Here is a 115,343-nt window from a genome sequence, read left to right on the forward strand (position 1 = left end):
TGCAGCTTGGCGATCTCCACGCGCATCGATACGCGCAGCTCGGCATCCAGGTTCGACAGTGGTTCGTCAAACAGGAACACATCCGGATCGCGCACGATGGCGCGCCCGATCGCGACGCGCTGGCGCTGGCCGCCCGACAGTTGTGCCGGCTTGCGCTTGAGCAGGCTGTCCAGCTGCAGGATCTCGGCAGCCTCGGCCACGCGACGGGTCGTGGTGGCCTTGTCGGTGCCCTGCATGCGCAGCGGAAAGCCGATGTTGTCTTCAACCGTCATATGCGGATAGAGCGCATAATTCTGGAACACCATGGCGATGCCACGCGCGACCGGGTCGGCGTCGGTCATGTCCGTGCCGCCGATGCGCACCGTGCCGTCGCTGACGTCTTCGAGCCCCGCAATCAGCCGCAGCAGCGTCGATTTTCCGCAGCCCGAGGGGCCGACGAAAACGGTGAACGATCCCTCCTCGATTTCGAGGTTCAGCTCCTCAATCACCGCGAAATTGCCAAAAGACTTTGACACCCCGGCCAGTTCCACGCTTGCCACCAGTTCCTCCCACGGCATGCTTCGTGAATGTTCACGGTATTGATCGCCACAAGGGTCGTCAAGCAAGGACGCAGTGCCGGCTACCCCGACGTGGCGTCGGCAAACTTCGAAAAAGCCCGTTGCTTGCATCGCCTGGATAGCTTGTCAGGCGAGGGCGATATGATAACGTTTCATTCTATTTGCGTTTCGGCATGCCGGGCTCGCATGGGGATCTGATTGGTCCGTAGCGGGCTGGCGACCGGCGCCCAATTGCCCTGGTGCCGGTCCGGCACAAGCGGCCCCCACGATGGAAAGTTCGATGACAGCAGCCGGCCGCCGCCCCAATCCCTATCGCGACGCGACAGACCCGATTGCCGAGGGACCATTTGAGCCCAATTGGGAGAGCCTGATCGCCCAATACACGGCGCCGGACTGGTTTCGCGACGCCAAGTTCGGCCTGTGGGCGCATTGGGGGCCGCAGTGTCAGCCAGAGGCCGGCGACTGGTATGCCCGCCACATGTATGCCCAGGGCCAGAAGCAGTATGATCAGCATCTCGAGCGCTATGGTCACCCGGCCGACACCGGTTTTATCGACATCATCGGCCAGTGGAAGGCGGAGAACTGGAACCCCGACGAACTGCTCGACCTCTACCAGCGGGCCGGTGCGAAATATTTCGTCGCAATGGCCAATCACCACGACAATTTCGACAACTATGCCTCCAAATGGCACGACTGGAACGCCACCCGCGTCGGCCCGGGCAAGGACATTGTCGGCATCTGGGCCGAGAAGGCGCGCGCCCGTGGTCTGAAGTTCGGCGTTACCAACCACTCCGCCCATGTCTGGCACTGGTATCAGACGGCCTATGGCTATGACCCCGAGGGGCCGCGTGCCGGCGAACGCTATGACGCCTGGAAGCTGACCCGGCACGATGGCGCCGGCAAGTATTGGGACGGGCTTGACCCACAGGAGCTCTATGGCGGCGCCACCATGCCCATGCCCGATGGTTTGACAAGCGCCGCCGAAGCCTGGGCCTGGCATGAGGCCAATGACCGCGTGTGGGAAGAGGCCCCGCCGCTGACCAACCCGATCTTCGTGCGCAACTGGTTCCGCCGCTGCAAGGATCTGATCGACAGCTACAAGCCGGACCTGCTGTATTTCGACAATTTCGACCTGCCCCTGGGCCAGGCCGGGCTCGACATCGCCGCCCATTTCTACAATGCCTCGCTGCAGTGGCATGGCGGCAAGATGGAGGCCGTGCTCAACACCAAGGAACTGCCCGCCGAACGCTTCGGCGCCCTGGTGGAGGATGTCGAGCGCGGCTATCGCGCCGATATCGAGCCACATCCCTGGCAGACCGATACCTGTATCGGTGAGTGGCACTACAAGCGCGAGATCTTCGAGACCAACAGCTATATGAGCGCCGCCGCGGTGATCCACCGGCTCTGCGATGTAGTGGCCAAGAATGGCAATCTGCTGCTGTCCATCCCCCTTCGGGGCGACGGCACGCTCGACAGCATCGAGCGGCAGATCCTGGAAGATGTCGGTGCCTGGAATGCGCGCTTTGGCGACGCCATCTTTGCCAGCCGCCCCTGGCGCGTGGCCGGCGAGGGGCCTACGCAAGTGCAGTCGGGTCAGTTCGGCGAGGCCGCCGCCAAGCCCTTTACCGCCGAGGATATTCGTTTCACCACACGCGATGCCGCCCTGCATGCCATTACGCTCGGGCCAAAGTCGGGTCGGCTGACCATTCAATCCATGGCCGAAGGCACCAATCTGGGGCAGGGCAGTGTCGAGCGGGTCGAGGTGGTTGGACACACCTCGCCGCTCGAATTCACCCGCGATGCCATGGGGCTCCATGTCAGCGTACCCGAGGGCGCCAGCCATGATTTCGGTGTGGCCCTGCGCCTGATTGGCAAGGGTCTGGTCGACTAGGGCGCCGGCCCGGCCCGAGGGTCAGTCGTCGAGCCGGGCAATCATCCGCGCGGCATGCGCGCCATAGTCGAAGGCCTGGCCAGTGCCATCGGTGGCACTGGCGCCAAGGCCTGCCATCACCAGGCCCCAGCTGGCCTCGAAGTAGCGGGCCACCCATTTCATCGCCGAGAGCCAGTCGTGGTCGCCGCTAGGGCGGCCCGCCTGGACCAGCATGGCGCGCTCCTCGTCTGGGTCGAGGCCGGCCGAAACGGCGATGCAGGCCAGATCATAGACCCCGTCGCCGCACCCAGAGAACTCCCAGTCGACCAGCCAGAGCCGCTCGCCATCATCGAGCACATTGTTGGGCCAGAGGTCGTGGTGCGTCGGCCGTTGCGATGACTGTGCGCTCGCCTTTAGCCGCGTCAGCTTCTGGCGATGCCGCTCGGGCATCCCGGCGCGGCCCGCGGCCAAGGCGCTGGCCTCCAATGCGGCAATGCGTTCGAAGATGCTGCGCGCGGGCCCTGGACCAGATGGCAGGTCCAGCTCGTGCAGCCGCCGCACCAGATCGATGACGGCGCGACGCCGCAGCGCGTCGGCAAATCCGTCCGCGGCCAGGGGGCGGGCACCGTTGATCCATTCGGTTACCAGCAACCCATCGGTTCCGGCATGAACAACCCGCGGTCCGATACCCGCGACGCCGGCCAAGCTCGCAATCGCGCCCTCCTCAAGGGGGTCGACGCCAAGGTGGTTCCGGCCGCGCGCGCTGGCCAAACGCACGGCAAGGCGCTGGCCGTCCGCCGTCACCAACAGGCGGACATCATTGTTCAGGCTCTGCACCCCGCCGACGCGAAAGCAGTCAAACTGCCGGTGGCCAAGGACTTTTGACATCCTGGCCCGGACGTCGTCATCGAGGGGGGCCGGGGCATCGGATTCTGGCAGGTTTCCTATTGTCATTCTCAATCTAGATGATAACGTTACGACATACTTGACGATGACGGCCGACAAGTGCCGGGTCAAGCAGGAGGAGAAAGCAATGATCAAGTTCAAAGGCGTCCTTGGACGCCGTGCCTTGCTGTCCGGCATTGCCGCAACGGCCATGCTGGTTATGGGTGGAGCTGCCATCGCGCAGGACATCAGCGGCGAACTCGCCATCCTGCAGTGGCAGGGCGGCGTCGATGCCGAGATGTGGAAGAAGCTGGAAGCCGACTTCGTCGCCCAGCATCCCGGCGTGTCCGTGCGCGAACTGACCATCACCGCGCAGGGCGATGCCCGTGGCGGCATCCGCACCGCCATTCTGGGCGGCGAGAAGGTCGATATCATCATCAATACCTGGCCGGCTTTCCGCAAGGAACTGGCTGACGCCGGTATCCTGCGTGGGCTTGACGATCAGTGGGCCGGCCTCGGCCTGGAGTCCACGCTCAGCCAGTCCTGGCGTGACCTGGGCGTGAGCGACGGCGTCAGCTATGGCGTCCCCTATACCTACGGCGATCGCTCCGGCATCTGGTACAAGACCAGCCAGCTCAAGGACGCAGGCGTCGAAGTGCCCAAGACCTGGGAAGACTTCATTGCCGCCATCAAGACCCTGAAGGCCGCCGGCTACGACACGCCAATCCCCATGCCGGGCAAATACTGGGCGCACGGCGAATGGTTTGAATCGCTGCTGCTGCGCACCGGCGGCGTCGAGGCGGCTGCCAAGCTGGCCGCTCACGAAATCCCCTGGACCGACGAGGTGGTCAAGACCGCCCTGCGCAAATATGCCGAAATGCTCGAGGCTGGCTGCTGCGGTACGCCCGAACAGATGTTCGCCGGCGACTGGGATCTGTCGGCTGACCAGATCTTCAAGGCCGATGCCGGCAACTTCCTGCTGCTGGGCATGTGGGTCAATGCCCGCGCCAAGGGTGACTATGGTCTGACTGAGGGCGTGGACTATTCCCTGTTCCAGTTCCCGGCGCTCGGTATGGGTCACGATGACACCTCCAGCGTTGACGCCAAGGAACTGCTGGTGACGGCAAACGGGGAAAACCCCGAAGCAGCCGATGCCTTCCTGACCTATATCGTCTCGCCCGAGGCCACCAAGATCCTGGCCGAATATGGCTATGCCTCGCCCAGCTCCAATGCTGATACCTCCCTGCTCGGGCCGGTGCAGCAGCAGGCGACTGCAGCCGTGGCGGCCTCCAAGGTGCAGTTCGTTCTCGGCGATCTGCTGCCGGGCGACCTCGTGGACGAATACCGGGTCCAGCTGCAGAAATTCCTGCAGGATCCGTCCGACGCCAATATCGATGCTGTCACGGCAGCCATCGAAGCCAAGGCTGCGGAATCCTACTGATGAGCATGTCCGCTGCAGACGCAGCGGCGCGCTCGTCCCAAGTGTCCTCCCCCGTGGGCGGTGGCCGGCGCAAGCCGGTCGCCGTCCGCAGGAGGCGCCTCGGTGAGACGCCGGCTGCCTGGCTATTGATCATTCCAGTGCTGATCCTGTTCTCGATCACGGTGATCTATCCGCTGGTCGAAACCATCCGCCTGAGCTTTTTCGACATCAAGGGTCTGGGCAAGCCGAAGTTCATCGGCACCGGCAACTATATCAAGCTCTTTACCGACCCGGCCTTCCGCAACACCTTGTGGACCACACTGGTCTTTACCCTGGGCACCACCACCATCACGGTGAGCCTGGGTTGGTTCCTGGCCATGTTGTGCTCGTTTGCACCCCAGCGCACGCTGCCCTTCCGCGTCATGATCTTTGCCGCCTTCGGCATTTCCGAAGCGGTGAGCGGCTATATGTGGATTTCCATGCTGCGCCCCGACCAGGCGGGTCTGCTCAATTCGGTCATCGGCCTGTTCTCGCCCGGCTTTGCCCATCCCTGGCTGGGTGATCCCAATACCGCGCTATGGATGATCATTGTTGCCGCCTCCTGGAGTGGCGTGGGCCTGCCGCTGATGCTGTGCTTTGCCGCCGTGCAGGCCATTCCCAAGACGGTGCTGGAAGCCGCCTACATGGACGGGGCCAAGCCCTTTGCCATCATGCGCTTCATCATGGTGCCGCTCTCCATGCCCGGCGTGCGCGTGGCCATCTTCATCAATCTGCTCGGCGCCCTGCGGGCCTTTGACATCATCTATGTGCTCACCGGTGGCGGCCCTGTCCGCTCCACCGAGACCGTGGGCTACTTCATGTACCGGGAGTCCATGACCCAGTTCAAACTCGGCTATGGCGCCGCTGCCACGGTGATCCTGCTGGTTGCCGTCATGGTGATCTCCATTCCCGCCATCATCCAGCGCACGGCAGGTGCCAAATGATCGGTCGCGTTCCCAACTGGATCGTCTGGGTTGTGGGCGTCATCGCCTGCATCTGGGTCATCCCCATCATCGGCATTGTCGTCACCTCGGTGCGCCCGCCTGCGGACGTCACCCTGGGCTGGTGGCGGCTGGACAATATCCGCTTCACGCTGGATGCCTGGATGCGTGTCTGGGATGAGTACCCCCTGGCCAACGCCTTCTGGACCACGCTCTGGATCACCCTGATCGGCACCGGCGCCACCATGCTGCTCACCCCGGCGGCGGCCTATGCCTTCCACTTTCTCAAGTTCCCGTTCCGCCGCACCATCCTGGTCATCATCATCAATGCCTTCGTGCTGCCGGTGCAGGTGGTGGTCATCCCGCTGTTCCAGCTCTGGCGCGACACCGGGCTGATCGACAACATCCTGGCCGTGCTGATCCCCTATGTCGGCCTCAGCTTTGCCTGGTCGATCTTCCTGGTCAAAAACTTCATGGAGGATTTTCCCAAGGAGCTGATCGAGGCCGGCAAGATTGACGGCTGCGGGCCGCTTGCCACCTTTTGGTTCGTGGTGCTGCCCAATTCGCTCTCGGCCATTTTCGCAGTCGGCATCCTGCAGTTCCTCTGGTGCTGGAACAGCCTGCTGCTGCCAATGCTTTACCTGCGGACCACCATTCCGCTGCCGGTGCTGCTGACCCGCGTGTCGGGCACCTACGACCTCAACTGGGATCTTCGGAGCGTGGCGGCCATCGTCACCACCATCGTTCCCCTCTTTGTCTTCCTCATCTTCCAGCGACAGTTCGCCGCCGGGTCGCAGACCCGAACCGGCGCCAAGGAATAGATCTATGCCCGCTACCAACAAGCCGATCCGCTACCGGCAGATCCATCTCGACTTCCACACCTCCGAGCACATCCCCGGCATCGGCGCGCAATTCGATCCCGATCAGTTCGTCGGCACGCTCAAGGCGGCCAATGTCGACAGCATCACTATCTTCGCCAAATGCCATCATGGCTGGTCCTACTATCCCACCAAGGTGGGCGCGCCGCACCCCAATCTGGCGCGGCCCGACCTGATGGGCGACATGATCAAGGCGCTGTCGGCTGCCGATATCGAGGCCCCGATCTACATCTCGGTGCAGTGGGACGAGCGCAATGCCCGCCTGCATCCGGAGTGGCGCGTGCGCGCAGCCAGCAAGAGCCGTTTCGACCCCGCCCAGTTGCAGGCCGGCTGGCACACGCTCTGCCTCAACCACAAGGCCTATCGCGACGAGCTGCTCGAACATGCCCGCGAAGTGGTGCGCAACTATGATACGCCCGGCCTGTTCTTCGACATCGTGCTGGCCACCGACTGTGTGTGCCAGGAGTGCCTGGACTCCATGGCCTCCCATGGCCTCGACCCCACCAAGGCCGAGGATCGCCTGACCAATGACGAATGGGTCAACGAGGTGTTCCGCACCGAGATGACCGCGGCGCTGCATGCCGAATTCCCGGGCCTTCGCATCTTCTACAATTGCGGTCACATCCATAAACAGGGCCGCAAGCGTTTCGCGCCTTATACCCATCTCGAACTCGAAAGCCTGCCCACCGGCGGCTGGGGCTATGACCATTTCCCGTCCAGCGCCCGCTATGCGGCCACGCTCGGCCTCGATTTCCTTGCCCACACCGGCAAGTTCCACCTCTCCTGGGGCGAGTTCGGCGGCTTCAAGCATCCCGATGCGCTCGAATATGAGGCGGCCCAGATGGCGGCGCTGGGCTCGAAATGCCTGGTGGGTGACCAGCTCCATCCCAATGGCGCCATCAACCCCGACACCTATGCATCCATCGCGCCGGCCTATGCCCGCATTGCCAAGCTCGAGCCCTTCCTCGATGGCGCGCGCCAGCATTCGCAGGTGGCGATCCTGTCGTCGGAATATTTCCACCACGCCGGCGACCGCAACAGCGCTGCCGACAATGGCGCGGCCCAGATGCTGCTCGAGCTCAAGGTGCCTTATGACGTCATCGACGGCACCTCCGACTTCAGCCCCTATGAGGTGATCATCCTCCCTGACGACATTCCGGCCGATGCGGCCACAGCTGCCCAGCTCAAGGCCTTCGTCGCCAAGGGGGGCAGCCTGATCCTGTCCGGCAATTCCATGCTGGGCAGCGATGGCCGCTTTGCGCTGGACACCGGGGTGCGCAGCACGGGTCCGGTCAGCTTCACCCCCAGCTATATCGGCGCAGCCAAGGGGCTCGACCCGGCCATGACGGCTTCACCCTTCGTGGTCTATGGCACGGCCCAGCAGATCGTGGCCGAGGGTGCCGAGGTGCTGGCAGACGTCGTGCCACCCTATTTCAACCGGACCTATGCGCATTTCTCGTCGCACGCGCATGCGCCGGACGACACCGATGCAGCTCCGCTCGGCGCCGCGGTCACCCTGTCCGGACGGATTGGCTACATCGCCTATCCGCTCTTTACGATCTACCACAATGTCGGCCAGCCGCTCTATCGTCAGGTCTTCCGCGGCCTGCTCAACCGCCTGCTGCCCAAGCCGATGCTGAGCACGGACCTGCCCTCGTCGGGTCGTGCCACCATGACCCATCAGGCCGAGCGCAACCGCCATATCGTGCATCTGCTCTATGGCCCGCCACAGGTGCGCGGAAAGTCCGTGCCGCAGGGCGAAAGCACGCGCGTGATGGAAATGATCGAGGATATTCCGGCAATTGGTCCGGTCAGTGCCTCGGTGCGCCTACCCTCGCCGCCAAAGCGGGCGTATGAAGCGGTTTCCGGCAAGGACCTTGAGGTTCGTGATCTTGGGGACGGAACCTATGGTGTGACGCTCGATCGCCTGCGCATCCACGCAGCGATTGTCTTTGAACACGCCTAGCATGACCGTTCTCCCACGCACGGTGCCCTTGTGGGGCCATGCTGGCTTGACACAGCAGCGGCGCGCCGGCCTTGGCCGGCCGCCGGCCAGGGCAATTGGGAAGACAACGGTGCACAGCAGGAACGCGGACGGTCGCTCACGCAAGCAGGCAACAATCGTGGATGTGGCGGAGGCTGCCGGTGTCGCCATCGGTACCGTCTCGCGCTATCTCAACGGCCTGCCCGTGCGCGGTTCCAACCGTGCCCCGATCGAAAGGGCCATCAGCGAGCTGGGCTATCGCCGCAACATGGTGGCCGTTTCGATGAAACGGCAGACCACCCATATCGTTGGCTTCATGGTGCCGGCGCTGAGCGAGTTCCACTCGGGCCTGCTCGACCAGTTGACCCGCCGCATGCGCCGCACAGGTCGCGCCGTGCTCTGCTATTCGCACGACATGGAGGCCCGCTCCATCGAGGAAGGTCTGGAGTTCTTCGCCTCGCACCGTGTCGATGCGGTGGTGATGGACGGCGTCATCCAGGCCCAGCCCGCCCTGGAGCGCTATATCGAGGATGGCCTCACCGTCGTGCTCTATGACAATGACGTGCCCGGCCTGTCGGCGGACCGCGTCTTCTCCAACAATCGCAAAGCCAGCGAGCGGATGGTCAACCATCTGATCGACCTCGGTCACACCCGCATCGCCACCATTCACGGTAGTGAGGACAATTCCGCCGGTCAGGAGCGCCTGCAGGGCTATACTGACGCCATGGAGCGGCACGGCCTGGCCATGCCCGACGCCTATGTCACCTCCGGCTACTGGAGCGAAGAAGGTGGTCACGCCGCCATTCGCGACCTCATGGCGCTCGCCGAGCCGCCCACGGCGGTGTTCAGCGCCAACTACAACATGACGATCGGCGCCCTGCGCTGGCTGCGCGAACACGACCTGGACGTGCCCAATGACCTGTCCCTGGTCAGCTTCGACGATGTGCCGGCCTTCGCCGTGCACCGCACCGGCATTACTGCCGTTGGACAGTCTATCGACCAGCTGGCGGACTCTATCGCAACTGTATTGCTGGAGCGCCTGGAGGCCGGACCACAGTCCGGACGGCGCACCCTGCGCATCGACGCCAACATCATACTCAGGGGCTCGGCCCGAAGCCCCAAGAAATAATGTCCGGGAGGAGAGAACATGGCCACCGTTACGCTGAACAACGTGAGCAAGTCCTATGGCAGCCTTGAGGTCATCGAGAACCTGAACCTGTCTGTCGAGGACGGCAGCTTCACCGTTTTTGTTGGTCCTTCGGGCTGTGGCAAATCCACCCTGTTGCGCATGATTGCCGGGCTGGAGCCCATCACCAAGGGCGATCTCGTCATTGACGGTCGCCGCGTCAACGAGGCCGACCCCATCGAGCGCGGCGTCGCCATGGTGTTCCAGAACTATGCGCTCTATCCGCACATGACGGTGGAGCAGAACATCGGCTTTTCCCTGCGCATGGCCGGGCTCGAAAAGGCCGATATCGATGCCCGCGTGGCCGTCGCCGCCCAGACGCTGCAGATCGAACCGCTGCTCAAGCGCAAGCCGGCCCAGCTTTCGGGCGGCCAGCGCCAGCGTGTCGCCATCGGCCGTGCCATTGTCCGCGATCCCGAGGTGTTCCTGTTCGACGAGCCGCTGAGCAATCTCGATGCCGAACTGCGCGTCTCCATGCGCGTCGAAATCGCCAAGCTGCACAACAAGCTGGGCTCCACCATGATCTATGTGACCCATGACCAGACCGAGGCCATGACCCTGGCCGACAAGATCGTGGTGATGCGGGATGGCAAGATCGAACAGGCAGGCTCGCCCGACGAGCTTTACGAGAACCCGGACAATCTGTTCGTGGCCGGCTTCATCGGCTCGCCGCGCATGAATTTCCTGCGCGCCAGCCTCGAGCCCACTGGTCCGCGCCTCGCCGCTGGCCCCAGCCTCGCCATGGCCGGTCTGGCCGGATCGGGCGATGTGCTGGTCGGCGTACGGCCCGAGCACTTTCTGCTTGGCGGCGGCGACGCCGTGCTCGCCGTCAAGGTCGATGTGGTCGAGAACCTGGGCGGCACGCGCTATCTCTATGGCTCCGCCGCCTCGGGCGAGAGCCTGGTCGTCGAAGTGCGGGACCGTCCGGGCATCAAGGCCGGCGACACCATCCATGTCGGCGTCGATCCGTCCCGCTCCATGATCTTCCGCGAAACCGGCGAACGGCTGCGCCAGGGACACTGAACTGCATGACCAACACGACACTATGGTACCGGTCCCCCGCCGTGGAGTGGACCCAGGCCCTGCCATTGGGCAATGGCCGTCTGGGCGGCATGCTGCATGGCGGCGTGGGGCGTGAGGAAATCCAGCTCAACGAATCCACCCTGTGGTCCGGCGGGCCCTATCAGCCCACCAATGCCGAGGCCCTGCCCAATCTGGCGGCGGTCCGTGAGCTGATCTTTGCCGGCCGGTATGCCGAGGCGCAGGCGCTGGCCAACCAGCATCTGCTGGCCAAGCCGCATATGCAGATGAGCTATCAGCCGGCGGGCAATCTGTTTGTCGAATTCATCCACGAGCCCGTACCGGACAGCTATCGGCGTGAACTCGATCTGACCACGGCCATCGCCACCACGAGCTACCGCTTGCTGGGTACCGGCATCAGCGATGATGCCGCGACGTTTACCCGCGAGTGCTTCATTTCCAGCGTGGACGACGTTCTGGTGCTGCGGCTCGAAAGTTCGCGGCCCGGCGCCCTGTCCTTCGAAGTCTGGCTCGACAGCCCGCAACCAGGCGACATCCAGCCCGGCGATGCCGCCACGCTCGACTATCGCGGCACCAATTTCGACAAGCATGGCATCAAGGGTCAGCTCCGTTTCGGAATCGGGCTCGACATGCGTCTCGAGGGCGGCTCGGCCGAGCGGCGCGGGCGCCGACTTGTGGTGCGCGGCGCGACTGCTGCCGTCTTTGTGCTCGATATTGCCACCTCGTTCCGCCGCTTCGACAATGTCTCGGGCGATCCAGAGGCGCTATTGGCGGCGCGGCGCAAAGCCGTGGCCGGCAAGAGCTATGCGCAGCTGCGCGCCGACCATGTGGCGGCGCATCAGGCGCAGTTTGAACGCCTCGCCATCGACCTTGGCCCTGGCCGCCAGGACCTGCCGACCGATGAGCGCATCGCCCGCTTTGCCGATGGCGAGGACCCGGCACTGGCCGCGCTCTATGTGCAATATGGCCGCTACCTCATGCTGGCCTCCAGCCAACCCGGTACGCAGCCAACGACGCTGCAGGGCATCTGGAACAAGGAAACCCGGCCACCCTGGGGCAGCAAATACACTGCCAATATCAATATCCAGATGAACTACTGGCTGCCCGATCCGGCCAACCTGGGCGAATGCGTCGAGCCCCTGTTGGCCATGGTCGAGGACCTCACCATCACCGGCGCCGAAATGGCGCGCCAGCACTATGGCGCGCGCGGCTGGGTGCTGCATCACAACACTGACCTCTGGCGTGCCACGGGGCCCGTGGATGGGGCGCAATGGGGGCTTTGGCCGAGCGGCGGCGCCTGGTTCTGCGCCCAGCTCTGGGACCATGCCGTCTATGCCGGCCGACCCGAGGCGCTGGTGCGTCGCCTGCTGCCGGTGATTGCGGGCAGCGTGCGCTTCTTCCTCGATACGCTGCAACCGCTGCCGGGAACGGATCTCCTGGTTACCGTGCCCTCGATCTCGCCGGAAAACCTGCATCCCCATGGGGCCGCAGTCTGTGCCGGGCCGACCATGGACAACCAGATCCTGCGCGATCTGTTCGATGCCTATCTGGCGGCGGCAGAGCAGCTGGGCAGCGACGACCCGATGCAGGCCGACGTCCGCGCCGCGCGCGCCCGGCTCCCGGAGCACCGCATTGGCAAGCAGGGGCAGTTGCAGGAATGGCTGGAGGATTGGGACATGGATGTCCCCGAAATCCACCACCGCCACGTGTCGCATCTATATGGGCTCTATCCGAGCCTGCAGATCGATCCCGATGGCACGCCGGACCTGGCTGAGGCGGCGCGCAAATCGCTCGAAATCCGCGGCGATGACGCCACCGGCTGGGGCATCGGCTGGCGCATCAACCTCTGGGCGCGGCTGCGCCAGGGCAGCCATGCCCATGATGTGCTTGCGCTTCTGCTCAGCCCGTCACGCAGCTATCCCAATCTGTTCGATGCCCATCCGCCGTTCCAGATCGATGGCAATTTCGGTGGCGCCGCCGGCATTCTCGAAATGCTGGTGCAGTCTACCGCGGAAAAGGTGCTGCTGCTGCCGGCGCTGCCGCCGCAATGGCCCATGGGCAAGCTTCGCGGCGTCCGGGCCCGCGGTGGGCTCGAGCTTGACCTGCAATGGACAAGCAGGGGCCCCACACAGGTTCGCCTGCGCTCCGTCAATCAGCGGAGCATCGTGCTGGAGTGCCGCGGCGCCACCCAGACGGTGACGCTTGCGGCGGGTGAAACGGTTGAATTGGTATTCTGAGCCTAGCCGGGCTGCGCTGGCTCGTGCAGCGAGCCACGCAGCACCACCGGCATGGTAATGAGCTCTTCCTGGGCAGTCTTGCCGTCGAGCAGCATCTGCACCGCACGCCGCCCCATGGCCTCGTGCGGCAGGCTGATGGTGGTCAGGCCCGGACGGAGATAGGAGGCCAGCTCGTCATTGTCGAACGAGACCAGCGAGACATCGTCGGGGATGCGCAGCCCCGCCTCGCCCAGCGCCTGATAGGCGCCGAAGGCGAGCCGGTCATTCAGGCACAGCATGGCCTTTGGCCGCCGCCGGCGCAGCAGCGCCTTGGTGAGGTCATAGCCATGATTGGGTTCCCAGTTCCAGCAACTGAGCTCGGCGGCAAAGTCCAGCCCGTGCTCGGCCATGGCGTCGCGGATGCCGGCAAGCCGCCGCGAGATCGAATGCGACCGAAAGAGCCCCTTCTCATCGGCCGGATTGTGTCCGAGCAGGACAATGTCCTCTGTGACCCCAGTCTGCGCCAGCAGGCGCACCGCCGTGCGGCCGCCCTCATATTCATCGGGCAGTACGGCCGCAGGAAAGCGCGCGCTGGTGCCGTTGAGCATGACCACGGGCACATTGCCCGAGAGCGGCGGCACAAAGACCTCGCGCGCCCGCATGGCGGCAAAGATCAGCCCGTCGACCTGGCGGTCCAGCGCCGCCTCGACCGCCTGCAGCTCGCGCGCCGGCTCGCCCCCGGTTTCGAGCAGCAGCATCACGTGCTTGGCCTCTTCCGCGGCGGCCAGGGCGCCGCGGATCAACCCGCTGGCAAAGCGGGTGGTGGCGACATAGTCCGAAATGAAGGCAATCGAGCGCGACCGATCGGTGCGCAAAGCGCGGGCTGCGACATTGGGGCGATAACCCAGGCTTGTGGCGGCCGCGTGCACCTTGGCATGGGCTTCCGCCGAAAGGCGCGTATCATGCTTGCCAGTCAGGATCATCGAGGCTGCCGTAGGCGACAGGCCGGCCAGGCGTGCCACGTCCGCCAGTGTTACGCGCTTCTTCTGCAAGCGTTGTTGCCCCTCATCCCCAAGCCACCCTTGTGCCGCACTGGATAGCTACGCTGCCGATGCTTGACAACCTTTGCGCGACACGGCAATTGCTAAATGGTTTTAGCAGGGGATGACGATGGGATTCAATCTGCCCGATCACTGGGTGTGGGATTTCTGGCTGGCCGACGATGGCGACCAGTATCACCTGTTCTATCTGCACGCGCCCAAGTCGCTCGGCAATCCCGACCTGCGCCATCGCAATGCCCGCATCGGCCACGCGACCTCGTCTGACCTGCGGAGCTGGAGCAACCACGGCCAGGCCTTCGACGCCGGCGCGCCCGGCAGCTTTGACGGCAGCGCCACCTGGACCGGCAGCGTGGTCCGCGGCCCCGACGGGCAGTGGCGCATGTTCTATACCGGCTCGCGCTTCCTCTATCCCGACCAGCTCGCCAATATCGAGACGGTGGGTCTGGCCACCTCTCCGGACCTGTTCACCTGGACCAAACAGCCGGGCCCCATCGTCACCGCCGATGCCAGTCTCTATGAAACCCTGGGCACCTCGAGCTGGCCGGAAGAATGCTGGCGCGACCCCTGGGTGTTCTTCCAGCCAACAGACCAGCAATGGCACATGCTGATGACGGCGCGCGCCAAGACCGGCACCGAGCCCGATCGCGGCGTGCTGGGCCATGTGACCTCGCCCGACCTCAAGACCTGGACGCAGCAGCCCGCGCTGAGCGAGCCGGGCGCCGGCTTTGCCCATCTTGAAGTGTTCCAGCTCGTCGAGATCGACGGGCGCAACCAGCTCATCTTCTGCTGCGATACGGCCAAGCTGGTCGGCCCGCGCGCCGGCCAGACCGGCGGCGTCTGGTCGCTGCCGGTGGGCCACATGCCCGGCGCGGTCGATTTCAGCAAGGCACGCCTGCTGGTAGATGAATCTCTTTACGCTGGGCGTATCGCCATTGATCGCGCCGGTACGCCCTGGTTGCTCGCCTTTCACAACCAGCGCCCCGGCGAAGCGTTCCAGGGCGGCATCAGCGACCCCATTGCCCTGGTCACCGGCGCCGACGGCTATCTGATTGCGGAGCGCGGCCTATGAGCATTGTCGTCAACGGCATCGTTGCCCCCGGTTTCGAGCCGGTCGCCCGGGCCTTCGAGCAGGCTTTTGACGGTCGCCCCGCCATGGGCGCGGCCCTGCATGTGCGTCAGCACGGCGAGACCATCGTCAATCTCTGGGCCGGCGTCGCCGATGCGCGCGACGACCGCGCCTGGACCGAGCGCACGCCTTCGGTGATTTTTTCCTGCACCAAGGGGCTGGTCTCCATCCTGGCCGCGCGGCTGGTCGAGGAGGGACGCCTCGACTACGCCGCGCCGGTGGCGCGCTACTGGCCCGAATTCGCCGTCGCCGGCAAGGACCGGGTGACGGTCGGCCAGGCGCTGGCGCATCAGGCGGGCCTGTCGGCGACACGCGCCGACCTGAGCGAGGACGACATCGTCGACTGGGACCGCGTCGTCGCCATTCTGGCCGCGCAGGAACCGCTATGGCCCCTGGGCACAGGCTACGCCTACCACGCCATCACCCATGGCTGGGTGGCTGGCGAAATCATCCGCCGTGTCACCGGACAGTCCGTGGGAACCTACTTCCGCGAACTGATCACGGCGCCATTGGGCGTGGACGCCTGGATCGGCCTGCCCGAGGCCAAGGCGGACAGCTGCGCCCATCTCGAAGTCAGCCCGCCGCTGATCCAGCTCTGGGCCGATGAGGCCGCCAAGCCGGCGCCCAACTGGCCCTACAAGGCCATGACGCTGGGCAGCGCCTTGCCCGCAGACCTTGTGACCGACGAGGGTGGCTTCAACAGCCAGCGCATCCGGGCGGCCGAGATCCCCGGCGCTGGTGGCGTCGCTTCGGCGCGGGCGCTGGCGACCATCTGGTCGGCGACTGTGGCCCCCACCCAGGGCGTCCGCCTGCTGGGCGATGACGTGATTGCCAAGGCAACGCAGACCCAGAGCCAGGGCGCCCCGGTGTTTGGCGGCGAGCCGCCATTTTCGCGCTGGGGCTTTGGCTTCCAGCTTGATTCCGAAGCGCGGCGCTATCTCGGCGAGGGCTGCTTCGGACATGACGGCGCAGGCGGGCAGGTCGGCTTTGCCGATCCCCAGCGCCGGATCGGTTTCGGCTTTGTCACCAACTGGATGATGGGGCCGGAAGACACGCGGGCAACGCAGATTATCGACGCGCTGCGCCCGCTGGTCTAGTCACCGCGCGGGGACAAAGGGCTCTATTGACAGAGCCCGGTGTCCATGCGCTAAATCCATTTAGCAGGCGGAAACATCCGCTGCACATTGACCCTGGAGGAGGTTGTCGTGAGAGCCCATTCTCGCCATGCGCTTCGCATTGCCCTGTCCCTGACCGTTGCATCCACGGCTGGCGTCGCCCTGGCCGCACCGAGCTGTGGCACGGACCCTGTCGTGCTCAATTCCTATTTCGAAACCGGCTTCCCGCTGCCCAGCAAGCTGGCCGAGGAATTCACCAAGCAGTTCCCCAATGTCACCTTCGACATCAAGGAAGACCAGTTCGCCAATATGATGGAGAACTCGCCGCGCATCCTGTCGGAAGCCAATGCGCCCGACCTGGTGCGTCTGCCGTCGCTGACCGACCTCGTTGCCAACGACCTGCTGCTCAACCTCGATGGCTATTTCACCGAATTCGGCTGGGACAAGTTCCCCGCTGGCCAGCTGGTGCAGCTGCGCGTTGAGCCCGGCGGGCGCCCGCGCGGCACCGGCTCGCTCTATGCCATGGGCCTGAACTATTCCATGACCGGCGTGTTCTATAACAAGGAACTGGCTGCCGAGCTGGGCATGACCGAGCCCCCCAAGACCGTTGCCGAACTCGATGCCCTTCTGGCCAAGGCCAAGGAAGCCGGCATGCAGCCGATCATGCAGTGGAACAAGGGCACGGCAGGCCTGGCCTTCCCGCTGCAGAACCTGATGGGCGCCTATGGTGCGCCTGAGCCGATCAACGACTGGATCTTCCAGAAGGACGGCGCCACCATCAATACGCCGGAAAACCTCAAGGCTGCCGAGCATCTCGATGGCTGGATCAAGGCCGGCTATTTCCCCTCTGACGCCAATGCCATTGAATACTTCCAGATGATGAGCCGCTTCATCGGTGGCGAGGGCGTGTTCATGTTCAACGGCGACTGGGAATCGGGCAATCTCGACACCAATGCCGCCGGCAAGTTCGGCTTCTTCATCATGCCGACCGCTGAAGAGGGTGGCCGCCACGCCACCATGTCCGCCCCGCTGACCTTCGGCATTTCGGCCAATGCCGCCCATGCCGACTGCGCCGCCTTCTTCCTGAACTGGGTGGCCACCAATGAGGAAGCCCGCAAGATCAACGTCGCCGTGGGTGGCTCCAACCCCGGTGGTCCGGCAGACCTGGCCATCCCGGCTGTGACGCCCGGATCGGTGACCGAAGCCTCGCTGGCCGCTGGCCAGACCCTGGCCCAGGATAACGGCGCCATGGACTTCATCGCCAATGCCACCGGCGCCATCTTTGCCGCCGGCTGGACACCTGAACTGCAGAAAATGGTTGGCGACCAGCAGACGCCCGCGGGCCTGCTCGAAGCTGTCCAGGAGGAATACGAGACTCAGCTGTCGCGCTAAGGCTGGTTGCGTAAGGCCTGCCCAGGCTCTATCGCCCTCCTACCCCAAGGGGAGGGCTGGCAAGCGGGTCTTTCGGGAAACTAACCCGAAGGCCCGTCCCGACCCCACCCCGTGTGGGGCGGGACGCCCGCAAGCCCGGACAGGCCCACAAGCCAAGCGACTGTATCCTCCAAGCCTGATCGGCCGGAATGACCCATGAGTGAAAACACAGTGTCCGCTCCGGACGTCAGCCAAACCGCCCTGCGCCGCCCCTCCTCCAGCGGGCGGCGCAAGGCGCGCCTGATTGCCTGGGCCTTCGTTGCCCCCGCGGCCATAGCCTATGCCGCCTTCGTGCTCGTGCCGCTGTGCATGAGCGTCTATTACTCGTTCCTGCGCTGGGACGGCATCGGCAAGGCCCGCTTCCACGGCCTGACCAATTACATCACCGTGCTCACCGATTCCGATCTGCTGCAGATCATCGGCAATGCCTTCCAGCTGGTCATCTATTTCTCCCTGATCCCGGTGGCGCTTGGCCTGGCCGTGGCCTCGGCCATCCGCAGCCACATGGCCGGCCGCTTTGGCACCATGACGCGCACCGTTTTGTTCCTGCCCCAGGTTATCCCCCTGGTGGCCGCCGGCATTGCCTGGAGCTGGATGTTCGCCTCCTCGGGCCTGGTCAACCAGACGCTCAAGGCCATTGGCCTCAGTGACTGGGCACGCGGCTGGCTGGGCGACTTCGTCTGGGCCCTGCCGGCCGTCGGCATGATCGGCGCCTGGGTCCAGCTGGGTCTGTGCACCATGCTGCTGGTGACTGGCATCACCAAGATCGACCCAAGCCTCTATGAAGCTGCGCGCCTCGATGGCGCCCGCGCCTGGCATGAGTTCCGCTACATCACCCTGCCCGGACTGCGCCAGGAGATCGGCGTCTGCATCACCGTCACTGTGATCGCCGCGCTGGCCAGCTTCGACATCGTCTACATCTCCACCCAGGGCGGTCCGGGCATCACCACCACCGTGCCGGGGCTTGAGATCTATCGTCTGGCCTTTGCCCATCGGCAGGTGGGCCTCGCCTCCGCGCTGGCCATCGTGCTGATGCTGCTGGTGCTGATCTCCATCGCGCCCGTGCAGTGGCTGACCCGGGACAAGAAATGAAGACCGCAACGCCCAATACCCTGCTGGCCCGCGGGTTGATCATCCTGTTGATGGTGGTGACGCTGCTGCCGTTCCTGAGCATGCTTTCGGCCGCGCTGGCGCCGCAAGGCACCTATCCCAACGGTCTGCAATGGCCCGAGGATCCGCAATGGGGCAACTTCATCAGGGCGTTTGAAGTCGCCAAGATGGACCAGTTGCTGCTCTCGAGCGTGCTGATCGTGCTGGGCGTGGTGCCGATCTCCGTGGCGATTGCCACCATGGCCGGCTATGGCCTCGCCAAGCTCACCAGCGCCAAATACAAATGGGTCTATCTGGTCTTTGTCTTCGGCCTGACACTGCCCTTTGAGGCTGTCATCACCCCGCTCTACTACGAAGTGCGGGCGCTTGGTCTGCTCAACACCCGCTTTGCGATCATCCTGCCGCTGATCGGGCTTTACATGCCCTTTGGCGTCTATTGGATGCGCGCCCATTTCCTCAATGTGCCGCAGGATCTCACCGAAGCCGCTCAGCTCGACGGCGCCACGCGCTGGAAGGAATTCCTGCTCGTGCAGGTGCCGCTGGCGCGCCCGGCCATCATGTCGCTGTCGATCCTGCTGTTCCTGTGGACCTGGAACCAGTTCCTGCTGCCGGTCGTCCTGGTGCAGGACCCCATGCAGCGCACCATGGCCGGCGCCCTGGGCGCCTTCCAGGGGCAATGGGGCACCGATATCCCGCTGCTCTGTGCTGGGTCGCTGTTGATCCTGGCGCCGACCATTCTGCTTTTCCTCATCTTCCAGCGCCAGTTCGTCGCTGCCCTCATGCAGGGCGCGGTGAAGGGCTAAACCGGAGACTTCCCATGGCGGGCCTGACCCTGCGATCCGTGATCAAGAACTATGGCGAGGTACCCGTCATCAAAGGCGTGGACCTCGATATTGCCCATGGTGAGTTCGTCGTCTTCGTCGGCCCCTCGGGCTGCGGCAAGTCCACGCTCCTGCGCATGATTGCGGGGCTGGAGGACATCACCGGCGGCGAGGTCAAGATCGGCGACCGCGTGGTCAATGACGTCGAGCCGCGCGACCGCGGCGTCGCCATGGTGTTCCAGAGCTATGCGCTCTATCCCCACATGACCGTCTACGACAATGTCGGTTTCGGGCTCAAGTTGGCCGGAACGCCCAAGGATGTGCGCGACAAGAAGATCCGCGATGCTGCCAAGGTGCTGCAGATGGAGCATCTGCTCGATCGCCGCCCGGCCCAGCTCTCGGGCGGCCAGCGTCAGCGCGTCGCCATTGGCCGCGCCATTGTACGCCAGCCCGACGTGTTCCTGTTCGATGAGCCGCTGAGCAACCTTGATGCCGCGCTGCGCGTCGACATGCGCATGGAGCTGGCGCGGCTGCATCACGACCTCAACGCCACCATGATCTATGTCACCCATGACCAGGTTGAGGCCATGACGCTGGCTGACAAGATCGTGGTCCTCAATGGCGGCGTGGTGCAGCAGGTTGGCTCTCCGCTCGACCTGTACAACACCCCGGCCAATCTCTTCGTTGCCGGCTTCATCGGCTCCCCGCGCATGAACCTGATTTCCGGCAGCGTTGCCGAAGTCACGCCCGAGCGGCTGCGCATCGTCTCGGGGCCGTCCTCCTTCTGGCTGGAAGCGCGCGGTCATGGCCTGGCCCCTGGCGCCGAGATCACCCTTGGCATTCGCCCCCATGCGCTGTCCGTCGATCCCAGCGGGACCCTGGCAGGCAAGGTGCAACTAGTCGAACAGCTGGGCAATGAAACCGTGATCCGCGTTCTGCTGGCCGTTGGCACCGAAGTCACCGCCGTGCTGGCCGGCCAGGGCGTCCATGCTGTTGGCGGGCCGATTGCTCTGGGATTTGATGCCGCCGCGGTGCACCTGTTCGGCGCCGATGGCAACCGCATCGCCCTCAGCGGCGACTGAAGCATCGAACGACCACGGCCGCGCAGGGCGGCCGTGGCCAACAGGTCGATCAGGCGATGAGCATGTCATCGCCCATGTTGGTGCCGAAATCGGCTGAGGCCAGCACATGGCCATTCAGCGTGCCGAATGCGATGAGAGCGCCGCCAACGGCTCCGGACATGATGGCCATGTCCTTGGTAGAGCCGTTGACGAACAGCAGGTCTGAGGCGCCGTCGCCGTCATAATCGCCGATGCTGCGCAGGGTGGTATTGGAGGGGGCAAAGCCAACGTTGACATTGGCGCCCGTATCGCCATCGAGATAGCTCATCCAGCCGCTGCTGCGGGCAAACAGCATGTCCGCGGCGCCGTCATCATTGAAATCGCCAACGCCGAGCAAGCTCTGACCCGTGCGATAGCCCAGGTTCACATTGGCCCCGGTGGCGCCTTCGGCATAGCTCATCCAGCCGCTCGAGGTGCTGCGGAACAGCAGATCGTCCTTGCCATCGCCGTCGAAGTCGCCGATCGCCAGCAGGTCCTGCCCGGAACGGAAGCCGACGTTCACATTGGCAAAGCTGCCGCCCTGAACAAAGGACAGCCAGCCGCTGCCGCTGCGGAACAGCATGTCATCCATGCCGTCGCCGTTGAAATCGCCTACGCCCACCAGCGTCTGGCCGGTGCGATAGCCCAGGTTCATGCCGGTGGTGGCGCCTTCCAGCAGGGAGTACCACCCCGAAGCGTCGGTGCGGAACAGCAGGTCATCCTTGCCATTGCCGTTGAAGTCGCCGACAGCCAGCAGGGTCTGGCCATTGCGGAAGCCGATATTGGTGTTCACCCCTTCAGAATCGAGGCGCCCGTACCAGCCGCTGGCCGTGCGATAGAGCACGTCATCGGTGAAATCGGCCGAAAAATTGCCGATGGCCACCTTGCTGAGCACGCCGACGCTGCCTAGCGTATCGACCGCGGCCACGCCGCCATCCATTTCCTGGCTGCGCAGGGCGCCATTGCTGGTGTTGAGCAGCAGCAGGTCATCGCCCGCCCATTGGCCCAGATTGACGTTTTCCTCCAGCGCAATCACCGTGTTCCCGAGTACGAGGAACTCAATGCCGCTGAAGCTATCGACGTCCCCCGTCATCAGATTGGTGATCTGACCGGCAGCATACTGCACGGAGAAATTCGACATCGACTCTGAATAGCGCAGATAGTCCAGGCCCTTGCCCATATCGACGGTGTCGTTGCCTGCACCGGGATTGAACTCGCTCCACTTGTCGTTGCCGATCAAGACATCATCGTGGATTGTGCCGACGACAACATCGATTCCCACCACAGTGTCCGTGTCGCCATAGGTATCGACAATGGTTCCGGTCGCCAGATTGGCCACAATGCCATTGGTGCCGCTTTCGGAGGCGTAGTAGGCGACATCAAGTGCTTCACCTGCGTCGCTGCCGATGAAATGGTCATTGCCACCCAGGCCGATATAGATGTTCTGACCCCAGCGTCCGGTCAGTTCGTCGTCATACATGCTGCCGACAAGAACGTCGTTGCCGTCGGGCGCCGAATAGCTGACGCCGCCGGTCGCCGAGTTGGCGTAGAAATCAACGTCAAAGCTCTGAATGAATTGGTTGAACAGCGTGAAATCGCCAGCCGATGCCTGTTGCAGTGCCGGTAACATGGACGAGAAGAGTATTGGCTCACTCAGCGATGCGGAGACAACGGCCTGATTGTTCTGCACCACATAGATGGTCGCCACATTGCCGTCCGGCATGCCGCCGGGACCTGAAGGCGCATAGTTCAGAACACGGACGGCTAGGGCTAGCCCCTGCGCATTGTTGAAGTAGATGTAGCCTTCGCCCCCGGTCGTACCGCTGGTGCTGGAATAGCTCAGCCCGGCCAGTACGGCGTCGACGATGTCGCTGGTGTCGCCGCCAATGGACTGTACGATAGTCATTCTGCTCATGTGGTCCCCCTGGCCATGACTAGAAATCACGCGGCCACAAACAACTGTTGTTGGTCAGCCTGACCAGTAACGTTGCCCGGTAATTGGCTCACGTCAACAATAGTTTGTTAACCATCGGATATGCGCAGCCGGAAGAGTGCCCGATCAAGGCGGGGGGAAGGGGGCGCCCGCAGCGTCTATTCGCCGGCCTCGTAATAGGTCCGGGCGAAACGCTCGATAGTAGGACTGGTCTGCTGTTGCACCAAGGCGCGCAGCACCACGTTTTCGGGGGGTGGAAGCTTGGCCTCTCGCCTCTGCCGCCGCAGCAACGACCACAACTTTCGCAACATAGTCTTCTCCGCCTGCAGATCCATTTTTGCAGACGATCTGGCGATGGGCAAGGGAAGCAAGACTATAGATCAGTATAGTTTGACAGTTGACTGAGCCTAAGTCGTTGATTGAAAATCATGAATCAAATCGACATGCAGTCGGGACTCGCGTTGATTCACGGAATATCATCCGAATCGGCATCAATAGACTCACCGGAATCCATGGCGTCGCAGAAGAATTGGGGCGCCGCCGCGATGACTGTGCTGACAACGGAATCCGGATACGAAACTGCCGGCCCCGAGGGGCCGGCAGATGCATATTGGTGGCAGGTCGGAAGGCAGGCCGATTGGCCCGACGAGCGTCAGGCGTCGGCCTGGTTTCGCGCAAGCGGATAGGCCGCGTCGGCATAGAGCTTGCGGATGTCGTCGCCATCGAAGCGCGCTTCGTTGACTTCGAGCACCGTGCCGGCGAGCCCGGCCTCAGGCAGCTCTTCCATGCAGAAGCGGATAGCCTCGGCGGCCTTGGGAAAGCGCCGGTACTGCGTCTGCTGTGACTTGGCATAACGGCGGCTGGGAAACAGCTCGGCGCTGGCGTTGTAGTTGAAGGCTGTCATGTCAGCTCCTATGCGGCATGGGCCCGAAGGCGGGCCGGGGACGGCTTGTGCAGCTTCTTGCGGGGCAACGGATAGTCCGGGCTGCGATAAAGCCAGATCATCTCGTCTTTGCGGAAACGCTGCCCTGCGATCTGAAGGCTTGCGCCTTTGAGGCTGACCGGTGCGGCTTCTTCAAGCGCGAAACGGATGGCCTGGGCGGCGGTGCGGAAGGCCTTGGGGCCTTGGGCGGCGGCGGTATGCCAGTCGCTGCCGAGATAGAGCTCGGCGGGCGCCTGGAAATCAAACTGTGTCATTGTCTCTCTGTCGGTCCGTCCTGGGACGGGACCATTCTGTGTTGGGGCCTCGACCGCATTGGCGGGAGGCGGCGGGGGTGGCGGCTGGCGTCACCCCGGCCTGGATAAGCCTAGAGCAGCGTCAGATTGGTGGCCGAGAGCTTGCCGTCGCGGCCAGTCTCGAGCTCGTAGGAAACCTTGTCGCCTTCATACAGGCCATTCAGGCCCGAACGCTCGACGGCGGAAATGTGGACGAATGCGTCCTTGTCACCGCCCTCGGGCGAGATGAAGCCGAAGCCCTTGGTGGTATTGAAGAATTTTACGGTGCCGTTGATCATGGCTGAAGTCTTTCCTTGGCGGACGCGTCATCGGCTTGGCCAATGGCGTCGCTTTCCGTCCAGCACCATGCTGGTCGGATCTAACACGCTCGCAAAAATCAGGAAGAAGCCAGAAATCCGGTAACCCGGCGATCGGACAGCTATCATGCGCTGAAACGTATGACGTCTATATAGGCTGTCCCACCGACAATAACAAGGCTTGGCCCCAAGGCGGGCCCAAGGGGCGACCGCAGCGCAGCGAAAGCGCAGCGGCCGCAAAGGGTTGAGTTTGACTGCCTAGAGCCGCTGGCCGGCCGTGTCGAAGGCCAGGCAGGCCGCCGGATCGATGCCGATGGTGATCGCCGAGCCCGCCGGAATGCGCGAATGGCCCTTCTGCTGGATGGTGATCTTGGCGTCGTTGCGGCCGGTGGCATAGACATAGGACACCCCGCCCAATTGCTCGACCACCTGGGCCGTTGCCGTCAGGCTGGTTGTGGTGTCATCAACGAAATGCTCGGGGCGAATGCCGATGGTGACGCTGTCGCCTGGCTTGGCCGCGCTGCCGCGCAGGCGCACCGCAATGGCGCTGCCGTCAAAGTCCTGTGCCTTTACCTGGGCTGTCTGCCCGGCGATGCTCTCGATGGTGCCGGAGAGGAAATTCATGCGCGGCGAGCCGATGAAGCCAGCCACAAACAGATTGTCCGGTTCGTCATAGAGCTCGATGGGGCTGCCCTGCTGCTCGATGCGGCCATCGCGCAGCACCACGATCTTGTCGGCCAGCGTCATGGCCTCGACCTGGTCATGGGTCACATAGACCATGGTGGCGCCCAGTTCCTGATGCAGCTTGGCAATCTCGATGCGCATCTGCACGCGCAGTTCGGCATCCAGGTTCGACAAGGGTTCGTCGAACAGGAAGGCCTTGGGCTGGCGCACGATGGCCCGGCCAATGGCCACGCGCTGGCGCTGCCCACCTGAGAGTTGGCGCGGCTTGCGATCCATCAGCGGTGCCAACTCAAGCACGCGGGCCGCGTCTGCAACGCGGGCGGCCACCTGGTCCTTGGGCATGCCGCCCATGCGCAGGCCAAAGCCCAGGTTCTGCTCCACGGTCATGTGTGGATAGAGCGCATAGCTCTGGAACACCATGGCCACGCCGCGCTCGGACGGGTCGAATTCGGTGACATCCTCGCCGCCGATCAGCACGCTGCCGGCGCTGGGCTCCTCAAGGCCCGAAATGGTGCGCAGGAGCGTAGACTTGCCGCAGCCCGAAGGCCCAACGAACACAACGAACGAGCCGTCCGGAATGTCCAGATTGATATCGTGCAGCACCGGCACGACGCCGAAGCTCTTGGATATGCCGCGCAGTTTGAGCTCAGCCATGACGTTCAGATCCTCCTCGTTTCGGCATGGGCACGGTCTCCGCCGCTGTCCACCCCGCCATGCCGATAGGGGCATGGTCAAAGCTATTTAGTTGGTCATCGGTATTTAAACGCAAGCCCTCAATCCGGCCCGTCGCGCCATCTCGCCTCCGAAATTGTAGCAAACAATTGCGGTAACACAAGATTTCCACAGAGCAGGTTCGGTCAGGCTTGCTGACCATTCGCTGAGGCACGTGCCTCTTGTATATCTTTTACGGAATGCGTAAAAAGTATCAAGCGGGGATTGTGCCAGAGGACGCATGGCCCCCGCGACAGCCGGGAAGGACCGTTCAAGGCGCCTCGGGAGCTGTCGAGAGGACATGAGGAGAATCCAATGAAGCGTTTTGCGCTCGCCGCAATGCTGGGGCTGGCCGCCATCCTGCCGGCCCAGGCCCAGACCGTTGTCAAACATCTGCACATCACGTCCATCCCGGCCGAGGTGGAACTGATGAACAGCATCGCTGCCGATTTCATGGCGGCCAATCCCGACATCAAGGTGGAACTGCCGTTCCTGGAAAACGAGGCCTTCAAGGCCAAGTTGACCACCCTGCTGCAATCGGCCGACGCGCCGGACGTGTTCCACTCCTGGGGTGGCGGCGTGTTCTACGAGCAGGCCGCAGCCGGCGTGCTGCGTCCGATCGAGGACGTGCTGAGCGATGAAGCCAAGGCCAATGTCGGCACCGCCGGCGTGTCCGCCTTCACCGCACCGGACGGTCACATGTATGGCGTCGCCCGCGACGTCAGCGAAGTGGTGCTGTGGTACAACAAGACCCTGTTCGAACAGGCTGGTGTCGACCCCGCCAGCATGGCCACCTGGGATGGTTTCCTGGCCGGCGTGCAGAAGTTCAAGGATGCCGGCATCACCCCGATCGCCATCGGCGCCAAGGACAAGTGGCCGGCCCACTTCTGGTGGTCCAAGCTCGTTGTTCGCCTGGCCGGCAAGGACGGCTTTGAAGCCGCTGCCCGCGGCGAAGGCGATGGCTTTGCCGGCGAGGACTTCGTCAAGGCTGGCGAGTACTTCCTGCAGCTGTCCGAACTCGAGCCCTGGCAGGAAGGCTTCCTGGCAGCCAGCTATGGCGATGCCTCGGGCCTGTTTGGCGACGGCAAGGCCGCGATGCACCTGATGGGCGACTGGGACTACGGCGCCATGAAGGACAATTCGGCCGACAAGGACGGCATCCCTGATGACGAGCTGGGCATCCTGCCCTTCCCGACCATCGAGGGCGGCAAGGGCGACCCCACCGATACGCTGGGTGGCCTGGGCGGCGTGCTGTTCTCCAAGAACGCCTCCGACGCGGCCGTCAAGTGGATCGAGTTCTTCAACTCGACCGAGAACCAGGCCAAATATGCCAAGGACGCCTATTACATCCCGATCGCCAAGGGCGCGGCCGATGTGATGACCAACCCCTTCAAGGTGCAGATCGGCCAGAACATCTCGGGCGCCCATTGGCACGCTCTGTTCTTCGATCAGGCTCTTGGCCCCAATGTCGGCGGCGTCGTCAATGACGTCTCGGCTGAGCTGGCTGGCAATTCGATCAGCGCCGAGGAAGCCGCCGAAATGATCAAGGAAGCCGTGGACGACTCGCTCTAGGTCGCCGCGACACCAGTCGGCGGGCGTTCCCTTTCGCCCGCCGGCTGCCTATTGGGGAGTATTTTGGCCATGGCCAGCATTGCCACCGGCGCCGACCTGGGCGTCGCCACACGATCACGCAAACGCCGCCTCATCGAGCGCAACAGCCTTCCGGCCCTGCTGCTCTTCCTGCCGCCCGCGCTGATCCTGTTCACCCTGTTTGTCGTGCTGCCCATGGTGGATGCGGCGACGTTCTCGTTCTTTGACTGGAACGGCTACGGCCCCATCACCGACTTCGTCGGCTTCGAGAATTATGCCGATGTGCTGACCCATCGCAATTTCGGCACCGCCGTGCGCAACAGCCTGATCGTGGTGGCTGTGTCGCTGGTTGTGCAGCTGCCGCTGGCCATGTGGTGCGCCATCGCGCTCTCCGAGCGCGGCGTGCATATCAACGTGCTGCGCACGCTGTTCTTTCTGCCCTTCATGCTGGCCGAAGTGGCCGCCGGCCTGATCTGGAACTTCGTCTATGACGGCAACTATGGCCTCTTGCCCGCTATTGGCGATGCCATCGGCGTCGACATGCCCTTCGTTCTCGGCGACAAATTCTGGGTCATCCCGGCCATCATGCTGGTGATCACCTGGAAGTATTTCGGCTTCCACATGATGATCTTCATCGCCGGGCTGCAGTCCATCCCGTCCGAGGTGATCGAGGCGGCACGGCTGGACGGCGTCAAGCGCTGGCAGATCGTGCGCCACATCAAGATCCCCATGATCCGCTCGGCCATCGTCATCTCGGTGTTCTTCGCCATCACCGGCGCGCTGCAGCTGTTCGACCTGATCATCCCGCTGTCCAATGGCGGGCCCAGCCACTCCAGCCACACCATCGTCACCTTCCTCTACCAGTTCGGCATCCTGCGCATGAAACTGGGCTTTGGCGGTGCGATCAGCGTGATCCTGTTCATCGCCTGCGTGATCGTGGCGCTGGCCTATCGTCGCATTCTCTTCAAGGTGGAGCAGAACTGATGGCCACTACATCAAGAAAACGCCAGTCCACCACCACGCCCATCCAGTGGCTGACCCTTTTGGTCGTGGCGCTGTTCGTCATCGTGCCCTTCTACACCACGGCGCTGGGCGGCTTCAAAGAGATCGGCGAACTGCGCGTCAATCCTTTCGGCCTGCCCGCCAGCTGGGACCCGGTGCGCTTTGTCGAGATCATGGGTGGGCCGCGCTACTTCGCCTCGCTGGGCAATTCTCTGCTGATCGCCGGCGGCACCGTGTTGCTGTCGACCCTGGTGGCCTCCATGACCGCCTTTGCCCTGGCCCATATCAAGTTCTTCGGGGGTAAGTTCATCCTGGGCTATCTCATGCTGGGCCTGCTGTTCCCCTCGGCCACCGGCATTCTGCCGCTGTTCATCAAGATGCGCGACCTGGGCATGCTCGACAGCCACTGGGGCATCATCGTGGTGCAGGTGGCATTCAGCGTGTCCTTCTCGGTGCTGCTGTTCCACAATTTCTTCAAGGAGCTGCCCAAGGAACTGATCGACGCCGCGCGCATGGACAACTGCGGCTACATCAAGATCTATTGGTACATCACCCTGCCGCTCAGCCTGCCCATTATCGCGACAGTCGGCGTGTTCAACTTCGTGGGCAGCTGGAACAGCTTCCTTTTGCCGCTGATCGTGCTGAATTCGGAGGCCAAGTATACCTGGCCGCTCGGCATCATGCAGTTCAAGGGCCAGTACGGCTCGGACTGGCCGCGCATCCTGGCCTTCCTCACGCTATCCATCCTGCCGGCCATCGGCTTTTTCCTCCTGGCCCAGCGCTACATCATCTCCGGCCTCACCGGCGGGGCGGTGAAGGGCTAGCCAGACGGTTGGAAAGCGCGCCGGTTCGGGGCACACTCCCGTCCAAAGCAAGATGGACGGGAGGATGCTTCATGACATTTCGCGCGCTGGTGACCCATCGCGATGCTGACGGCAAGGTCAGCTCGGCGGTCGAGACGCTGGACGATGATCGCCTGCCCAATGGCAATGTGACCGTCGACATCGCCTGGGCCGGACTCAACTACAAGGATGGGCTCTGCGTGACGGGCGCCGGCGGGCTGGTGCGCAATTACCCCCATGTCTGCGGCATCGATCTTGCCGGCACAGTGCGCGACAGCGCTGACCCGCGCTATACGGCCGGCCAGCCCGTGGTGTTGACCGGCTGGCGCGTCGGCGAAACCCACTGGGGCGGCTTTGCCGAACGCGCGCGTGTCGATGCCGACTGGCTGGTGCCGCTGCCGGAGGGGCTGAGCCTGCGTGACACCATGATCGTGGGCACCGCGGGGCTTACCGCCATGCTTGCCATCAATGCGCTCGAAGCCCATGGCGTGGCGCCAGCCTCTGGCGAGGTGCTGGTGACCGGCGCCGCTGGTGGTGTCGGCTCCATCGCCACGGCCATGCTGGCCAAGCTCGGCTACACTGTGGTGGCGCTGTCGGGGCGGCCACAGCAGGCCGATGCGCTCAAGGCACTGGGCGCCACCAGCGTGCTCGACCGCGGTGAGTTCCTCGCCCAGCCCGACAAGCCGCTGGAGTCGGCGCGCTGGGCCGGTGTCGTCGACTGCGTCGGCGGGCCGGTATTGGGCAAGCTCCTGCGCCAGGTCAGATATGGTGGCGCCGTCGCGGCCCTGGGCAATGCCGGCGGCATCGGCCTTGAGACCAATGTGCTGCCCTTCATCCTGCGCGGCGTAACCCTGATCGGCATCGACAGCGTCATGCAACCGTTTGCGGCGCGCGTTGCCGCCTGGGAGCGGCTGGCGGGGCTCTTCGATGTTGCCGCCTATGGCAACATGGTGCGCGAGATCGGGCTTGAGGACGTGCCGACTGCTGCCGCAGACATCCTGGCGGGGCAGGTCGCGGGGCGCACTTTGGTGCGCCCGCGCTAGCGATAGCCTGCGGCCTGCAGCTCGAAGAGTTCGGCATAGCGACCGCGCTGGGCCAGCAGTTCCTCGTGCGAGCCGGATTCCAGGATCCCGCCATGCTCGAGCACCAGGATGCGGTCAGCCATGCGCACGGTCGAGAAACGGTGCGAGATGATCACGGCCGTCTTGCCGGAGGCCAGGCTCTTGAAGCGGGCGAACACCTCTGCCTCGGCCTTGGCGTCGAGCGCGGCGGTGGGCTCGTCCAGGATGATCAGCCCGGCATCGCGCATATAGGCGCGGGCGATGGCCACCTTCTGCCACTCGCCGCCACTGAGGTCGCGCCCCTTGTTGAAGAGCCGTCCCAAGGGCTGGTCATAGCCCTTGGGCAATTTGGCAATGACGGCATCGGCAAGACTGCGCTCGGCGGCGTCGCCAATGCGCGCCATGTCATGCTGTTCATCGACACGGCCGACGCCGATATTCTCGCGCGCCGAGAGGCTGTAGCGGATGAAATCCTGAAAGATCACGCCGATATGGGCGTGGATATCGGCAACGGCGAAATCCTTGAGGTCGATGCCATCGATGGTGATGCGGCCCTCGTCGGGGTCATAAAGCCGGGTCAGCAGCTTGACGATCGTAGTCTTGCCCGCGCCATTCTCGCCCACCAGCGCCAGCGTTTCGCCGGCGGTGAGGGTAAAGCTCAGATGCCGCAGTGCCCAGCTGTCGGTGTCCGGATAGCGGAAGCCGACATCCTCGAACACGATGCCGTGGCGGATCGGCTCGGGGAAGGGGCGGGGCTGCGCCGGCGAGGTGATGTTGGGCGTGATCTCGAAGAACGAGAACAGATCATCGAGATACATCGACTGCCCGGCGATCTGGGTAAAGCCGAGGAGCAGCTTCTGGAACAATCCGTTGAGCCGCAGGAACGAGCCTGAGAGAAAGGCGAGATCGCCAATGGTGAAATCGCCGGTGATGGTGCGCCAGACGATAAAGCCATAGGCGCCATAATAGGTCAGCGTCGAAATGGCCGAGAACAGCGCACCCCAGAACGAGCGCTGCAGCGCAATGCGACGATTGTCCTGGAAGATGCGTTCAGCCAGCGTCTTGAAGCGGGTGATGAGGAAGTCGCCCAGGCCAAAGAGCTTGATCTCCTTGGCTGTCTCGGCGCTGGCGCCAACCTGGCGGATATACTCGAGTTCGCGCCGCTCCGGTGTGCGCCAGCGGCTGATCATATAGGCTAGCGTGTTGAAGCGCGCCTCGCCCCAGACAGCGGGCACAAAGCTCAGCGGCAGCAACAGGATCAGCCAGGGCGCATAGACGAACAGGCCCGCCGCCAGCGTTGCCACGGTGATGATGTCCTGCGCCTGGCCGAACATCTGGCTCAGGAGGGCATTGCGCCCCGCGGCCTGGCGCCGGGCGCGCTCCAGCCGGTCCTGGTATTCAGCCGATTCAAAATGGACGAGGTCGAGCCGCGCCGCATGGGCCATCAACTCCACGCTGACAGTATTGGAATGCAGCTCGGCCAACACCGAGTCGACCAGGCCGATGATGCGGTTAAGCAGATCCGATCCCAGCACCAGCGCCAGTTCGAGCCCCAACAGCAGCACGATGGTGGTGAGCGCGCCGCTGCCCCACCAGTCGGCAAACGTCGGGCCGGGGGCGGTGAGCCCGGTGAGCCGCACCACTTCGTCCACGATCAGCTTGCCGACATAGAGCATGGCGATCGGCTGCAGAGCCGCGACCAGGCGCAGGCCGATGCTGGCCGCGGTCAACGGCGCGCTGGTCCGCCAGATCTGCGCAATCAGCCGCCCCAGATGGCGGAGATTGTCCAGACGTTCGCGGAAACTGGGAGGCTTTTCGGCAGGGGGCGGACGGCGCCCGGGCAGGTCGGTCATGCCCCAATTGTAGCGTCGCCGGTGACGGCGCGGAACTAAATTCGGTGCAAGCTTGGCTTGGTTTCAAGCGGGGGCTGCGTTTGCAGGGCTGCCCGGCGACGCGGCGGGCAGCGCGCTCGACACAAGGCGTCTCCCTCCCCACCAGGAGGAGGGAGACAGCTCAGGATCAATAGCGGTCGAAGGGCTTGGGCTTGTTGCCCATGATCTCTTCGATTTTTGCAGTGACATCGGCGGTGAGTTTGTCCTTGGACTTGAGCGCCGAGAGATTGTCCACCAGCTGCGCCTTCTTGGACGCGCCCAGGATCACCGTCGAGACATGCGGGTTGCTCAGGCACCACAGCAGGGCCAAATGGTGGATCGGCAGGCCGACGTCCTTGGCCAGGCCTGCCAGCTGGCGGATCTTGTCCAGCTTGGCCTTGCCGGCTTCGCTGGTCCATTCCTTTTTCAGCCACTCATAGCCAGGCAGGTTGAAGCGGCTGTCCTCGGGGATGCCATCATTGTACTTGCCGGTCAGCGCGCCCGAGGCGAGCGGCGACCAGATGGTTGTGCCCAGGCCCATCAGGTCATAGAGCGGCAGATAGTCATGTTCGACCTTTTCGCGCACGAAGAGGTTGTACTGCGGCTGCTCCATCTGCGGGCCGATGAGATTGTTGGCGCGGGCGAAGCCCCAGGCTTCGGTGAGCTGTTGGGCATTCCACTCCGACGTGCCCCAATAGAGGATCTTCCCCTGGGTCACCAGATTGTGCATGGCCCAGACGGTTTCCTCGATGGGCGTGTCGATGTCGGGGCGATGGCAGAAATAGAGGTCGAGATAGTCCACCTGCAGGCGCTTGAGCGCGGCATGACAGGCCTCGGTGACATGCTTGCGGCTCAGGCCCTTCTGGGTCGGCTTGCTGCCGCCCCAGAACACCTTGGAGGAGACCGAAAAACTGTCGCGGCTCCAGCCGAGCTGCTTGAGGGCTGCCCCCATCAGCGCTTCGGATTCGCCGGCCTCATAGCCCTCGGCATTGTCGAAGAAATTGACGCCCTCGTCATAGGCCAGGCTCATCAGCGCCAGGGCCTCGTTCTGATCCACCTGCTTTGAGAAGGTGACCCAGCTGCCCAGCGATAGCTCGCTGACCTTGAGGCCGGATTTGCCCAAGCGACGATATTCCATGACACTGTTCCTGTTGTTTTTTGCGGCCGGGCCGCCAGACAAGCATCGGCATTCGCCGATGAATATTATCGTTCATACGATCGCTTTGTGGCGGTGTAAAGTCAGGCGCTGACCAGCGGCGGTGTGCACCGGCAGCGGCAGCGACAGGGAGGGACACATGCTGGGCGAAATCGACTCTCATGCCATTCTGGCAGTCAGCGATCTGACGCGGGCGCACCAGTTCTATGTTGACGTGCTGGGGCTGGAGCTTGTGCGCGGCGACGCCCATGTGCTGACCCTCAGGACCGGCACCAGCCAGGTGGTGATCTATGTGTCCGAATTTGCCGGCACCAATCGGGCCAACGCGCTGGTCTGGGGCGTCGGGGACAGGATCGCAACCATCGTCGCTGCGCTCGAGGCGAAAGGCGTCGTGTTCGAGCACTATGAGGGCATGGAGCGGGACGGCGATATCCATGTCGCGGGCGACTGGCGCGGCGCCTGGTTCAAGGACCCGGACGGCAATATCCTGCACCTGACCAATATCTAGCCGGCGGCGCGGCGCTCAGGGGCGTTCGCGCAGGAAGCAGGCCAGATCGTCGGTGACGTGGTGGACATGCGGGCCCGAGGCCCGGCCCAGTTCCCAGGCTTCCACCTGGTCATGCGCATAGTCTTCGCCGGCCACGACCTGCACGGTGGCCATGCCCGCCTCGTGCGGCACAACCAGGTTCTTTTCCAGATCGTCGAACATCACGGCCTTGGCCGGGTCGATGCCATGCAGGGCGAAGAACCCGTCATAGGCCGCCTTGTGCGGCTTGGGCACGAAGGTCATGGCGCGAATGTCATGCACATGCTCGAAAAGATCGCCGCCGCCCAGTTTCGCCAGCACGGAGCGCGCATGGCCGGTATCACCATTGGTAAGGATGAACTTGCGGCCCGGCAGGTCGCGGATGGCGTCGACGAGATCGGGATGGGGGATCACGGGCGAATAGTCGATGGCATGCACGGTGGACAGGAAATGGTCCGGATCGACCTTGTGCTGGCTCATCAGCCCGTTCAGCGTTGTGCCGAAATCGCGGTAATAGGTCTTCTGCAGGCTGCGCGCGTCCTCGAAGGTGAGCTGCGTCAGCTCCATCACATAATGGGTGATGCGCACGTCGATCTGCGCGAACAGGTTGCAGCTGCGCGGATAGAGCGTGTTGTCGAGGTCAAACACCCAGTCGGTGACGTGGCTGAGGCTGGGGCGCGCGGGCGAGAATGCGTTCATGCCGACACTCTAGCGCAGACTTGGTGAAAATTCACCCAACAAGGCAGTGAGGGAGCGGCGCCCGGCGCCGCTCCCTCGGGGATTACTCGGCAGCGGCGGTATTGGCCCCGACAGCCAGGCCCAGCGCGCTGATCAGTCCAGCCGGGTTCGCTGCGGCAGCTGCCAGCACCAGGATGGACGTCGGCTGCGGCGGCGCAACGCGCACTTCCAGGCTCTGCGGATCATCCAGGAACGCCGAGACCGGCGGCACCACCAGATCGGCCAGGGGCGGAATGCCGCTCTCGGCAATGATGCTGGGCAGCATGGACTTGAGGCCCGCAACGAAGGTGGCGCGGTCTGCGCCCGACTGCGACGCAAAGAAGTCCAGCAGCTTGCCGGCCAGCGACGCATCGTCGTAGCGCACCTTGGCGCTGACCACCGAGACGCCCTGCATGATGGCCATCGAGCTCATCATCTGCGCCTGAGCCAGTTCCTCGGCCGTCTGGCCTTCGGCTGGCATGGTGGCCTGCATGGCATAGATCTGGTCGAGCACGGCGGGCGTCAGGCCCGTCACGTCGGCAGAGATGTCCAGCGAACCAACGTCGGCAAAGTCGAGCAGGAAGGAGCTCAGCACCATATGGCCATCGGCCATCGACCAGGTCAGATCCTGCGTGATGTCACCCGCGATAGTGGTCAGACCCAGGGCCTCGATGACGGCGCCGGCCTGCGGATCTTCCTCGCTGACGGTGCTCAGATCCAGCGAAATGCCGGTGATGGCCATCGTGGAGGAAAGCTCGGTCAGCGCGCCGCTGCCCTGTTCGGGCGTGAAGGTCGAGCTCGCTTCCATGGACTCGATCGAGAACACTTCCTCGCCGTCGCGGGTCACCGAGACGGGGCCCGTGCTGATCGACTGCACCAGCTGAAGCAGCGCTTCGGCCGGCACGGTCTCGCCGCCCGGAATGTAGAGCCCGTCGATGCGCGCATCGGCCAGGGTCAGGTGGCCAACCGGATCGGACGCAAAATCGGTGTCGATGTCGGGAATGGTGACCGACTCGGCGGTGTAGCTGCCGTCGGCGCCTTCGGCGACGCCCGAGAACGTGATCTCGGTGTCAAAGGTCATCGGTTCCATGTCGGAGGGGGCCGCGATCAGGCCGATGGTGATGCCATCAACGGTCACGGTGTCGCCATCGAGCGTGGCGGGACCAAACTTCAGGTCGTAGCCAACGGTCTTGTAGACCTCGGCCACGCGGTCAACAAAGGCCTGGGCTTCCAGCGCCTGGGCCTGGCCCATGAGCACGGCAGTGGCCACGCCGCTCAGCAGCAGCAGGCTGGTCGTCTTGGTGATCCTCATCGTCATCTCCGGCGTGTTGTTGTCTATTGTTGTGTCGGGTTAGGCGGTGCATCCGCAGCGGACGGAGCCTGTTGGCGCAAGAAAGCCGCTTAGGCCCTGATATGCAACGGAAATTGGCCACATTGGGGCCGGTCCATCCTAGTGATCGTTTATTTCATCTTAACGACCCTTTTGGGCCGCCGCATCCCCCCCCGCAGCGGCGCCTCAAAGGAATTGGCGATAGGCCGGATTGTCGGTTTCCTCCCAATAGGGAAAGCCGATGGCATCGATATGCTCGATGAAGTCGGCACGGGTGCGCAGCGGCACCTGCACGCCCACCAGCACACGGCCATAGTCGGCACCATGGTTGCGATAGTGGAACAGCGAAATGTTCCACTCGTCCTTGAGCCCCTCGAGAAACTTGAGCAGCGCGCCTGGCCGTTCGGGGAACTGGAAGCGATAGACCACCTCGTCATCCAGATTGGCCACGCGCCCGCCCACCATGTAGCGGACATGCAATTTGGCCACCTCATTGTCGGTAAGGTCGATCACCTTGAGGCCATTGTCCTCGAGCAGGGCGATGATCTCGTGTTTCTCGGCGTCGCCGCGCGTCAGCTTGACGCCGACAAAGATCTTGGCGGTTTCGCCCGGCGCAAAGCGATAGTTGAACTCGGTGATCGAGCGCTGACCGAGCAGGCGGATAAAGGCGCGATAGCTGCCGGGACGCTCGGGGATTTCCACGGCCAGCAGAGCCTCGGCGCGTTCGCCGATCTCGGCCCGCTCGGCCACATAGCGCAGCCGGTCGAAATTGACATTGGCGCCTGAATTGATGGCGATCAGCGCGCCTTGCGGCGCCGCGCCCAGCTCAACCTGGCGGCGCAGCCCGGCCAGCGCCAAGGCCCCGGCCGGTTCGGCGATGGCGCGGTGATCGTCAAAGATGTCCTTGATGGCAGCACAGATCTCGTCGGCCGTGACGGTGACGATATCGTCGAGCAACTCGCGGCAGATGCGGAAGGTCTCGTCACCCACCTGGCGCACCGCCACGCCATCGGCAAACAGCCCCACCTGATCGAGCGCCACCGGATGGCCAGCAGCAATCGCGGCCTTCATGCTGGCCGCTTCCTCCGGTTCGACGCCGATCACTCGGATGTCGGGACGCAGGAATTTGACAAAGGCTGCAATGCCGGCGGCAAGTCCGCCGCCGCCGACAGGCACATAGATGGCGCCGATGGGCCCGGGATGCTGGCGCAGCAGCTCCATGCCGATGGTGCCCTGGCCGGCAATGACATCGGGATCGTCGAACGGATGCACCACCACATAGCCATGCTTGTCTGCCAGCGCCGCGGCATGGGCGCGGGCGGCGTCAAAGCCATCGCCGAACAGCACCACCTCGCCGCCGCGCTTGCGCACGGCATTGATCTTGATCACGGGCGTGGTGGTGGGCATCACCACGATGGCGCGAATGCCCAGGCGATGGGCCGACAGCGCCACGCCCTGGGCATGGTTGCCGGCCGAGGCGCAGATTACCCCACGCGCCCGTTCCTCGGGGTTGAGCTGGGCAATACGGTTGTGTGCGCCGCGAATCTTGAAGGAGAAGACCGGCTGCATGTCCTCGCGCTTGAGCAGCACCTCGACGCCCAGCCGGGCCGACAGCAGGGGCATGGCGTCAAGCGGGGTTTCCTCGGCAACTTCATAGACCGACGAGGTCAGGATGCGGCGAACATAATCCTGCATTTCAGGCACTCCATTTGCTCGCGGAGCAACGCCCTTGGCGCCGATTTGTCAACGGTGCCGACTGACCTCTGGCGTGCGCGCCGCCTGACTGCCCGGCGGCACTATCGTGCTGACAGCATGTGTCATTGGGCCAGTGCACATGGAGCGGGTGCGGCGGCAGGCATTGGGCGGCGTGACCACGACGCCCAGGAAGCCACCTCAAAAAACATGGCTGATCTTCCCAATCAAACGATTGATTGAGAATTGGGATGGGTGTAGATGCTCGATCAGGAGAGACAAGCATGCACCAGGATCAACCCTGTCCCTTTCCGGGCAAGCGGGAGAGTGGCGACGAACGTCGCCTGGCGATTGCCGCCGCCGCCCGCGCAATCATCTTTGAAGTGGGACTGGAAGGCCTGCGCACGCGCGACATTGCCGCGCGTGTGGGCATCAATATTGCGACGCTGCACTATCATGTGCCCACCAAGGAAGCCCTGGTTGCTCTTGTGGCTGACAGCCTGCGCCAAGAGTTCAAGGCCCAGGCACAGCGCAACACCCGTGCCGGCCGCTCTCCGCTCGAACAGCTGCGGCTCGAATTCGTCGATTTCCATGAATCCGTCCACGACACGCCCGAGCTCATCGTGGTGCTGAGCGCGCTGATCGAGAAAGGCCGGCGCGACCCGGCTATCGGCGCCATCATGACACCGCTCTACGATTATTGGCGGCTGCAGTTTGTCGACATTTTCCGCCGGGGCGTCAGTGATGGGACATTCCGACCCGACCTCGATCCCCATGCGGCGGCCCTGATCACCACCGGCGCGCTGTCGGACTATTCGCGCCAGTGGACCTCCTTCCGTGCATCCTATGAGCAGCTCACCGCTGAACTGGAGCGCGCCTTCATCGCCAATCCCTCCCTATCCAAGGACCCTTCGTGAATGTCTGCTTCCCACGCTCCCGATGCGGCGACGGCAGCACCTGATCCGCGCCGCTGGCCGGCCCTGTTCGTGCTGCTCATTGCCAATTTCATGAACCTGATCGACGTCACCATCGTCAATGTTGCGCTGCCGTCGATGCGCACCGGCCTGAACGCCACCGACAACCAGATCGAATGGGTGGTCGCGGCGTATATTCTGGCCTTCGCCCTGGGCCTGCTGCCCTTCGGGCGCTTGGGCGACATCCTGGGCCGCACGCGCCTGTTCCTGTGGGGCGTTGCCGGCTTCACCGCCGCGTCGGCGCTCTGTGGCCTCTCGCCCAATATCGAATTCCTGATCTTTGCCCGCGTGGTCCAGGGCCTGGCAGGCGCCATGATGACGCCGCAGGTGCTGGCGATCGCCACGGTGACCTTCCCGCCCCATGAGCGCGGCCAGGCCTTCTCGCTGTTCGGCCTCTCGGCCGGCCTGGCCTCGGTCTGCGGCCCCATCCTGGGCGGCATACTGGTCTCGGCCAATCTGTTCGGCATGCAGTGGCAGCCGATCTTTCTGGTCAATATCCCCATCGGCATCGCGGCCGTGGTGGCCGGCTGGTTCCTGATCCCGCGCCTGCCGGGCCATGCCGCACTGCGCAATGACTATGTCGGCATTCTGCTGTTCGGTGCCGGCATCCTGGCGGTGGTGTTCCCCATCATCGAAGGCCGCGCCTATGGCTGGCCGGCCTGGGCCTTCGCCATGATCGCGGCAGGCCTGGTGCTGCTGGGCCTGTTTGTGCTCTGGACGCGCCATCGCGCCCATCAGGGCCAGTCGCAGCTGCTCAACTTTGACCTCATCACCAATCGCCAGTTCATGTTCGGCGCCTTTGTCACCACCGTTTTTGCCTCGGGCATTCCCGGCATGTTCATGGTGATCTCGCTGCTGCTGCAGGGTGGCTTTGCCTTCACGCCGCTGGAATCGGGCCTGACCAACACGCCCTTCTCGGTCGGCGTTCTGGTCGCCTCGGCCATTGCCGGCCGCTTCGGCGCCCACTATCTGCGGGCGCGCCTGGCTACCTCCGGCGCGTTGCTGGTGATCGGCATTGGCTGGCTGAACCTTTATGTCTCCGGCGTCACCGACAGCATTGACCATTGGGCCTTCCTGCCGCCGCTGCTGATCGCTGGCGTGGGCCTGGGTCTGGGCTTTTCCTCGCTGTTCCAGCTGGTGTTGTCCAATGTGCCGCCGCGCGATGCGGGTGCCGGCTCGGGCTCGCTGCAGGCTTTCCAGCAGGTTGGCGGCGCCCTGGGCGTGGCCATCATCGGCGAGCTGTTCTTCGGCCATCTCGGCGCGGCCATGGCAACCGGCTCTGCCCCTCATGCCGCCTTCGCCGGCGCGGCCAGCACGGCACTGTGGTATGTCATCGGCAGCTTCACCGTGGTGTTCCTGCTCTCGCCGCTGTTCCGCCGCAACCCCGGCCATGGCCAGCGTCCAGCCGCTGCTGCCCCGGCCGTGGTGCTCGAACACTGATTGGTGCCAAAGGCAAGCGAAAGGGCCGCCAGCCATGGCGGCCCTTTTTGTTTGGCGCAACGACAGACACGAGCTGCAAAGAAAAAGGCCGCCCCGTGGGCGGCCTTTGATGGGGCTGGGGTATCGTCTTAGCGGACGATCAGCGTGCCAGCGCCGAATTCGGTGAACAGTTCCACCAGCACCACATGCGGCTGCTTGCCATTGAGGATCACCACGCCCTCAACGCCGCTGTCGAGCGCTTCCAGGCACGTTTCCACCTTGGGGATCATGCCGCCCGAAATGGTGCCATCGGCGATCAGCGCCTTGGCTTCGCGCACGCTGAGCTCGGGGATCAGCTTGCCGTCCTTGTCCAGCACGCCGGGCACGTCGGTGAGGAACAGCAGGCGCTTGGCGCCGAGCGAGCCGGCAATGGCGCCGGCAAAGGTATCGGCATTGATATTGTAGGTATTGCCGTCGCGGCCCGGGGCCACCGGCGCGATAACCGGGATCATCTCCGAGCGGGCCAACAGGTCGAGCAGCGTGCGATCGACTTCGACGGGTTCACCCACATAGCCCAGATCAAGCGCGCGCTCGATGTTGGACGAAGGGTCCTTGACGGTCTTTTCCGCCTTGCGGGCAAAGACCATGTTGCCGTCTTTGCCGCACAGGCCGATGGCCCATTCGCCCTCGGCATTGATCAGGGCGACGATTTCCTTGTTGATCGAGCCGGCCAGGACCATCTCGACCACTTCCATGGTCCGCTTGTCGGTGACGCGCAACCCGCCTTCGAACTTGGATTCGATGCCCAGGTTCTTGAGCATCAGGGCGATCTGCGGACCGCCGCCATGCACCACGATGGGATTGACCTTGGACTGCTTGAGCAGCGCGATGTCGCGCGCGAAGGCCTGGCCCAGCTTGGCATCGCCCATGGCGTGGCCGCCGTATTTCACCACGACCGTCTTGCCCTCGTAGCGCTGCATATAGGGCAGGGCCTGGGCGAGAATGCCGGCATCGTGGCTGAACCGGTCGGTCAAACTGCTTTCTTCGGACATCGGCGGACCCAATCGGTTGGTCGAACGGCACTAAAAACCCGCAACGGGCATAAAGCATCGGGGAGCAAAGGAAAAGGCGGTTGCGCCTGTTTCTCACTGATCCACCGCGCCCCCTGCTGCGTTCAAGCCATGGCTAATCCCAAGAACCGGGCAAGGGGCGGGATAGGCAGTCAGCAGGAGGTGCGCTACAGCTATGGCCATGACACAGACACCCTCGCAGGATATTGCCGAGTTGATATCCCGCTGCGCCCTGCGCGACCGTGCTGCATTTCGCTTGCTCTATGAACGCACCAGCGCGAAACTTTTCGGCGTTACCCTGCGTATCTTGAGAGACCGCTCGGAAGCGGAAGAAGCCGTGCAGGAAGTCTATGTGAAGATCTGGCAACGCGCCGATCGTTACGTCGCCGGCACCACCAGCCCCATCAGCTGGCTGGTCGCTGTGGCCCGCAACCATTCACTGGACGTTCTGCGCGCCCGCCGCCCGCCTTCCGACGACATCGACGAGGCTATTGATATTGCCGACAGCGGCCCCTCCCCGGAGCGGGCCACCCAGGACAATCAGCAACGCGGCCAGATCGAGAATTGCCTAGGCACGCTCGAGCCCGATCGTGCCGACGCGGTGCGCGGAGCCTACCTCGATGGCTATAGCTACGAGGAACTGGCCAGCCGCTACGCCGTGCCCTTGAACACGATGCGGACCTGGCTGCGCCGGAGTCTGATCAAATTGAAAGACTGCCTGAGCGCATGAGCACCGGTGAAGACAGCGACAGAGACATTGAAGGCCGCAACGCCTTGGTGGCCGAGTATGTGCTCGGTCTGCTGCCGTCTGGTCAGCATGAGCGCGTCGCGCGCCTGATCGAGAACGATCAGCGCCTGCGTGCCGAGCGTGATTTCTGGCAGTCCCGCTTCTCGGCCCTGGATGACCAGTTTGAGGAAGTGGTGCCGCCGCGCCACCTGCTCGGCGCCATCGAAGCGCGTGCCTTTGGCGAAACCGTGGCATCCGGCCCGGTCGCCCGCTTCTGGGACAATCTCAATCTTTGGCGCGGTATCGCCGCCGGTGCCCTTGCCGTGGCCGTGGCCGCTGTGGGCTTCAACCTGATGCAGCCCGCCGCCGATGTCTCGAGCCTGACGACCCAGCTTGTTGCCGCGCTTGAGGAAGAGGGCAGCAATGTCAAATTCGTCGCGCTCTACGATGGCGCCGGCAATGTGCGGCTGACCGCACTGTCTGGAGAGCCTGTGCCCGACAAGGATTTCGAGCTCTGGGCCATCCAGGGCGGTAACAATCCTGTGTCCATGGGCGTGATCCCGGTGGCTGAGCGCAGCTCCGTTGCCGTGACGCCTGATGTACTCGCCGGTTTGGGCGAAGGCTCGGTCTTGGCCATCACGCTCGAACAGGCTGGCGGCTCACCCGACGGCCTGCCGCATGGGCCCATCGTGGCCAAGGGCGCGGTGACCCGCATCTAGTCTATCGGACTGCTGGCGCAAGTCTAAAATCTTGTGGCGAAATTGTGTCCGCTATCCTTTGGGGTGGCGGGCGCCTCTGTGTTGATCGATGGCTGAACAGGCGTCGAAAAAGAAAATACTGCGTCAGCGTTCTTTTTGACGATTTTTCTGAAATCAGGTGAAACTAATCTGCGGGCCCTGCCGTTTCTCCCTATGTCCCAGACGAAAAATGGGAACCAAACACAGGAAGGACTACGTCAATGACCCTCTCGATCCGCGCTCTCTCGCTCGCTGCCATGCTCTCGGTTGCCTCTGTTGCCGGCGCAATGGCGCAGGACAATCCGATGGTTGGCGGCGCCGCCATGTATGCCGACAAGAACATTGTCGAAAATGCCGTGAACTCGGCTGACCACACCACTCTGGTTGCCGCCGTGCAGGCTGCTGGCCTGGTGGAAACCCTGTCCGGCCCCGGCCCGTTCACCGTTCTGGCCCCCGTCAACGCAGCCTTCGACGCTCTGCCGGCCGGCACTGTCGAAACCCTGCTGAAGCCCGAAAACAAGGAAATGCTGTCCACGATCCTGGCTTGCCATGTGATCCCGGCCAAGGCCCTGTCCACCGACATCGTCGGCATGGTTGAAGCCGATGGCGGCGAGCATGTTGTGGACACCGTTGGTGGCTGCAAGCTGACCCTCAAGGCCGCTGACGGCAAGGTCACCGTGACCGACGAGAATGGCACCGTTGCCAACGTGACCATCGCCGACGTGATCCAGTCCAATGGCGTGATCCACGTGATCGATGCCGTGCTGACCCCCAAGTCCGCCATGTAACCAAGCAATGCGCCAGACCGAATGGCGCATTGAGAGAAGCGGCATCCGGTTGCTTCTCACCATAACTTGACGTGGCATCGCCTTGCCCAAGGTTCTACGATGCCCGTCAACCAGCCCCGCGCCGCGCCCGCAGTCCCTCCTGCGCTGCCTGGTGCGGGGCAATCGCATTGAGGAGAACGCATATGATCATCGATCGTCGCAACCTGCTCGCCGGCGGCACTGCCCTGGCCGCCCTGGCCGGTGTGTTCGGCCTGCGCCTGACGGGCTCCGCCGATGCAGCCGAAGGCAACTTCCCCTTCAAGCTCAGCGATGCCGAGTGGAAGGCCAAGCTCACCCCCGAGGCCTATGACGTTCTGCGTCACGAGGCCACCGAGCGCCCCTACACGTCTCCGCTCAATGACGAGCACCGCCCGGGCACATTTGCCTGCGCCGGCTGCGACCAGCCGCTGTTTGCCAGCGAGACCAAGTTCGACAGCGGCACCGGCTGGCCGAGCTTTTACACCTTCATCGATGGCGCCATCGGCACCTCCGAGGACACGAGCCTGTTTATGACCCGCACCGAAGTGCACTGCTCCAATTGCGGCGGGCATCAGGGACACGTGTTCGAGGATGGCCCGGCCCCCACCGGCCTGCGCTATTGCATCAACGGCGTCGCCCTCAAGTTCCTGCCAGCCTGATCGCGGCTTACACCTGACGCCTGTGCATGCCCGCCCCTCCCGGCGGGCATTGCCTTGGGCCCGATGCCGGGGTTAAACCCCGACGCAGCCAGGAGCCCAAGCCCGATATGAAACTGACCATTGTCCAGACCGGTGAAGTCCCCCTGCCGCTGCGCGACCGCTTCGGCCCCTATCGCAAGATGTTCGAGGCGATGTTCGATCGGACCGGGCAGGGCTTCAGCTATGAGACGGTCAATGTCGCCGATGGCGAGCCCTTTCCGGATCTGGCGGGTGTCGAGGGCATTGTCATCACCGGCTCGGCTGCCGGTGTCTATGACGACCTGCCCTGGATGAACCCCCTGCGCAGTTTCATCCGCGATGCCTATGGCCGACGCACGCCCATGCTGGGCGTCTGCTTTGGCCACCAGATCATGGCCGATGCGCTGGGCGGGGATGTGCGCAAGTCAGAGAAAGGCTGGGGCCTGGGCCGGCACAGCTATCGCCTCATCGGCCAACCTGACCTGCTGCGCGGCGCGCCGTCGAGCGTGGCGGTGGCCTGTTCACACCAGGACCAGGTGATCGTGCCGCCATCGGAGGCCGAGGTGATCCTGGCCTCCGACTTCACCCCCAACGCGGGCCTGGCCTATCGCAACGGCGCCGCCCTCAGCTTCCAGCCCCATCCTGAATTCGAGGACGACTATACCCTGGCCCTTGCCGAGATGCGCCGTGGTAAGGCCCCCGACGCGGTGGTCGACAGGGCCGTGGATTCGATATCCACGCCATCCGACAGTGGGCTGGTCGCCAATGCCATTGCCCGTTTTTTGGCTCGATCAGGCATTTAAGTGCGCGCAAACGGCTTTGCCGCAACGATGAATTAACCCAAACGCGCCAAATTTCTTCGGATATATCTCGGAGGGCGCCCGTATGCTCAACATCAATCGCTGGTCAGTCATTCAGAAGCTTCTGGCCGTTTTTGCCGGTTTCGGCGCGGTTGTGAGCCTGTTGGGCGCTGTGGCGCTCTATGGCGCCTATGACCTGGCAGCGCGCGGCGACGCCATTGGCGCCCGGCTTGCGCCACTGGGCGATGCGGCCATGGAGATCAAGCTCAACGCCACCACCGGACACCTCTATTTTGAAGAGATCATGGGCGGCGACGAGTCCGAGAGCATTGACGCCTTCTGGGGCTATCTGGACGAAACCCAGTTCTACATCGACGCCATCGGCAAGGGTGCAAAGAACGAGGAAGGCACGTTCATTGCCACCGACAATCCCAAGGTGCTCGCTGAACTGGCCGATGTGCAGTCCGCGCTGGACGCGTTCCGCGTCTCGGCCGAACAGCGCTACGCCCAGCGCGGCGGCGACGCCGGCGCCGGGACGCCTGCCGACGCGGCCTTTGACGCCAGCTTCGATACGCTGATCACTGCCGCCGACCTGGTGGAGACTGAACTGCATACCGCCATGGAACAGGGGCTCGATGCCCTGGCCAATGCGCGGGTCTTTGCCATGATCTCGCTGATTCTGGCCGGCGTTGGCGCCGCGTCGGGCTGTACCATGGTGATCGTCTTCTTCATCCGCGTGGTCTCGAGCCGCCTGCGCAGCCTGGTGGCTATTTCCAAGGCGCTGGCCGCCGGCGACACCAGCGTCGACATTCCGGCCCAGAAGGCCCAGGACGAGCTGACGGTGATGTTCGACGCCTTCACCGGCTTCAAGGGCGCCCTGGCAGAAAAGGCCGCCTTCGAGCAGGCCGATCGCGCCCGCGGCGCCGAGAGCCTGCTGCGCCAGCAGGCCTCCGATCGCCTGGCCGGCGACCTCAGCACCACCGTCGATGCCGTCATGGACGGCGATCTCTCCCGCCGGGTCGACGACCGCTATGAACAGGCCGACCTCGCCAGTCTCGCCGGACAGGTCAATGCCCTGATCACGGCCATGGACACCGGCCTGAGCGAGACCGACCGCGTGCTGGCGGCCCTGGCTAATGCCGACCTGACCCAGCGCATGACCGGCAATTTCCGCGGCGCTTTCGCCGACCTGCGCGACAATACAAATGCGGTGGCCGACAAGCTCTCCGATGTCATGCAGGAGCTGCGCAGCACCTCCCGCGCCCTGCGCACGGCCACGGGCGAAATCCTGGCCGGTGCCAATGACCTGAGCGAACGCACCACCCGCCAGGCCGCCACGGTGGAACAGACCTCCGCCACGGTCGAACAGCTGGCCGCCACGGTGACCGAAAATGCGGCTCGCGCCGAAGACGCCAATGGCGCCGCCACCGCGGCCGCCCGCATCGCCATTGAAAGCGGTTCGGCCATGGAGAATGCTACCGCTGCGATGGAACGCATTTCGGCCGCCTCGGCCAAGATTTCCAACATCATTGGCCTGATCGACGACGTGGCCTTCCAGACCAATCTGTTGGCGCTCAATGCCTCGGTGGAAGCCGCCCGCGCTGGCGAGGCCGGCAAGGGCTTTGCCGTGGTCGCCATCGAAGTGCGGCGCCTGGCACAGTCGGCCGCCGAAGCCTCGCTGGAGATCAAGAAGCTGATCGAGCTGTCCGTCGGCGAAGTCCAGTCCGGCACCGACATCGTGATGGGCGTGGCCGATCGCGTCGGCGCGCTCAACGCCTCGGTCACCGAGAGCGGCAAGCTGATCAGCGAAATCGCCAAGGCCAGCCGCAGCCAGGCCGCTGCCATTGCCGAGGTCAGCGTCGCCGTGCGCCAGATGGACGAGATCACCCAGCACAATGCGGCGCTGGTGGAAGAGACCAATGCCGCCATTGAGCAGACCGAATCCCAGGCCAGCGAGCTTGATCGCATCGTCGCCGGATTCAACCTCACTGAAACCGCCCGCGCCCGCCGCGCCGCCTAGTCGGGGCAGGACGCAGGAATGCAAAAGCCAGGCGCGAGCCTGGCTTTTTTTGTTACCGGCGCTGCGTGCTCGACCAGTCTAGCTTTCGAGCAGCATGGCGATTTCGGTGCGCAGCTCCTTGAGGCCCTCGCCCTTGACCGATGAGGTCTCGATGACATGCGGATGGGCGGCTGGCCGCTTGGCGATGGCCGCCTGGGTGGCCGCAATCACCTTGGCCAGTTCCTCCTTGCCCGGCTTGTCAGCCTTGGTCAGCACCACCTGATAGCTGACCGCGGCCTTGTCCAGCTCGTTCATCACTGTCAGGTCATTGTCCTTGGGCCCATGGCGGCCATCGACCAGCACATAGACCCGGCGCAGCGTGGCCCGGCCGGTGAGATAGCGATGGATCAGCTTGGTCCAGGCGCGCACCTTGTCCTCGGGCGCCCTGGCATAGCCATAGCCCGGCATATCCACGATACGCAGCGGCTCGCTCTGGCTCTCGAAGATGTTGAGCTCCTGCGTGCGGCCCGGCGTATTGGAGGTGCGCGCCAGCCCAGAGGTGCCGCACAGGGCATTGATCAGGCTCGACTTGCCCACATTGGAGCGCCCGGCAAAGGCGATCTCGACCTGATCCATGGGCGGCAGGTCGGCAATGCTGACGCAGCCTTTGACGAACAGGAACGGCCGGGCGAACAGCAGCCGACCGCGCTCGATCATCTCGGGGGCATAGTCGATGGTGCTCATGAGGGCCTCGTCTTCAAACAATGAGCCCGCCGGGCAAGGCCGGCGGGCAGGAGGGTGGTCTGACCGGTGTGCGCGATCAGGGCTTGGTCGGTTCGCTGGCCTTGGGCTTGCGACGGAACGCGTCCAGGATATTGCCCAGCAGGTTCACCTCGGCGCCATGGCGCTTCATGATGAAATACTGCTGCGCCACCGACAGCGTGTTGTTCCAGGCCCAGTAGATCACCAGACCCGCCGGGAAGGTGCCCAGCATGAAGGTGAAGATCACCGGCATCCAGTTGAAGATCATCGCCTGGGTCGGATCCGGCGGTGGCGGGTTGAGCTTCATCTGCACCCACATGGTGATGCCCATGATGACAGGCCACACGCCCAGGTGCAGGAAGCTGCCAATGATCGGCAGCGCGGTCGGATCCCAGGGGATCAGGCCGAACAGGGTGAAGATATTGGTCGGATCGGGCGCTGCCAGATCCTGGATCCAGCCAAAGAACGGCGCATGGCGCATGTCGAGGCTGATGAAGATGACGGTATAGAGCGCAAAGAACACCGGAATCTGGATCAGCACCGGCCAGCAACCGCTGAGCGGATTGATCTTTTCCTTCTTGTAGAGCTCCATCATGGCCTGCTGCTGGGCAGCCCGGTCGTCCTTGAGACGCTCCTGGATGGCCTTCATTTCCGGCTGCACGCGGCGCATGGCGGCCATGGACGCATAGGAGCGGCTGGCCAGCGGGAAGAACAGCGCCTTGACGATCACGGTCACCGCCAGAACGGCCAGGCCGAAATTACCGATCAGCCCATTCAGGAACGTCAGCAGATAATACATCGGCTTGGTCAGGAAGCTGAACCAGCCCCAGTCGATCAGCAGGTCGATACGGTCAAAGCCGTAAGTCTGCTGATAGCTGTTGATCACCGATTCTTCCTTGGCGCCGGCAAACAGATAGCTCTGGTGGGTAACGGTGCTGCCGGCAGCGACCACGACCGGCGTGGTTTCCACAAAGCTGGTCTGGTAGTCGTCATAGCCGGCGTTGTTCTTCCAGGAGAACAGCGCATTGATATTGGTGTTGGGCTTGGGCAGCACGGCCGTGGCCCAGTATTTGTCCGAAAAGCCCAGCCAGCCGGTGGTGTTGTCGAAGCGCGCCTGCTGATCCTTCTGCAGGTCCGAGTACTTCTTGGACACCATGTTGTTCGAGCCCAGCACGCCATGGGGGCCTTCGTGCTGGATGAAGAAATTGGCGACCTTGGGCGTGCCGTGGCGGGCAACGCGGGCATAGGGGAAGAGCGCCACATCGCTGCTGCCGGTGTTCTCGATCGATTGATCGACCGTGAACAGGTAATAGTCGTCCACACTGAAGGTGCGACGGAAGATCAGGCCCTGGCCATTGTCCCAACGCAGCGTGACAGGCGTGGCCGCGGTCAGCGTGGTGGCGTCACCCTCGACGGTCCAGACGCTCTTGCTGTCGGGCACCACCACATCGGTGCCGCTGGCCGGCACCCAGCCCTGCTCGGCAAAATAGGCATTGGGCGCGCCCGCTGGGGTCAGAAGCGTGATGATGGGCGACGTCGGATCGACCGTTTCGCGATACTGCTTGAGCTCAAGGTCATCCAGACGCGCGCCGGTGAGGTTGATCGAGCCAGCCAGGTCGGGCGTATCGATGGCGATGCGATCGCTGGCCGCGATGGCCTGGGCGCGGTCGGCATAGACCGGCGCGCCATCGCTGCTCACGGCGCCCGGCGTGCCGGCTGCCGCAACGGCATCGGTCGAGCCGGCCGACGGAGTCGCCAGCGCGGCCTCGGACTGCGCCTGCTCGGCCGCCAGCTGCGCCTGCTGCTGGGCCTGTTCCATGCGGGGGCCGGCAATGAAGAACTGCCAGCCAAACAGCACGAGCATGCTCAGCACGATGGCCAGGATCACATTGCGATTATCGTTCATGGGTTCGGTTTCCGTGGGCCGCGGCCGGAAGAGTGTCGTTGGTCAGGCGATCTGGGGGCGTGCACACGCACAATCAAGGCCTCCAGATCGGCAACCAGTTTGGCAAAGGGTTCGCTCAGCGCTTCGCGCCGTCCGACCAGCACATAGTCGTGGGCGGGCACAAAGTCACGCGCGCATGCTGTCACAGCCGCGCGAAGACGACGTTTTATGCGATTGCGTTCGGGGGAATTGCCCGTCTTCTTGGTGACGGTAAAGCCGATCCCCGCCTCGGGCAGGGGAGCCGGCACGACCTGTAGCCCAAACGCAGAGCGCCCGGCGCGATTGCCCCGGGCAGCCCTCTGGAATTGGGAACGCTTGGTCAACCGACGCAGGGCGTCGGGCTTTGGCGCATTGGCCGTCATCCGGCCAGGCGGCCTTAGGCCGTGAGCTTCTTGCGGCCGTCGCGGCGGCGACGGTTGATGATCGCACGACCGTCCTTGGTGGCCATACGGGCACGGAAACCGTGGCGGCGGGCACGCACGAGCTGGGACGGCTGATAAGTACGTTTCATGTCATCAAACCGCGCGGGGCACGGTTCCTCTGGCTGGGCTGCTCATGAGCAAGAATATCGGACACACATCGAGCGCTGGGCGCCCACGGTGCGGGTTGGTGGCGTCTATAGGGAAAACTTGGCCCCAAGTCAACGCGCCACACCACAGTTCCGCACTGGCCATGCCCCGTTGTTTTCTGCGCGCGATCGCCGCATAAGTCCAGCTGTCGTTCCCTAGCCATTGGCCTGTCATGGCAGATCTCCTCAAGCCCGATCTCTGCATCATCGGCGCCGGCGCGCTGGGTCTGGGTCTGGCCGTGCGCGCCCGACAGGCCGGGCTGAGCGTGGCGCTGGTCGATACCGGCGTGCCCGTGCCGGGCGATGCGCCCCAGGCCGCGATGCAGCGTGCGGCGCTGATGGCGAGCGCCAATCGCGCCCACGCCATTCGCACCGCCGGGGCATTTGGCATGGCCAATGGCGAGCCCAAGCCCAATTATCGCACCATCGGCGAACGCGCCGCTGCGCTGGCAGCGGGCATGCAACCCGAGATGGCGCCCGAGCGCCTCGATGCGCTGGGTATCGAGCGGCTCGCCGGTGCCACGGCCTTCACCGGGCGCCGTGCGCTCAAGGTGGGCGATACGCCGGTCGCCGCTGGCCATTTCGTGCTTGCCACCGGCGCGCAGCCGCTATTGCCCGATCTGCCGGGAATTGATGCGGTGGCCTATTTCACCCCGCAATCGATCCTCGACAACATGCGCAAGCTCAGCCACCTGCTGGTGCTGGGCGGAACGCCCGTGGCTGTCGAGCTGGCGCAGGCCTATGCGCGCCTAGGCGCCGAGGTGACCCTTGTGCCGCAGGGGGCGCTCTTGCCCGGCTTTGATAGCGATCTGGTGGCCATGCTGCTGCGCAGCCTCGCCGACGAGGGCCTGCGCATCCTGCCCGAGACCAGTGTCACCGCCATTCAGCCGCGCAGCCAGGGCACCGGCATCAGTCTGCTCCACGGCGATGGCAGCGCGGGTTCGCTCGATATTTCGCACCTGCTGCTGGCTATGGGCGACATGCCTGCGCTCGACGCCGACATGCTGGCCCAGGCCCGGCTGCGCCCCGACCGTGCCCAGCCCGGGCGCATCCAGCTTGGTCCAGAGGGGCAGACCAGCAATCCGCACATATGGGCCGTCGGCGGCGCTGCCGGCATCTCCGACCCAGCGCAGGCACAGTTGCAGGTCGAGAGGCTGCTGCAGCGCCTATTGGGGCACCCGCTGCCGCCCACCCCGGCCCATCTCGGTCCCCGCCTGATCCGCACCGACCCGCCGCTGGCGCAGACCGGGCTGGTGCTGTCGACGGAGGCGTTGCGTCCCGGCCAGAGTGTCTTGCGCGCCAACCTGGCCGAATCCATTGCCGCCCGTGCGGGCGGCGCGCCACGGGGCAACACCAGCCTGATCGTCAATGCTGCCGGCTCCATTTTGGGCGGGGCCATGCTGGGGCAGGGCGCTGACAGCGTCGTCGCAGCCCTGGCCCTGGGCATGGCCCGCGGCCTGTCGGTGGCCGACCTTGCCGGCCTGGCCGTTCCACCTGAGAGCGCCGGTAGCCTGCTGGCCCAGATCGGCCGGCAATATAGCGCCAGCCATCCGCCTGGGCGGCTGGCGCGACTGCGTGCACGCCTGAGCCAGATCAGGCGCTGAATTCCTTCCCGCCGGGGACTTACGCAGGGCGCGAATTTGCCTGTATTGTCAGGCCATGCCAACCATTCGCCGCGTGCTGCCTAGCCTGTTCTCCGGTCTGTCGATCAAGCTCATCGCCACGATCAGCGCGGTGATTCTTCTTGTCGAAGTGGTGGTCTATCTGCCCTCCTTGGCCAGCTACCGCGCCAATTGGCTCGATGATCGCCTGCGCGTCGGCGTGGTGGGGGCTCGCGTGCTCGATGCCGTGCCCGACGTCATGGCCCTGCCGCGCAACCTGACAGACCGGCTGCTGACCTCTGCGGGCGCCTATGCCATCGTCTATCGCCGCGAGGGCCAGAGCCAGCTGATCGAGCTGGCCGATCCGGTGACGCCCGAGGAAGTGGTGACCGCCGACATGCGCAACCGCGACCTGCCCACACTGATCCTGGGCGCTTTCGATACGCTGTTTGCCAAGCCCGGCCGCACCCTGCGCATCGTTGGCCCCGGCGATCTCGACCAGACCATGGTCGAACTGTTGATGCCCGAGCGGCCGCTGCGCGAGGATCTGGTGCGCTATTCGGTGCAGATCGTGCTGGTCTCGCTGGTGCTGGCCATCCTGACCGCGCTGGCGCTCTACCTGTTGGCCAGCGTGCTGCTGATCCAGCCGGTGCGACGCCTGACGCAGAACATGCTGGCCTTTCGCCGCGCGCCCGAGAATGCCAGCCTGATCATCAACCCGTCCCAGCGCCGCGACGAGATCGGCATTGCCGAGCGCGAACTGGCCGCCATGGAGACCGATATCTTCTCCCTGCTGCGCCAGCGCCGCCATCTGGCCGATCTCGGCCTGGCCGTAGCCAAGATCAACCACGATCTGCGCAACACGCTCAGTTCTGCCCAATTGCTGTCCGATCAGGTGGCCACGCTCGATGATCCCAATGTGCAGCGCCTGGCGCCGCGCCTGGTGACGACCCTCGACCGCGCCATCGGTTTTGCCCAGTCCGTGCTCGACTACGGTCGGGAGACGGCGGTGCCACCCGAACTGGCGCCGGTGCTGCTGCGCGGCATGGTGGAGGAGGCGGCCTTTGATGCGCGTCTCTCTGGCCATCCTGCGATTGCCTTCGTCAATGACGTGCCGGGCGGCATGGTGCTCAATATCGACGCGGTCCAGATGGGTCGTGTCCTGCTCAACCTGCTCAAGAACGCGCGTGAGGCACTTGAGGCGGCCGGCAGCAAGGTCACCGATCCGGCAGTGCGGGTCACGGCCGACCAGACGCCGCTGGGCGTGACCATCTCGGTGTCCGACAACGGTCCCGGCCTGCCGCCGCGGGCGCGCGACAACCTGTTTGTCGCCTTTGAAGGCTCTGCCCGGGCCGGCGGCACGGGCCTGGGCCTGGCCATCGCCCGCGAGCTTACCCAGGCCCATGGCGGGCGCCTGAGCTTTGTCGATCCGCCGGTTGGCACCCAGTTCGATCTCTTCCTGCCGGCCAGCCTGCTGTTGAAAACCTGACGGCTGGAGAAAAACTGTCATCCACGCTTGCCAATCGGAAAACGCCCCTGTATGGGTGGCGCCGCTTCAGTCAGCAGGGCATTGCCCCGCCACTGAACACCGCCGTCCAAGACGGCCGTGCGCGCCCGTAGCTCAGCTGGATAGAGCACCAGACTACGAATCTGGGGGTCAGGAGTTCGAATCTCTTCGGGCGCGCCATTTCACTTTCCTTGATGTCGGACCGATGCGGACGCGGCAGGCGTGCCAGGATTTCTGGCGCGGTTTTGTGCGTCTGCCTGCGCTCGACGTTCGGGACTGTCCAATCAGCCCGGGCCGGAAAACAGCTGTCCGATCGGCGTTTACGGGTCGATGCGGCTAGTCTGCACCGCCAGTTTGTAGCCTCAGCCCGTTCGCTTGCGTGCCACGGGTGATCGGCGGCGTCCGGCTTTCAATGGCACTGCCCCGGCTGGGCTGAGGCAGTCCGCCCGTCTTGATCCCTCTCCGCGACACGATCGTGGCCCCGGTCTTGATGCCGCACCAGCAATCGGCGCAGGGCCAGGACGCCCGTGTTGCGCCGGGCATGGTCGGTTTGGAGCAGGCGCTGCACAGGTCTGCAACGACCGGGCAACGGGACCATTGCGCACGGCGGAATGTTATGCTTAGTTTGCGTTTGCATACGAATGCAAAACGATCATGCATACGTATGCGGAGGGTTGGAACGTGGAGTGTTGCGCAGCGGCATCCGCCGGACTGCGCAACGAGGGTGGGTGCAATAGAGTACCCGAAGTCAGGAGAACCAATATGAAGCCCATTCTTACGCTCGCCGTATCGGCGATCGCACTTGCCCTGGGGACGGGCGCCGCAATGGCCGATTGCGGCATCGAAGCCGGTTCCGTGCGCATTCTGAGCAACGACTTTGAAGCGCTGCGGACCATCAATGCCACGGCCGAGGAATGCGCCTCCGGCGCCGTCACCGTGACAGCCAACGCAACGGCCGAACACAAGAACATCCAGGTGCCGGCACTGACCATCAATCCCGCGGAATATTCCGTGGCGGTGGTTGCCAACAATTCTATCGTGCCCCTGCTTAACGATGACCTGATCCGCCCGCTCGATGATCTGGTTGCCAAGTATGGCCAGAATCTCCAGCCCAGCCAGCTGGTCAAGATCGACGGCAAGATCATGGCCGTCGCCTTCATGGGCAATGGCCAGCACATGTTCTACCGCAAGGACATTCTCGAAAAGGCCGGCGTGCAGCCCCCCACCAGCTATGACGACGTGCTCGCCGCCGCTGCCGCGATCAAGGCGGCTGGCCTGATGGAGCATCCGCTTGCCGCTTCGGTGAAGCCGGGTTGGGATCTGGCGGCCGAGTTCGTCAATTCCTACCTGGGCACGGGTGCCGAGTTCTTTGCGTCCGGCAGTGCCGAATTGACCATCGACAACGACAATGGTCGCGAAGTGCTGCGCGTCATGCGCGATATGATTGCCTATATGGATCCGGACTACCTGACCTTCGACGCCAACGAAATCCAGAAGGAATATGAGGCGGGCAATGTCGCCATCATGAACGAATGGGGCTCGCTGGGCGGCGCCATTCTGGATAGCGAAGGCGCCGTCGATGGCGTTGTCGAAAACACCGTGCTGGCCGCTGCGCCGACCATTGGTGGCGGCTCAATCCCCGCCGCTGCGCTGTGGTGGGACGGCTTCACCATTGCCAAGAACATTTCCGATGAAGACGCTGCGGCGTCCTTCCAGGCCATGGTCCATGGCATCAGCCCGGAAATGATGATGGCGCACAAGGATCAGGCCACCTGGCTCATCGCCGGTTTCGAGCCCGGTCCGGCAGCCGTCGGCGTCATCGCCAATGCCAATGGCGGCGCCCGCGCCTACCCGATGCAGCCCTATATGGGTCTGCTTCACACTGCCCTGTCGACTGAACTGGCTGAATATGTGGCCGGCTCGGAAGATGCCGAACAGGCTCTGGCCGACGTCAAGGCCGCCTATGACACGGCCGCGCGCGAAGCCGGCTTCCTGCAGTAAGTCCGGGTCGGACACACCGTCTTGCCTCCTCCCGTCATCGGGGGGAGGCACCTGGTCCCCTGAGCGGTCAAATGGCCCGCCGGACTATTGATGGCTTGGCTTTTTCCGCCTGGCTGTTCCACCATCATTTCGACTTGGCCGGACGCTTCCAGGGAGGCAGGCAATGCCACACAAGACATTCTTTGCGTTCATCCTGCCATCGCTGATTGCCATGGTGCTGTTCATTGCCCTGCCGATCGTCTCGGTCGTCGTGCAGTCTCTCTATGTCAGCCATGAGCAGGTCATGGTCGAAGTCGAGAACTGCCAGCCCTTTGGCGGCTGCTCCAAGGAATTGCGCGTCGACACCGAAGCCACCGCCGCCCTGCGCGAGGAACAACCCCTCGGCCGCTTCAATGGTCTGGCCACCTATGTGAACCGGGCCCACCTTGCCACCGACGAGCTCGGCGCGATCCTGGCCAGCGATCGCGACCTTGGTACCAAGATGGCGCAGATCCTCAACCTGCCCTTCTACAAGGCGCTGATCTTCACGCTGGTCTACTGCTTTGTCGTCACCCCGCTGGCCATGGCGCTGGGCTTTGCCATCGCCCTGGCCGTGAACGCCCTGCCGAAGGTGACCAAGGGGCCGATCATCTTCTTCTCCCTGCTCCCCATGATCATCACGCCCCTGATCGGCTCGCTGATCCTGTACTGGATGCTCAGCCCCAACGGCATATTGGGCGCGACGATCCAGCACATCTTCAACGACCCCACGCTGTCACTGCGCGCGTCGCCGGCGCTGACCTGGGGTGCGCTTCTGACCTATGGCGTCTGGACCAATGCGCCGTTCTCCTTCGTGGTCTTTTATGCAGGCCTGCAGACCGTGCCCGGGGACACGCTGGAATCGGCGATGATTGACGGCGCCTCGCGCTGGGAGCGCATTCGCTATGTCATCATTCCCCATCTTGCGCCGCTCGCCACCTTTGTCGCGCTGGTGCAGCTGATGGACAATTTCCGCGTCTTTGAGCCCATCGTCGGCTTCTCGGCCGAGGCGAATGCCACCTCGCTGAGCTGGCTGATCTATAATGACCTCTCCGGCGACTCCCAGCAATTTGGTTCTGCCGGCGCCACCTCGGTGCTGACCATTCTGGGCGTCGTCATCCTGCTTTCGCCGGTGCTGATACGCACCTGGCGCGAATTCAAACACAAGGCGGTGTGATCATGTCTGAAGCAATGTCCCACAAGCGCCCGATCCTGCTCAACACGCTGATCTATGTCTTCATCATCCTCTGGGTGATCCTGGCTGCCGTGCCCTTTCTGTGGACGGTCTGGGGATCGTTCAAGGTCGAGGCCGACTTCTTCTCGCGTGAGAGCTGGTGGAACGCAATTTTCGGCACGTCGACGGTCCGCCAGACCGGCGAGGCCTTCACCGGGTCGGGCTATTATGGCGCCTGGATCACGCGCGATTTCTGGCGCGCTGCGTTCAATACCGTCATTGTCACCATCTGCGTTACCGCCATTTCGCTGACCCTGGGAACCCTGGGCGGCTACGCGCTGGCGCGCTCGGGCCGCAACTATTCGTTCTGGATACTGATTGCCGCGCTGGTGTTCCGCGCCATGCCGCATATCACGCTCGTGTCGGGCTATCTGCTGCCGTTCTTCCAGCTCAATATCTGGGGCGTGCTGCCCACCTCGATCATCGTGCTGGTTGCCATCAACCAGCCCTTCACGCTCTGGATGCTGCATTCCTTCTTTCTCTCGATCCCCAAGGATCTCGATGAGAGCGCCATGGTCGATGGCTGCACGCGCTTCCAGGCCTTCCGCATGGTGATCATGCCGGTGATGTGGCCCGGGCTGGTGACGACGGGGCTGTTCAGCTTCTTGCTCGGCTACAATGACTTTGCCGTTACCGCGATGCTGCTCAGCGCCGACAACCAGACCATGGTTCCCAAGATTTCCAGCTTCCTGGGATCGATCCAGGAAAGCGGCAATGTGATGTTCGCCGTTGCCGCAGTGGTGTCGGCAACGCTGCCGCTGTTTATCCTCGTCCTCGTCTTCCAACGCCAGATCGTCAGCGGATTGACCGCCGGCGCAGTGAAAGGCTGATCGCAAATGGCTCAGATCCGTCTCAAGAATGTCTCCAAGCGCTGGAACAAGCTCGTCGGCGTAGACAATTTCAACCTCGACATTGCCGACCAGGAGTTCCTGGTGCTGCTGGGCCCCTCGGGCTGCGGCAAGACCACGACCATGCGGATGATTGCTGGCCTCGAAGAGATCACGGAGGGCGAGATCTGGATCGGGGACCGGCTCGTCAACAAGCTCGAGCCCAAGGATCGCGACATCTCCATGGTGTTCCAGAGCTATGGTCTGTATCCCAACATGACTGTCTACGAGAACATTCGCTTCCCGCTCAAGGTCCGCAAGATTCCCCAGGACCAGCACCATGACCGGGTGATGAAGGCGGCTGCGATGGTCGAGCTGGAACCCTTCCTGGAGCGCCGCCCGGCTGCCCTGTCGGGTGGTCAGCGTCAGCGCGTGGCGCTGGCCCGCGCCATCGTCCGCGAACCCAATGCCTTCCTGATGGATGAGCCCCTGTCCAACCTTGATGCCAAGCTGCGCGTGTCCACGCGCGCCCAGATCAAGAACCTGCATCATGCGCTCAAGACCACCACCATCTACGTCACCCATGACCAGATCGAGGCCATGACACTGGCCGACCGTGTCGTCGTCATGAACAAGGGCGTCGTACAGCAGGTCGGCACTCCGATGGAGATCTATGATCGCCCGGCAAACACCTTCGTGGCCAGTTTCATTGGTTCACCGGCGATGAACCTGGTCAGCGGCCAGATCGCCAATGGCATATTCACCAGCGAGGGCATTCGCATCGAAGGCTTGTCGCATGCCACCACCGGGCCGGTCACCCTTGGCTTCCGGGCTGAGGACGCGAGCCTCGCCGACAGCAAGGGGCAGATCGAAGCGCCAATCTACTCGGTCGAGCTGCTCGGGGAAGCCACGATGCTGTCCGTTCGGGTGGCCGGTGAACTGGTCTCCATCAAGGTCGGCAAGGAGTATCGGGCCGAAATCGGTGATCTGGCGCGGATTGCCATTCCGGCTGCCGCTTGCCATCTTTTCGATCAGTCAAACGGCGCGCGCATCGAGGCATGAACCATGGCACAGGGCGGCGCATTTGATGATCGCTTCAAGGCGGCGCTGCAGGCCAGTGGCCTGGACCTGAGCCAGGACGAGGCGGCGGGCGTCTCCAGATTGTCCCGCTGGCTGCACGAGGGCCTCTCCAGCCTGCCCGGGGCGCCGGACGCCGATCCATCTGCCGATCTGTGCGACCTCGACATTGCAGAGCTTGCCAGGCGTCTGCGGGCTGGAAGGCTGACCTCTCAGGCGCTGGTCCGCGCCACGCTGTCCCGGATCAAGCGCCGCGACCCGGCCTATCGGAGCTTCTACCTTGTGCTGGAAGACGCAGCGCTGGGCGATGCCGCGCGCGCTGACGAGGAGTTGGCCCAAGGCATCGACCGTGGCCCGCTCCACGGCATTCCCGTCGGCATCAAGGATCTGATCGATGTCGCGGGCTTGCCCACCAGCGCCAATGCGCCCGGCCGCGCCCAGGCCATTGCCGATCACGACGCGGAAGTGGTGCGCCGGCTGCGCACCGGCGGCGCGATTATCCTGGGCAAATTGGCCACCTATGAATGGGCGACCGTGGGCCCGGACAAGCGCGGACTGTTCCCGCCCGCCCGCAACCCCTGGAAGCTCGACCACATCACGGGCGGATCGTCGTCTGGCTGCGCGGCAGCAGTTGCTGGCGGTCTGCTGCGAACGAGCGTGGGGACCGATACCGGTGGGTCGGTGCGCGGTCCGTCGTTTTACTGTGGCACGGTAGGGCTCAAGCCAACCTATGGCCTGGTGCCCACGGTGGGGGTCCTGGACCTTGCGCCGAGCCTTGATTGCGTCGGGCCCGTCAGCGCCACGGTCGCTGAAGCTGCCATAACCCTTGATGTGCTGAGCGGGCGATCCGGCGGGCAGGGCGCATGCAGCCGTCTGGGCGAACCGATTTCGGGGCTGAGCATCGGCTATGCCCGCAACTGGTTTGCAGGTGACCCCCAGACGATGCCCGAAGTCACCGCCGCTATCGACGCCGCCGTATCGCTGCTGTCGGCCCAGGGGGCCCGCATCAGTGAAGTCGACATGCCGGACTACGAACAGATCGAAGTGGCAGTCGCGGCCATCCTGCATGCGGAGAGCTACGCTATCCATGCCGAGAGCCTACGCGCCCAACCCGAAGCCTATGGCCGGGGCGCTTTCCTCAGTCTGGCGGCCGGGATGACGCTGAGCGAGGCCGATGTCAGCAAGGCCCGGGCTGCCGGGGTGGCGTTTACGGCGTCTATCGATGAACTGCTCGACCAGCACGATGTGCTGGTCACCGTTGGCGCCCTGACCACGGCCCTGCCGGCAGCGCCTTTTGAAAAGGAAGTCGTCTGGACCCCGATGCGGACCATCGGATTCAACGTGTCCGGCCATCCCGTGCTGGCCATCCCTGTGGGGTTCCATGATGGCCTGCCGATCGGCATGCAGATTATCGGGCGTCATCACGCCGAGGCGCGGATTGTGCAGTTCGGTCACGCCTTCGAACAAGCCACCGATGTCAGCCTGCAAAAGGCGCCTGTCCCGCACTGATGCGGCGAAAGTTGTGTTTTCACGTGGTCGGGGTTTACGTTATTGCATACGTATGCATATTTGTCGAATGATCCAGTGAGGGGAGCCACAAATGCCAATCTGGCTGAAGCGCGGTAAGGATGTAGAAGAGCGGGCCGAGGCGGATCGCCAGGTGCGCGCGACGGTTGAGGCTATCCTTGCCGATATCAGCACGCGGGGCGACGCTGCGGTGCGCGACCTGTCCATCAAGTTTGACAACTGGGACCGCGCCGATTTCCGCCTCACCCAGGCCGAGATTGACGCCTGCATGGCGCAACTGACCGATCAGGATCTTGAGGACATCGCGTTTGCCCAGACGCAGGTGCGCAACTTTGCCCAGAAGCAGAAGGACACCATGCTCGACCTGTCGGTCGAGACGCTGCCCGGCGTCACCCTGGGACACAAGCATGTGCCGATCAACTCTGTTGGCTGCTACGTGCCGGGCGGCAAATATCCGCTGCTCGCGTCAGCCCATATGTCGGTGCTGACCGCAAAGGTGGCGGGCTGCCGGCGCGTCATCACCTGTGCCCCGCCCTTCAACGGCCGCCCAGCGCCGGCGATTGTAGCGGCGCAAGCCATGGCGGGCGCCGATGAGATCTATGTTCTGGGCGGTATCCAGGCGATCGGCGCCATGGCCATCGGCACCGAGACAATCCAGTCCGTCGACATGCTGGTGGGGCCGGGTAACGCCTTTGTGGCTGAAGCCAAGCGACAGCTCTATGGCCGTGTCGGCATCGATCTGTTCGCGGGCCCGACGGAAACGCTGGTGATCGCCGACGAGACAGTGGACGGCGAAATCTGCGCCACCGACCTTCTCGGCCAGGCCGAGCACGGCCCGACCAGCCCTGCCATTCTGCTGACCAATTCGGAGAAGCTGGCGCGCGATACACTGGCCGAAATCGAGCGCATCCTGGCCATCCTGCCCACCGCCGACATGGCGCGCCGGTCCTGGGCAGACTATGGCGAGGTGATTGTCTGCGAGAGCTACGCGGAAATGCTGGCCGAGGCCGACCGCATCGCCTCCGAGCATGTGCAGGTCATGACCGACCGGGACATGTGGTTCCGGGACAACATGACCAATTACGGCGCGCTGTTCCTGGGGCCGCGCACCAATGTCGCCTATGGCGACAAGGTCATCGGCACCAACCACACCCTACCCACCATGAAGGCGGCGCGTTACACCGGTGGCCTCTGGGTCGGCAAATTCATGAAGACCTGCACCTGGCAGACCGTGACCACGGACGAGGCCTCGGCCATGATCGGTGAATATGGCTCCCGGCTCTCCATGCTGGAAGGCTTCGTCGGCCACGCTGAACAGGCCAATATTCGTGTCCGCCGCTATGGTGGCCGCAACGTCCCCTATGGTACCGCTGCAACGCCGCCATCAAAGAGCACCAACTGAGATGATCCTGCCCAAGCCCCCCAGCTTTGACCTCGACGGCAAACGTGCGCTGGTCACGGGTGGAACGCGCGGCATCGGGCTGGGGGCTTCGGTCGCCCTGGCGCACGCGGGCGCGCATGTCACCGTGGCGGCTCGCACCGCCAGCGATGTCGAACAGGTGGTCAACGCGATGGCCGCCGATGGCTACAGGGTTGAGGGCGTCGCGCTCGATATCACCGATGTCGACGCCGTACGCGCCTTTGTCGCGGACAGCGCGCCCTTCCAGGTGCTGGTCAATTCAGCCGGCACCGGGCGGCACAGTGATCTGGCCGACATCACGCCGGAAAACTACAACGCCGTGATGCAGGTCAACCTGGGCGCCATCGTCTTTCTGACGCAGGCGGTGGTCGCCCGTCTCCAGGCCGCCGGACTGGCTGGCTCCATCATCAATGTGTCGTCCCAGATGGGCCATGTCGGCGGGCCCAAGCGCGCAATCTATTCAGCCAGCAAACATGCTGTTGAAGGGCTGACAAAATCCTTGGCCATTGAGCTCGGGGCCAGCAATATTCGCGTCAATACGATCTGCCCGACCTTTATCGAAACCGAGCTGACGGCCAAGAACCTGAGCGATCCCGATTTTCGCTCCTGGGTCCTGTCCAAGATCAAGCTGGGTCGGCTCGGGCGGGTGGAGGACATAATGGGGCCGATTGTCTTTTTGGCGTCGGACGCAGCGGCGCTGATCACAGGCACCGCGCTGTTGGTGGATGGTGGATGGACAGCGGAGTAAAGAAGCCCGGGGTGACATCCTCCGAAGTGGCGCGCCGTGCCGGCGTGTCGCAGTCGGCGGTATCCCGCACCTTTACGCCCGGCGCGTCCATCTCTCCCAAGACGCGCGAAAAGGTCATGGCGGCAGCCCAGGAGCTGGGGTATCGCCCCAATGCCATCGCCCGCTCGCTGATCACCAACCGCTCGCGCATCATAGCCGTGGTGATGGCCTATCTCGAAAACCTGTTCTACCCCGATGTGCTCGAAGAGCTGGGGCGGCTGCTGGTGAAGGAAAACTATCGCCTGCTGCTGTTCACCGGGCACATGGACCGCGACAGCGATCCGGTCTTTGACCAGGTCATGCAGTATCGTGTCGATGGCATCATTCTGGCGTCGACAACGCTGTCCTCGCATCTGTCCGAGGAATGCGCGACGGCGGGCATCCCCGTTGTGCTGTTCAACCGCACCACCGAGCGAGACGTGGTGTCGAGCGTGACCACGCGAAATCGGGAAGGCGGTCGCCGCATCGCCGAATTCCTGCTGGCCGGCGGCCACAAGCGTTTTGGCTATATCTCCGGCGTTGAAAGCTCCTCAACCAACCGCGATCGTTTTGCCGGCTATGTCGAAGGCCTGGCAGAGGCAGGCTATACCGACATTGCCGTGGGCATCGGCAATTATGATCGGGCCGAGGCAGAAGCGGCCGCGCGCATGCTGCTGTCGCGTCCCGATCGTCCCGATGCCCTGTTCGTCGCCAACGATCACATGGCGGTCGCGGTGATGGATGTGGCGCGCTACGAATTCGGTCTCTCGATCCCCCAGGACCTCTCCATCGTGGGCTATGACGATGTCGGTCCAGCGCGCTGGACCTCCTATGGCATCACCTCAATGAGCCAGCCGCTCAAGCGCATGGTTGAGGCGACCGTCAATATCCTGATGGGGCAGATCTCGAGCGGCGAGATTGAAGCCGAACACCGCATCCTGGGCGGTGAACTGATGGTCCGCACCTCTGCCCGCCTGCCCAAGACGGGTGTGGTGGAAGTGGACGGCCGCCGCATCTACAAGCCCGGCAAGCCCTGACAATCGTCACCGGTGACATCGGCCTGCCACATCTCCAAGCCATATTGCATACGAATGCAAAAATGCTATCCTCCCGCGTGAAAGGGGAAACACCATGACCCAGAAAACTTGGACCCAGGCTGAAATGGAAAAGCGCCTGGTGCGCTATGCCGACCTCAAGGGCCTGCGCAATGCCTTCATCGACGCCCGTACGCCCGGCTCCGATCGCAAGGAGAATTTCACCATCATCGGGCCGGGTGTTTCGGAAAACCCGGCCCAGGTGGTCCACATTCCCGAGGCCCACGGCTTCAACGTCGGTGCCGCGCGCCAGCCCTTCGGCTGCACCAATTCCCAGCATAGCCACCTGACTGCCGAGACCTTTGTCGTCCATACCGGCAAGTGGCGCTTCGTGTTCGGCCCGGACAAGAGCGACGGCTATATCGACGTCGAGCCCGGCGATGTGGCCACTGTGCCCACCCACATGTTCCGCGGCTTTGAGAAGCTCGACGAGGGCACGGGCTTTCTTTTTGTAGTGCTCGGTCACGACGATCCCGGCAAGGTGGTCTGGGCGCCCAGCGTGTTCAAGATGGCCGAGGACTACGGCCTCAAGCTGCTCAAGGGCGGCAAGCTGATCGACACCACCCTGGGTGAAAAAGTGCCCGAGGGCGCGGAATTGGAGCAGCCCCCCACCGCCGACAAGCTTCGGGAACTGGCGACGCCGCCACTGTCCGAGCTGGCCAAATACGCCATCAAGGGCGGCGACATCAAAGGCGATGCCAATTCTCCGCTTGCAGGTGAAGGCGTTGAGGAAGCCCCGGTGATCGGCGACGTGGACGGTCAGGACGGCATCAAGGCCGGCCCGATCAGCGGCCACTGGCAGCATGACTTCACTCTGCGCCGCCTCAAGCTGGAAACCGGCGCCGTCATCCCCAGCCACGCGCGGGCCGAGCAGGAGGTCATCTTCGTGCAGTCCGGGACGCTGGAGTTCATCTGGGACGGGGGCTCGCTGGTCATGGGCGCCGGCGACACGCTGACGGTACCGGTCGGGCTGATGCACGGCTACCGCAACCCTGCATCCGCAGATGCGATTGCCTTTGTCATCCGCGGTGCTGCCTCGCCGGCGGCTCCGGTTTTCGCCACCGCCCAGGCAGCGGAGTAACCCCATGGCCCACAAGATCCTCACAACCCACGTCGGCTCGCTGCCGCGCAGCAAGACGGTGGCCGATCTTGTGTTTGCCAAGGAGGCCGGTGTTCCCATTGAGGAGGCCGGCTTCAACCAGATCATTTCGGCGGCGGTGAAGGACATCGTCGCGCGCCAGAAGGCGGCGGGTATCGACCTGCCGTCTGATGGCGAAATGAGCAAGATCTCCTATGCCACCTACATCAAGGACCGGCTGACCGGCTTTGACGGGGACTCCGCGCGGCGTCCGCCGGCCGACCTGGAGCTCTTTCCCAATTTCCTCAAGCGCCAGGCATCCAGTGGCGGCACGCCAACCTATCGCCGCCCCAAATGCGTCGGCGAAATTACGGTGAAGAGCCTCGAACCACTCAATGACGACCTGGGGGCATTCCAGGCCGCGCTTGACGTCAATGGCTATGCCAAAGGCTTCATGAATTCTGCGACCCCCGGCGTTATCGCGCTGTTCCAGCCCAACGAGTACTACCCATCACAGGATGCCTATCTCGAAGCCGTCGCCGAGGGCATGCGTGTTGAATATGAAGGCATTGTCGCCGCCGGCTTCATTCTTCAGCTCGATGCGCCCGATCTCGGCCTGGGGCGGCACATGATGTACAAGGAGCTCGACGATGCCGGCTTCGTCAAGGCGGCGGAGCGGCATATCGAGGTGATGAACCACGCCTTGCGCAATGTGCCGGGCGACAAGGTGCGCATGCATGTCTGCTGGGGCAACTACGAGGGTCCGCATGTCTGCGACATCGCACTCAGGAAAATATTGCCCAGCCTGCTCAAGGCCAAGCCCCGCGCCCTGCTGTTTGAAGGCGCCAATCCGCGGCACGCGCATGAATGGATCGACTGGAAGTCTGTCGATCTGCCCGATGACTATGTGCTGATTCCCGGCGTGATCGACTCCACATCCAACTTCGTTGAACATCCCGAGCTGATCGCCCAGCGACTGCGCAACTTCATCGACATCGTCGGCGCTGAACGTGTGATAGCCGGCACCGATTGCGGTTTTTCGACCTTTGCCGGATTTGGTGCCGTGGACCCGGACATTGTCTGGGCCAAGTTCGAGGCCCTGAGCCAGGGTGCAGAACTCGCCAGCAAGGCGGCTTGAAGAACAGGGGGACTGTCGAGGGAGCAATCCCCTCACGCCCCAAGCGCGAATGCGAGGAGAAAGCATGCCCAAGATCAGTCCTGAAGCATTAGCGGCGCTGCGCAAGGCCGATACCCCCACAGTCTGCAACGCCCTCGAACATGTCATGGGTGGACGGACGGCAGAGGGTTTCACCAAGCACCCCGTCGTCTGCGCCGATCCGTCTTTGCCCCCCGTCGTGGGCTTTGCCCGCACCGCCCGGATAAGGGCATCTTCGCCAGCGCAGAAGCCCGCTGCCGAGGTGCGGGCGCTCAGGATGCAGTATTACGAATATGTCTCGGCAGGCGAGGGTCCCAACGTCGCCGTCATCGAGGACACCGACTGGCCGCATGTGATCGGCGGCTTCTGGGGCGAAATGCAGGTGGCCCAGCACAAGGGACTGGGCGTCGCCGGCACCCTGACCAACGGTGTGCTACGGGATTTGGGCATGCTCGACGAGGGCTATCAGGTGATCGCCGGTGCCGTTGGCCCGAGCCACGCCTTCGTGCATGTGACTGAGCTCGATTGCCCCGTCACGGTCTTTGGCATGAGCGTGCGCCCGGGTGATCTGGTCCATGCCGATCGCCATGGGGCGGTGGTCATTCCGGCCGAGCATATCGAGCGCATGCCTTGGGCCATCGACGTGGTCATGCGCAAGGAAGTGCCTGTGCTCAGCGCTGCCCGGGCGCCCGGGTTCACGGTCGAAAAGCTGCGCGCGGCCTGGGCCGAGGCGGACAAGATCAGCTGAAGCCTTTCTTGCAGCAGCCATGAAAAAGGGGCCGGTGTTTCCACCGGCCCCCCTTTTTTTGTCAGTTCGCCTTGGCCTGCATGCGATCGAGGCGCAACTGCGCGGCGCGACGATGCCCTTCCAGGCCCTCGCTGGCCGATTGACGCGCGGCCGGCGGCGCGACCTGGGCAACGCCACGCTCGTCGAGCCACTGGTGGGTGGCAATCTTGACATAGGCGCCAACCCACAGGCCGCCGGTATAGGCACCTGCGCCCATGGTGGGCAGGGTATGATTGGTGCCGCTGCACTTGTCGGAATAGACCACGCTGGCCAGCTCGCCGATGAACAGGCTGCCATAGTTCCGCAGCTTCTTGGCAAAAGCCTTGGCGTCAACCGTGTGAACCTGCAGGTGCTCCGCAGCGATCAGATCGGAATAGGCGATCATGGCTGCTTCATCGTCGCACACGGTGATCTCGCCATAGTTGATCCACGCCTCGCGCGCGGTATTGGCCGTCGAGAGCGTTTCGAGCTGGGCCTCCACCTCCCGCAGCGTCGCTTCGGCCAGGGCCCGGTCGGTGGTGATGAGGCCGACGCGTGTGCGGATGTCGTGCTCGGCCTGGGCCAGCATATCGGTGGCAATCATTTCGGCGTCGCCAGACGCGTCGGCGACAATGAAGATTTCCGAGGGGCCAGCCAGCTGGTCGATTCCGACCGGACCAAAAACCTGCCGCTTGGCCTCGTTGACGAAGGCATTGCCCGGGCCGACGATCTTGTTGACCGCAGGCACGCTCTCGGTGCCATAGGCCATGGCCGCGATGGCCTGGGCCCCGCCGATGCGGAAGATGCGATCGGCGCCCGAGAGGTGGCAGCCGGCGATCATGGCCTTGTGCGCATTGGGCGGCAGGCAGGCGATGACCTGGTCGACACCGGCCACCTTGGCGGGAACGATGGTCATGATGGGGGCGCTGAGCAGCGGGTAGCGACCGCCCGGAACATAGCAGCCGACCCGCTCGATCGGAATGACGCGGTGGCCCATGTGCACGCCGGGGAGTGTTTCCACTTCCAGGGGGAGGATGGTGGCAAGCTGCGCCTCGGCGAACTTGCGCACATTGCCGATGGCAAATTCGGTGTCCTTGCGGGTCTGCGGATTGAGCTCGGCCAGCGCTGCCTCGCGCTCCTCTGCCGTAACCTCGAACACCTCGAGCTCGGCCTTGTCGAACTTTGCCGAATAGTCCCGGACGGCCTTGTCGCCATGGGCGCGCACATTGGCGATGATCTCGGCAACCAGCGTTTCCACCGGCGCATTATCGCTCACCGACGAGCGTTCCGGCGCCTTGACATAGGTGACGCCGGGAAAGGGCGAAGTGACGGGCTCAGTCATTGCGAACTCCAAAGGCCATGTCCTGGCCGGCGGAACGAGCGACTGTATCGATCAACGGTCGTCTCCCGGCGGCTCTCAAAATCGATCTTGCATACGTATTCAAAATTTGCCAGAGTTTTTTGCGGAGCATGGCCATGATGACGCGGCATCGGTCATCGGGCGTTGGGAGTTGACGATGAAGTACCCGCATACCGATCTGTTCATTGCCGGCCAGTGGCGGCAATCCGGATCGGGCGATGTCGCAGACGTGCGCAACCCCGCGACCGGCGAGGTGATCGGGACGGTTGCCAAGGCAACGCCGGAAGACCTCGACGCGGCCGCCGCTGCCGCCGCCACCGGGTTCTCGGCCTGGCGCCGGGTATCGGGCTTTGAGCGCGCCACCATTCTGCGTCGGGCCGCCCAGCTGCTGCGTGATCGGGTCGACACGATGGCGCCGCTGATCACCCTGGAGCAGGGCAAGCCGCTGCGTGAAGCGCGGGCGGAAGTCCTGTTTGCGGCCGAGGTGACAGACTGGTTTGCCGATGAGGCGCGCCGCACCTATGGCCGCCTGATTCCTGCGCGTGGTTATGATGTCTCTGCTCAGGCCGTGATGGAGCCCCTGGGGGTGATCCTGGGCCTGACGCCCTGGAACTATCCCGTTGGCCAGGCCGTGCGCAAGATTGCCGTGGCTTTGGCCGCCGGATGCGCGATCATCGTCAAGGTAGCCGAAGAGACACCTGCTGCCGCCGCCGAAATGGTCCGTGCGTTCTGCGACGCCGGCCTGCCCGTGGGGGCATTGCAGCTTGTGTTCGGCGATCCGGCCATGGTCTCGGATCACCTTATTCGCCACCCCGACGTGCGTGGCGTCAGCTTCACCGGCTCAACGGCCGTCGGACGGGGCCTGACCGGTCTTGCGGGCAGCCATCTCAAACGCTGCGTCATGGAACTGGGTGGCCATGCGCCTGCGATCGTCTGCGCCGATGCCGACGTCGATGCGGCGCTGGACGGTCTTTTTGCCGACAAGTTCCACAATGCCGGCCAGGCCTGCATTTCCCCGACCCGCCTGATGGTCGAGGACAAGATCCATGATCGTTTCGTCGACGATTTTGCCGCCCGCGCACAGGCGATCGTCGTGGGCGACGGCTTTGATCCCGCGACCGCCATGGGCCCGCTGGCCAATGGCCGGCGCGTCGCCGCACTGACTGGATTGGTGGATGATGCCGTTTCGCGCGGGGCACGCTTGGTGGCGGGCGGCACTGGCGGCAGCAACCAGGGCTATTTCTTCAGGCCCACCGTTCTTGCCGACGTTCCGCTGGATGCCCGCATCATGCAAGAAGAGCCCTTTGGCCCGGTGGCGATCATCAATCGCTTCACCGCCATGGATGAGGCGCTGAGCGAAGCCAATCGCTTGCCCTATGCGCTCGCCGCCTATGGCTATTCGCGCGATGCCGGTCAGATCGAGGCCATGCGCCGCGGCATCCGCTCGGGCATGCTGTCGATCAATCACAACGGCCTGGGCTATCCGGAGGTGCCCTTCGGCGGCATTCTCGATTCCGGCTTTGGCGATGAGGGCGGCATCGAGGCCCTTCGGGAGATGATGTATACCCGCTTTGTGTCTGTGCGGAGTGTGCCGGCATGAAGGCGGCTGTACTGAGGGCCTTCGATCAGGATCTGCTGATTGAGGATGTTGCCATTGCCGACCCCCGCGAGCGGGAGGTGCTGGTGCGGATCATGGCCACTGGCGTGTGCAGCAGTGACCTGTCGACCATTCGCGGCAAGACGGCATCGGCGCTGCCGCTGATCCCCGGCCATGAGGCGGCCGGCGTGGTCGAGCGCGTCGGGCCGGGCGTGTCCAAGGTCAGACCCGGTGACCGTGTCGTGTTGAGCTGGGCACCCAATTGCGGCCATTGCTTTTATTGCCACGAAAGCCATCCCACGCTGTGCGATGTCTATGGCGGGGCCGCCGTCAGTGGTGGGTTGTGGGACCAGACCAGCCGGCTGGGGCCGGCAAGCACGCCGATCAACCATTATTCCTGCGTATCATCCTTTGCCGAACTGGCCGTGGTGCCCGAGGCGGGGTGCATCATCATCCCCCCCGATGTGCCCTTCGCTGTTGCGGCGCTGGTCGGTTGCGCCGTCACGACCGGCTTTGGCGCGGTGGTCAATGATGCCGGTGTCCGGCCCGGCGACTCTGTGGCCGTGGTGGGCGTGGGTGGCGTGGGCATCAACGCTATCCAGGCGGCGGCCCTCAGTGGCGCCGAGACCATCCTGGCCGTGGACAGCAATCCCGACAAGGCAGACCTTGCCCGCCAGAATGGCGCGACGCACTTCCTCCATGCCCTTGATGATGGCTTGATCGACACCGTGCGCGGCCTGACCGGGGGGCGCGGCGTCGATCACGCCATCGAATGCACAGGGCGCCCCATGGCCATGCGCAATGCCTATGCCATCACGCGTCCGGCCGGTTCGGTCGTCATCGTGGGGATCGCTCCTGTCGGTGCGGAACTGTCCATTCCGGCAATTGGTTTCCCCGGCTCCAAGAAGCGCCTGATCGGTTCGATCTACGGCGGCGGCGTGCCGGAGCGCGACATCACCAGGATCCTGTCGCTCTATCAGAGCGGGCGCATGCACCTGGATGCCCAGATCGGCGCCCGCATCGGCCTCGGCCAGGTCAATGATGCGCTGCGCTGGCTCGAGCAGGGCGTTCTGGCCCGAACCATGATCGAGTTTGCCTGATGAACCTGCATGCACCCCAAAGGGCCCAGCCGAGCCAGGGCACGGCGCTGCCCCTGCTTCTGCTGCCCGGGACGGTGTGCGACGAACGCCTGTTTGCGCCGATGCTGGCGCAACTGGGACACCCACATTCTCAGGTCGCCAACATGGCGGGTGCTGCCACGGCGCATGATCTTGCCAAGCAGATCCTGGCGGCAGCGCCGGAGCGCTTCGCACTGGCCGGCTTCTCGCTCGGCGGCATCGTCGCGCTCGAAATGGTGGCCCTGGCGCCCGAGCGGATCGAACGGCTCGCCCTGCTTGATACAACGCCGCGGCCGGATCCGCAGGCCAATGCCGACCTCCGTCGCGCTGAAGTCACTAGGTCACGGGCGCAGGGCATGGACGGCTACATCCATGACGCCTGGGACAGGCTGGTTGCTCCAGTCAACGCCGGCAACCAGAGTCTCCGCGACACCATTGTGGCGATGGCGCGCGATGCCGGTCCCGACTGTCTGGCGGCGCAAGCCGAGGTGGCCATCCAGCGCGCCGATAGCCGGCCAAGGCTCGGCAGCATAGCTGTTCCGACGCTGATCCTGGCGGGCGCTGACGAGCAGATCTGCCCGCTCGATGCCCATCAGGAGCTGGCATCAGGCATTGCTGGTGCCCGTTACTTTACCATTCCAGATGCCGGGCACTTCAGCCCGCTTGAAAATCCGGCCGCCGTAGCGCGTCATATGCGCGACTGGCTGAGCTGGCCCATCCCCACCTCGAACGAGCTGTCACAGACCCAAGGAGCCAAGATGAGCGACGCAACGAGCAATCCCAAGAGCAAGGGCGCCTCACCTGTCGCCGCGGAAAACGTCTTGCAGGTCGAGCGCCATGACTATCCCGATCTGGCCCCGACAAATCGTCCCCGCAGTCAGTCCCTGGACGGCTTCGATGACATCTACACCGATATCGTCGACTACATCATTCGCTGTACCCACAAGATCTGGGACGAACGCGACATCGGGCTGATCTACACCCATTACACGCACAATTGCGTGCTCTATGGCACCACCGGCACCATCTACAATCGCGAAGACGTGGTCCGCGACACCATCCAGCGCCTGGTCTCTTTCCCCGAGCGCCGCGGCATGGGCACGCAGGTGATCTGGAACGGCAACGACAAGGATGGCTTTTACACCAGCCATCTGGTCACCGGCTCCGGCCGCCACACCCAATACGGGCACCTGGGCGCGCCAACCGGCAAGCCCTTCGTCAGCCGCACCATTGCTGACTGCATGATCTTCCAGAACAAGATCTATCGCGAATGGGTGGTTGCCGACACCATGGCCATCATCCAGCAACTGGGCCTCGACCCCAATCACTTTGCCGCAAAGACGGCCAGGGCCAAGTTTGACGCCGGCCTGATCTCGCTCGACATCGGCGAAAACCGCCGCTTTGTCGGCCAGACGCCGCCGGCGGAAAAGGCCGATACCTCCCTGGCGCACAACGACGTCGAAGCGCAGACGATCGAAATGCTGCACGAGATTTTCACCAAGCGCATGTTCGGTCGCATCTCCCAGGACTACGCACCCAACGCGCAATACCATGGCCCGCTGATGAAGGAACTCTATGGCCAGGCCGCCATCATCCACCAGCACCTGGGTTTGATCGGATCGCTGCCCGATGCATCCTATGAAATCCAGCACGTCGCCTCCAACCCCTGTGAGGAGGGCGGCACCAAGGTCGCTGTCCGATGGATCATGGAAGGGCACCATCTGGGCTATGGTATCCTGGGAACCCTGGGTGATCCGACTGGCAAGCGCGTTCAGGTAATGGGCATGAGCCATTATCACTGGAAGAACGGCAAGGTGGTCGACGAGTGGAACGTCTATGACGAACTCAGCCTGCTGACGCAGGTCAAGCTGGGCCTGCTGGCCGACGGCAAGCTCGACGTCTGATCGACTGCTCTGCGGGGGCGACCGTCGCCCCCGCAACATGCCTCCCGTGGGGAGGACATGTGTCTTGTGACGCCTTTGTACTGGCGCGGCCCCGTTGTCGGTCGCATTTGCCGGCGCATGCGGCTATGGTCTTGGGCGCGATAGATCGGACAGGACACAGGACGGAGACTGCGATGCTTTGGACCATAGCAATCATTCTGCTCATCCTCTGGGCAGTTGGGCTGGCCTTCAAGGTCGCCGGTGCGCTGATCCATCTGCTGCTGGTGATTGCCCTGATCGCGGTTCTGATCCGGCTGTTTGGTGGCCGAAAGTCCTGATCGGGCTGTTGCTGCGCTCTTCCCGGCAGGTGGCGTCAAAGCCCGCTGAGCCAGGCCGCAAAGGGGCGGTCGGCCAGTGCCGGGGCCAGCTGCGCTCCACTACTGGCTGATGTCGCGCGTGCGCCCATGCGGACATCGCTCGGCCGATGCCCGAAACGCTGGCGAAACGCCCGCGCGAAATGGGATTCGCTGCCAAAGCCGAGTGCGTGCGCAATCGTGCTGACCTGTCGGGTCTCGCGCGGATCGCTGAGCAGGCGATAGGCCCGCTCAAGCCGACGCTCCAGCACCACGCTGGCCACGCCCCCCAGCGGCTCGAACAACCGATAGAGCGCCGAGCGGGACAGGCCAAGGTCCCGCGCAATCTGCCCGGGTCGCAGTCCGGGGTCGCCCAGCCTGGCATTGATATAGGCCTGCGCCCGCTGGGTTGCGGCCAGGGTGACAGCGGCGCGGCCGCGCTCCTGGCCCTGATGTGTGCCCGAGAGCGTGCCAGCCATCAGGTCGATCAGCGCCCTGGCCGCACCATCGGCCTGCGCCGTCTGGAGATAGGGCGCCTGCTGGTTGAGCAGCTGCACATACCCCTTGAGCAGGTCGACGCCGGGCCCGCCGAGCGCCGCGCCGTGGAGGTATTCAGCACGCCCTACCGCGTCCGTCACCGTTCGGCGCGGCAGGATGATGCAGATATTGTGCGTGGCCAGTGGGGCATAATCGAGCGCCTGCCCGAAATCGATCAGGTTCAGCCGCGATTGCTGGCCAACAAGGTCGAGCCGCAACATGAAGTGATCCAGCATGTCGCTGCGCAACTTGGCTGGGCTTCGGGCGAAGTGAAACGGACTGGTCCGCATTTCGCTGACGATCATGCCGCCCAGATGCGAGTTGCGCAGGCTGATCGAGAACGCCTGGTCATCGGCAAACCGGGTCTCGAACATCACGCCAACGCGGTGGCTCCAGGTGGAGACGTCGCTGGACTTCAATTCGCTACTGGGCACCAGGCTGCTCATTAGCGATACGATATGGCGCGCCGCGCCACCCCCCTATGCTCCGGACGATTGCCCTATAGCATGGGGGACGCGCAAGACCAGTCAAGTCATCGTGGCCGATTGTTCGTCAGTTGCGCCAAGGCCTTGCGGGAGAGCGCATCCTTCCGGGCTGCGCCCTGTTCGTAATGGCGTTGAGCCGCTGCGATGTCCTTGGCCATGCCCAGCCCGTGCTCGGCCATGTAACCCAGCACATAAGAGCCGCTGCCATGGCCGGCGTCGGCGGCCTTTTGAGCCATTTGCCGGGCCAGCGGATAGTCCGCGGCCACGCCATCGACCACACCCATATAGAGATAGGCCGCCGATGCCGTGCCGCCATGGTCGCCGCGCGCTTCGGCATTCAGATAGTAGCCCAGCGCCTTGGGGGCATCGGTCGGCACCAGCTCGGACCCGGCGTAAAGGTCGCCGAGCTGGATCATGGCAAAGGCATCGCCCTGGTTGGCAGCGCGCTCCAGCAGGGCAATGGCCGCGGTCGTGTTCTGCGGCACGCCCTCGCCCTTGAGCGTCATCACGCCCAGGTCGCCCAGAGCCCAGCTGTAGTCCTTGTCTGCAGCGCGCGCGAACAGCGCTGCCGCCTTGCTCAGATCCACCGCCACGCCATCGCCATAGCGATAGCTCACGCCCAGACTATAGATGCCCGGGGCATAGTCCTGCGCCGCAGATGCCTCCAGCAGGCCGATCGAGCGCTTGAGATCGAGGGCAATGCCATGCCCGCTGACCAGGGCGTCGCCAAGCAACTGCTGCGCCATGGCGTTGCCCGCCGCAGCAGCGATTTCCACATGCGGGTACATCTCGCCATAGCGCTTTCCGATGTAATAGGCGCGCGCGAGCCGGGCATGCGCCGTGATGTCTTTTGCATCGCTGGCCACGGCAGCACTGCAGGCGGCAATGGCGGCCTCGACGTCCATGTCGAACTGATCGACGCCGCTGCTCGAGGAGCCGGTTTCGTGCGGACTGGCCGCCAGAGCCGCGCAGGTCTCGGCCGGCCCGGCCAATATGGGCACACAGGGTCCCAGCGTTGAGGTCAGCACAATGATTCCGGCGCGGGCCAGACAATGCAGTTTCATGGTTGGGTGTCTCCTCTCAGGCGCGCCGCATGGTCACGGCTTCGGGCGAAAACACGCCGTCATCAAAAGTGCCGCTGAAGCTCCCCGCACCGTCAGAGCTTAGCCGGCCGCGCACCCGTCCCTGGGCGTCCAGCAGCAGCAATTGACCGCCCAGCGCTGACCACTGCGTCACCGTGTCAAAGCCGGAGGTGCAATAGCCGCTGCGCTGCACCTGGTAGTGGCTGCCGACGGCCGCCGTACCCAACTCAAGCGTACAGCTCTTGCCAAAATTGCTGCGGATCTCCCAACGGCCGGCATAGGCCAACGCCGAATAGGGCGGTGTGCCGCCACTGCCGAAGGAGAATGAAAAGGCGCCATCGCTGCTGGTGGTCACCGTGCGTACGGTGCCATCCGCAAGCGTTTCGCTTCTGGTTTCGCTGCGCCCGCTGGACAACGGCGTCAGGCCGCCATGGCTGGGCAGCGTGGAATAGGACCCGCCCTGGCATGCTGCCAGGGCCAGGGCCAGCAAGACTGTCCCCGCGCAAGTCAGCGCTGGTGTCCGTACCGCAAGACGCGCAATCCCACTCAACCCCGTATGCTCCCCGTCAGATGCCTCCAGTTCTGGCGCAGCATAGGGATTGGGCGGCAAGGCCGTTATCGCGATCGTCTCAATATCGGCGCCGGTTCTTGCACCACAGTCTCAGATCTGCGGTGCCGAAGGGCGCCTGTTGCCATGGGCATCACAGCTGCCCATGGCCGGTTCCTGTGCAACGCTAGAGGAAGGTCACCTTGCCGCTGGCGATTTCGTAGAGGCCGGCGACGGCGTTCAGCTTGCCGTCCGCCGCAGCGGCCGACAGGATCGGTCCTTCAGCCAGCGCGCGTGCCGCATTGAGCTTGGCGTTCTGCGCGGTGGCCGCCGCCAACAGATCCTCGGGCGCTTCGCCCATCACGTCATAGACCGCCGGCCGAATGGCATTGACCAGGCTGGGCAGGTGGCCGGGCGGCAGGGCATTGTCGGCAATGGACTTGATGGTCGCGTCCACTGCGCCGCAGGCCGTGTGCCCCAGCACCACGATGGTCTTGATGCCCAGCACAGCCACGCCGTATTCCAGCGTTGCCAGCCCGTCTTCAGTGATGAAATTGCCCGCGACGCGGACCACGAACAATGCGCCCGGCCCCTGGTCAAAGATCAGCTCGGGCGCAACGCGGGAATCCGAGCAGCTGACGATCGCGGCAAAGGGTTGCTGCCCCTCGGCCCGGTTCGCCCGGGTCAGCGAATGGTCGGTGTTGATGGCGGCATTGGCCACATAGCGGGCGTTGCCCTCCACCAGTCGCTGCAACGCGTCCTCAGGCGACACCGGTGCGGGCTCTGTCGCCTCCTGCGCATGGGCAAGTGTTGCCAGCGGCGCGGCCAGCGACAGCGCCAGCCCGCCGGCAAGCAGTCCGCGACGGCTCACAGTCTTCTCATTGCAGTCTTCGCACATAATAGCCCCCTGGTGTGATCAATGCGTTGTTGAAAAATTCTGGAACTGACGAAAATACTGAACCGATATTGCGCGCCGATTTTCCAGACCGTTTGGATTTCATCTGCATTTGCGATGCATATGATTTTTCTTGTCGGATTTAGTCAGCCTCGACATAGTCCAGATACAAGGTCTCCAGCACATTCCCCGCGGCTGTATTGGCGTCGGCGCCCGGGAAATTCGTTGTCACCACAACGGCCAGATCGCTCTCGGTATCGACCACAATCCGGGCCAGGTTCATCGAGTTGGACCCATTGTGGGTCAGGAGGGGCCGTTCGGCCCAGTCAAAGGCAACGTTGCCCCAGCCCAGCCCATAGCCCCCCGTGCTCGGCGTACCCGGCGGCGGGTTCTCACGCACCGGCGTTTGCACATGCACGGCCTGAATGGTCGACAGCGTCTCTGGTTGCACCAGCTGGGGGCCGCGCTGGCCTTTGCCGGCGTTCCAGCCTGCCCATTTCGCATAGTCCAGAATGGACATATGGGCATTGCCAGCCGGGCCCATGACGGGTGGAATATCGGCAGCCGGGCCCCATGGCATGGCGGTGGCCGAGCCATCAGGCGCAATGCGGTGCCCCACCGGAGCATCGACCAAGCCATAGCTGGACTGCGGTCCAAGGCCGGCTGTCTGCATGCCCAGCGGCCCGAATATCCGCTCGCGCATCAGCGTTTCCCAGGGCGTGCCGCTGGCCTTTTCGATCATCATGCCGGCGATCAGGTATCCGAAGTTCGAGTATTGAAACGGCGACCCTGTCGGGACTACCAGATCATTATCGGCCCAGCGCGTGAGGGCGCGAATGCGCTGCTGCGGGACCGTGTCGTCGAACACCTCGCTATTGAAATAGATGTCGAGCATCTCTTCGGTGTCACTGGGAATGCCGCTCGAATGCGACAGCAATTGCTCGAGCGTTGCGTTCGCCAGCGTCGGGCTCATCGCCGGCACCACATCGCCCAGCACCGCGCCAACACGGCTGTCCCATGCCAAAAGGCCCTCGTCCACCAGCATGCCGGCCAGCGTGGCGGTCATTGATTTGGTGTTGGAGCCGATGTGGAAGCGGTCATCGATCGTGACGGGCATATCTTCGCCAAGGACGCGGGTTCCGGTGGCCGCCGCCGCCACCACGACGCCGTTCTTGACCACAGCCGCTGCCAGGGCCGGCAGTCCATATTGGCTGCGAACGCTTTCGAGATAGCCTTCGAGATCGCTCTCCTGGGCAGACGCGGTGCCGGCCATCAATGCCATGCCCAGTGCCATGGCAAAGTTGCGCAGGCCGGTGATACGGCGTCCGGGGCGAAGGATGGAAAGGGCGCCTGGGTGGGGCATGACGATAAGCTCCTGCCTGTTGGGCGACGGTTCGGCGCCGCGCTGTTCCAATAGGTTACGTCCCGCACATCGGCCCAGCTATCCGATATCCGCAAAAGTGGTGCCGCCTGGCCTTGGCCTCACATCTGCCGTGCCAGGGTCGTGCCGGGGGATTCATCGAAGATCTGCCGGTAGTCGCCGGCAAAGCGCCCCAGGTGCAGAAAGCCGAAGGCCATCGCCACACCGGTCACCGTTGTCTCCTGCGGCTGGGCCGCGAGCAGGGCGGTGCGGACGCGGTTGAGCCGACACCGCCGCAGATAGGCCTGTGGCGACATGCCGACGTAGTCGTGAAAGGCATAAAGCAGCGTCCGCTCGGACACGGACAGGGTCATGCAGATATCGACAATGGTCGGCACCGCATGAGCGTCCAGCTCAGCCTCGACATAATCCCGGGCCATCCGGCACAGCCGCAATGCGCGTGATCGGGTTGCCGGCGCCGGAGGCGTCGGCGTCTCTTCATGCATGGCGACCTGCAAGGCGGTCTGCAGCACAATCGCATGCATCAACGCGGGGTCGAGCGGCCGCTCGGCCATCTGTGCGGCCAGTGCCGCGTCGATCCATTGGTCCACCGCTGCCCTGAGTTCGCCCAGCCGCGTGGAGTGGAACTGCACGACGCCTCCAGGTGTCTTGTCCCAGGCCTCGGGCCTGAGCGCCTGGGCTGCGGCAAGAAACGCGGACTGGGAAAAGCTGAGGTAGGCGGTCTGCGCGCCCTCCGGCACATGAATGTCGAATTCAGTCCGCTCGGGCATGAAGAACACGGTGTCCGGACTGGTCGCGCCATGGTCGGTGAAGCGAAAGGTAGCGTCCTGCGGGCCGTCACATTCTGCCCCCGGCACGCAATAGGACAGGGTGCAAAGGTCCGCCGGGGTAGCGCCCAGCTTGTGGATGGCGGCAAACTGCTGCTCGCGCACCACCTGCACCGGTCCCAGATCAAGACTGTCCATCTGCGACAACCGCTTGCCGCGGCTCAGCTGATAGCACTCCATGGCGATCCATGGTTGCAGCGCCGCCTGCGCCGCGCCACTCTCAATCACAGCCGAGCGCAGGCCGCCAAAGCCATCGGCAGCCTCTGGCCTTGCGCGATCGGCTGCGCGGCCCAACCTGGCTGCGTTGTCCCGTGCCAAGCTCATCGTGCGGCCTCCCGGGTTTCGTCACACCCATCTTGCCCGGTCCGCGACCGAGAGCAACACCAATGCGCTCAGACTGGCAGGCGACCAGGCAAGCAGTTAACGCTCCGTTGACACTGATGGCAGCATTCGTGGCGCGCCCACGTCCTGTCCTCGGGCCCAGCATCAAGAACACGCCGCGTGACGCGGCCATGGTCGTTGTCGGGACCCGCGCGATGTGGGATTTCTTCACCTGCTGCGCGTCGACAAGTGCGGGGGCAAACCCTGTCGGATCGTATCGGCAAGCACCAGGAGGGGATTTGGCCGATGGATATCGACCAGCTGTGCACAATCATCGAGCTGCCCGAAGAGGTCCGTGCCGCAGTGCTGGCGCGGGTGCACCTGTCCGAGGTGCGGCAGGCCGAGCCGCTCAAGGCCGGGCTCCTGGAGCGCAGCCATTGGGAAGTGGTAATTCGGGACATTGTCGCCGCCCTGGGCGAGGACGCCGATGGCATGAAAATGCTGGCTTTCATGCTGCAGCGGGCCGTCGAAACCCATGATCGCTACCGCGCTCTGGGCATTGATGACACGATCTTTGCCGACACGATGAAGTTCTGCACACGCTTCGTCATCGATCATCACCGGCACCATGGCCACTATGCCTTCACCTGGGGCTGGTGGTTGCCCCGGCAATTGTCGTTGCAGGAGTTCCGCTTCGGTGCGCTCGAATATGAACTGATCGAAATATCAGGCCGCCCTGCGATCAACATCCACATCCCAGGCGATGCCGACCTGAGCGAGGCGGCCCTGCGCCAGTCCTATCTGCTGGCAAGGCGCAGCATCGCCCGGATCGCGCCGGCCCATGCTGACGCCGACATGGTCTGCGATTCCTGGATGCTGTCGCCCGTGCTCGACAGCCTCTTGCCCGCGCACTCGAGAATTCTTGCCTTCAAGGCCAGTTTTGATGTGCACGCCATCGACCCCACCAGTCCGCATGCGACGCGCTGGATCTTTGGGCGCTACGACTTGCCGGTCGAGGACCTGCCCGAGACCACCACGCTGCAACGTCGCACCAAGGCCCTGATGCGCAACGGCGGCAGCATAGGGTCGGCAATGGGGCGCCTGCGCCCTGAAAACTGGGCCGCGCCGGCGCCGCACTGATAGTGCACCCAGCGCGGTGCCGGCACTATCGGTTCTGCCAGCGCTCGCTCATCATCGCATAGAAGCGCTCGGCTGAGGGAGACAGTGTCGCGCCAATGCGGCGTACCAGGCCCACGGTGCGCGTCACCACCGGGTTCACCAGCGGCCTGATGGCGATGGTGGGGTGGTCTCCCGAGGGCAGGGACATGCGGGGCAGGGCGGCGATGCCCAGCCCGGCTTCCACCAGGCCCAGTGAGGTCGACAGGTGCTGCACTTCATAGAACCACTTCGGCCTTATCCCGGCCTGGCCCAAACCCAGGTCGATGATCAGTCGATTGCCGCTGGAGCGTCCCACGGTGATGAAGCGGTGGCCGGCCAGGTCTGTCCAGGTGACGGTTTCCTGCCGCGCCAGATCGTGATCCTTGCGGCACGCCAGGACGAACGGTTCCTCGACCAGCGGCGCGAAGATCACGTCCGGGTCGTCGGCGCCCAACAGGGTGATGCCGAAATCCACCTCCCGGTTCAGCACGCTTTGCAGCACCTCATTGGCCCCGTCGTCCACGATGCGGATGCGGATGGCTGGATAGGCTTCGTTGAAGGCGCGGACCACGTCGGGGAGGAAGTAATAGGCGGCCGTCGGGATGCAGGCGACACTGACCAGGCCCGAACGCCGCTCGGAAATCTCGCGCATCGACAGGATCGAGGATTCAAAATCGTCCAGCAATCGGCGCGCCCGCACCAGGAAGTCCCGGCCCACTGTGGTCAGCTCCACCCGCCGGGTCGTCCGCTCCAGCAGGGTCACCCCCAGCGCGGCCTCCAGTTTCTGGATTCGCCGGGTCAGCGCCGGCTGGGACAGGTGAATGCTTTCGGCCGCCGCACCGAAATTGCGCATCTCTGCGGTCGCAACGAAGGCGGTAAGGTCTTCCAGATCAATGTTCATGCTTCTCACGCATAAATAGGTGCGAGAAATGCATTTCACACAATAGACGGCAGGTGGCAAGGCTTCCCTAACGATCCGTTAGCGATCGCGTGAAGGAGGCTTCCATGACAAAGATCCCTTGTGTGCTGATGCGCGGCGGCACCTCCCGTGGGCCCTTCTTCCTGGCGTCCGACCTGCCGTCGGATCGCGCCGCGCGCGATGCGATCCTCATCGCCGCGCTTGGCTCGGGGCATCCCCTGCAGATCGACGGCATCGGCGGCGGCAATGCACTGACCAGCAAGGTGGCCATTGTTGGTCCCGCAACAGTGCCCGGCGCCGATGTCGACTACCTGTTTGCCCAGGTCAATGTTGAGCGCGCCCTGGTCGATACCGCCCCCAACTGCGGCAACATGCTGGCTGCCGTCGGCCCCTTCGCCATTGAAAGCGGCCTTGTCGCGGCCGGCAATCCACTGACCCGGCTGGTCATCCACAACGTCAACACCGGCAAGCTGGTGCAGGCCAGCGTCGAAACCCCGGCGGGTCGGGTCAACTATGATGGCGACATGGCCATCGCCGGCGTGCCGGGCACGGCGGCGCCGATCCGGCTGGCCTTTCTCGACGCGGCCGGCTCCAAGACGGGCAAGCTGCTGCCGACCGGCAACATGCGCGACCGGCTCGATGGCACCGAGGTCAGCCTGATCGACATGGCCGTTGCCGCCATGCTGTCGGACGCCCGCAGCTTCGGCAAGACCGGCGGTGAGACCCCGGCCGAGCTCGACGCCGACCGCGCCTTCATGGCCCGGCTCGAGACCGTGCGGCGCCTTGCCGGCGACGCCATGGGCCTGGGCGATGTCTCCTCAATGGTGATCCCCAAGCCTATCCTGGTGTCCCCGCCAGCGGCCGGCGGCACCATTCGGGCCCGCTATTTCATGCCCCATGCCTGCCACACGGCCGTGGCGGTGACCGGCGCGGTCTGCATTGCGGCGGCTTGCTGCATGCAGGGCAGCCTGGCCCATGCCATGGCAGACCTGCCCGCCCCGGACGCCCAGGGGCGGCGCTTGCTCAAGATCGAACACCCCTCCGGCTCGACACCGGTGGAAATCGAACAGGATCCGGCAACCGGCGAGATCATGCGCGTGTCGCTGATCCGCACCGCCAGACGCATTTTCGAAGGCTTCGTGCATGTGCGCGACGCCGCAGCTTGATCTATGCTTACCAAGGAGGAGAAAACCGTGAGCAACTTCAGAACCATTGGCCTGCGTGTCGCGCTTGCCTGTGCCACCACGCTGGCTGCCTTTGCCGGCCCCGTCGCCGCGCAGGACTTCAGCGGCAAGAACATTGAATGGACCATCCCCTTCGGCGTGGGTGGTGGCACCGACGTCTGGGCGCGCTTCTTCGCTCCCCAGTTCAGCCAGGCCCTGCCGGGTCAGCCCAATGTGGTGGTGCTGAACGTTCCCGGCGGTGGCTCGATCACCGGCGCCAACCAGTTTGCCACGCGCGCCAAGTCCGACGGCTTCGAGATCCTGGGCACCTCGGCCTCGACCCAGTTCCCCGCTATCCTGGGCGATGCCCGCGTGCGCTATGACTATGCCAAGTGGACGGCAGTTCTGGCCTCGCCCACCGGTGGCGTGGTCTATGTTGCGCCCGATGTCGGCGCCAGTGGCCCTGCCGATATCGAGACCCTCCGCAGCAAGGAAATCCGCTTTGCCGCACAGAGCGCGACCGGGCTTGAAATGCCCGTATTGCTCGCCTTCGAAATGCTCGGGCTGAACATCCGCCCGGTGTTTGGCATGGAGAGCCGTGGCGCCGGACGCCTGGCATTCGAGCGTGGCGAAGCCGGCATCGACTTCCAAACCACCCCGGCCTACCTCAGCAGCGTCGCGCCGCTGGTCGACTCCGGCAAGGCAGTGCCGCTGTTTGCCCTGGGAGTTGTCAACGCCGACGGCAGCGTATCGCGCGATCCGTCTTTCCCTGACCTGCCGACGTTTGTCGAATTCTACCAGGACGCCACGGGCGCAGCCCCCGAAGGCGAGGCTTTCCAGGCCTGGAAGTCGCTGATGCTTGCCGGCTTCTCGCTGCAGAAAATGGTGGTGGTGCCGCGCGACGCGCCGGCCGACATCATTGGTGCCTACAACGCCGCCGCCCAGACCATCGTGGATGCCCCCGATTTCCGCGAGCGTGCCGGCGACGAACTGGGTGTCTATACGCAGCTGGTCGGCGCCGATGCTGATGCAGCACTGACCGAAGCGCTCAAGATCGATCCCTCGGTCAAGGACTACCTCACCAACTGGCTCAAGCAAGAGTTCAACGTCAGCCTGTAGGCGACAGCCGGCGGTGCCCCGAGGAGGCTCCGCCGGCATCATTCCCTGGGAGGAAAACTCATGCTGGATGCAGCACTACTCGCGCTGGGCCAGGTCCTGGCCGTCGAGCATATCTTGTTTCTGGTGGTCGGCGTCCTGATCGGCCTGATCGTCGGTATCCTGCCGGGGTTGGGCGGCATTGCCGGCATGTCCATTCTGCTGCCCTTTCTGTATGGCATGGACGCCACCTCCGCCCTCGGCATGCTGATCGGCATGGTCGCGGTCATCCCAACCGGGGATACCTTCACCTCGGTGATGATGGGCATTCCCGGCTCCAGCGCCAGCCAGGCGACGGTGCTCGATGGCTTCCCGCTGGCCAAGAAGGGCGAGGCGGCCCGTGCCCTCTCGGCAGCCTTTGCCAGTTCGCTGTTCGGCGGCGTCATCGGCGCCCTCGTGCTGTCGGTCGCCATCGTTGTGGCCCGGCCACTGGTCCTGTCATTCTCCTCCGCCGAGCTCTTCATGCTCACCCTATTCGGCCTCTCTATGGTGGCCGTGCTTTCCGGCCGCAGCCTCGCCAAGGGCATTGGCGCCGCCGGCATGGGCCTGATCCTGGGCACTGTCGGCACCGCACCCGCCACGGGCGAGCCGCGGATGACGCTGGGCATCGACTATCTCTACGACGGCATTCCGCTGGTGGCCGTGGCCATGGGCCTGTTCGCCATTCCCGAAATCATCGACCTGCTCAAGCGCGGCACCGCCATTTCCGAAACCACCGGGCTGGGTGGCGGCTGGCTCAAGGGGCTGCGCGATGTCTTGCGCCACCCCTGGCTGGTCAGCCGCTGTGCCGCGTTGGGCTGCGTCATCGGCGCGCTGCCGGGCCTGGGCGGCGCTGTGGTCGACTGGATTGCCTATAGCCATGCCGTCCAGACCAGCCGCGACAAATCCCAGTTCGGCAAGGGCGACATCCGCGGCGTCATCGCTCCGGAATCGGCCAACAATGCCTGCCAGGGTGGGGCGCTGGTGCCCACGCTGCTGTTCGGCGTACCCGGCTCCGGCTCGATGGCGGTCTTTCTGGGCGGCATGGTGCTCCTGGGCATCCAGCCCGGCATCACCCTGGTCGAGACGCGCCTGGACCTCACCTACACCATCATCTGGTCGCTGGCCCTGGCCAATATCGTCGGCGCGGGTCTCTGCGTGCTCCTGGCGCGCTATGTCGCCCGGCTCACCCAGATCCCCTTTGTCTATCTGGCGCCTTTCATGATCATGATCACCATGTTCGCCGCCTTCCAGGCGACGCGCTCGATCGAGGATCTGGTGGCCCTGATCGTCCTGGGAGCTCTGGGCCTGTACATGCGCCGCTTCGGCTGGCCCCGCCCGGCCCTGCTCATCGGCTTCGTGCTGGCCCCCGGCGCCGAAGGCTACCTCTATCAGGCCGTCCAGTTCTACGACTGGGCCTGGGTCTGGCGGCCCGGTGTGCTGATCATTGGCGCCATCACGGTCGTCTCCATGGTGCTCGGCCTGCGCTATGGCGCGGAAGTCTCGAGCGAAGGCGATACCGATCCCGCCGCCATCGCCACCCGGCCGCGCCAGTTCGTGCTGGCCGCGCTGTTCCTGGGCGTCGCCGCCCTCTGCATTGCCAATGCCTTCGGGCTGAGCTTTCTGGGCCAGGTGTTTCCCATGACGGTTGGTCTGTTGGCCGCTGGCGGCGCGATCTGGGTGCTGACCCACCTCTATGGCAGCCATCCCTCGGCGGTGCATGACGACGACGCGGCCCTCGCACTCGACGGACGCTGGTCCGGGCGGGAGCTCTATCTGGGTGTCTTTGCCGCGGTGGTCTTGGGCATCTGGCTGGTCGGCTTCCTGGCGGCCATGGCCATCTTCCTGCCGGCCTTTCTGATCTTTGCCGGCAAGGCCCCGCCGCTCCGGGCCGGCCTGCTCACCCTGGTCGCGCTGGGCTTCATCTACGGCATCACCACCGCCATGTCGCTGCGCCTGCCAGAAGGCCTGATCCTGGGCGCCTTCTCCTGACGCACATCGCCGGCCCGGGTATTTGCCCGGGCCGGCGACAAGTCATTCAGATCGGATCGGTGCCGTCGTTCTACATCGCGCCGAACAGGGCCTTCTGGGCAATCTTGAGTGCCCCGATGGCGTCGTGACGGCTCTGGGCTTCCTGCAGTGCATTGATGTCGAGCGCATCGAGACCCTTGGCGGCCGCCTTGAGGAAGTCGATGGCATGGGTGGCCGTTGCCACTGAATCCTCGCGGAAGGGGAACTGGTCGAGCTGCCAGACCCCATTCCAGTTGTTCTTCTTGAGCACATAGAAGAACTCGAACAGCTCGATCGGGTGCAGGCTCCCGGCCACCAGGTCATCATCCCAGGAACGGTAGTTATCGTTCACGTCCATGCCGAAAAGGCGGCCATGGTCGATGGCGAGCTGGGCGCTGTCGGCGGCCGATTCACCGCCCATGATGGCGTGGCCAAAGTCGAGCAGGATGCCCACATTCGGCAGGCCGATCTTTTCGATACCCAGAATGGTGCGGGCGACCGAGCCAAAGCTCATGCGCACGCGCGGTTCGCGCGGCTTGTATTCGATGACGAACTTGAGGTCGGGGTTTTCGCTGGCAAGCTGGCCGACGCCCTCGAGCGAGCGCTGCCACTGCGTCGAATAATCAACCTGGAAGGGATAGTCCCAGCCATCCTGGCCCGGCCAGAGTTTGACGTAGTCCGCCTTGTGGAACCGCACGACATCGCAGGCGGCAGTGATCAGTTCATGGGCCTTGCGGCGAATGCCGGCGTCCGGGTTGGTGAAGGCGCCCTTGACGAAGTCGCGGGTGTAGATCTCGGGCGTGATGCCGATCACCCCGAGCTTGTTGCGATCCAGCGCCGTCTTGATCTCGGCGTCGGAGAACTCGCCGCCAAAATAGGGCCAGTTGAGGTCAACCACCGAGAGATCCTTGACCTGGCCGGCCAGATCGATGGCCTCGATGATGGTGCGCGGCGTGCCGTAGCCATCGGTGGCATAGCGGTCCAGATAGGTTGCAAAATGCCAGATGCCGGCGCCGAAACGGGGTGTGGTCATGGGGTTCCTCCGGGTATTTCTTGTTCTGTTGCCAGCGTCTGCACGACGGCGGACGTCCAGCGCTTGTGATGATCTCGAGCCTTGGCCGCGTCCACCTGCGGGGCATAGCAATCGGCCACTGGCACGCCAGGCATGGCGATGCCGAGCGACGAAAAGGCCAGCGCGGCAGCGCCGATGGCACTGACTTCCGGCACGGCAGCTGCTGCGACCGGGCGGCCCAGAATGTCGGATTGGAACTGCATGAGCATCCGGTTGCGCGAGGCCCCGCCATCGGCGCGCAGTTCGCCCAGCGGTGCGCCGATGTCAGCCTCCATGGCGGAATAGACATCCGCGACCTGGAAGGCGATGGCTTCTAGCGCCGCGCGCGCCAAATGCGCTGGCTTTGTACCCAGCGACAAGCCGGTGATGGTGCCACGGGCATCGGCCCGCCAATAGGGCGCACCCAGGCCCACCAGGGCCGGCACGAAAGCGACGCCATTGCTGTCGGCGACCGTTTCGGCAAGGGTCGAGAGGGCCCCCGCATCTGCAAGTCCCAGCAATTCGGCGGCAAAGGCGGCGGTCTGCCCCGAGACCGAGATATTGCCTTCGAGCGCGTGCTGCACCTTGCCCTGCTGGCTCCAGGCGATGGTCGAGGAAATGCCGTGTGTCGATCTCACGCGCTCTGGTGTCAGTGCCATCAGCGACGTGCCGGTGCCATAGGTGGCCTTCACGGCGCCAGGGCTGCGGACGCCATGGCCGAAAAGCGCTGCGTGGGAATCCCCGATCATGGCAAGGATGGGTGTTCCCGCGGGCAGGGCGCTGGTGCCCTCGCTCGTCACCCCGAACCGCGCATCCGAGGATTTGACCGCGCCCAGCATGCTTTCCGGCACGTCAAAGAGCGCACAAAGCTCAGCGTCCCACGTCAGTGTCGCGGTGTTGAACAGCTGGGTGCGCGAGGCATTGGAGTGGTCGCTGGCGTGGACCGTTCCGCCGGTCAGGTTCCAGAGCAGCCAACTGTCGACCGTGCCGACACGCAGATCGCCATTCTCGGCCCGCATGCGGGCGTTTGGCACGTTGTCGAGGAGCCAGGCGATCTTGGCGGCCGGAAACAGTGGATCGAGCGCAAGGCCTGTCCTGGCCTCGATCGTCTCCGCATGGCCGGCGGCGCGGAGCGCATCGCATTTGGGTGCCGAGCGGCGGCACTGCCAGATGACGACCGGGCCAATCGGTTCCCCGCTCTGGGCGTCCCAGACCAGGATCGACTCGCGCTGATTGGAGATGGCTATGCCCGCGATCTCGGCGGAGCCTGCCTTGGAAACGACGTCGGCGATGACCACCTTCACCCCATCGATCAGCGCGGTCGCCGACTGCTCGGCCCAGCCGGGCTGGGGATAGGTGACGACATTGGGCACCGACGCGCGATGGTGCACCTGCCCCGATGCGTCCACCAGGAGGGCCTTGGTATTGGTGGTGCCCTGGTCGATGGCGAGGATGAGCGCGCTGGTCATGTCTTGCGCGAAAGGGTCTGGCGCACAGCCTCGGCGATGCCTGTTGCGTTCAGCCCGAAGTGGTCGAACAGCCATTCGGCCGAACCGGTTGGCACAAAGCCGGGAAAGCCGAGGATGCGCATCGGCACCGGATTGGTCGAGATGACGATTTCGGCAATGGCGCCACCAAGACCGCCCCGAACCGAATGCTCCTCCACCGTGACGATTGCGCCCGTCTCGGTCGCCGCCGCAATCACGGCTTCATCGAGCGGGTTGACGGTCGCCATATTGACCACACGAACAGAAATGCCGTCTGCGGCAAGAGCCTCGGCGGCGGCAACCGCGCGATGGACCATTGTGCCATTGGCGATGATGGTGGCGTCGCTGCCGGCCACCAATGTCTCCGCCTTGCCGATCTCGAAGACGCTGCCTTCGGGCCGCTCAAGCGCCGGGACGGCCATGCGGCTGACGCGGACGAACACCGGGCCGTCATAGGCTGCCGCCGCCTTGATCGCCTCCGCCGTTTGCCAGGGGTCGGCCGGCACGATCAGCTTGAGATTGTTGAACAGGCGCAGCCAGGCGAGATCTTCAATGGAGTGATGGGTAGGGCCCAGTTCGCCATAGGCAACACCAGACGACTGGCCGATCAGCTTCACGTTGACGTTGGAATAGGCAATGTCAGCCTTGACCTGTTCCAGGGCGCGCCCCGTGATGAAGCAGGATGCGGCTGAGACGAACGGCACCTTGCCCCCATTGGCAAGCCCGGCGCCGACGGCGACCAGGGTCTGTTCGGCAATGCCGACATTGACCATCCGGTCCGGGAACTTGGTACGGAAGCCGCCGAGTTTGGACGAGCCGACGCTGTCGCTCACCACGGTGACAATGCGCGGATCGGCTTCCGCCAGCGCCTCAATCGTGGCGGCAAAACTGTCGCGGCAGTCAAACAGGCCTTCCGGCTTGGGGGCGGCAGCACTCATCACACCAGCTCCCGCATGGCTTGTTCATATTGTTCGGCATTGGGCACGCCATGGTGCCAGGCCACATTGTCGTGCATGAAGCTGACGCCCTTGCCCTTGAACGTATTGGCGATCACGCAAAGCGGCTTGCCGCGCCCCTTGGGCGAGGCCGAGAGCACATTGAGCAATTGCTGGTGGTCATGGCCATCGACCACCTCAACGTGCCAGCCAAAGGCGCGCCACTTCTCGTCCAGTGGATCGAGCGAGGCCGTTTCCTCGGTGCGGGCGCCCTGCTGCAGGCGGTTGCGATCCACGATCAGTGTCAGGTTCTCCAATCCGCGATGGGCCGCTGTCAGGGCTGCCTCCCAATTGCTGCCCTCCTGCAATTCGCCGTCGCCGGTGAGAACAAATGTCCGGAAATCGGCCTTGTCCATCTGTCCGGCAATGGCGATGCCCACGGCCACCGGCAGGCCATGGCCGAGCGGCCCCGTGTTGGTCTCGACACCCGGCAGATAATTGCGGTTGGGATGGCCGTTCAGCATGGACATCGGCTGCATGTAGCTCGCCAGGTCCGCTTCGGGGAAAAAACCGGCCCGTGCCAGCACGGAATAGAATGCGCCTGTGCAATGGCCCTTGCTCATCACGAAGCGATCGCGATTGGGGTCGCGCGGCTGGCTGGGGTTATGCCGCAGTACGCCGAAATACAGTGTCGCCAGCACGTCGGTGGCGCTGAAATCGCCGCCCGGATGCCCGAGCTGGGCTTCATAGACCATTTGGAAGCTGCGACGGCGGATCCAGAGCGCCTGTGCGGCAATCTCCCCGACCAGATCAGTGTTGAGCGGTGCTGCGGGCGAGGGCAAGGCATGTCTCCAGAGTCTTCGGCTTGGCGGCAAAGCCTGCGTGGCATGGTGCGGCCTGCGCATGGGCAGACGTCGTCTCGTTTCGACCGACTGCAGCCCCTCCCGATGCCGGCTTGCGCCGCTCTTCGTTTTTTGAATAGCTACAGCGGCGATTGCTTTCGCGCAATAAGGAAAATTTTCGAATTCTGCGCTTTCCTTTTCAATTGTTGAGTTTTGCGTCAGAATCAAACTCGTGGAAAAGGCGCGTCGACGGATTTTGGCGAGCGCAGCGGCGCTAAGATGGATCGCAGGCAGTTGGGGACGATAGTGGTGCAAAAACCAAGAGTTGGGCGCAAGGGCGTGGCAGCGGCGACCGGCTCCGGGCAGCCTCAATTGCTGGCCGAGCCGCGCCGGATGCGCATTCTGGAATGGCTGCAGGAGGAAGGCAGTGCGCGTGTGCGCGACCTGTCAGCCGCCTTTGCGGTCTCCGAGGCGACGATACGGCAGGATCTCGAGCGGCTCGAGACTGAGGGCTATATCACTCGCGAACACGGCGGTGCCTACCTCAAGTCCATTCCCCAGCAGGTGCAGTCCATGTCGCTGCAGCACGTGCAGAACATGGACAAGAAGCGGGCCATTGGCATGGCTGCGGCTGCGTTGGTTTCAGACCACGACACGCTCATCATCGACTCGGGCACAACTACAACGCAGTTTGCCGAAAATCTTGCTGTGCGGCAGGACCTTAACATCATCACCAATGCGCTCAACATTGCGCTGATCCTGGGAGCAATCCCGACCAATACGGTGCATATGCCGGCCGGCCAGTTCAAGGCGCCGACGCTGTCGTTGAGTGGAGAGAAGTCCGTCGAATTCTTCGTTGGCATCTATGCGCAGAAGCTGTTTCTGGCCACCGCCGGCGTGTCGTTTGATGTGGGTCTGACCTATCCGGCGATCGGCGACATCTATGTCAAGCGCGCCATGGTCAAGGCGGCCTCCCATGTCTATTTGCTGGCCGACTCCACCAAGATCGGCCGGGTATCTTTCTCGGCCCTGGGCGGCGTCGAGCTCGTGCACACGCTGATCACGGACGATGGCATTTCCGATGCTGACCGTGCCGAGTTCGAGCGGCGCGGTGTGGATGTCATCATCGCTGGCTAGTCGCTTTCGTTTGGCGCGATTTCGCCGAAGATCGGCCATTGACATCTGCGGATATCGATCATATCCGTTAGAAATCGCAGGTAATCGAAAACAATATCGCGAAACCTGCGACCGCGTCGGGAACGCGCGGGAGGATACAGACAGAGATTTCGATCTTGCCGCGCCTGGAGAAACAACCAGGGCCGCGAACGAGGCCGGCTGTCTGCCAACTCCGATCAGCTCCGGGGGTTCAGTGGCCGGCCAAAGGGCAGCGGCCTAACAAGGAGGAAACTATGGCACGGCTTGGCCGTTCTTTGATGGCGTCCCTGCTTCTGGGAAGCCTGATGACCACCAGCGCCTTCGCGCAAGGGGCGATGACCGATGTCGGTACGCCGCGTGCCGAAACGCTGATCGTGCAGACGTTCGATGGCCGCGCGGCCAATCCGTCGGCGCAGAATCCGCTCAATTCCTACGCCATCTGGCGTGGCTTCCGCGAGCTGGGCTGGGGCTATCTGTGGGAGATGGACACCGCCACAGGCAAGTCCTACCCGGAAATGGCCGATGGCATGCCCGAGGTTCTCAATCCCGAGCACACCCAGTTCCGCATCAAGATCCGTCCGGGCATCACCTGGAGTGATGGCGTCGAGTTCACCACCGATGACATCATTTTCTCGCTCGATACCGCCTTCAAATACCGCGAAAAGCTGACCAACGTGGCCAGCGTCACCGTCTATCTCAAGAGCTACAAGAAGATCGACGACTACACCTTCGAGGTCGAGACGGTAAATCCATCCTATGACCTGACGACCCGTCTGGGCGTCTACACCTGGGGAACGCCGTTCAACTGGGTGCCCAAGCATGTTTTCGAGCCGCTCGGCGACGACGTCGTCAGCTTCCAGAACGCGCCGCCGGTGACGCTGGGGCCCTACAAGGTCAAGGAATTTGACCCCAATGGCTTCTGGCAGCTCTGGGAACTGCGCGACGACTGGCAGAAATCCAGCTGGGGCAATCTGGGCACGCCCAAGCCCAAGTTCATTCTCTACAAGGACTTCGGCGCCGAAGAGACCCGTGCCCTGGCCTTTGTGCAGAACCAGTATGACGTCGACACCTTCATGAGCCCGGACAGCATCGACGCTGCCAAGGCCCGCAATCCCAAGGTCGAGACCTTCTCGTCCACCTTCCCCTATCACGACATGAATGACGCCTGCTCCTATGGCGTCTACATCAACCAGCAGCGCGCGCCTTATGACATGCCCGAAGTGCGTTGGGCTCTGGCGCTTTCGCTCAACCTCTCTCAGGTGGGCATCAGCGCCATGTCCGGCCAGTTCAAGGCCGCCGCCCTGCCACTGCCCGACACACCGATCACCGGCCCCATCTTCTACCAGGCCAATCTGCAGGCCCTGCAGGACCTCACGATCGGCGACGGCTACAAGCCTTTCGACGCCGATTTCAGCACCACGCTGGCTGAAACCCTCAAGGAGCAGGGTATTGATCCGGCCCTGTTGCCGACGGGCGATGCCGTCAATGCTGGCTTTGGCATGGGGTGGTGGAAGCACGATCCGGCAGAAGCTGAAAAGCTGCTGGCTTCGGTGGGGATCAACAAGGGCGCAGACGGTTTCTACGCCCTGCCGGACGGGTCGCCCTGGGTGATCGAGTTCGTCATCCCCGGCGACTGGAACAAGGTTCTCCAGCGTCTCGGCTTCTCCATTGCCGACAGCTGGCGTCAGGCGGGCTTCAACGTCAATGCGCGCCAGGTGGACAACGGTGAATACACCACCGTTCAGAACACCAATGCGCGCAACGAGTTGCAGATCAACTGGTCCAACACCTGCGTCTACAACTCCAACTGGCTGGGCAATTGGAACCAGTTCCGCGAGAGCAATATCTTGCCGGCTGACTCCACCAATCCGCTGAGCGGCAACTACGCCCGCATCACCGATCCGGAAGTGCTCGATCTGGTGGCCGAAGGCGCAGCCCTGCCGCTCGATGATCCCAAGTTCGTCGAGAACGGACAGAAGATCGCCATGCAGATCGCCAGCGAGATGCAGATCATCAACCTGATGAACATCCCGACCACGATCCCGACCAACAGCACCTATTGGACCAACTTCCCCAAGCAGGACAACTTCTACGCGGCGCCCTACACTTGGTGGAGCTCGTTCAAGAAGACTGTGGTCACAATCGAACCGACCGGCCAGCAGTAAGCTGACTGGTTCCGGGCAGGGCGGCGTGTCCTCCGCCGCCCTGCCGTTCTCTATATTGTCCAAAGGATCTGTCCATGGGTGTGCTGCGCTACGTCGCCAAGCGCCTCGGCCTTTATCTGGCCGTGCTGTTCATCGGCCTGACCATCACCTTCATGCTGCCCCGGCTGATGCCGACCAATCCTGTGGACGGCTATATCGGCCAGCTGCAAAGCCGGGCCAACGGCACCTTGACGTCGGAAGCCATTGCCGAGATGCGCACCAATCTCGAGCAGCTCTACGGGCTCAATGGCAATATCTTCAGCCAATACGCTTCCTACATGAAGCGCGTGCTGATCGATTTCGATTTCGGTCCGTCCTTCACCTACTATCCGCAGCCCGTTTCGGCGATGATCTTGAACGCACTGCCCTGGACATTGGGGCTGCTGCTGACAGCGACATTCATCGCCTGGGTGCTCGGCAACATGGTGGGTCTGGTCGCCGGCTATTTCCACAAGCAGCGCGCGGCCTCGATTCTGGAGTTCCTCGGAATCCTGCTCTATCCAATTCCCTACTACATCCTGGCCGTCACGGTGCTCTTGCTGCTGGCCTATGTCTTCCCGATCTTCCCGCTCTCGCCCACTTTCCCGGTGGGGCAGCTGACGCCTGAAAAGATCGGCATGATCCTCTACAATTCGCTCCTGCCCGGTATCACGCTGGTGCTGGCTGGCTTTGGCTGGAACATTCTCTCCATGAAGGCGCTGGCCGTCGCGACCACGGAAGAGCCCTATGTGGTCTATGCGCGGCTTAAGGGGGCGTCCAACTGGACGCGCATGATGAGCTATGTGTTCCGCAACGCGCTCCTGCCGCAGGTGACGGCCCTGGCCCTCTCGCTGGGCATGGTCTTCAACGGCGCCCTGCTCACCGAGATGATCTTCTCCTATCCCGGCATCGGGCTGATCATGCGAACCGCCGCAACCGGTGGCGACTACAACGTCCTCTACGGCGCCATCACCCTCTCGATCATCGCCGTGGCAACTGCGGGCCTGGTGATCGACCTCATTTATCCTCTTCTTGACCCGCGGATCCGTCACAAATGAGCCTGAGCAAGGATATCGATCCCATCGTGCTGGCCGAGCCGGTGGCGCCGGTAAACGCCCCCCGCGGCAGGGGCAGCCTGATGTGGCTGCTCAATCCGCGCCTCAGCATCGGCCTGGTTATTCTGGCGGTCATGGGCCTGGGCAGCATGATCCTGCCGTTCTTCGCGCCGGTCGATCCGTCCGTGCAGGCCAGCTACATGCGCAATCTCAAGATGTCCGGCGCCCATTGGCTGGGCACCAATTCTCTGGGCCAGGACATCTTCTGGTTCCTGGTGTTCGCGGTGCGCAATTCATTGGCGCTGGGCGTGCTGGTGGCCGTGGGTGTCACGCTGATCGCCACAATCGTCGGCCTGAGCGCAGGCTATATCGGCGGGCGCTTTGAGCGCTTCGTAATGCTGATCGTGGATACGTTCATTACCATTCCGCTCCTGCCCATTCTGATCATTCTGGGCGCCCTGATCCGCGGCAACACCTCGTTTCTCACCGTTGGCGTCATCATCATCATCTTTGGCTGGGCCTGGGACGCGCGCACCGTTCGGTCCATGGCGCTGTCGCTGCGGGAGCGCGAATTCATCAACATGGCGCGCTTCTCGGGCGCCAATACGCTGCAGATCATCGCCCGGGAGATCTTTCCCTATGTCTCGGCCTATATGCTGGTTGGCTTCATCAATGTGGTGCTGTTTGCCATCAATACCGAGGCGACGCTGGCGGTGATCGGCCTCTCCAAGGTCGAGGTGCCAACCCTGGGGTCGATCATCTTCTGGGCCCTGAACTACAACGCCCTGTTCACAGGACAATTCGTCTGGCTGATCGCGCCGATCATCGCCACGGTGACCCTGTTCCTGGGGCTGTTTTTGACCTCGACAGGCTTCAACCAGGCCTTCGCCAGCAAGCGGGGTGTCTCATGATCCGCCTCAACGATCTCAAGATCAGCTATCGCATCGCCAACCGCACCATCGACGCTGTCGATGGCGTGTCACTGACCATTCCCGATGGCTGCATTGTCGGCATTGCCGGGGAGTCCGGGTCAGGCAAGTCAACCCTGATGAAGGCCATCTACGGCGACATCCAGGCGCCCATGCATATCTCGCGCGGCTCCATCGACTACGACTTCCAGGGGGCTGATGGGCGGCCCGTGACCACCCAGACCATTCGCAGGCAGTGGTTCAAGTCGATCTCGTATATCCCGCAGAGCTCGATGAACTCGCTCAACCCCGTGATCCGCATCGGTCGCCAGTTCACCGATTTTCCAGGGACCGACAGCAACAAGAAGCGAGTGCTCGAACAGGCCCGGACCTATCTGGGCAAGCTGGGGCTGCCGCCCGAAGTGATGGAGTCCTATCCGCACCAGCTGTCCGGCGGCATGCGCCAGCGCGTGATGATCGGCCTGGCCACCTTCTTCCAGCCCGATCTCATCATCGCGGACGAGCCAACCACGGCCCTGGATGTGGTCGTGCAAAAGGAAATCCTGATGCTCCTGATGGAGCTGCAGGAGGAGATGGGAAACACCATCCTCGTGGTGTCCCATGACATGGGGGTGCACTACCAGGTCACCCACAAGATGCTCATCATGTATGCCGGACGCGTCGTTGAATACGGCGATACCGAGAGCGTGTTTGGCGATCCTCAGCACCCCTACACCAAAATGTTGATCGATAGCCTGCCCACCATTGGCGACGACAGCATGCGCGGGGTCATCGCCAGCGCTGCCGGGGCAGGGGGCGACCGAGCGTTCCGGGCCGAGCCGGTCTTGGTCGAGGTCAAGCCCAATCATTTCGTGGCGCGTGCGCCCCAGCCGGACAATGTGCTCGCATGACCGTTATCCTGAAAACCGAGAACCTCAACAAGGTCTATCGCCGGGGCGGCCTGGTGGCGGGCAAGAGCATCACGGCGCTCAACGACGTCAACATCACCGTTGAAAGCGACAAGCCTGTGGTCATCGCCGTCGTGGGGGAATCCGGCAGTGGCAAGACAACGCTGGCCAAGACGCTGCTGCGCCTGGAAACGCCGACCTCGGGTCGGGCGATTGTCTATGACACGGTCGTGGCCGGACAGGGCGCGACCCCCTCCAAGCGCGCCTTCCTCGGGCTGGTGCAGCCCATTTTCCAGAACCCATTCGAGGCCTTTAGCCGGTATCGCCCGGTTGATGCCTATTTGCAGGAAACGGCGCGGCGCGTTGCCGGCATGGGCGATGACGAGGCCGAGGCCGCTGTTGCGGCCGCCTTGCGCAGTGTCGGGCTGGACTATGGCGATGTGCGCGGCAAGTACACGAGCCAGTTCTCGGGTGGTGAGCTGCAGCGCATTTCGGTGGCGCGGGCGCTGATACCAAACCCCAAGCTGATCGTTGCCGACGAACCGGTGAGCATGATCGATGCCTCGCGGCGCATGATCATCATCAACCTGTTCAAGCGGCTGCGCGACGATGCCGGGCGAAGCTTTTTGTACATCACCCATGATCTGGCCACGGCCTATTACATCTCCGACTACATTGCCGTGATGAACAAGGGCCAGGTGGTCGAGTTCGGGCCCGCCCGCGCGGTGATGAACAACCCCAGCCACGCCTATACGCGGCTGCTGCTCGATTCCATTCCCACCATCAAGTCACGCTGGCGGCCGCGTCTGGCACACGCCGGCTGAGCGCCTGCTTTTCAGTTGATCATTTGGAACTTTTGCAATGAGTGACGCCGCTTCCTCCACGCTTTGGGGCCTGTTTGAACTTGCGCTCGATGGTCCGGCAACCGGCAACCCTTTCCTTGAGGTCGAGTTCGCGGCGACGTTCACCCAGGGTGGCACCAGGCTCGATGTGCCGGGTTTCTACGACGGCGAAGGCGTCTATCGTCTCCGCTTCATGCCGCAGGCCACCGGCAGTTGGCGATATGTGACGCGCAGCAATGTGCCCAGCCTTGATGGTGTCGAGGGTGCACTGGACGTCGGGCCCGCCAGGCCAGGTGACCACGGTCCGGTGCGGGCTTTTGGCGAACACTTCCGCTATGCCGATGGCAGCCGCTACATCAACATCGGCACGACGGCCTATGTCTGGAATCTGCAGGGCGACGCCGTCGAAGAGGAGACGCTGTCCACCCTCGCTGCGGCGCCGTTCACCAAGATCCGCATGTGCGTCTTCCCCAAGCACTACCGCTACAATCAGAACGAGCCGCCGCTCTATCCCTTCAAATTGCTGGAGCGCGGCAGCAGCCAATGGCGGGGCGGCTTCAAGGGCGAGGGCTGGTCGTTTGACTGCGACACCATAGAGCCGGCCTATTTCCGCCATCTCGAAAAGCGGATTGCCGACTTGCGCAAGCTCGGCATCGAGGCCGACCTCATCCTGCTGCATCCCTACGATCGCTGGGGTTTCGCCCATATGCGTGCCGAGCAGGATGATCGCTATCTGCGCTACGTGGTGGCGCGCCTGGCCGCCTATCCCAATGTCTGGTGGTCGATGGCCAATGAATATGACTTCATGTTCAACAAGACGCTCCAAGACTGGGACCGCATGATCGGCGTGGTCGCAGAGGCGGATCCCTTCGGGCATCTGCTGTCGGTCCACAATGGCTTTGCGCCCTACGACTACAGCGACAAGCGCATTACCCACGTCAGCATCCAGCGGCCCTACACCGACCGCATCGCCCTGTGGCGCAAGCAGTTCGGCAAGCCGGTGTCGGACGACGAATGCTGCTATGAGGGCGACATTGCCGAGGCCTGGGGCAATATCTCGGGCCGCGAACTGGTCCACCGCTTCTGGGACGGCACCGTCGCCGGCGGCTCGGTCACCCATGGCGAGACCTTCTATAACGACGCCGAAAAGCTCTGGTGGGCCAAGGGTGGCGCGCTGGTTGGCGAGAGCGTGCCGCGCATCGCCTTTCTCAAGCGCATCCTGGAGGCCGCACCCGATGAGGGGCTCGACCCGGTCCCCACCACCGGCGCCTACAAGATCATGATGGCTGGCGGCCTCGACAAGGCTGACCTGAGGGAACTCATCAATCCCAACCCCGGCGAGGAGGATTGGGTGCGTGTGGGCACGCACTTTGCCACCGCCGGGCAGCCACATCGCTACTACCTGGCCTACTTCGGCCAGAACCAGCCCGGGGAATATGCCGTGGCCGTGCCGCCCGGCGAACACTACCGCGCGACGTTGATCGACACTTGGGAAATGACCGAGACGGTCGTCGCCGACAGCGTTGCGCGCGGAGACGTGCTGCATTTTGCCGCCAAGCCATATCAGGCCCTGCGCCTGGAACGTATTGACGCCTGAAGGAACCATCATGAGCCAAGCCACAATTCCCGTCTGGGACGTCTTTGAAGTCACGTTCGAAGGCCCTGCGGAGGGCAATCCCTACCTGGAAGTCGAGTTCTCCGCCGTGTTCACCGGCAATGGCCGAACCGTGCGCGTGCCGGGCTTCTACGATGGCGAAGGTCGCTACATCATCCGCTTCATGCCCGATGCTGAAGGCCAATGGCACTTTGAGACCACGTCATCGGTGTCGGCGCTTGCAGGCAGGACGGGCGGGCTGCGCGCTGTTCCGGCCCGACCCGGCGCCCATGGTCCGGTGCGGGTTGCCAACCAGTTCCATTTTGCCCATGCCGACGGCACGCCCTACCTGCCCTTCGGCACCACCTGCTACGCCTGGACGCACCAGCCCCAGTCATTGCAGGACGAAACGCTGGAAACCCTGGGCAAGGCGGGCTTCAACAAGATCCGCATGGGCGTCTTTCCCAAGGATTATCCGTTCAATACCAACGAGCCGCTCCATGACGTCTTCGCCATGGGCGCAGACGGCAAGCGCGACTTCGATCAGCCCAATCCCGTGGCGTTCCGCCATTTCGAAACTCAGGTCGGCAAGCTGCGGGACATGGGCATTGAAGCCGACATCATCATCTTCCACCCCTATGACCGCTGGGGCTATTGCGACATGTCCGCCGAGCAGGACTTCCGCTATGTCGCCTATCTGGCGGCGCGGCTGGGCGCATTCGCCAACGTCTGGTGGTCACTGGCCAATGAATATGATTTCCTGCTCGACACCAAGCCGATGGAGCAGTGGGACCGATACTTCCAGATTCTGGAACAGAACGATCCCTATGGCCACCTCAAGTCCATCCACAATGGCGACGTGCGGATGAACTATGATCACAGCAAGCCCTGGGTCAGCCACGTCTGCATCCAGAACTGGGACGTCAAGAAGACACCGGATTGGCGCGCGGACTATGGTAAGCCCCTGGTCAATGACGAGCCCGAATACGAAGGCAATATCTGGCCCGCCTGGGGCAATATCTCGGCCCAGGAACTGACGCACCGCTTCTGGGTCACCGCCCTGCGTGGGGGCTATGCCGGGCATGGCGAAACCTTCGAGCACCCCGATGACATCATCTGGTGGGCAAAGGGCGGCAAGCTCTATGGCGAGGCCTGGAAGCGCATCAAATTCCTCCGCCAGTTGCTGGAGGAGGACGTCACGACAGGCCTGACGCCGCTGGGCGGCACCACGTCCTGGCCATGGAGCCGCGTTTCGGGCGCCGAGGACGGCCATGTGCGCTACATCTACTTCGGTGAGCACCAGCCGGCCCAATGGACGACGGGCTTGCCCACCGAGGACGGCGCCTATGAGGTTGACCTCATCGACACCTGGGCCATGACGATTGAGCCTGCAGAGCGCATCGCGCCGGTCGTGCCCCATCCGACCCGCCACGGGGCCGTGGTGCGCGGTGGCAAGCCCGATGCCGCCTTTGGCGTTCGCCTGCCGTCGCGCCCGCATATGGCGCTCCGCATCCGCAAGCTCGACTAGCCCCGCTAGCGGTCGAAAGGCCGCTGGTCCTGGGCGATCTGCCTAATATAGAGGTGGCGGAAATTGGGGCTGGTGTTGACGAAGATGGGCAGCAGCGCTGCGCCGCGCACCGCCGCATCTTCGATCAGCTCCGCCGCCACCAGCCGCGCCTTGCTGCGGTCGCGCCGGGCAGCCGGCGTCGGCCGCAGCGGATAGGCCATGTCCACCATGGCCTGGATGATGGCGCGGGGCATGGCCCCGCCCACGGCGATGAACTCGGGGTCCAGCAGCACTTCGAACACCGCCGTCACATCGCGCAGCGTGTCCGATGCTGCCTTGAGCCATTCCATCAGCCGCTGGTCGCGCACCTGGTAAAGGCGCTGCAGTTCCTCGGGCACCAGCGCATCCTCCTGCACGCCCAATGCACGCGCCAGCCCGCCCAGCGAGAGCACGTCAACCGTCCTGTGTTCCGGCCAGACCGGCGAGCCATCCAGCCCGAAGATCGGCAGCAGGCCCATTTCGCCGGCATTGCCGCCAAAGCCCTTGTAGGGTGCGCCATCGATGATGATGCCGGCGCCAGTGCCACGCGCGATGTAGAAATAGACAAAGCTGCTCAGGCTCGCGTCGCCATGCTGGAAGCGCTCGCCGATGGCCGCCGCCGTCGCGTCGTTCTCGACGAGGATCGGCAGGCCCGACAGGCTGCGCAATTCATCGGCAAAGCCGACATCGCGCCAGGCCTCCCAATGCGGCATGGAGAAATCGAAGTCATAGACATCCGAGCCAAAGGTGGGCAGCACCAGCCCGATGCCCCAGACCTTCTCGCGCGGCACGCCGGCCTCGGCCAGCGCGGAATCCAGTTCTGCGGCCACCTGCCGCAGCGTCTCGCGCGGCTGGCTGGTGTCGCAGGCAATCCGCCGCCGCACCAGCTCGCTGCGCTTGAGGTCGCAGACCACGAGGTTGCAGACATTGCGATCGAGATGCACGCCGATGGAAAAGCCGGCGCGGGCATTGGGCTCGAGATAGATCTGCGGCTGGCCACGCGTGCCGCTGGAGCGCCCGGCTTCGCTGATCAGCCCCTGGTCGAGCAGTTCGCGGGTGATCGAGGAAATGGTCTGCGGCTTGAGCTCGATTAGTCCACCGATCTCAACCCGGCTGATCGGGGCGCGCTGGCAGATGGTCTCGAACACCAGCCTGCGATTGGAGATACGCGCATCCTCGGCGCGCCGCGGCTCGATCACCGGCGTACCCTTGTCGACCGCCTTGCCCATGGGCCATCCGTCCCCTGCTGCCATGGCTAAAGCCCCAGCTGCGCCAGCACGGCGCGATTGTGCCGGGCAATCGGCAAGGGCTTGTCGGGCGGGCAGGGATACATATCCTGCTCATAGACGGCAAAGCCATCAAAGCCGCGCTGATCAAGGAACGCTTTGACCGCCGCGAAATCCACAATGCCGGCATCGAGCGCGCACATCACCCCGGCGCCAAACCCGGCGATATAGTCCATGCCCTCCTCGGCAATGCGCTTGAGCATCACCGGGTCGACATTCTTGAAGTGATAATAGCCGATGCGCTCGGCCTGCCGGCGCATAAAGGCCTCGGCGTCGGCCCCCGTATAGGCATGGTGGCCAAAGTCAAAGCAGAGATCGACCAGTTCCGCCGGCGTATCGGCCAGCAGGCGCTCCACCTCGGCCTCGGTCTCGACGCCAGACCCGATATGGGGGTGAAACGCAAACTTCAGCCCTTCGGTCTCCACCACATAGCGCGCCGCGGCCAGCGTGTTGGCAATCAGCAGCTGCCACTGTTCGGGATCAAGCGCCCGGATGTGCCCGGGCGTCGGGGCCGGGCAATCGTCCATCACCACCACCCATTTTGCATCCATGGCGCGCAGCAGGGCGCAGGTCTGGCGCAGGCGCGGCAACAGGCTCTCCATGGCGTCGGGCACGGCAAGCTCATGCACCAGGGCCGAGCCGCAGATGCTCAGCCCGCGCTGGTCCAGCTCCGCCTTCAGTCGGACCGGGTCGGTGGGCAGATAGCCCCAGGGGCCGGTCTCGGTGACCGTAAATCCGGCGTCGCGCACCTCGTCGAGATAGCGTTCCCACCCGATCTGGCGCGGGTCATCGGCATACCAGACGCCCCAGGCGTCCGGAGCTGTCGCCAATCTGATCATCGCGGAACTCTATGCGTCCAATGGCCCATTAAGTCCGTATATCATGCAATATTCCATGCGCACACATCAATGCGGATCGATGTATGGAAAATTCCCTGATTTATTGGCCAAGTGCCCCGACACGAGCCCGGAACGCCGCGCCGCTCTGCCGCAAAATTCCGGGCACGGCGAACGGATTTTCATATTTCTATGCTTGATAAAACAACAGCCGGGAAATTAAGTGCCTGCAGGGATAGCAGCGGCTCCGGGGCGGGCTATTCGGGCGGGTCGTCACCGCTGCCATGGACAGGCAACACCAGCCAATCTAGCGATACTTGAGGGCTTTTCAATGCGATCACAGACGGACTTCAACGACGACTGGCTTTTCCAGGGTGCCGAACGCGTCCGTCTCCCGCACAATGCGGTCGAGCTGCCGCTGGTCTATTTCGATGAGACCGCCTATCAGCGCCCCTTCTCCTACACCAAGACCTTTGAGGCCGATCCTGTATGGGCCGGGCGCGAGGTGCATGTGGTGTTCGATGGCGCCATGGCCAATGCGCATGTCTCGGTCAATGGCCAGCCGGTGCTGGCTCATGCCGATGGCTATACCCCCTTTGTAGTGCGTCTCACCGATCGCCTCGTGCCGGGCAGCAATACCATCACGGTCGATATCGATGGCAGCGAGAACCCCGCCATCCCGCCCTTTGGCAACATGATCGATTATTTGACCTACGCTGGCATCTATCGCGAGACCTGGCTGCGGGTGACGGCGCCGGTCTATCTGGACTCCGTCAAGATCGAGACGCCCGAGCCCCTCGCGGCCCGCAAGCGCGTGACCCTGGCCGTCGCCCTGGCCAATCCGCAATCCCTGCCGCTCGGTGGCACGCTGACGGCCACGTTGCGCGATGCCGCCGGCGAGCCGCTGGCCAGCACCAATGCGACAGTGGACGGCCCCAGCCTGCAGCTCGAACTCGCCGATCTCGCCGGCATTGACCTGTGGGACATCGACAATCCGGCGCTCTACACAATCGAGCTGACGCTCGAAACGCCGCACGGGACGGACACGACCACGACGCGCTTCGGCTTCCGCCTGGCCGAATTCACCGTCGACGGCTTCCGCCTCAATGGCCGCCCGCTCAAGCTGCGCGGCCTCAACCGCCACCAGTCCTTCCCCTATTCCGGCTATGCCCTGGGCCGCGCCGCCCAGCGTCGCGATGCCGATATCCTGCGCCATGAGCTCAAGCTCAACATGGTGCGCACCTCCCATTATCCCCAGTCGACCTGGTTCCTCGAGCGCTGCGACGAACTGGGCCTGCTGGTCTTCGAGGAAATCCCCGGCTGGCAACATATCGGCGACGCCGCCTGGAAGCAGGAATCGGTCGAAAACGTCCGCCGCATGATCCGGCGCGACTGGAACCATCCCTCCATCGTCATCTGGGGCGTGCGCATCAACGAATCCCGCGACGACCATGATTTCTATGTCGAGACCAATCGCGCCGCCCGCGAGCTGGACAGCACCCGCGCCATCGGCGGCGTCCGCTGCTACACCGACAGCGAACTGCTCGAAGACGTCTATACCATGAACGACTTCATCCTCGGCCTCGACGAGCTGGGCGGCAACCGCCCGCGCACGCCGCTGCGCCCGCAGCAGGAAGTCACCGGGCTCGACCGTCCGGTGCCCTATCTGGTCACCGAGTTCAACGGCCACATGTATCCCACCAAGCGGGGCGATCAGGAACAGCGCCAGGTCGAGCATGTCACGCGCCACCTCCAGGTGCTCAATGCCGCCTATGGCGATCCGCAGGTGTCCGGCGCCATCGGCTGGTGTGCCTTTGACTACAACACCCACAAGGATTTCGGCTCCGGCGACCGCATCTGCCACCATGGCGTCATGGATATTTTCCGCGAGCCCAAGCTGGCCGCCTATGCCTATGCCAGCCAGTGCGACCCGGCCGAGGAGATCATCCTCAAGCCGGTGACCATCTGGGCCAATGGCGAGCGCAATATCGGTGGCGTGCTGCCACTGATGGTGCTGACCAATTGCGACGAGGTCGAGCTGCGCTATGGCAACCAGCCGCCCAAACGCACAGGGCCGGACCGCGAAGCCTATCCGCATCTGCCCCACGCCCCGGCCATCTTTGACCGCCGCCAGTTCAGCGATGGCGAACTGGGCATCTGGGGCGATGGCTGGGTCGATGGCGTCATCAGCGGCTTCATCGGCGGCAAGAAGGTCGCCGAGGTGCGCCTGGTCGCCAATCCCGTCGCCACGAGCCTCGCCGTGGTGCCCGATGCCGCCGAGATCGGCGCCCGCGACAGCGTGCGCGTCATGGTCCGCGCCCTCGATCAGGTTGGCAATGTGCTGGCCCATTATGCCGAGCCGGTCAGCATCACCGTATCGGGCCCCGGCCGCCGGCTGGGGCCGGGCCTGGTGTCGCTACGCGCCGGTGCCATCGGCTTCTGGGTTCAGGCCGATGCGGCCGGTCCCATCATCGTAACGGTTACCAGCGAGCGCCTGGGCAAGGTCTCGGTGGTGCTGCAGGCCGGCTAAAGCGTCTCACTCTGCAGTCGATTTGCGGCTCTTTTGCCTCCCTCCCCCTTGAGGGGAGGGAACGAGGGAGGGGCGCCACCGGTGGGCCACAGCCCTCCCCCGACCCTCCCCTCAAGGGGGGGGCGATAGAAGGGCGTCAACCTGAATATGAAACGATCAGGCACCCAGTCCTGCTAACGACCGGCCGCTCAGGCGGTCGGCTGGCTGCGATAGGGCTTGTCGCCGTCGCGATAAACGGCATGGCGCTTGGCGGTCAGCGTCAGCGCGCCGCCCTCGCGCACCGGATGGGTCTTGTCGAGATGGACGGTTATTGCCGTGCCATCAGCGTGCTCGGCCTCGGCCAAGAGGAACGGCCCCAGGTTCACCACCCGCTTGACCGTCACTTCGGTACCCGTCTCGGTAATGGCGAAGTCTTCCGGGCGAATGGCGAGGACCGCCGGGCCGTCGGCCATCTCGGCGCCCAGGTCAAAGCCGCTGGCCCGGATGCGCCCGCCGCTCACCGTCCCGGGGATCATGTTCATGGTGCCGATGAAGTTGGCTACGAACTGCGTTTCGGGATTGGCATAGATTTCGTCTGGCGTACCCACCTGCTCGATGGCACCCATCGACATCACCACGATCCGGTCGGCCAGCGCCAAGGCCTCGTCCTGGGCATGGGTGACGAAGAGCGTGGTGATCTTGAGCTTGCGCTGGATCTGCCGCACCTCTTCGCGCAGCCGCTCACGCAGGTGCTGGTCGAGGCTGGCGAAAGGCTCGTCCATCAGCAGGATCTTGGGCTCCAGCACCAGGCACCGGGCAATCGCCACGCGCTGCTGCTGCCCGCCCGACAATTGCCGCGGCATGCGCTTGTGATAACCACCCAGCCCCACCAGCTCCAGCGCCTCCATCACCTTGGTCTCGATGGCGGCCTTGCTCATCTTGCGCAGCTTGAGCCCGAAGGCGACATTGTCGAACACATTCATATGCGTCCACAGCGCATGGCTCTGGAACACCATGGCTGTCGGCCGTTTGTCGGGCCGCGTATGGGCCACATCCTGGCCGGCAATCAGCACCTGCCCGGACGACGGCCGCTCAAACCCGCCAATCATGCGCAGCAGCGTCGATTTGCCCGAGCCCGATGGGCCCAACAGGCACACCAGCTCGCCATCGGCAATGTCCAGCGACAGCGGGCTCACCGCCGTCATCTTGTTGAATTCCTTGGACACTCCGGCAAGGCTCAGACTGGCCATATCAATACTCACTCTTGGAAAACACAGCGGCCATCATCATGCGCCCAGCCCCTTGGCGAAGGAGTCCGAGCCCATCACCCGGCGCGCCATCAGCAGGGCAATCAGCGAGGGCACCCACAATGCCACCGACAGCACGGCGCCATATTGCACCACCAGCTGGTTGTTGATCATCGACATCATCAGCAGCGGCATGGTCTGGACGCGCGGCGCCCCCACCAGCCAGGCACCTTCGGTTTCATAGAAGGTCCAGACGAACGTCATCAGCAGCGCCGCACCAATGGCCGGCAGCGCCTGCGGCAGGGTGATGTGCCAGAACACGCGCAGCGGCGAGGCGCCCACGTCCATGGCCGCCTCCTCCATATTCTTGCTCACGGCCTGGAACGCCGCCGTGGGTAGCCAGATCATCAGGAGGATTGTGTTGAGCAGCTGGATGATCACTACCCCGAGATAGGTGCCCACCAGATTAAGGCTCAGAAACAGCACGGCGATCGAGATGATCAGCGCAAAGCGCGGGAACGCATTGCCCATCAGAAAGCTCATCATGAAGAACTGCTTGCCCGGAAACTCCATGCGCGCAAAGGCATAGGCGGCCGGCAGGCAGATCACGGCCGAGAGCGCCGTCACGATGGCCGAGAGCTGCAGCGACGTGAAGAACGCTGCCCAGACATCGGGCCGCTCAAGCACCTTGAACCAGTAGCGCAGGCCCCATTTGGTCGGCAGCACCGACGGATAGAACCACTGCTCGGTGAAGGCCCACAGGAACACTGTCACAATGGGCAAGAGGATGAAGAAGATCAGGAACAGCGCCAGCACATAGCCGGGCCAGTCAAGCCGTTTGATAAAGCCGATCATTTCACCAGCTCCGCTGCGCGGCGCCGCGCAATTGAGCGCACATAGGCCAGCCCCGCCACCGAGCACAGCGCGAAGACGATGGTGGCCTGTGTCGCCGCCTGCAGCGGGTCACGAACCGTCGAGAAGGTGCGCAGCATGAACGGTCCCATCATTTCGGGCGAGGTCGGGCCCAGCATGAAGGGCATGAAGGCCTGGCCGAACAGGCCGAGGAAATTGAGCGAGGTCACCACCAAGAGCGAATTCTTGATCTGCGGCAGGATGATGCTGAAGAGGATCCGCAACCGTCCTGCGCCCACATCCTGCGCCGCTTCGATGGCCGAGGTGGCAATGCCCGACATGCCGGCGGTCAGCACCAGCAGCGTGAACGGCATCGCGTCCCATACCATGCCGATCACCGGACCCCACGGCGTCAGATATGGCGACTGGAAGCCGCCGATGCCCACCACTTCGAGCAGGGTCTGCAACAGGCCATTGGGGCCGAGATAGCGGATCAGCGCATAGACGATGACGATGCCCGGCACGAACATGGGAAACAGCGCCAGCACCTGGATGAACACCGCAAGGCGGCTGCCCGAGAAGCGCAGATAGATGGCGATCGGCAGGTTGATGGCGATCAGCAGCACCATGGTCACGATCGTGGTCCAGAAGGTGCGGCCCAGATTGGTCAGGCTATAGCTGTCGGAAAAGAAATAGAGATAGCTCGCGATCGAGAAGGCATAGCTGCCGTCCGGCTGGCGCACATAAATCGTGCCCCAGATGCTGCGCAGCGCCGGATAGAACAGAAAGATCGCGATCAACAGGATTGGAGCGGCGATGAAGAGGAGGCCCGTGGGCCTCCACTTCGTCAGCGGCGCGCTCGCCGGGGCCGTGGCGCTGGAGAGCGTGTCGCTCATGGTCCTGCGTCAGCTCCGGGTCAGGTTCGAGGCGACGTTGCGGTACCAGCCGTCGAACAGGGCCGGCTCCCACGGGCCCGGGAACGTCGGGATCGAGGTTGTCGCCACATTGGCGAACTTGGCCTGCAGCTCGGGCGACATTTCCGACCAGTTGATGCTGGGGAAGCCGCCGAGGTCCGTCACCACCTTGTTCTGCACCTCCGGCGAGATCAGGAAATCCGCCAGCTTCAGCGACATCTCGTGGTTGGCCGCATTGGTGGGCACCAGCACGCTCGAATAGCCGCCGATGAAAGCCAGGTCCTGCAGCTGCGCCACCGCGGTGGTCTCGGGCACCACGCCTTCGTTCATCGCCACCAGGGCCATGTCCGACCAGGCAATGGTCATCGAGATCACGCCGCTCGCCAGCAGCTGGATCGAGGGCGTGTTGCCGCCGGTATATTCGCCGCCCTTGTAGAGCGAGGGTGCGATGTCATTGAGCAGCACCCAGAGCTTGGCGAACATCGGTTCGGCATATTCGGGGGTGTAGTTCTCATTGGTGAACAGGCTCTCGTCGCGGCCCATCACTTCCTGCAGGGCGCGCTCGATAAAGCAGGCGCCGCTGTCGCCCAGATCGGGGCGGGCATAGGCGAACTGGCCCGGATTGGCCTTGATCCAGGCCACCAGCTCCTCGAAGGTCTTGGGCGGAGTCGGCACCTTCTCGCTGTTGTACATCATCACGACCTGCGAGCCGCGATAGGGCAGGGACCACTGGTTGTCGATGACCGCCGGGTTCACCTTGCTCATGTTCGACAGGTTCAGCGTCGAGAAGTCATCCCACAGGCCGGCCTCGATGGCGCCTTCGGGGTGGTAGGGGCCAATGGCCTCCATCATGTCGATCTGCGGATCGGTGCCAGACTGCAGCGCCGCAAAGGCGCGCTCGGCCAGCGCGTTCATCGAAGCGCCGCCGCCGCCCGAAACCAGGTTCAGCGTCGTGCCGGGATTGGCGGCCTCGAACGCCGGCTTGATCGCCGAGCCCCAGAATTCCACCACATTGGTGTCGCTGTTGAAAAAGATGTCCAGCGTGCCCTCAGCCGCCAGCGCCGTCCGGCCCATCAGCCCGGCCGCCACACCGCCCAGCCCAATGGCTGCGGTGCCCTTCAGAAATTCACGACGCTTCATAACCATGATCTACCTCCAACTTCCCGGTCTGCGCTATCTGCTGTGCTGGCACTGGTGCATGGGCATTCGACATTGCATTTCGCTCCGCCTCGCTGTCATTTGTCGCGCCCAGGGCTCTCGCCACGAAACTTAATCAGCTAACATGCATTTAATCCGATGTGTCAAGCCAGGATTCCGGCCCGAGATTCCCCCTATTGCGTCGCCAATTTCGTGGAAAAACGCCCGTAAATGTGGACTTTTGCCCCACATCCATCTTAAATCCAGTATGATAAATTATTCCGTGATCGGACGCGATTGGTCGCCGAAGTCGACACTTGCGAATACTCAGGAGGATACCAAATGCGTCACTACAGAGATCGTCAGCGCAATCTGGAGCAGCTGACCGACCATCTCGAAACCTGGCAGGAGGAGCTCTCCGCCTGGGAACTGCATGATCGCAGCCCCATCGGGCCGTGGACGCTTGAATCGCCCGAGGGCGAGGTGCGCACTGTCCATGTCGGCGATGCCTGGTCCAACCGCTTCGGCATTCACCGCTTCCGCTCCGGCCTGGTTGATGTGTCCGGCCGCGCCGATGCCGAGCTGCGCCTCGATTTTGGCGGCGAGGCCATGGTGCGCCTTCTGGCCGAAGACGGCAGCCAGCTCGACGCCTTTGGCGCCAATCCCCAGCACAAGCGCTTTGCGCCGCTGCCGCAGGTGCCCTTTGTCATTGTTGCCGAAGTGGCCGCGCGCTCGCTGTTCGGCATTCCCAATCGCAACCCGCGGCTCGAGATTGCCGAGATCGTCAGTGTCGCGCCGCAGATGCGCGCCCTGCGTCGCCGCATTGAGACCATCCGCAGCACGGCGCTGACCGTCAAGGATGCCGAGCTGGCCCGCTCGCTCTGCGATGTCGCCGAGATCGGCATCGCGCAGCTGCGCCTGCCCACAGCCACCGAAATCGTCGGCCCGCGCCTCGCCGATCAGACCCGCGCCCGCCGCATCTGGGAGCGCAGCTTCGAGCCCACCAATACGCCGGGCCTTTTGGGCGATGCCGCCCTGGCCTCGGTCGAGGCGGCCATTGCTGCCATCGACGATGGCCTGGCCGAATTGCGCCAGAGCTATCCCAAGCAGGGCAAGATCCTGGCCACCGGCCATGCCCATATCGACTACGTCTGGCTCTGGCCCCAGCCCGAGACCGTGCGCAAGATCGTGCGCACCTTCAACAGCGTCAACTCGCTGATGCACAAGCACCCCGAGTTCACCTTCCTGCAGTCCTCCTCGCTCTTCTACAAGCATGTCGAGCAGGAAGATCCGGCCCTGTTCGAGGCCATCAAGCAGCGCGTTGCCGAGGGCAAGTGGGAAGTCAACGGCGGCATGTTGATCGAATGCGATACCAACATGCCCTCGGCCGAAGCCTTCATGCGCCAGTTCCTGTTCGGCCAGGCCTATTTCGAGCGCCATTTCGGCGAGATCAACCGCACCGCCTGGCTGCCCGACACCTTCGGCTTCACCGGTGCCATGCCGCAGATCATGGTCCATGCCGGCATCGAGACGCTCGTCACCATCAAGGTGAGCTGGAGCGAAACCAACAAGATGCCCGAGAACCTGTTCCGCTGGAAAGGCAACGACGGCTCCACCGTCCTGGTGCACACCTACAACGCCTATGACAATGACGGCTACAACATGCTCATGCGCCCCCAGGCGCTGGACGAAGTCTGGAGCAAGCATGCCGGCAAGGATCTCAGCGACACGGTGATCGCCACCTATGGCTGGGGCGACGGCGGCGGCGGTCCCGATCCCGATCAGATCGAGGCCTTCCCCATCCTCAATCTGATGCCGCAGCTGCCCGCCATCACCCATGGCAATATCCAGCAGCATATCGACACCATCAGTGCCGAGCTGCGCGACGCGGCCGTGCCCGTGTGGTCGGGCGAGATGTATCTTGAATACCATCGCGCCACCCTCACCACCCAGGCCCGCACCAAGCAGCTCAACCGGCGCGCCGAACTGGCCCTGGTGGCGGCCGAAGCCAGCAGCGTGCTGGCGGCCCTGGCCGGCGCTGGCGCCGACATGCCCGACCTGGCCGACGACTGGGAGCTGATGCTGCGCAACCAGTTCCACGACATCCTGCCCGGCTCCTCCATCCGCGAAGCCTATTTGCAGACCGAGGCCGAGCTCGAAGGCATTGTCGCCCGCAGCGAGGCCATTGCAGCCCAGGCGCTCGTACGCATGGCAACCGCCAACAGCGGCGCCACCGCCGGCCTTGCCGTCGCCAATCTCTCCGGCACCGCCAAGCCACACTGGCAGATCCAGTCCCATGAGCCGCTGCCGCAAAGCCTGGCCCCGCAGCAGGTTGGCGATCTCTATGTCGCCGCGTCCGATCGCGCCCTGGCGCCACTCAGCGTCGGCTTTGTCGCCGAAGCCGGCACCCGCAAGGTCACCGTTTCAGAGCGCCAGCTGGAGAACGATCTGGTCCGCGTCACCATCGATGAACATGGCCGCATCGCCTCCATGTTCGACAAGCGTCGCAACCGCGAGCTGATCGACGGCGCGGCCAACCGCTTGATGGTCTATCGCAACGATCTGCCGCGCAACTACGACGCCTGGGACATCGAGCCGGGCTTCTCGCTGGGCGGCGAGGAACTGCTCGATCTCGAGAGCTGCAGCGTCACCGCGACCGGCCCGCACCTTGGTGAGATCACCGTCGTGCGCACGCTCAGCGCCAGCCGCATCACCCAGAAGCTGCGCCTGTGGAGCAATAGCCCGCGTCTCGACATCGTCACCGATATCGATTGGCACGATCGCCGCACCTACCTGCGCGCGGTCTTCCCGGTCACCGTCTTGGCCGAGCAGGCGGCGTTTGATCAGGCCATCGGCGTCACCCAGCGCGCCACCCACGACAACACCACCTGGCAGCAGGCGCAGTTCGAGGCCTGTGGCCACCGCTTTGTGTCGCTGGGCGAGGCCGATTGGGGTGCGGCGCTGCTGTCGGCCGACAAATACGGTTTCTCGGCCAAGGGCAATGTGATGACCCTCAGCCTGGTGCGTGGGCCGATGTATCCCGACATGCTGGCCGACGAGGGGCATCACCACTTCACCTATGCCATCATGCCCCATGATGGTCGCTGGTGGAGCCCCGAGGTGCAGTCCGAAGCCGACCTGCTGGTCGATCCGCTGCGCTTCACGCCGGCCAGTGCCGATGCCGGTTACGACATTGCCCCGGTGCAGTGGTCGGGCCTGGACATGCGCCTGCATGCGCTCAAGCCGGCCGAATCCGGCGATGGCTATGTGCTGCGTCTGTCCGAAGCCGCCGGGCGTCGCGGTCATCTCGATGTCGTCCTCCCCGATGGGCGCACGGCGCAGGCTGTCGATGGATTGGAGCGTCCTGTCGATCAGGCGTCGGCGGCCGATTTCACACCCTTCCACCTGGCCTCGATCCGCTTCTAGACGCACCCTTGCGGGCCCTGCCATTCGCGAAACGCCGCGAATGGTTGGGCCCGCCCCTCAGCGCCCCCAAAAAAATCCTTTGCTGCGAGACTGTTGGCTTAGCGTTTCTGTTTCCTTGCGCCGATTTGAGCAATTGTCCGCATCGATAGGCATTTGCCTCGAACTAGATTCCTGCGCGGAAACAAACGACGGGGCGGGGTTCTTAAAATCCATAGAGGAATCATATCCTGCGCGACCCTGTATCGACAGGCAGGGGATTGCAGCAATATAGTTTAACTTCTTTCGAGGAAGCAAATTCGCTATGCTTCACAATTTTCTGTATGATCATTATGATCTACGGCTTTCGTGACTTTGAAGCGTCACAGCATAGACAATTTGGTCGCACTATAGTCTTAAGTATTACTATATATTTGATTTGTACTTGCCCGCTTTCCCGAAATTCAAAAAACAATTCAAGATTCGGCTTTCGTTAAGAGTCGTCATCCATACTTGTTTCAGATTAGCCCGGGACTTTGGTCGTCGGCGCGTGGAGGTTGAAGCAGATGGGACTGAATATGTTTATGGGCAGCGCCAAGCGGCAGCAGCTCGAAGACTCCTCGAATATTCTAGTGGCGATGTCTAAGTCGCTGGCAGTGATCGAATTTGCCCTCGACGGCACGATCCTGCGCGCCAATCCGAACTTCCTCAATCTCCTGGGATATGAGCTGAGCGAAGTGGTCGGTCAGAAGCACGCCATGTTTCTGCAGCCGTCCGACGCGGTCGGACAGGACTACAAAGAGTTCTGGGAAGCTCTGCGCCGCGGCGAATTCCAGGCCTCAGAATACAAGCGCATCGGCAAGGCCGGCAAGGAAGTCTGGATTCAGGGATCGTACAACCCAGTCTTCGATCAGGACGGCAAAGTCTACAAGGTCATCAAATTTGCCACTGACGTCACGGCGACCAAGCTGCAATCAGCCGATGCCCGCGGTCAGATCGATGCCATCGGCAAGTCGCAGGCCGTCATCGAGTTCTCGCCCACGGGCGATATCCTGACCGCCAACGAGAACTTCTGCAACGCAATGGGCTACCAGCTCGGCGAGATCAAGGGTCGTCACCACTCCATCTTCGTCCAGCCAGCCGTGGTCGCGAGCCCTGAATACAAGGCATTCTGGGCGACTCTGGCGGGTGGGCAATTCCAGTCAGCCGAATATCTTCGCATTGGCAAGGGCGGCAGGGAGGTCTGGATCCAGGCGTCCTACAACCCCATCTTCGACCTCAATGGCAAAGTGTACAAGGTCGTCAAATACGCCACCGATATCACCGCGCGCAAACGCGCCGTCAGCGCCTTGGGTGAAAATCTGGCCAGGCTGGCCGACGGCGATCTGCGTTGCCGGATCGAAGTCCCGTTCGGCGCTGATCTTGAGCCCGTGCGCGTCGCCTTCAACGACACTGTCGAGCGCTTTGCCGCCATCGTGGCCCAGCTCCGCACCACCTCGAGCACCCTCAAGACCGCAACCGGCGAAATCCTCTCCGGCGCCAATGATCTGGCCGAGCGCACCACCAAGCAGGCTGCGGCCATCGAGGAAACCTCTGCTGCCATGGAGCAGCTGGCCGGCACTGTGACCCAGAATGCCAAGCGCGCCGAACAGGCCAACGCCAAGGCCCGCATCGTCTCGCACACGGCCGAAGAGAGCGGCGAGGTCATGTCCCAGGCCAATACGGCCATGGAGCGCATCTCGACCTCTTCGTCCAAGATCTCCAACATCATCGGCATGATCGATGACATCGCCTTCCAGACCAACCTTCTGGCGCTGAACGCTTCTGTGGAAGCGGCCCGCGCTGGCGATGCCGGCAAGGGCTTCGCCGTGGTGGCCGTCGAAGTGCGTCGTCTGGCGCAGTCCGCCGCCGGTGCCTCCAGCGAGGTCAAGGCGCTCATCGAGCAGTCGGCCAATGACGTCAAGGATGGTTCGCGTCTGGTGGCCGATGCCGCCGGCAAGCTCACCTCCATGCTGTCGAGCGCCCGCGAAAACACCGAGCTGATGAACGCCATCGCTTCGGCCAGCGCCGAGCAGTCCAACGCCATCTCTGAAGTCACCACCGCCGTGCGGCAGATGGACGAGATGACCCAGCATAATGCTGCACTTGTCGAAGAAACCAACGCTGCCATCGAGCAGACCGAAGGTCAGGCCAGTGAACTCGACCGTATTGTCGAAATCTTCGTAATTGACGGGCAAGCTCAGCGTTCAGAGGTCACGGCTGCGCCGCGTCCCGCCACAACCCGGCCGGTTAAGGCCGCCGTCAGGAGCGCGGCACGCTCTTATGGCACGCATGGCAATGCGGCAATCGCTGAAGATTGGAATGAATTCTGATGGACGCTGCACTGGATTTTGAAAGCAATGACGTTGGCAATCTGGGCAATCCCGATGCCATGGCGCCCACGGCCTCTGCCAACCAGTTCGTGACCTTCACCTGCGGCGACAAGTCCTACGGTATCGACATCATGGCCGTGCGCGAGATCCGCAGCGGCTCCACCACCACCGAGCTGCCCAATCAGCCCTATGGTGCCAAGGGCGTGCTCGATATTCGCGGCAGCATCATCCAGGTCTACGATCTGGCCACCATGCTGGGCGTCGGTGGCGGCTATGGCGAAACCAGCGCCAGCCAGGTTGTGCTGGTGGTCTCGCTGCCCGGTAGCGATGTCGGCCTGCTGGTCGATGCCGTGTCCGATATCATCTTTGCCGAAGGCGCTGATTGCCAGCCCGTGCCGCGCGGCGGCCGTGGCGAAGTGGTGGGTGGCCTTATCCGCAATGAAGATCGCCTGATCGCCATTCTCAACCTGGCCGCGCTCTTCCCCGACAACTAACCGCAACGGCGCGCCGCGCAAACCAGCATCCTTGGGGATGCACTTGCGGCGCGGCGCCTTCCTGATCCAGACTGCTCCCTGTCGGCCGCGCCTCCCCGTGGCCCGGAGCTCATGTCATGGTCACTCGCGGATTCACCGGCCGCCCTCGCAATACCGAGCCGACGGATCGTATTCCACCAGGCCAGCATCTGGTTGACTATTTCCCCGTGCTGTCGGCCGGTCCCACGCCCCACATCACCCCCGAGAAATGGCGCTTCACGCTCAAGATCGGGCCGCGCCCGGTCAAGACCTGGACCTGGGATGAGTTCAACGCCCTGCCCATGACCAAAATGGTGCGCGACATTCACTGCGTCACCACCTGGTCCATGCTCGACAGCCAGTGGGAAGGCGTCTTGATCGACGACATCCTGGCCGATGCCTATATCGAGCCGCCCACGCCCTTCACGCTCGCCCACAGCTTTGACGGCTATTCCACCAATGTGCCGACCGCCGACCTCGTCACCGGCAAGGCCATGGTGGCGCTCAAATACGCCGGCAAGCCGCTCGAGCGCGACCATGGCGGCCCGGCGCGTCTCCTGGTGCCGCATCTCTATTTCTGGAAATCGGCCAAGTGGATCAATGGCCTGCAGTTCACCGAGCGCGACGAGGCCGGCTTCTGGGAATTGCGCGGCTATCACATCTATGGCGATCCCTGGCGCGAGCAGCGCTACACCCATGACTGATGCCGATACCGGCTGGCAGACCGCCCGCATCGCGGCCATCGTGCCGCAGACAGCCGAGATCACCAGCTTCTTCTTCACGCTGGAGCGCCCCTTTCGCCACCGGGCCGGCCAGCATGTCGATCTGCGCCTGACCGCGCCCGACGCCTATCAGGCGATGCGTAGCTATTCCATCGCCTCGGCGCCCGACGACGGCAGCACCATCGAGCTGTCCATCGAGCGCATTGCCATCGGCGAGGTTTCGCCATTCTTCCACGAGGTCGCCGCAGTGGGGGATGATATCGAGCTGCGCGGCCCGCTGGGCGGCCATTTCGT

Annotated in this window: 98 protein-coding genes and 1 tRNA gene (2 of these 99 only partly in view); 63 read left to right on the top strand and 36 right to left on the bottom strand. The window is 63.7% G+C overall.

The window, feature by feature from the left end; genetic code table 11:
- Positions 1-539: the 5' portion of an ABC transporter ATP-binding protein gene (locus K1177_RS17170; protein ID WP_224705217.1), read on the bottom strand. The gene continues 532 nt to the left of window position 1, outside the view; 539 of the gene's 1,071 nt are visible here — the first part of the coding sequence; the start codon lies at positions 537-539; the stop codon falls past the left edge of the window.
- 298 nt (positions 540-837) lie between these two features.
- Here K1177_RS17170 and K1177_RS17175 point away from each other — a divergent pair, with 298 nt between their 5' ends.
- Positions 838-2,448: an alpha-L-fucosidase gene (locus tag K1177_RS17175; RefSeq protein WP_224705219.1), complete on the top strand. Its 1,611-nt coding sequence runs from the start codon at positions 838-840 to the stop codon at positions 2,446-2,448.
- Between the two features lie 21 nt (positions 2,449-2,469).
- Here the strand turns inward: K1177_RS17175 and K1177_RS17180 are convergent, their stop codons facing one another.
- Positions 2,470-3,468, bottom strand: coding sequence for a phosphotransferase (locus tag K1177_RS17180; RefSeq protein WP_224705220.1), 999 nt, complete (start codon positions 3,466-3,468; stop codon positions 2,470-2,472).
- On the opposite strand from K1177_RS17180, the gene K1177_RS17185 reads away from it, so the two are divergent.
- From K1177_RS17185 to K1177_RS17215, 7 genes are all read left to right on the top strand, one after another.
- Positions 3,461-4,753, top strand: coding sequence for an ABC transporter substrate-binding protein (locus tag K1177_RS17185; protein WP_224705222.1), 1,293 nt, complete (start codon positions 3,461-3,463; stop codon positions 4,751-4,753). The two genes, K1177_RS17180 and K1177_RS17185, sit on opposite strands and share 8 nt — an antisense overlap.
- Entirely contained in the window at positions 4,753-5,715 is a 963-nt protein-coding gene (locus K1177_RS17190; RefSeq protein WP_224705224.1) for a carbohydrate ABC transporter permease, read from the top strand. The genes K1177_RS17185 and K1177_RS17190 overlap by 1 nt, the downstream gene beginning before the upstream one ends.
- Complete coding sequence (locus tag K1177_RS17195) at positions 5,712-6,533, top strand: carbohydrate ABC transporter permease (RefSeq protein WP_224705226.1); 822 nt, start codon at positions 5,712-5,714, stop codon at positions 6,531-6,533. Before K1177_RS17190 ends, K1177_RS17195 begins: the two co-directional genes overlap by 4 nt.
- A gap of 4 nt (positions 6,534-6,537) precedes the next feature.
- Entirely contained in the window at positions 6,538-8,556 is a 2,019-nt protein-coding gene (locus K1177_RS17200) for an alpha-amylase family protein (RefSeq protein WP_224705228.1), read from the top strand.
- 157 nt (positions 8,557-8,713) lie between these two features.
- Positions 8,714-9,703, top strand: a complete 990-nt coding sequence (locus K1177_RS17205; RefSeq protein ID WP_224705237.1) for a LacI family DNA-binding transcriptional regulator — start codon at positions 8,714-8,716, stop codon at positions 9,701-9,703.
- Positions 9,704-9,721: 18 nt separating this feature from the next.
- Entirely contained in the window at positions 9,722-10,783 is a 1,062-nt protein-coding gene (locus K1177_RS17210) for an ABC transporter ATP-binding protein (protein ID WP_224705239.1), read from the top strand.
- Between the two features lie 5 nt (positions 10,784-10,788).
- The gene (locus K1177_RS17215; RefSeq protein ID WP_224705241.1) at positions 10,789-13,038 is read left to right on the top strand and encodes a glycoside hydrolase family 95 protein; all 2,250 of its coding nucleotides are present in this window, start codon (positions 10,789-10,791) and stop codon (positions 13,036-13,038) included.
- 2 nt (positions 13,039-13,040) lie between these two features.
- Here the strand turns inward: K1177_RS17215 and K1177_RS17220 are convergent, their stop codons facing one another.
- Entirely contained in the window at positions 13,041-14,069 is a 1,029-nt protein-coding gene (locus K1177_RS17220; RefSeq protein ID WP_224705243.1) for a LacI family DNA-binding transcriptional regulator, read from the bottom strand.
- Positions 14,070-14,187: 118 nt separating this feature from the next.
- Here K1177_RS17220 and K1177_RS17225 point away from each other — a divergent pair, with 118 nt between their 5' ends.
- The 6 genes from K1177_RS17225 (at position 14,188) to K1177_RS17250 (ending at position 20,763) form a co-directional block, all read left to right on the top strand.
- Complete coding sequence (locus K1177_RS17225; RefSeq protein WP_224705244.1) at positions 14,188-15,147, top strand: glycoside hydrolase family protein; 960 nt, start codon at positions 14,188-14,190, stop codon at positions 15,145-15,147.
- Positions 15,144-16,301, top strand: a complete 1,158-nt coding sequence (locus K1177_RS17230) for a serine hydrolase domain-containing protein (protein ID WP_224705246.1) — start codon at positions 15,144-15,146, stop codon at positions 16,299-16,301. Before K1177_RS17225 ends, K1177_RS17230 begins: the two co-directional genes overlap by 4 nt.
- 108 nt (positions 16,302-16,409) lie before the next feature.
- Positions 16,410-17,711: an ABC transporter substrate-binding protein gene (locus tag K1177_RS17235; protein ID WP_224705248.1), complete on the top strand. Its 1,302-nt coding sequence runs from the start codon at positions 16,410-16,412 to the stop codon at positions 17,709-17,711.
- 195 nt (positions 17,712-17,906) lie between these two features.
- Positions 17,907-18,842, top strand: a complete 936-nt coding sequence (locus tag K1177_RS17240; RefSeq protein ID WP_224705250.1) for a carbohydrate ABC transporter permease — start codon at positions 17,907-17,909, stop codon at positions 18,840-18,842.
- Positions 18,839-19,663, top strand: coding sequence for a carbohydrate ABC transporter permease (locus tag K1177_RS17245; RefSeq protein WP_224705252.1), 825 nt, complete (start codon positions 18,839-18,841; stop codon positions 19,661-19,663). Before K1177_RS17240 ends, K1177_RS17245 begins: the two co-directional genes overlap by 4 nt.
- Positions 19,664-19,677: 14 nt before the next feature.
- On the top strand, positions 19,678-20,763 hold the full coding sequence (locus K1177_RS17250; protein WP_224705254.1) for an ABC transporter ATP-binding protein: 1,086 nt from the start codon (positions 19,678-19,680) through the stop codon (positions 20,761-20,763).
- Positions 20,764-20,812: 49 nt separating this feature from the next.
- Here the strand turns inward: K1177_RS17250 and K1177_RS17255 are convergent, their stop codons facing one another.
- The 5 genes from K1177_RS17255 to K1177_RS17275 form a co-directional block, all read right to left on the bottom strand.
- On the bottom strand, positions 20,813-22,696 hold the full coding sequence (locus tag K1177_RS17255) for an autotransporter outer membrane beta-barrel domain-containing protein (RefSeq protein WP_224705256.1): 1,884 nt from the start codon (positions 22,694-22,696) through the stop codon (positions 20,813-20,815).
- 670 nt (positions 22,697-23,366) lie between these two features.
- Positions 23,367-23,618: a hypothetical protein gene (locus tag K1177_RS17260; RefSeq protein WP_224705258.1), complete on the bottom strand. Its 252-nt coding sequence runs from the start codon at positions 23,616-23,618 to the stop codon at positions 23,367-23,369.
- Positions 23,619-23,626: 8 nt separating this feature from the next.
- A complete protein-coding gene (locus K1177_RS17265; RefSeq protein ID WP_224705266.1) occupies positions 23,627-23,911 on the bottom strand; it encodes a hypothetical protein in 285 nt (94 codons plus the stop codon).
- 110 nt (positions 23,912-24,021) lie between these two features.
- Entirely contained in the window at positions 24,022-24,228 is a 207-nt protein-coding gene (locus tag K1177_RS17270) for a cold-shock protein (RefSeq protein WP_137150051.1), read from the bottom strand.
- 276 nt (positions 24,229-24,504) lie between these two features.
- Positions 24,505-25,584, bottom strand: coding sequence for an ABC transporter ATP-binding protein (locus tag K1177_RS17275; RefSeq protein ID WP_224705267.1), 1,080 nt, complete (start codon positions 25,582-25,584; stop codon positions 24,505-24,507).
- Between the two features lie 372 nt (positions 25,585-25,956).
- Between K1177_RS17275 and K1177_RS17280 the strand changes: the two genes are divergently transcribed.
- The 4 genes from K1177_RS17280 (at position 25,957) to K1177_RS17295 (ending at position 30,118) form a co-directional block, all read left to right on the top strand.
- Positions 25,957-27,213, top strand: coding sequence for an extracellular solute-binding protein (locus tag K1177_RS17280; RefSeq protein WP_224705268.1), 1,257 nt, complete (start codon positions 25,957-25,959; stop codon positions 27,211-27,213).
- Positions 27,214-27,282: 69 nt separating this feature from the next.
- Complete coding sequence (locus tag K1177_RS17285) at positions 27,283-28,215, top strand: carbohydrate ABC transporter permease (protein ID WP_224705269.1); 933 nt, start codon at positions 27,283-27,285, stop codon at positions 28,213-28,215.
- A complete protein-coding gene (locus K1177_RS17290; protein ID WP_224705270.1) occupies positions 28,215-29,057 on the top strand; it encodes a carbohydrate ABC transporter permease in 843 nt (280 codons plus the stop codon). Before K1177_RS17285 ends, K1177_RS17290 begins: the two co-directional genes overlap by 1 nt.
- A 71-nt stretch (positions 29,058-29,128) precedes the next feature.
- Positions 29,129-30,118, top strand: coding sequence for an oxidoreductase (locus K1177_RS17295; protein WP_224705271.1), 990 nt, complete (start codon positions 29,129-29,131; stop codon positions 30,116-30,118).
- Here K1177_RS17295 and K1177_RS17300 read toward each other — a convergent pair.
- Complete coding sequence (locus tag K1177_RS17300) at positions 30,115-31,989, bottom strand: ABC transporter ATP-binding protein (protein WP_224705273.1); 1,875 nt, start codon at positions 31,987-31,989, stop codon at positions 30,115-30,117. The genes K1177_RS17295 and K1177_RS17300 overlap by 4 nt on opposite strands.
- 166 nt (positions 31,990-32,155) lie before the next feature.
- Positions 32,156-33,145 (bottom strand): potassium channel beta subunit family protein, encoded by a 990-nt coding sequence (locus K1177_RS17305; protein WP_224705275.1) that lies wholly within the window; start codon positions 33,143-33,145, stop codon positions 32,156-32,158.
- Positions 33,146-33,302: 157 nt separating this feature from the next.
- Between K1177_RS17305 and K1177_RS17310 the strand changes: the two genes are divergently transcribed.
- Entirely contained in the window at positions 33,303-33,671 is a 369-nt protein-coding gene (locus K1177_RS17310) for a VOC family protein (protein WP_224705277.1), read from the top strand.
- Between the two features lie 15 nt (positions 33,672-33,686).
- Here K1177_RS17310 and K1177_RS17315 read toward each other — a convergent pair whose 3' ends face one another.
- The 3 genes from K1177_RS17315 to ilvA form a co-directional block, all read right to left on the bottom strand.
- Positions 33,687-34,388 (bottom strand): pyrimidine 5'-nucleotidase, encoded by a 702-nt coding sequence (locus tag K1177_RS17315; protein WP_224705278.1) that lies wholly within the window; start codon positions 34,386-34,388, stop codon positions 33,687-33,689.
- Between the two features lie 82 nt (positions 34,389-34,470).
- Complete coding sequence (locus K1177_RS17320) at positions 34,471-35,718, bottom strand: YdgA family protein (protein WP_224705280.1); 1,248 nt, start codon at positions 35,716-35,718, stop codon at positions 34,471-34,473.
- A 204-nt stretch (positions 35,719-35,922) separates the two neighbouring features.
- Positions 35,923-37,431 carry a threonine ammonia-lyase, biosynthetic gene (gene ilvA, locus K1177_RS17325; protein ID WP_224705282.1) on the bottom strand — a complete coding sequence of 503 codons (1,509 nt, stop codon included), beginning with the start codon at positions 37,429-37,431 and terminating at the stop codon, positions 35,923-35,925.
- A gap of 281 nt (positions 37,432-37,712) precedes the next feature.
- Between ilvA and K1177_RS17330 the strand changes: the two genes are divergently transcribed.
- Together K1177_RS17330 and K1177_RS17335 are read left to right on the top strand one after the other, a co-directional pair.
- On the top strand, positions 37,713-38,345 hold the full coding sequence (locus tag K1177_RS17330; RefSeq protein ID WP_224705284.1) for a TetR/AcrR family transcriptional regulator: 633 nt from the start codon (positions 37,713-37,715) through the stop codon (positions 38,343-38,345).
- Positions 38,346-39,842 carry a DHA2 family efflux MFS transporter permease subunit gene (locus K1177_RS17335; RefSeq protein WP_224705285.1) on the top strand — a complete coding sequence of 499 codons (1,497 nt, stop codon included), beginning with the start codon at positions 38,346-38,348 and terminating at the stop codon, positions 39,840-39,842. It abuts the gene before it with no gap.
- 128 nt (positions 39,843-39,970) lie between these two features.
- Here the strand turns inward: K1177_RS17335 and argB are convergent, their stop codons facing one another.
- On the bottom strand, positions 39,971-40,801 hold the full coding sequence (gene argB, locus K1177_RS17340; RefSeq protein ID WP_396120249.1) for an acetylglutamate kinase: 831 nt from the start codon (positions 40,799-40,801) through the stop codon (positions 39,971-39,973).
- A gap of 271 nt (positions 40,802-41,072) precedes the next feature.
- Here argB and K1177_RS17345 point away from each other — a divergent pair, with 271 nt between their 5' ends.
- The 6 genes from K1177_RS17345 to K1177_RS17370 all read left to right on the top strand — a co-directional run bounded on the left by K1177_RS17345 (position 41,073) and on the right by K1177_RS17370 (position 46,658).
- Positions 41,073-41,621: a sigma-70 family RNA polymerase sigma factor gene (locus tag K1177_RS17345; RefSeq protein WP_396120250.1), complete on the top strand. Its 549-nt coding sequence runs from the start codon at positions 41,073-41,075 to the stop codon at positions 41,619-41,621.
- Positions 41,618-42,337: an anti-sigma factor gene (locus K1177_RS17350; protein WP_224705302.1), complete on the top strand. Its 720-nt coding sequence runs from the start codon at positions 41,618-41,620 to the stop codon at positions 42,335-42,337. Before K1177_RS17345 ends, K1177_RS17350 begins: the two co-directional genes overlap by 4 nt.
- A gap of 275 nt (positions 42,338-42,612) precedes the next feature.
- Positions 42,613-43,143, top strand: coding sequence for a fasciclin domain-containing protein (locus K1177_RS17355; protein ID WP_224705850.1), 531 nt, complete (start codon positions 42,613-42,615; stop codon positions 43,141-43,143).
- Positions 43,144-43,328: 185 nt separating this feature from the next.
- Positions 43,329-43,820, top strand: coding sequence for a peptide-methionine (R)-S-oxide reductase MsrB (gene msrB / locus K1177_RS17360; RefSeq protein WP_224705852.1), 492 nt, complete (start codon positions 43,329-43,331; stop codon positions 43,818-43,820).
- A 107-nt stretch (positions 43,821-43,927) separates the two neighbouring features.
- Positions 43,928-44,641, top strand: a complete 714-nt coding sequence (locus K1177_RS17365; protein ID WP_224705304.1) for a type 1 glutamine amidotransferase — start codon at positions 43,928-43,930, stop codon at positions 44,639-44,641.
- 82 nt (positions 44,642-44,723) lie between these two features.
- The gene (locus K1177_RS17370) at positions 44,724-46,658 is read left to right on the top strand and encodes a methyl-accepting chemotaxis protein (RefSeq protein ID WP_224705306.1); all 1,935 of its coding nucleotides are present in this window, start codon (positions 44,724-44,726) and stop codon (positions 46,656-46,658) included.
- Between the two features lie 78 nt (positions 46,659-46,736).
- Here K1177_RS17370 and yihA read toward each other — a convergent pair whose 3' ends face one another.
- The 4 genes from yihA to rpmH form a co-directional block, all read right to left on the bottom strand.
- Positions 46,737-47,381, bottom strand: coding sequence for a ribosome biogenesis GTP-binding protein YihA/YsxC (yihA, locus tag K1177_RS17375; protein WP_224705308.1), 645 nt, complete (start codon positions 47,379-47,381; stop codon positions 46,737-46,739).
- Between the two features lie 76 nt (positions 47,382-47,457).
- Positions 47,458-49,305, bottom strand: coding sequence for a membrane protein insertase YidC (yidC, locus tag K1177_RS17380; RefSeq protein WP_224705310.1), 1,848 nt, complete (start codon positions 49,303-49,305; stop codon positions 47,458-47,460).
- Positions 49,302-49,706: a ribonuclease P protein component gene (gene rnpA / locus K1177_RS17385; RefSeq protein WP_224705312.1), complete on the bottom strand. Its 405-nt coding sequence runs from the start codon at positions 49,704-49,706 to the stop codon at positions 49,302-49,304. The genes yidC and rnpA overlap by 4 nt, the downstream gene beginning before the upstream one ends.
- A gap of 14 nt (positions 49,707-49,720) precedes the next feature.
- Complete coding sequence (rpmH, locus tag K1177_RS17390) at positions 49,721-49,855, bottom strand: 50S ribosomal protein L34 (RefSeq protein ID WP_137150028.1); 135 nt, start codon at positions 49,853-49,855, stop codon at positions 49,721-49,723.
- A 230-nt stretch (positions 49,856-50,085) separates the two neighbouring features.
- Between rpmH and K1177_RS17395 the strand changes: the two genes are divergently transcribed.
- The 14 genes from K1177_RS17395 (at position 50,086) to K1177_RS17460 (ending at position 65,966) form a co-directional block, all read left to right on the top strand.
- Positions 50,086-51,516 carry an FAD-dependent oxidoreductase gene (locus K1177_RS17395; RefSeq protein ID WP_224705315.1) on the top strand — a complete coding sequence of 477 codons (1,431 nt, stop codon included), beginning with the start codon at positions 50,086-50,088 and terminating at the stop codon, positions 51,514-51,516.
- Positions 51,517-51,571: 55 nt separating this feature from the next.
- Positions 51,572-53,002, top strand: coding sequence for a sensor histidine kinase (locus tag K1177_RS17400; RefSeq protein WP_224705321.1), 1,431 nt, complete (start codon positions 51,572-51,574; stop codon positions 53,000-53,002).
- A gap of 121 nt (positions 53,003-53,123) precedes the next feature.
- A tRNA-Arg gene (locus K1177_RS17405) sits at positions 53,124-53,200 on the top strand.
- A 582-nt stretch (positions 53,201-53,782) separates the two neighbouring features.
- The gene (locus K1177_RS17410; protein WP_224705323.1) at positions 53,783-55,021 is read left to right on the top strand and encodes an ABC transporter substrate-binding protein; all 1,239 of its coding nucleotides are present in this window, start codon (positions 53,783-53,785) and stop codon (positions 55,019-55,021) included.
- A gap of 163 nt (positions 55,022-55,184) precedes the next feature.
- A complete protein-coding gene (locus K1177_RS17415; RefSeq protein ID WP_224705325.1) occupies positions 55,185-56,216 on the top strand; it encodes a carbohydrate ABC transporter permease in 1,032 nt (343 codons plus the stop codon).
- A gap of 2 nt (positions 56,217-56,218) precedes the next feature.
- Positions 56,219-57,103, top strand: a complete 885-nt coding sequence (locus K1177_RS17420; protein WP_224705327.1) for a carbohydrate ABC transporter permease — start codon at positions 56,219-56,221, stop codon at positions 57,101-57,103.
- A gap of 6 nt (positions 57,104-57,109) precedes the next feature.
- Positions 57,110-58,162: an ABC transporter ATP-binding protein gene (locus tag K1177_RS17425; RefSeq protein ID WP_224705329.1), complete on the top strand. Its 1,053-nt coding sequence runs from the start codon at positions 57,110-57,112 to the stop codon at positions 58,160-58,162.
- Between the two features lie 3 nt (positions 58,163-58,165).
- Complete coding sequence (locus K1177_RS17430; protein ID WP_224705331.1) at positions 58,166-59,686, top strand: amidase; 1,521 nt, start codon at positions 58,166-58,168, stop codon at positions 59,684-59,686.
- 91 nt (positions 59,687-59,777) lie between these two features.
- Positions 59,778-61,106, top strand: a complete 1,329-nt coding sequence (gene hisD / locus K1177_RS17435) for a histidinol dehydrogenase (protein WP_224705333.1) — start codon at positions 59,778-59,780, stop codon at positions 61,104-61,106.
- 1 nt (position 61,107) lies between these two features.
- Positions 61,108-61,872 carry an SDR family NAD(P)-dependent oxidoreductase gene (locus K1177_RS17440; RefSeq protein WP_224705334.1) on the top strand — a complete coding sequence of 255 codons (765 nt, stop codon included), beginning with the start codon at positions 61,108-61,110 and terminating at the stop codon, positions 61,870-61,872.
- A complete protein-coding gene (locus K1177_RS17445; RefSeq protein WP_224705337.1) occupies positions 61,857-62,927 on the top strand; it encodes a LacI family DNA-binding transcriptional regulator in 1,071 nt (356 codons plus the stop codon). The genes K1177_RS17440 and K1177_RS17445 overlap by 16 nt, the downstream gene beginning before the upstream one ends.
- A gap of 94 nt (positions 62,928-63,021) precedes the next feature.
- Entirely contained in the window at positions 63,022-64,065 is a 1,044-nt protein-coding gene (locus K1177_RS17450; RefSeq protein WP_224705345.1) for a cupin domain-containing protein, read from the top strand.
- 4 nt (positions 64,066-64,069) lie between these two features.
- Positions 64,070-65,200, top strand: coding sequence for a cobalamin-independent methionine synthase II family protein (locus K1177_RS17455; protein ID WP_224705348.1), 1,131 nt, complete (start codon positions 64,070-64,072; stop codon positions 65,198-65,200).
- Positions 65,201-65,264: 64 nt separating this feature from the next.
- Entirely contained in the window at positions 65,265-65,966 is a 702-nt protein-coding gene (locus K1177_RS17460) for an RraA family protein (RefSeq protein ID WP_224705350.1), read from the top strand.
- Between the two features lie 61 nt (positions 65,967-66,027).
- Here K1177_RS17460 and hisD (K1177_RS17465) read toward each other — a convergent pair whose 3' ends face one another.
- Positions 66,028-67,326: a histidinol dehydrogenase gene (hisD, locus tag K1177_RS17465; RefSeq protein WP_224705351.1), complete on the bottom strand. Its 1,299-nt coding sequence runs from the start codon at positions 67,324-67,326 to the stop codon at positions 66,028-66,030.
- A 175-nt stretch (positions 67,327-67,501) separates the two neighbouring features.
- On the opposite strand from hisD (K1177_RS17465), the gene K1177_RS17470 reads away from it, so the two are divergent.
- The 4 genes from K1177_RS17470 (at position 67,502) to K1177_RS17485 (ending at position 72,280) form a co-directional block, all read left to right on the top strand.
- The gene (locus K1177_RS17470; RefSeq protein WP_224705353.1) at positions 67,502-68,944 is read left to right on the top strand and encodes an NAD-dependent succinate-semialdehyde dehydrogenase; all 1,443 of its coding nucleotides are present in this window, start codon (positions 67,502-67,504) and stop codon (positions 68,942-68,944) included.
- Complete coding sequence (locus K1177_RS17475) at positions 68,941-70,041, top strand: Zn-dependent alcohol dehydrogenase (protein WP_224705355.1); 1,101 nt, start codon at positions 68,941-68,943, stop codon at positions 70,039-70,041. Before K1177_RS17470 ends, K1177_RS17475 begins: the two co-directional genes overlap by 4 nt.
- On the top strand, positions 70,041-71,963 hold the full coding sequence (locus K1177_RS17480) for an alpha/beta fold hydrolase (RefSeq protein ID WP_224705357.1): 1,923 nt from the start codon (positions 70,041-70,043) through the stop codon (positions 71,961-71,963). Before K1177_RS17475 ends, K1177_RS17480 begins: the two co-directional genes overlap by 1 nt.
- A 173-nt stretch (positions 71,964-72,136) precedes the next feature.
- Positions 72,137-72,280 carry a lmo0937 family membrane protein gene (locus K1177_RS17485; RefSeq protein WP_224705364.1) on the top strand — a complete coding sequence of 48 codons (144 nt, stop codon included), beginning with the start codon at positions 72,137-72,139 and terminating at the stop codon, positions 72,278-72,280.
- A gap of 35 nt (positions 72,281-72,315) precedes the next feature.
- On the opposite strand, the gene K1177_RS18540 is transcribed toward K1177_RS17485, so the two are convergent.
- The 6 genes from K1177_RS18540 to K1177_RS17515 form a co-directional block, all read right to left on the bottom strand.
- Complete coding sequence (locus tag K1177_RS18540) at positions 72,316-73,266, bottom strand: helix-turn-helix domain-containing protein (RefSeq protein WP_224705366.1); 951 nt, start codon at positions 73,264-73,266, stop codon at positions 72,316-72,318.
- A 98-nt stretch (positions 73,267-73,364) separates the two neighbouring features.
- Positions 73,365-74,381, bottom strand: coding sequence for a tetratricopeptide repeat protein (locus K1177_RS17495; protein ID WP_224705368.1), 1,017 nt, complete (start codon positions 74,379-74,381; stop codon positions 73,365-73,367).
- 16 nt (positions 74,382-74,397) lie between these two features.
- Positions 74,398-74,889: an AprI/Inh family metalloprotease inhibitor gene (locus K1177_RS17500; RefSeq protein ID WP_224705370.1), complete on the bottom strand. Its 492-nt coding sequence runs from the start codon at positions 74,887-74,889 to the stop codon at positions 74,398-74,400.
- A gap of 244 nt (positions 74,890-75,133) precedes the next feature.
- The gene (locus K1177_RS17505; protein ID WP_224705372.1) at positions 75,134-75,844 is read right to left on the bottom strand and encodes a carbonic anhydrase; all 711 of its coding nucleotides are present in this window, start codon (positions 75,842-75,844) and stop codon (positions 75,134-75,136) included.
- Positions 75,845-75,983: 139 nt separating this feature from the next.
- A complete protein-coding gene (locus K1177_RS17510; RefSeq protein ID WP_224705374.1) occupies positions 75,984-77,204 on the bottom strand; it encodes a serine hydrolase domain-containing protein in 1,221 nt (406 codons plus the stop codon).
- Between the two features lie 119 nt (positions 77,205-77,323).
- Entirely contained in the window at positions 77,324-78,373 is a 1,050-nt protein-coding gene (locus tag K1177_RS17515; RefSeq protein WP_224705377.1) for a helix-turn-helix domain-containing protein, read from the bottom strand.
- A gap of 303 nt (positions 78,374-78,676) precedes the next feature.
- Here K1177_RS17515 and K1177_RS17520 point away from each other — a divergent pair, with 303 nt between their 5' ends.
- Positions 78,677-79,510 carry an acyltransferase domain-containing protein gene (locus K1177_RS17520; protein WP_224705386.1) on the top strand — a complete coding sequence of 278 codons (834 nt, stop codon included), beginning with the start codon at positions 78,677-78,679 and terminating at the stop codon, positions 79,508-79,510.
- Positions 79,511-79,535: 25 nt separating this feature from the next.
- Here K1177_RS17520 and K1177_RS17525 read toward each other — a convergent pair whose 3' ends face one another.
- Positions 79,536-80,429 (bottom strand): LysR family transcriptional regulator, encoded by an 894-nt coding sequence (locus K1177_RS17525; protein WP_224705387.1) that lies wholly within the window; start codon positions 80,427-80,429, stop codon positions 79,536-79,538.
- A gap of 104 nt (positions 80,430-80,533) precedes the next feature.
- On the opposite strand from K1177_RS17525, the gene K1177_RS17530 reads away from it, so the two are divergent.
- From K1177_RS17530 to K1177_RS17540, 3 genes are read left to right on the top strand one after another with little or no spacing between them, the layout of a single operon-like run.
- Positions 80,534-81,613, top strand: a complete 1,080-nt coding sequence (locus K1177_RS17530; protein WP_224705389.1) for a 4-oxalomesaconate tautomerase — start codon at positions 80,534-80,536, stop codon at positions 81,611-81,613.
- Positions 81,614-81,640: 27 nt separating this feature from the next.
- Entirely contained in the window at positions 81,641-82,729 is a 1,089-nt protein-coding gene (locus K1177_RS17535; protein WP_224705391.1) for a Bug family tripartite tricarboxylate transporter substrate binding protein, read from the top strand.
- 60 nt (positions 82,730-82,789) lie between these two features.
- Positions 82,790-84,736: a tripartite tricarboxylate transporter permease gene (locus K1177_RS17540; protein ID WP_224705393.1), complete on the top strand. Its 1,947-nt coding sequence runs from the start codon at positions 82,790-82,792 to the stop codon at positions 84,734-84,736.
- A 70-nt stretch (positions 84,737-84,806) separates the two neighbouring features.
- Here K1177_RS17540 and K1177_RS17545 read toward each other — a convergent pair whose 3' ends face one another.
- From K1177_RS17545 to K1177_RS17560, 4 genes are read right to left on the bottom strand one after another with little or no spacing between them, the layout of a single operon-like run.
- Positions 84,807-85,787: a sugar phosphate isomerase/epimerase family protein gene (locus K1177_RS17545; protein ID WP_224705394.1), complete on the bottom strand. Its 981-nt coding sequence runs from the start codon at positions 85,785-85,787 to the stop codon at positions 84,807-84,809.
- Positions 85,784-87,274, bottom strand: coding sequence for an FGGY family carbohydrate kinase (locus K1177_RS17550; protein ID WP_224705397.1), 1,491 nt, complete (start codon positions 87,272-87,274; stop codon positions 85,784-85,786). The genes K1177_RS17545 and K1177_RS17550 overlap by 4 nt, the downstream gene beginning before the upstream one ends.
- Complete coding sequence (locus tag K1177_RS17555) at positions 87,271-88,230, bottom strand: transketolase family protein (protein ID WP_224705399.1); 960 nt, start codon at positions 88,228-88,230, stop codon at positions 87,271-87,273. Before K1177_RS17555 ends, K1177_RS17550 begins: the two co-directional genes overlap by 4 nt.
- Complete coding sequence (locus tag K1177_RS17560) at positions 88,230-89,069, bottom strand: transketolase (protein ID WP_224705401.1); 840 nt, start codon at positions 89,067-89,069, stop codon at positions 88,230-88,232. Before K1177_RS17560 ends, K1177_RS17555 begins: the two co-directional genes overlap by 1 nt.
- Before the next feature lie 309 nt (positions 89,070-89,378).
- Between K1177_RS17560 and K1177_RS17565 the strand changes: the two genes are divergently transcribed.
- The 8 genes from K1177_RS17565 to K1177_RS17600 all read left to right on the top strand — a co-directional run bounded on the left by K1177_RS17565 (position 89,379) and on the right by K1177_RS17600 (position 99,242).
- Positions 89,379-90,206 carry a DeoR/GlpR family DNA-binding transcription regulator gene (locus tag K1177_RS17565; protein WP_224705403.1) on the top strand — a complete coding sequence of 276 codons (828 nt, stop codon included), beginning with the start codon at positions 89,379-89,381 and terminating at the stop codon, positions 90,204-90,206.
- A gap of 323 nt (positions 90,207-90,529) precedes the next feature.
- Positions 90,530-92,389 (top strand): ABC transporter substrate-binding protein, encoded by a 1,860-nt coding sequence (locus K1177_RS17570; RefSeq protein WP_224705409.1) that lies wholly within the window; start codon positions 90,530-90,532, stop codon positions 92,387-92,389.
- 74 nt (positions 92,390-92,463) lie between these two features.
- The gene (locus K1177_RS17575; RefSeq protein ID WP_224705411.1) at positions 92,464-93,465 is read left to right on the top strand and encodes an ABC transporter permease; all 1,002 of its coding nucleotides are present in this window, start codon (positions 92,464-92,466) and stop codon (positions 93,463-93,465) included.
- Positions 93,462-94,373, top strand: a complete 912-nt coding sequence (locus tag K1177_RS17580; RefSeq protein ID WP_224705412.1) for an ABC transporter permease — start codon at positions 93,462-93,464, stop codon at positions 94,371-94,373. Before K1177_RS17575 ends, K1177_RS17580 begins: the two co-directional genes overlap by 4 nt.
- Positions 94,370-95,281: an ABC transporter ATP-binding protein gene (locus K1177_RS17585; protein ID WP_224705413.1), complete on the top strand. Its 912-nt coding sequence runs from the start codon at positions 94,370-94,372 to the stop codon at positions 95,279-95,281. The genes K1177_RS17580 and K1177_RS17585 overlap by 4 nt, the downstream gene beginning before the upstream one ends.
- Positions 95,278-96,102, top strand: coding sequence for an ABC transporter ATP-binding protein (locus tag K1177_RS17590; protein WP_224705414.1), 825 nt, complete (start codon positions 95,278-95,280; stop codon positions 96,100-96,102). The genes K1177_RS17585 and K1177_RS17590 overlap by 4 nt, the downstream gene beginning before the upstream one ends.
- 37 nt (positions 96,103-96,139) lie before the next feature.
- Complete coding sequence (locus tag K1177_RS17595; RefSeq protein ID WP_224705418.1) at positions 96,140-97,717, top strand: DUF5060 domain-containing protein; 1,578 nt, start codon at positions 96,140-96,142, stop codon at positions 97,715-97,717.
- A 10-nt stretch (positions 97,718-97,727) separates the two neighbouring features.
- Positions 97,728-99,242, top strand: a complete 1,515-nt coding sequence (locus tag K1177_RS17600; RefSeq protein ID WP_224705420.1) for a DUF5060 domain-containing protein — start codon at positions 97,728-97,730, stop codon at positions 99,240-99,242.
- Positions 99,243-99,247: 5 nt separating this feature from the next.
- On the opposite strand, the gene K1177_RS17605 is transcribed toward K1177_RS17600, so the two are convergent.
- Together K1177_RS17605 and K1177_RS17610 are read right to left on the bottom strand one after the other, a co-directional pair.
- Positions 99,248-100,489, bottom strand: coding sequence for an ROK family protein (locus tag K1177_RS17605; RefSeq protein WP_224705421.1), 1,242 nt, complete (start codon positions 100,487-100,489; stop codon positions 99,248-99,250).
- Positions 100,490-100,515: 26 nt separating this feature from the next.
- Positions 100,516-101,385, bottom strand: a complete 870-nt coding sequence (locus K1177_RS17610) for a sugar phosphate isomerase/epimerase family protein (RefSeq protein WP_224705423.1) — start codon at positions 101,383-101,385, stop codon at positions 100,516-100,518.
- Between the two features lie 328 nt (positions 101,386-101,713).
- Here K1177_RS17610 and K1177_RS17615 point away from each other — a divergent pair, with 328 nt between their 5' ends.
- Positions 101,714-103,912: a glycoside hydrolase family 2 protein gene (locus tag K1177_RS17615; protein WP_224705425.1), complete on the top strand. Its 2,199-nt coding sequence runs from the start codon at positions 101,714-101,716 to the stop codon at positions 103,910-103,912.
- 188 nt (positions 103,913-104,100) lie between these two features.
- Here the strand turns inward: K1177_RS17615 and K1177_RS17620 are convergent, their stop codons facing one another.
- The 4 genes from K1177_RS17620 to K1177_RS17635 are packed head-to-tail and all read right to left on the bottom strand — an operon-like array spanning position 104,101 to position 108,050.
- Positions 104,101-105,141: an ABC transporter ATP-binding protein gene (locus tag K1177_RS17620; protein WP_224705427.1), complete on the bottom strand. Its 1,041-nt coding sequence runs from the start codon at positions 105,139-105,141 to the stop codon at positions 104,101-104,103.
- 36 nt (positions 105,142-105,177) lie between these two features.
- Positions 105,178-105,993, bottom strand: a complete 816-nt coding sequence (locus K1177_RS17625; RefSeq protein WP_224705429.1) for an ABC transporter permease — start codon at positions 105,991-105,993, stop codon at positions 105,178-105,180.
- Positions 105,990-106,886, bottom strand: coding sequence for an ABC transporter permease (locus K1177_RS17630; protein WP_224705431.1), 897 nt, complete (start codon positions 106,884-106,886; stop codon positions 105,990-105,992). The genes K1177_RS17625 and K1177_RS17630 overlap by 4 nt, the downstream gene beginning before the upstream one ends.
- A 9-nt stretch (positions 106,887-106,895) precedes the next feature.
- Entirely contained in the window at positions 106,896-108,050 is a 1,155-nt protein-coding gene (locus tag K1177_RS17635; RefSeq protein WP_224705433.1) for an extracellular solute-binding protein, read from the bottom strand.
- A 333-nt stretch (positions 108,051-108,383) separates the two neighbouring features.
- Here K1177_RS17635 and K1177_RS17640 point away from each other — a divergent pair, with 333 nt between their 5' ends.
- The 5 genes from K1177_RS17640 to K1177_RS17660 all read left to right on the top strand — a co-directional run.
- A complete protein-coding gene (locus K1177_RS17640) occupies positions 108,384-111,467 on the top strand; it encodes an alpha-mannosidase (protein ID WP_224705435.1) in 3,084 nt (1,027 codons plus the stop codon).
- A 542-nt stretch (positions 111,468-112,009) separates the two neighbouring features.
- Entirely contained in the window at positions 112,010-113,815 is a 1,806-nt protein-coding gene (locus K1177_RS17645; RefSeq protein WP_224705437.1) for a methyl-accepting chemotaxis protein, read from the top strand.
- Positions 113,815-114,309 (top strand): chemotaxis protein CheW, encoded by a 495-nt coding sequence (locus K1177_RS17650; protein WP_224705439.1) that lies wholly within the window; start codon positions 113,815-113,817, stop codon positions 114,307-114,309. Before K1177_RS17645 ends, K1177_RS17650 begins: the two co-directional genes overlap by 1 nt.
- Positions 114,310-114,425: 116 nt before the next feature.
- Positions 114,426-115,031: a sulfite oxidase-like oxidoreductase gene (locus tag K1177_RS17655; protein WP_224705441.1), complete on the top strand. Its 606-nt coding sequence runs from the start codon at positions 114,426-114,428 to the stop codon at positions 115,029-115,031.
- Positions 115,024-115,343, top strand: partial view of an FAD-binding oxidoreductase gene (locus tag K1177_RS17660; RefSeq protein WP_224705443.1) — the 5' end (the start) only. Its footprint extends 418 nt past the window's final position; 320 of the gene's 738 nt are visible here — the first part of the coding sequence; its start codon is at positions 115,024-115,026; its stop codon lies beyond the right edge, outside the window. Before K1177_RS17655 ends, K1177_RS17660 begins: the two co-directional genes overlap by 8 nt.

Source organism: Devosia aquimaris (assembly GCF_020169335.1).
In the GTDB taxonomy this organism is placed as follows: domain Bacteria; phylum Pseudomonadota; class Alphaproteobacteria; order Rhizobiales; family Devosiaceae; genus Devosia; species Devosia aquimaris.

Coding starts and splice junctions, on each gene's coding strand:
- K1177_RS17345 (WP_396120250.1), top strand. CDS start 41,073: ATGACACAGACACCCTCGCAGGATATTGCCGAGTTGATATCCCGCTGC.
- K1177_RS17475 (WP_224705355.1), top strand. CDS start 68,941: ATGAAGGCGGCTGTACTGAGGGCCTTCGATCAGGATCTGCTGATTGAG.
- K1177_RS17250 (WP_224705254.1), top strand. CDS start 19,678: ATGGCGGGCCTGACCCTGCGATCCGTGATCAAGAACTATGGCGAGGTA.
- K1177_RS17305 (WP_224705275.1), bottom strand. CDS start 33,145: ATGGAATATCGTCGCTTGGGCAAATCCGGCCTCAAGGTCAGCGAGCTA.
- K1177_RS17570 (WP_224705409.1), top strand. CDS start 90,530: ATGACCACCAGCGCCTTCGCGCAAGGGGCGATGACCGATGTCGGTACG.
- K1177_RS17415 (WP_224705325.1), top strand. CDS start 55,185: ATGCCACACAAGACATTCTTTGCGTTCATCCTGCCATCGCTGATTGCC.
- K1177_RS17350 (WP_224705302.1), top strand. CDS start 41,618: ATGAGCACCGGTGAAGACAGCGACAGAGACATTGAAGGCCGCAACGCC.
- K1177_RS17630 (WP_224705431.1), bottom strand. CDS start 106,886: ATGAGCGACACGCTCTCCAGCGCCACGGCCCCGGCGAGCGCGCCGCTG.
- K1177_RS17510 (WP_224705374.1), bottom strand. CDS start 77,204: ATGCCCCACCCAGGCGCCCTTTCCATCCTTCGCCCCGGACGCCGTATC.
- K1177_RS17215 (WP_224705241.1), top strand. CDS start 10,789: ATGACCAACACGACACTATGGTACCGGTCCCCCGCCGTGGAGTGGACC.
- K1177_RS17245 (WP_224705252.1), top strand. CDS start 18,839: ATGAAGACCGCAACGCCCAATACCCTGCTGGCCCGCGGGTTGATCATC.
- K1177_RS17480 (WP_224705357.1), top strand. CDS start 70,041: ATGAACCTGCATGCACCCCAAAGGGCCCAGCCGAGCCAGGGCACGGCG.
- K1177_RS17590 (WP_224705414.1), top strand. CDS start 95,278: ATGACCGTTATCCTGAAAACCGAGAACCTCAACAAGGTCTATCGCCGG.
- K1177_RS17330 (WP_224705284.1), top strand. CDS start 37,713: ATGCACCAGGATCAACCCTGTCCCTTTCCGGGCAAGCGGGAGAGTGGC.
- K1177_RS17530 (WP_224705389.1), top strand. CDS start 80,534: ATGACAAAGATCCCTTGTGTGCTGATGCGCGGCGGCACCTCCCGTGGG.
- K1177_RS17275 (WP_224705267.1), bottom strand. CDS start 25,584: ATGGCTGAGCTCAAACTGCGCGGCATATCCAAGAGCTTCGGCGTCGTG.
- K1177_RS17455 (WP_224705348.1), top strand. CDS start 64,070: ATGGCCCACAAGATCCTCACAACCCACGTCGGCTCGCTGCCGCGCAGC.
- K1177_RS17175 (WP_224705219.1), top strand. CDS start 838: ATGACAGCAGCCGGCCGCCGCCCCAATCCCTATCGCGACGCGACAGAC.
- K1177_RS17655 (WP_224705441.1), top strand. CDS start 114,426: ATGGTCACTCGCGGATTCACCGGCCGCCCTCGCAATACCGAGCCGACG.
- K1177_RS17635 (WP_224705433.1), bottom strand. CDS start 108,050: ATGGTTATGAAGCGTCGTGAATTTCTGAAGGGCACCGCAGCCATTGGG.
- K1177_RS17595 (WP_224705418.1), top strand. CDS start 96,140: ATGAGTGACGCCGCTTCCTCCACGCTTTGGGGCCTGTTTGAACTTGCG.
- K1177_RS17495 (WP_224705368.1), bottom strand. CDS start 74,381: ATGAAACTGCATTGTCTGGCCCGCGCCGGAATCATTGTGCTGACCTCA.
- K1177_RS17400 (WP_224705321.1), top strand. CDS start 51,572: ATGCCAACCATTCGCCGCGTGCTGCCTAGCCTGTTCTCCGGTCTGTCG.
- K1177_RS17290 (WP_224705270.1), top strand. CDS start 28,215: ATGGCCACTACATCAAGAAAACGCCAGTCCACCACCACGCCCATCCAG.
- yihA (WP_224705308.1), bottom strand. CDS start 47,381: ATGAGCACCATCGACTATGCCCCCGAGATGATCGAGCGCGGTCGGCTG.
- K1177_RS17505 (WP_224705372.1), bottom strand. CDS start 75,844: ATGTGCGAAGACTGCAATGAGAAGACTGTGAGCCGTCGCGGACTGCTT.
- K1177_RS17370 (WP_224705306.1), top strand. CDS start 44,724: ATGCTCAACATCAATCGCTGGTCAGTCATTCAGAAGCTTCTGGCCGTT.
- K1177_RS17300 (WP_224705273.1), bottom strand. CDS start 31,989: ATGACCGACCTGCCCGGGCGCCGTCCGCCCCCTGCCGAAAAGCCTCCC.
- K1177_RS17285 (WP_224705269.1), top strand. CDS start 27,283: ATGGCCAGCATTGCCACCGGCGCCGACCTGGGCGTCGCCACACGATCA.
- K1177_RS17450 (WP_224705345.1), top strand. CDS start 63,022: ATGACCCAGAAAACTTGGACCCAGGCTGAAATGGAAAAGCGCCTGGTG.
- K1177_RS17395 (WP_224705315.1), top strand. CDS start 50,086: ATGGCAGATCTCCTCAAGCCCGATCTCTGCATCATCGGCGCCGGCGCG.
- K1177_RS17410 (WP_224705323.1), top strand. CDS start 53,783: ATGAAGCCCATTCTTACGCTCGCCGTATCGGCGATCGCACTTGCCCTG.
- yidC (WP_224705310.1), bottom strand. CDS start 49,305: ATGAACGATAATCGCAATGTGATCCTGGCCATCGTGCTGAGCATGCTC.
- K1177_RS17365 (WP_224705304.1), top strand. CDS start 43,928: ATGAAACTGACCATTGTCCAGACCGGTGAAGTCCCCCTGCCGCTGCGC.
- K1177_RS17260 (WP_224705258.1), bottom strand. CDS start 23,618: ATGACAGCCTTCAACTACAACGCCAGCGCCGAGCTGTTTCCCAGCCGC.
- K1177_RS17540 (WP_224705393.1), top strand. CDS start 82,790: ATGCTGGATGCAGCACTACTCGCGCTGGGCCAGGTCCTGGCCGTCGAG.
- K1177_RS17515 (WP_224705377.1), bottom strand. CDS start 78,373: ATGAGCTTGGCACGGGACAACGCAGCCAGGTTGGGCCGCGCAGCCGAT.
- K1177_RS17575 (WP_224705411.1), top strand. CDS start 92,464: ATGGGTGTGCTGCGCTACGTCGCCAAGCGCCTCGGCCTTTATCTGGCC.
- K1177_RS17425 (WP_224705329.1), top strand. CDS start 57,110: ATGGCTCAGATCCGTCTCAAGAATGTCTCCAAGCGCTGGAACAAGCTC.
- K1177_RS17225 (WP_224705244.1), top strand. CDS start 14,188: ATGGGATTCAATCTGCCCGATCACTGGGTGTGGGATTTCTGGCTGGCC.
- K1177_RS17555 (WP_224705399.1), bottom strand. CDS start 88,230: ATGAGTGCTGCCGCCCCCAAGCCGGAAGGCCTGTTTGACTGCCGCGAC.
- K1177_RS17470 (WP_224705353.1), top strand. CDS start 67,502: ATGAAGTACCCGCATACCGATCTGTTCATTGCCGGCCAGTGGCGGCAA.
- K1177_RS17210 (WP_224705239.1), top strand. CDS start 9,722: ATGGCCACCGTTACGCTGAACAACGTGAGCAAGTCCTATGGCAGCCTT.
- rpmH (WP_137150028.1), bottom strand. CDS start 49,855: ATGAAACGTACTTATCAGCCGTCCCAGCTCGTGCGTGCCCGCCGCCAC.
- argB (WP_396120249.1), bottom strand. CDS start 40,801: ATGCAGCGCTACGAGGGCAAGACGGTCGTGGTGAAATACGGCGGCCAC.
- K1177_RS17270 (WP_137150051.1), bottom strand. CDS start 24,228: ATGATCAACGGCACCGTAAAATTCTTCAATACCACCAAGGGCTTCGGC.
- K1177_RS17420 (WP_224705327.1), top strand. CDS start 56,219: ATGTCTGAAGCAATGTCCCACAAGCGCCCGATCCTGCTCAACACGCTG.
- K1177_RS17640 (WP_224705435.1), top strand. CDS start 108,384: ATGCGTCACTACAGAGATCGTCAGCGCAATCTGGAGCAGCTGACCGAC.
- K1177_RS17445 (WP_224705337.1), top strand. CDS start 61,857: ATGGACAGCGGAGTAAAGAAGCCCGGGGTGACATCCTCCGAAGTGGCG.
- K1177_RS17335 (WP_224705285.1), top strand. CDS start 38,346: ATGTCTGCTTCCCACGCTCCCGATGCGGCGACGGCAGCACCTGATCCG.
- K1177_RS17550 (WP_224705397.1), bottom strand. CDS start 87,274: ATGACCAGCGCGCTCATCCTCGCCATCGACCAGGGCACCACCAATACC.
- K1177_RS17315 (WP_224705278.1), bottom strand. CDS start 34,388: ATGAACGCATTCTCGCCCGCGCGCCCCAGCCTCAGCCACGTCACCGAC.
- K1177_RS17525 (WP_224705387.1), bottom strand. CDS start 80,429: ATGAACATTGATCTGGAAGACCTTACCGCCTTCGTTGCGACCGCAGAG.
- K1177_RS17610 (WP_224705423.1), bottom strand. CDS start 101,385: ATGATCAGATTGGCGACAGCTCCGGACGCCTGGGGCGTCTGGTATGCC.
- K1177_RS17190 (WP_224705224.1), top strand. CDS start 4,753: ATGAGCATGTCCGCTGCAGACGCAGCGGCGCGCTCGTCCCAAGTGTCC.
- K1177_RS17255 (WP_224705256.1), bottom strand. CDS start 22,696: ATGAGCAGAATGACTATCGTACAGTCCATTGGCGGCGACACCAGCGAC.
- hisD (WP_224705351.1), bottom strand. CDS start 67,326: ATGACTGAGCCCGTCACTTCGCCCTTTCCCGGCGTCACCTATGTCAAG.
- K1177_RS17200 (WP_224705228.1), top strand. CDS start 6,538: ATGCCCGCTACCAACAAGCCGATCCGCTACCGGCAGATCCATCTCGAC.
- K1177_RS17625 (WP_224705429.1), bottom strand. CDS start 105,993: ATGATCGGCTTTATCAAACGGCTTGACTGGCCCGGCTATGTGCTGGCG.
- K1177_RS17600 (WP_224705420.1), top strand. CDS start 97,728: ATGAGCCAAGCCACAATTCCCGTCTGGGACGTCTTTGAAGTCACGTTC.
- K1177_RS17195 (WP_224705226.1), top strand. CDS start 5,712: ATGATCGGTCGCGTTCCCAACTGGATCGTCTGGGTTGTGGGCGTCATC.
- K1177_RS17545 (WP_224705394.1), bottom strand. CDS start 85,787: ATGACCACACCCCGTTTCGGCGCCGGCATCTGGCATTTTGCAACCTAT.
- K1177_RS17520 (WP_224705386.1), top strand. CDS start 78,677: ATGGATATCGACCAGCTGTGCACAATCATCGAGCTGCCCGAAGAGGTC.
- K1177_RS17580 (WP_224705412.1), top strand. CDS start 93,462: ATGAGCCTGAGCAAGGATATCGATCCCATCGTGCTGGCCGAGCCGGTG.
- K1177_RS17485 (WP_224705364.1), top strand. CDS start 72,137: ATGCTTTGGACCATAGCAATCATTCTGCTCATCCTCTGGGCAGTTGGG.
- K1177_RS17645 (WP_224705437.1), top strand. CDS start 112,010: ATGGGACTGAATATGTTTATGGGCAGCGCCAAGCGGCAGCAGCTCGAA.
- K1177_RS17585 (WP_224705413.1), top strand. CDS start 94,370: ATGATCCGCCTCAACGATCTCAAGATCAGCTATCGCATCGCCAACCGC.
- K1177_RS17620 (WP_224705427.1), bottom strand. CDS start 105,141: ATGGCCAGTCTGAGCCTTGCCGGAGTGTCCAAGGAATTCAACAAGATG.
- K1177_RS17240 (WP_224705250.1), top strand. CDS start 17,907: ATGAGTGAAAACACAGTGTCCGCTCCGGACGTCAGCCAAACCGCCCTG.
- ilvA (WP_224705282.1), bottom strand. CDS start 37,431: ATGCAGGATTATGTTCGCCGCATCCTGACCTCGTCGGTCTATGAAGTT.
- K1177_RS17650 (WP_224705439.1), top strand. CDS start 113,815: ATGGACGCTGCACTGGATTTTGAAAGCAATGACGTTGGCAATCTGGGC.
- K1177_RS17230 (WP_224705246.1), top strand. CDS start 15,144: ATGAGCATTGTCGTCAACGGCATCGTTGCCCCCGGTTTCGAGCCGGTC.
- K1177_RS17440 (WP_224705334.1), top strand. CDS start 61,108: ATGATCCTGCCCAAGCCCCCCAGCTTTGACCTCGACGGCAAACGTGCG.
- K1177_RS17320 (WP_224705280.1), bottom strand. CDS start 35,718: ATGAGGATCACCAAGACGACCAGCCTGCTGCTGCTGAGCGGCGTGGCC.
- K1177_RS17355 (WP_224705850.1), top strand. CDS start 42,613: ATGCTCTCGGTTGCCTCTGTTGCCGGCGCAATGGCGCAGGACAATCCG.
- hisD (WP_224705333.1), top strand. CDS start 59,778: ATGCCAATCTGGCTGAAGCGCGGTAAGGATGTAGAAGAGCGGGCCGAG.
- K1177_RS17295 (WP_224705271.1), top strand. CDS start 29,129: ATGACATTTCGCGCGCTGGTGACCCATCGCGATGCTGACGGCAAGGTC.
- K1177_RS17460 (WP_224705350.1), top strand. CDS start 65,265: ATGCCCAAGATCAGTCCTGAAGCATTAGCGGCGCTGCGCAAGGCCGAT.
- K1177_RS17605 (WP_224705421.1), bottom strand. CDS start 100,489: ATGGGCAAGGCGGTCGACAAGGGTACGCCGGTGATCGAGCCGCGGCGC.
- K1177_RS17430 (WP_224705331.1), top strand. CDS start 58,166: ATGGCACAGGGCGGCGCATTTGATGATCGCTTCAAGGCGGCGCTGCAG.
- K1177_RS17280 (WP_224705268.1), top strand. CDS start 25,957: ATGAAGCGTTTTGCGCTCGCCGCAATGCTGGGGCTGGCCGCCATCCTG.
- rnpA (WP_224705312.1), bottom strand. CDS start 49,706: ATGACGGCCAATGCGCCAAAGCCCGACGCCCTGCGTCGGTTGACCAAG.
- K1177_RS17310 (WP_224705277.1), top strand. CDS start 33,303: ATGCTGGGCGAAATCGACTCTCATGCCATTCTGGCAGTCAGCGATCTG.
- K1177_RS17265 (WP_224705266.1), bottom strand. CDS start 23,911: ATGACACAGTTTGATTTCCAGGCGCCCGCCGAGCTCTATCTCGGCAGC.
- K1177_RS17185 (WP_224705222.1), top strand. CDS start 3,461: ATGATCAAGTTCAAAGGCGTCCTTGGACGCCGTGCCTTGCTGTCCGGC.
- K1177_RS17615 (WP_224705425.1), top strand. CDS start 101,714: ATGCGATCACAGACGGACTTCAACGACGACTGGCTTTTCCAGGGTGCC.